The organism is Nitratireductor aestuarii, assembly GCF_014641695.1.
In the GTDB taxonomy this organism is placed as follows: Bacteria; Pseudomonadota; Alphaproteobacteria; order Rhizobiales; family Rhizobiaceae; genus Chelativorans; species Chelativorans aestuarii.
On the sequence record NZ_BMIF01000008.1, the window covers coordinates 1 to 115,343 of the forward strand.

Annotated in this window: 100 protein-coding genes (1 of these 100 running past the window's edge); 57 read left to right on the top strand and 43 right to left on the bottom strand. The window is 60.9% G+C overall.

The window, feature by feature from the left end; translation table 11 throughout:
* Positions 1–270 precede the first annotated feature (270 nt).
* Positions 271–1,110, bottom strand: a complete 840-nt coding sequence (locus IEX27_RS13250; RefSeq protein ID WP_188721554.1) for an LOG family protein — start codon at positions 1,108–1,110, stop codon at positions 271–273.
* 154 nt (positions 1,111–1,264) lie between these two features.
* On the opposite strand from IEX27_RS13250, the gene dapD reads away from it, so the two are divergent.
* From dapD to IEX27_RS13270, 4 genes are all read left to right on the top strand, one after another.
* The gene (dapD, locus tag IEX27_RS13255; protein WP_188721555.1) at positions 1,265–2,119 is read left to right on the top strand and encodes a 2,3,4,5-tetrahydropyridine-2,6-dicarboxylate N-succinyltransferase; all 855 of its coding nucleotides are present in this window, start codon (positions 1,265–1,267) and stop codon (positions 2,117–2,119) included.
* A 114-nt stretch (positions 2,120–2,233) separates the two neighbouring features.
* Positions 2,234–2,608, top strand: coding sequence for a DUF805 domain-containing protein (locus IEX27_RS13260; RefSeq protein ID WP_188721556.1), 375 nt, complete (start codon positions 2,234–2,236; stop codon positions 2,606–2,608).
* 58 nt (positions 2,609–2,666) lie between these two features.
* Positions 2,667–3,854, top strand: a complete 1,188-nt coding sequence (dapE, locus tag IEX27_RS13265) for a succinyl-diaminopimelate desuccinylase (RefSeq protein ID WP_188721557.1) — start codon at positions 2,667–2,669, stop codon at positions 3,852–3,854.
* Positions 3,851–4,453: a transporter gene (locus IEX27_RS13270; RefSeq protein WP_188721558.1), complete on the top strand. Its 603-nt coding sequence runs from the start codon at positions 3,851–3,853 to the stop codon at positions 4,451–4,453. The genes dapE and IEX27_RS13270 overlap by 4 nt, the downstream gene beginning before the upstream one ends.
* A 7-nt stretch (positions 4,454–4,460) precedes the next feature.
* On the opposite strand, the gene truA is transcribed toward IEX27_RS13270, so the two are convergent.
* The 3 genes from truA to def form a co-directional block, all read right to left on the bottom strand.
* Positions 4,461–5,204 (bottom strand): tRNA pseudouridine(38-40) synthase TruA, encoded by a 744-nt coding sequence (truA, locus tag IEX27_RS13275; RefSeq protein WP_188721559.1) that lies wholly within the window; start codon positions 5,202–5,204, stop codon positions 4,461–4,463.
* A gap of 26 nt (positions 5,205–5,230) precedes the next feature.
* Positions 5,231–6,175, bottom strand: coding sequence for a methionyl-tRNA formyltransferase (fmt, locus tag IEX27_RS13280; protein WP_188721560.1), 945 nt, complete (start codon positions 6,173–6,175; stop codon positions 5,231–5,233).
* 115 nt (positions 6,176–6,290) lie between these two features.
* On the bottom strand, positions 6,291–6,821 hold the full coding sequence (def, locus tag IEX27_RS13285; protein WP_188721742.1) for a peptide deformylase: 531 nt from the start codon (positions 6,819–6,821) through the stop codon (positions 6,291–6,293).
* Between the two features lie 115 nt (positions 6,822–6,936).
* Between def and IEX27_RS13290 the strand changes: the two genes are divergently transcribed.
* The gene (locus tag IEX27_RS13290) at positions 6,937–8,190 is read left to right on the top strand and encodes a DNA recombination protein RmuC (RefSeq protein WP_188721561.1); all 1,254 of its coding nucleotides are present in this window, start codon (positions 6,937–6,939) and stop codon (positions 8,188–8,190) included.
* A gap of 429 nt (positions 8,191–8,619) precedes the next feature.
* Here IEX27_RS13290 and hisG read toward each other — a convergent pair whose 3' ends face one another.
* The 4 genes from hisG to IEX27_RS13310 form a co-directional block, all read right to left on the bottom strand.
* Positions 8,620–9,312 carry an ATP phosphoribosyltransferase gene (gene hisG, locus IEX27_RS13295; RefSeq protein WP_188721562.1) on the bottom strand — a complete coding sequence of 231 codons (693 nt, stop codon included), beginning with the start codon at positions 9,310–9,312 and terminating at the stop codon, positions 8,620–8,622.
* Positions 9,309–10,430 (bottom strand): ATP phosphoribosyltransferase regulatory subunit, encoded by a 1,122-nt coding sequence (locus tag IEX27_RS13300; protein WP_188721563.1) that lies wholly within the window; start codon positions 10,428–10,430, stop codon positions 9,309–9,311. Before IEX27_RS13300 ends, hisG begins: the two co-directional genes overlap by 4 nt.
* Positions 10,431–10,545: 115 nt before the next feature.
* Complete coding sequence (gene hisS, locus IEX27_RS13305; protein WP_188721564.1) at positions 10,546–11,997, bottom strand: histidine--tRNA ligase; 1,452 nt, start codon at positions 11,995–11,997, stop codon at positions 10,546–10,548.
* A gap of 139 nt (positions 11,998–12,136) precedes the next feature.
* Positions 12,137–13,942, bottom strand: a complete 1,806-nt coding sequence (locus IEX27_RS13310; RefSeq protein ID WP_188721565.1) for a TadE/TadG family type IV pilus assembly protein — start codon at positions 13,940–13,942, stop codon at positions 12,137–12,139.
* A 239-nt stretch (positions 13,943–14,181) separates the two neighbouring features.
* Between IEX27_RS13310 and IEX27_RS13315 the strand changes: the two genes are divergently transcribed.
* Both IEX27_RS13315 and IEX27_RS13320 read left to right on the top strand, forming a co-directional pair.
* Positions 14,182–15,039 (top strand): TIGR01459 family HAD-type hydrolase, encoded by an 858-nt coding sequence (locus IEX27_RS13315; RefSeq protein ID WP_188721566.1) that lies wholly within the window; start codon positions 14,182–14,184, stop codon positions 15,037–15,039.
* Between the two features lie 6 nt (positions 15,040–15,045).
* Positions 15,046–16,026 carry a bifunctional riboflavin kinase/FAD synthetase gene (locus IEX27_RS13320; protein ID WP_188721567.1) on the top strand — a complete coding sequence of 327 codons (981 nt, stop codon included), beginning with the start codon at positions 15,046–15,048 and terminating at the stop codon, positions 16,024–16,026.
* A gap of 37 nt (positions 16,027–16,063) precedes the next feature.
* On the opposite strand, the gene IEX27_RS13325 is transcribed toward IEX27_RS13320, so the two are convergent.
* Positions 16,064–16,633 (bottom strand): glycine-rich domain-containing protein, encoded by a 570-nt coding sequence (locus IEX27_RS13325; protein WP_188721568.1) that lies wholly within the window; start codon positions 16,631–16,633, stop codon positions 16,064–16,066.
* 338 nt (positions 16,634–16,971) lie between these two features.
* Here IEX27_RS13325 and ileS point away from each other — a divergent pair, with 338 nt between their 5' ends.
* A complete protein-coding gene (ileS, locus tag IEX27_RS13330; protein ID WP_188721569.1) occupies positions 16,972–19,893 on the top strand; it encodes an isoleucine--tRNA ligase in 2,922 nt (973 codons plus the stop codon).
* A gap of 170 nt (positions 19,894–20,063) precedes the next feature.
* Positions 20,064–20,732 carry a hypothetical protein gene (locus IEX27_RS13335; protein ID WP_188721570.1) on the top strand — a complete coding sequence of 223 codons (669 nt, stop codon included), beginning with the start codon at positions 20,064–20,066 and terminating at the stop codon, positions 20,730–20,732.
* A gap of 58 nt (positions 20,733–20,790) precedes the next feature.
* Here the strand turns inward: IEX27_RS13335 and IEX27_RS13340 are convergent, their stop codons facing one another.
* Positions 20,791–21,279, bottom strand: coding sequence for a nucleoside deaminase (locus IEX27_RS13340; protein WP_244630366.1), 489 nt, complete (start codon positions 21,277–21,279; stop codon positions 20,791–20,793).
* A gap of 262 nt (positions 21,280–21,541) precedes the next feature.
* On the opposite strand from IEX27_RS13340, the gene IEX27_RS13345 reads away from it, so the two are divergent.
* The 11 genes from IEX27_RS13345 to lpxK all read left to right on the top strand — a co-directional run bounded on the left by IEX27_RS13345 (position 21,542) and on the right by lpxK (position 33,558).
* Positions 21,542–23,497, top strand: a complete 1,956-nt coding sequence (locus IEX27_RS13345) for a pseudouridine synthase (RefSeq protein ID WP_188721571.1) — start codon at positions 21,542–21,544, stop codon at positions 23,495–23,497.
* 6 nt (positions 23,498–23,503) lie between these two features.
* Positions 23,504–24,058: a 16S rRNA (guanine(966)-N(2))-methyltransferase RsmD gene (rsmD, locus tag IEX27_RS13350; protein ID WP_188721572.1), complete on the top strand. Its 555-nt coding sequence runs from the start codon at positions 23,504–23,506 to the stop codon at positions 24,056–24,058.
* Between the two features lie 166 nt (positions 24,059–24,224).
* Positions 24,225–25,475 (top strand): M16 family metallopeptidase, encoded by a 1,251-nt coding sequence (locus IEX27_RS13355; RefSeq protein ID WP_244630367.1) that lies wholly within the window; start codon positions 24,225–24,227, stop codon positions 25,473–25,475.
* 31 nt (positions 25,476–25,506) lie between these two features.
* Entirely contained in the window at positions 25,507–26,826 is a 1,320-nt protein-coding gene (locus IEX27_RS13360; protein WP_188721574.1) for a M16 family metallopeptidase, read from the top strand.
* Between the two features lie 95 nt (positions 26,827–26,921).
* Entirely contained in the window at positions 26,922–27,788 is an 867-nt protein-coding gene (locus tag IEX27_RS13365; RefSeq protein ID WP_188721575.1) for a patatin-like phospholipase family protein, read from the top strand.
* A gap of 112 nt (positions 27,789–27,900) precedes the next feature.
* Positions 27,901–29,244: a TldD/PmbA family protein gene (locus tag IEX27_RS13370; RefSeq protein ID WP_188721576.1), complete on the top strand. Its 1,344-nt coding sequence runs from the start codon at positions 27,901–27,903 to the stop codon at positions 29,242–29,244.
* Positions 29,231–30,022: a 3'(2'),5'-bisphosphate nucleotidase CysQ gene (locus tag IEX27_RS13375; protein ID WP_188721577.1), complete on the top strand. Its 792-nt coding sequence runs from the start codon at positions 29,231–29,233 to the stop codon at positions 30,020–30,022. Before IEX27_RS13370 ends, IEX27_RS13375 begins: the two co-directional genes overlap by 14 nt.
* A gap of 136 nt (positions 30,023–30,158) precedes the next feature.
* A complete protein-coding gene (locus tag IEX27_RS13380; protein WP_188721578.1) occupies positions 30,159–30,401 on the top strand; it encodes a DUF4170 domain-containing protein in 243 nt (80 codons plus the stop codon).
* Between the two features lie 77 nt (positions 30,402–30,478).
* Positions 30,479–31,195, top strand: a complete 717-nt coding sequence (locus IEX27_RS13385) for a lysophospholipid acyltransferase family protein (protein ID WP_188721579.1) — start codon at positions 30,479–30,481, stop codon at positions 31,193–31,195.
* Positions 31,192–32,508: a lipid IV(A) 3-deoxy-D-manno-octulosonic acid transferase gene (gene waaA / locus IEX27_RS13390; RefSeq protein WP_188721580.1), complete on the top strand. Its 1,317-nt coding sequence runs from the start codon at positions 31,192–31,194 to the stop codon at positions 32,506–32,508. Before IEX27_RS13385 ends, waaA begins: the two co-directional genes overlap by 4 nt.
* Positions 32,509–32,514: 6 nt before the next feature.
* Entirely contained in the window at positions 32,515–33,558 is a 1,044-nt protein-coding gene (gene lpxK / locus IEX27_RS13395; RefSeq protein WP_308642617.1) for a tetraacyldisaccharide 4'-kinase, read from the top strand.
* Here the strand turns inward: lpxK and IEX27_RS13400 are convergent.
* From IEX27_RS13400 to IEX27_RS13435, 8 genes are all read right to left on the bottom strand, one after another.
* Entirely contained in the window at positions 33,555–33,785 is a 231-nt protein-coding gene (locus tag IEX27_RS13400) for a DUF2093 domain-containing protein (RefSeq protein WP_188721581.1), read from the bottom strand. The genes lpxK and IEX27_RS13400 overlap by 4 nt on opposite strands.
* A 59-nt stretch (positions 33,786–33,844) precedes the next feature.
* A complete protein-coding gene (mutL, locus tag IEX27_RS13405) occupies positions 33,845–35,686 on the bottom strand; it encodes a DNA mismatch repair endonuclease MutL (RefSeq protein ID WP_188721582.1) in 1,842 nt (613 codons plus the stop codon).
* A 91-nt stretch (positions 35,687–35,777) separates the two neighbouring features.
* Positions 35,778–36,110: a protein tyrosine phosphatase family protein gene (locus tag IEX27_RS13410; protein ID WP_188721583.1), complete on the bottom strand. Its 333-nt coding sequence runs from the start codon at positions 36,108–36,110 to the stop codon at positions 35,778–35,780.
* Positions 36,111–36,131: 21 nt separating this feature from the next.
* Entirely contained in the window at positions 36,132–36,926 is a 795-nt protein-coding gene (pcaD, locus tag IEX27_RS13415; RefSeq protein ID WP_188721584.1) for a 3-oxoadipate enol-lactonase, read from the bottom strand.
* Between the two features lie 46 nt (positions 36,927–36,972).
* Entirely contained in the window at positions 36,973–39,663 is a 2,691-nt protein-coding gene (locus IEX27_RS13420; protein WP_188721585.1) for a DUF2339 domain-containing protein, read from the bottom strand.
* Between the two features lie 141 nt (positions 39,664–39,804).
* A complete protein-coding gene (locus tag IEX27_RS13425; RefSeq protein ID WP_244630377.1) occupies positions 39,805–41,097 on the bottom strand; it encodes an ATP-binding protein in 1,293 nt (430 codons plus the stop codon).
* A gap of 244 nt (positions 41,098–41,341) precedes the next feature.
* On the bottom strand, positions 41,342–42,061 hold the full coding sequence (locus IEX27_RS13430; RefSeq protein WP_188721587.1) for a response regulator: 720 nt from the start codon (positions 42,059–42,061) through the stop codon (positions 41,342–41,344).
* A gap of 15 nt (positions 42,062–42,076) precedes the next feature.
* On the bottom strand, positions 42,077–42,583 hold the full coding sequence (locus IEX27_RS13435) for a MarR family winged helix-turn-helix transcriptional regulator (RefSeq protein WP_188721588.1): 507 nt from the start codon (positions 42,581–42,583) through the stop codon (positions 42,077–42,079).
* A gap of 221 nt (positions 42,584–42,804) precedes the next feature.
* Here IEX27_RS13435 and IEX27_RS13440 point away from each other — a divergent pair, with 221 nt between their 5' ends.
* Both IEX27_RS13440 and IEX27_RS13445 read left to right on the top strand, forming a co-directional pair.
* The gene (locus IEX27_RS13440; protein ID WP_188721745.1) at positions 42,805–43,698 is read left to right on the top strand and encodes a branched-chain amino acid aminotransferase; all 894 of its coding nucleotides are present in this window, start codon (positions 42,805–42,807) and stop codon (positions 43,696–43,698) included.
* A 180-nt stretch (positions 43,699–43,878) separates the two neighbouring features.
* Complete coding sequence (locus IEX27_RS13445) at positions 43,879–44,526, top strand: MBL fold metallo-hydrolase (protein ID WP_188721589.1); 648 nt, start codon at positions 43,879–43,881, stop codon at positions 44,524–44,526.
* Positions 44,527–44,593: 67 nt separating this feature from the next.
* On the opposite strand, the gene IEX27_RS13450 is transcribed toward IEX27_RS13445, so the two are convergent.
* From IEX27_RS13450 to IEX27_RS13465, 4 genes are all read right to left on the bottom strand, one after another.
* The gene (locus tag IEX27_RS13450) at positions 44,594–45,019 is read right to left on the bottom strand and encodes a BA14K family protein (protein WP_188721590.1); all 426 of its coding nucleotides are present in this window, start codon (positions 45,017–45,019) and stop codon (positions 44,594–44,596) included.
* A gap of 314 nt (positions 45,020–45,333) precedes the next feature.
* Complete coding sequence (locus IEX27_RS13455; protein ID WP_188721591.1) at positions 45,334–45,546, bottom strand: cold-shock protein; 213 nt, start codon at positions 45,544–45,546, stop codon at positions 45,334–45,336.
* A gap of 350 nt (positions 45,547–45,896) precedes the next feature.
* The gene (locus IEX27_RS13460) at positions 45,897–46,109 is read right to left on the bottom strand and encodes a cold-shock protein (protein ID WP_188721592.1); all 213 of its coding nucleotides are present in this window, start codon (positions 46,107–46,109) and stop codon (positions 45,897–45,899) included.
* A 184-nt stretch (positions 46,110–46,293) separates the two neighbouring features.
* The gene (locus tag IEX27_RS13465) at positions 46,294–47,760 is read right to left on the bottom strand and encodes a glycosyl transferase family protein (RefSeq protein WP_188721593.1); all 1,467 of its coding nucleotides are present in this window, start codon (positions 47,758–47,760) and stop codon (positions 46,294–46,296) included.
* 143 nt (positions 47,761–47,903) lie between these two features.
* Between IEX27_RS13465 and IEX27_RS13470 the strand changes: the two genes are divergently transcribed.
* The 7 genes from IEX27_RS13470 (at position 47,904) to IEX27_RS13500 (ending at position 55,980) form a co-directional block, all read left to right on the top strand.
* Positions 47,904–49,985 carry a TonB-dependent receptor domain-containing protein gene (locus IEX27_RS13470; RefSeq protein WP_188721594.1) on the top strand — a complete coding sequence of 694 codons (2,082 nt, stop codon included), beginning with the start codon at positions 47,904–47,906 and terminating at the stop codon, positions 49,983–49,985.
* Positions 49,986–50,004: 19 nt separating this feature from the next.
* Entirely contained in the window at positions 50,005–50,778 is a 774-nt protein-coding gene (locus tag IEX27_RS13475) for a siderophore-interacting protein (protein WP_188721595.1), read from the top strand.
* Between the two features lie 26 nt (positions 50,779–50,804).
* Positions 50,805–51,713, top strand: a complete 909-nt coding sequence (locus IEX27_RS13480; RefSeq protein WP_188721596.1) for a siderophore ABC transporter substrate-binding protein — start codon at positions 50,805–50,807, stop codon at positions 51,711–51,713.
* A gap of 95 nt (positions 51,714–51,808) precedes the next feature.
* Positions 51,809–52,765 carry an ABC transporter permease gene (locus IEX27_RS13485; protein WP_373869885.1) on the top strand — a complete coding sequence of 319 codons (957 nt, stop codon included), beginning with the start codon at positions 51,809–51,811 and terminating at the stop codon, positions 52,763–52,765.
* A 61-nt stretch (positions 52,766–52,826) separates the two neighbouring features.
* Positions 52,827–53,723: an iron chelate uptake ABC transporter family permease subunit gene (locus IEX27_RS13490; RefSeq protein ID WP_188721746.1), complete on the top strand. Its 897-nt coding sequence runs from the start codon at positions 52,827–52,829 to the stop codon at positions 53,721–53,723.
* Complete coding sequence (locus IEX27_RS13495) at positions 53,720–54,472, top strand: iron ABC transporter ATP-binding protein (RefSeq protein ID WP_188721598.1); 753 nt, start codon at positions 53,720–53,722, stop codon at positions 54,470–54,472. The genes IEX27_RS13490 and IEX27_RS13495 overlap by 4 nt, the downstream gene beginning before the upstream one ends.
* A gap of 350 nt (positions 54,473–54,822) precedes the next feature.
* Entirely contained in the window at positions 54,823–55,980 is a 1,158-nt protein-coding gene (locus tag IEX27_RS13500; RefSeq protein WP_188721599.1) for a polysaccharide biosynthesis/export family protein, read from the top strand.
* 110 nt (positions 55,981–56,090) lie between these two features.
* On the opposite strand, the gene IEX27_RS13505 is transcribed toward IEX27_RS13500, so the two are convergent.
* From IEX27_RS13505 to IEX27_RS13525, 5 genes are read right to left on the bottom strand one after another with little or no spacing between them, the layout of a single operon-like run.
* Complete coding sequence (locus IEX27_RS13505) at positions 56,091–56,741, bottom strand: ABC transporter ATP-binding protein (protein WP_188721600.1); 651 nt, start codon at positions 56,739–56,741, stop codon at positions 56,091–56,093.
* Positions 56,738–57,535, bottom strand: coding sequence for an ABC transporter permease (locus IEX27_RS13510; RefSeq protein WP_188721601.1), 798 nt, complete (start codon positions 57,533–57,535; stop codon positions 56,738–56,740). The genes IEX27_RS13505 and IEX27_RS13510 overlap by 4 nt, the downstream gene beginning before the upstream one ends.
* On the bottom strand, positions 57,510–58,718 hold the full coding sequence (locus IEX27_RS13515) for a KpsE/RkpR family capsule polysaccharide export protein (RefSeq protein ID WP_188721602.1): 1,209 nt from the start codon (positions 58,716–58,718) through the stop codon (positions 57,510–57,512). Before IEX27_RS13515 ends, IEX27_RS13510 begins: the two co-directional genes overlap by 26 nt.
* Positions 58,715–60,712 (bottom strand): capsule polysaccharide biogenesis protein, encoded by a 1,998-nt coding sequence (locus IEX27_RS13520; RefSeq protein ID WP_188721603.1) that lies wholly within the window; start codon positions 60,710–60,712, stop codon positions 58,715–58,717. Before IEX27_RS13520 ends, IEX27_RS13515 begins: the two co-directional genes overlap by 4 nt.
* The gene (locus tag IEX27_RS13525) at positions 60,709–61,656 is read right to left on the bottom strand and encodes a glycosyltransferase family protein (protein ID WP_188721604.1); all 948 of its coding nucleotides are present in this window, start codon (positions 61,654–61,656) and stop codon (positions 60,709–60,711) included. Before IEX27_RS13525 ends, IEX27_RS13520 begins: the two co-directional genes overlap by 4 nt.
* Positions 61,657–61,979: 323 nt before the next feature.
* Here IEX27_RS13525 and IEX27_RS13530 point away from each other — a divergent pair, with 323 nt between their 5' ends.
* Complete coding sequence (locus IEX27_RS13530) at positions 61,980–63,356, top strand: DUF2793 domain-containing protein (RefSeq protein ID WP_188721605.1); 1,377 nt, start codon at positions 61,980–61,982, stop codon at positions 63,354–63,356.
* Between the two features lie 30 nt (positions 63,357–63,386).
* Here the strand turns inward: IEX27_RS13530 and IEX27_RS13535 are convergent, their stop codons facing one another.
* The 3 genes from IEX27_RS13535 to IEX27_RS13545 form a co-directional block, all read right to left on the bottom strand.
* Positions 63,387–65,321: a glycosyltransferase family 2 protein gene (locus IEX27_RS13535; protein WP_188721606.1), complete on the bottom strand. Its 1,935-nt coding sequence runs from the start codon at positions 65,319–65,321 to the stop codon at positions 63,387–63,389.
* A 313-nt stretch (positions 65,322–65,634) separates the two neighbouring features.
* Positions 65,635–66,066 (bottom strand): hypothetical protein, encoded by a 432-nt coding sequence (locus tag IEX27_RS13540; protein WP_188721607.1) that lies wholly within the window; start codon positions 66,064–66,066, stop codon positions 65,635–65,637.
* Positions 66,067–66,133: 67 nt separating this feature from the next.
* Positions 66,134–68,020, bottom strand: coding sequence for a glycosyltransferase family 2 protein (locus IEX27_RS13545; RefSeq protein WP_188721608.1), 1,887 nt, complete (start codon positions 68,018–68,020; stop codon positions 66,134–66,136).
* Positions 68,021–68,197: 177 nt separating this feature from the next.
* On the opposite strand from IEX27_RS13545, the gene rfbA reads away from it, so the two are divergent.
* The 6 genes from rfbA (at position 68,198) to IEX27_RS13575 (ending at position 74,272) form a co-directional block, all read left to right on the top strand.
* Positions 68,198–69,079 carry a glucose-1-phosphate thymidylyltransferase RfbA gene (rfbA, locus tag IEX27_RS13550; RefSeq protein ID WP_188721747.1) on the top strand — a complete coding sequence of 294 codons (882 nt, stop codon included), beginning with the start codon at positions 68,198–68,200 and terminating at the stop codon, positions 69,077–69,079.
* A 69-nt stretch (positions 69,080–69,148) separates the two neighbouring features.
* Positions 69,149–70,495 (top strand): UDP-glucose dehydrogenase family protein, encoded by a 1,347-nt coding sequence (locus IEX27_RS13555; RefSeq protein WP_188721609.1) that lies wholly within the window; start codon positions 69,149–69,151, stop codon positions 70,493–70,495.
* A 262-nt stretch (positions 70,496–70,757) separates the two neighbouring features.
* Entirely contained in the window at positions 70,758–71,606 is an 849-nt protein-coding gene (locus IEX27_RS13560) for a sugar phosphate isomerase/epimerase family protein (protein ID WP_188721610.1), read from the top strand.
* A gap of 218 nt (positions 71,607–71,824) precedes the next feature.
* Positions 71,825–72,556, top strand: a complete 732-nt coding sequence (locus IEX27_RS13565) for a PIG-L deacetylase family protein (protein ID WP_188721611.1) — start codon at positions 71,825–71,827, stop codon at positions 72,554–72,556.
* Positions 72,556–73,227 carry a 4-carboxy-4-hydroxy-2-oxoadipate aldolase/oxaloacetate decarboxylase gene (locus IEX27_RS13570; protein ID WP_188721612.1) on the top strand — a complete coding sequence of 224 codons (672 nt, stop codon included), beginning with the start codon at positions 72,556–72,558 and terminating at the stop codon, positions 73,225–73,227. Before IEX27_RS13565 ends, IEX27_RS13570 begins: the two co-directional genes overlap by 1 nt.
* Entirely contained in the window at positions 73,220–74,272 is a 1,053-nt protein-coding gene (locus IEX27_RS13575) for a 4-oxalomesaconate tautomerase (RefSeq protein WP_188721613.1), read from the top strand. Before IEX27_RS13570 ends, IEX27_RS13575 begins: the two co-directional genes overlap by 8 nt.
* A gap of 68 nt (positions 74,273–74,340) precedes the next feature.
* Here IEX27_RS13575 and IEX27_RS13580 read toward each other — a convergent pair whose 3' ends face one another.
* From IEX27_RS13580 to IEX27_RS13605, 6 genes are all read right to left on the bottom strand, one after another.
* Positions 74,341–75,519, bottom strand: coding sequence for a LysR family transcriptional regulator (locus IEX27_RS13580; RefSeq protein WP_188721614.1), 1,179 nt, complete (start codon positions 75,517–75,519; stop codon positions 74,341–74,343).
* Positions 75,520–75,530: 11 nt separating this feature from the next.
* A complete protein-coding gene (locus IEX27_RS13585; protein ID WP_188721615.1) occupies positions 75,531–76,406 on the bottom strand; it encodes a DUF1932 domain-containing protein in 876 nt (291 codons plus the stop codon).
* Positions 76,407–76,604: 198 nt separating this feature from the next.
* Positions 76,605–77,852 (bottom strand): sugar ABC transporter permease, encoded by a 1,248-nt coding sequence (locus IEX27_RS13590; protein ID WP_188721616.1) that lies wholly within the window; start codon positions 77,850–77,852, stop codon positions 76,605–76,607.
* On the bottom strand, positions 77,849–78,655 hold the full coding sequence (locus IEX27_RS13595; RefSeq protein ID WP_188721617.1) for an ATP-binding cassette domain-containing protein: 807 nt from the start codon (positions 78,653–78,655) through the stop codon (positions 77,849–77,851). Before IEX27_RS13595 ends, IEX27_RS13590 begins: the two co-directional genes overlap by 4 nt.
* 106 nt (positions 78,656–78,761) lie before the next feature.
* On the bottom strand, positions 78,762–79,775 hold the full coding sequence (locus IEX27_RS13600; protein WP_188721748.1) for an ABC transporter substrate-binding protein: 1,014 nt from the start codon (positions 79,773–79,775) through the stop codon (positions 78,762–78,764).
* Between the two features lie 358 nt (positions 79,776–80,133).
* Positions 80,134–81,195 carry a LacI family DNA-binding transcriptional regulator gene (locus IEX27_RS13605; protein WP_188721618.1) on the bottom strand — a complete coding sequence of 354 codons (1,062 nt, stop codon included), beginning with the start codon at positions 81,193–81,195 and terminating at the stop codon, positions 80,134–80,136.
* A gap of 413 nt (positions 81,196–81,608) precedes the next feature.
* On the opposite strand from IEX27_RS13605, the gene IEX27_RS13610 reads away from it, so the two are divergent.
* From IEX27_RS13610 to IEX27_RS13625, 4 genes are all read left to right on the top strand, one after another.
* Positions 81,609–82,868 carry a TolC family protein gene (locus IEX27_RS13610; protein WP_188721619.1) on the top strand — a complete coding sequence of 420 codons (1,260 nt, stop codon included), beginning with the start codon at positions 81,609–81,611 and terminating at the stop codon, positions 82,866–82,868.
* A complete protein-coding gene (locus tag IEX27_RS13615) occupies positions 82,868–85,051 on the top strand; it encodes a type I secretion system permease/ATPase (RefSeq protein ID WP_210315537.1) in 2,184 nt (727 codons plus the stop codon). The genes IEX27_RS13610 and IEX27_RS13615 overlap by 1 nt, the downstream gene beginning before the upstream one ends.
* A gap of 22 nt (positions 85,052–85,073) precedes the next feature.
* A complete protein-coding gene (locus IEX27_RS13620; protein WP_188721620.1) occupies positions 85,074–86,264 on the top strand; it encodes an HlyD family type I secretion periplasmic adaptor subunit in 1,191 nt (396 codons plus the stop codon).
* 87 nt (positions 86,265–86,351) lie between these two features.
* The gene (locus IEX27_RS13625) at positions 86,352–87,929 is read left to right on the top strand and encodes a GMC family oxidoreductase (RefSeq protein WP_188721621.1); all 1,578 of its coding nucleotides are present in this window, start codon (positions 86,352–86,354) and stop codon (positions 87,927–87,929) included.
* A gap of 41 nt (positions 87,930–87,970) precedes the next feature.
* On the opposite strand, the gene IEX27_RS13630 is transcribed toward IEX27_RS13625, so the two are convergent.
* Complete coding sequence (locus tag IEX27_RS13630) at positions 87,971–89,158, bottom strand: acyl-CoA dehydrogenase (RefSeq protein ID WP_188721622.1); 1,188 nt, start codon at positions 89,156–89,158, stop codon at positions 87,971–87,973.
* Between the two features lie 216 nt (positions 89,159–89,374).
* On the opposite strand from IEX27_RS13630, the gene IEX27_RS13635 reads away from it, so the two are divergent.
* The 6 genes from IEX27_RS13635 to IEX27_RS13660 all read left to right on the top strand — a co-directional run bounded on the left by IEX27_RS13635 (position 89,375) and on the right by IEX27_RS13660 (position 97,526).
* Complete coding sequence (locus IEX27_RS13635) at positions 89,375–90,292, top strand: GntR family transcriptional regulator (RefSeq protein ID WP_188721623.1); 918 nt, start codon at positions 89,375–89,377, stop codon at positions 90,290–90,292.
* A 211-nt stretch (positions 90,293–90,503) separates the two neighbouring features.
* The gene (gene acnA, locus IEX27_RS13640) at positions 90,504–93,065 is read left to right on the top strand and encodes an aconitate hydratase AcnA (RefSeq protein ID WP_188721624.1); all 2,562 of its coding nucleotides are present in this window, start codon (positions 90,504–90,506) and stop codon (positions 93,063–93,065) included.
* A gap of 89 nt (positions 93,066–93,154) precedes the next feature.
* Positions 93,155–94,129: a Bug family tripartite tricarboxylate transporter substrate binding protein gene (locus IEX27_RS13645; protein WP_188721625.1), complete on the top strand. Its 975-nt coding sequence runs from the start codon at positions 93,155–93,157 to the stop codon at positions 94,127–94,129.
* A 107-nt stretch (positions 94,130–94,236) separates the two neighbouring features.
* A complete protein-coding gene (locus IEX27_RS13650) occupies positions 94,237–94,728 on the top strand; it encodes a tripartite tricarboxylate transporter TctB family protein (protein ID WP_188721626.1) in 492 nt (163 codons plus the stop codon).
* A 12-nt stretch (positions 94,729–94,740) separates the two neighbouring features.
* A complete protein-coding gene (locus IEX27_RS13655; protein WP_188721627.1) occupies positions 94,741–96,240 on the top strand; it encodes a tripartite tricarboxylate transporter permease in 1,500 nt (499 codons plus the stop codon).
* A gap of 191 nt (positions 96,241–96,431) precedes the next feature.
* Entirely contained in the window at positions 96,432–97,526 is a 1,095-nt protein-coding gene (locus tag IEX27_RS13660) for an AbrB family transcriptional regulator (RefSeq protein WP_188721628.1), read from the top strand.
* A 59-nt stretch (positions 97,527–97,585) separates the two neighbouring features.
* Here the strand turns inward: IEX27_RS13660 and IEX27_RS13665 are convergent, their stop codons facing one another.
* The 3 genes from IEX27_RS13665 to IEX27_RS13675 are packed head-to-tail and all read right to left on the bottom strand — an operon-like array spanning position 97,586 to position 101,185.
* Complete coding sequence (locus IEX27_RS13665) at positions 97,586–99,016, bottom strand: coiled-coil domain-containing protein (RefSeq protein WP_188721629.1); 1,431 nt, start codon at positions 99,014–99,016, stop codon at positions 97,586–97,588.
* A 7-nt stretch (positions 99,017–99,023) separates the two neighbouring features.
* The gene (locus IEX27_RS13670; RefSeq protein WP_188721630.1) at positions 99,024–99,980 is read right to left on the bottom strand and encodes a DUF6384 family protein; all 957 of its coding nucleotides are present in this window, start codon (positions 99,978–99,980) and stop codon (positions 99,024–99,026) included.
* A gap of 23 nt (positions 99,981–100,003) precedes the next feature.
* A complete protein-coding gene (locus IEX27_RS13675; protein ID WP_188721631.1) occupies positions 100,004–101,185 on the bottom strand; it encodes a cell surface protein in 1,182 nt (393 codons plus the stop codon).
* A gap of 217 nt (positions 101,186–101,402) precedes the next feature.
* Here IEX27_RS13675 and ftsZ point away from each other — a divergent pair, with 217 nt between their 5' ends.
* A complete protein-coding gene (ftsZ, locus tag IEX27_RS13680) occupies positions 101,403–102,383 on the top strand; it encodes a cell division protein FtsZ (RefSeq protein WP_188721632.1) in 981 nt (326 codons plus the stop codon).
* Positions 102,384–102,575: 192 nt separating this feature from the next.
* Here the strand turns inward: ftsZ and IEX27_RS13685 are convergent, their stop codons facing one another.
* Positions 102,576–102,803 carry a ribbon-helix-helix domain-containing protein gene (locus tag IEX27_RS13685; RefSeq protein WP_188721633.1) on the bottom strand — a complete coding sequence of 76 codons (228 nt, stop codon included), beginning with the start codon at positions 102,801–102,803 and terminating at the stop codon, positions 102,576–102,578.
* 203 nt (positions 102,804–103,006) lie between these two features.
* Here IEX27_RS13685 and IEX27_RS13690 point away from each other — a divergent pair, with 203 nt between their 5' ends.
* Together IEX27_RS13690 and IEX27_RS13695 are read left to right on the top strand one after the other, a co-directional pair.
* Complete coding sequence (locus IEX27_RS13690) at positions 103,007–103,744, top strand: 3'-5' exonuclease (protein WP_210315538.1); 738 nt, start codon at positions 103,007–103,009, stop codon at positions 103,742–103,744.
* Positions 103,716–104,702, top strand: a complete 987-nt coding sequence (locus IEX27_RS13695) for a nucleotidyltransferase domain-containing protein (protein WP_188721634.1) — start codon at positions 103,716–103,718, stop codon at positions 104,700–104,702. The genes IEX27_RS13690 and IEX27_RS13695 overlap by 29 nt, the downstream gene beginning before the upstream one ends.
* A 54-nt stretch (positions 104,703–104,756) precedes the next feature.
* Here IEX27_RS13695 and IEX27_RS13700 read toward each other — a convergent pair whose 3' ends face one another.
* Both IEX27_RS13700 and IEX27_RS13705 read right to left on the bottom strand, forming a co-directional pair.
* Complete coding sequence (locus IEX27_RS13700) at positions 104,757–105,314, bottom strand: type 1 glutamine amidotransferase domain-containing protein (protein WP_188721635.1); 558 nt, start codon at positions 105,312–105,314, stop codon at positions 104,757–104,759.
* 115 nt (positions 105,315–105,429) lie between these two features.
* A complete protein-coding gene (locus IEX27_RS13705) occupies positions 105,430–106,902 on the bottom strand; it encodes an alanine/glycine:cation symporter family protein (protein ID WP_188721636.1) in 1,473 nt (490 codons plus the stop codon).
* Between the two features lie 383 nt (positions 106,903–107,285).
* On the opposite strand from IEX27_RS13705, the gene IEX27_RS13710 reads away from it, so the two are divergent.
* The 8 genes from IEX27_RS13710 to IEX27_RS13745 all read left to right on the top strand — a co-directional run.
* Positions 107,286–108,638, top strand: coding sequence for an ABC transporter substrate-binding protein (locus IEX27_RS13710; RefSeq protein ID WP_244630368.1), 1,353 nt, complete (start codon positions 107,286–107,288; stop codon positions 108,636–108,638).
* A gap of 16 nt (positions 108,639–108,654) precedes the next feature.
* The gene (locus IEX27_RS13715; RefSeq protein ID WP_244630369.1) at positions 108,655–109,587 is read left to right on the top strand and encodes a carbohydrate ABC transporter permease; all 933 of its coding nucleotides are present in this window, start codon (positions 108,655–108,657) and stop codon (positions 109,585–109,587) included.
* A complete protein-coding gene (locus tag IEX27_RS13720; RefSeq protein WP_188721637.1) occupies positions 109,584–110,441 on the top strand; it encodes a carbohydrate ABC transporter permease in 858 nt (285 codons plus the stop codon). The genes IEX27_RS13715 and IEX27_RS13720 overlap by 4 nt, the downstream gene beginning before the upstream one ends.
* Before the next feature lie 43 nt (positions 110,442–110,484).
* Positions 110,485–111,165, top strand: coding sequence for a GntR family transcriptional regulator (locus IEX27_RS13725; protein ID WP_188721638.1), 681 nt, complete (start codon positions 110,485–110,487; stop codon positions 111,163–111,165).
* A 74-nt stretch (positions 111,166–111,239) separates the two neighbouring features.
* The gene (locus IEX27_RS13730) at positions 111,240–112,304 is read left to right on the top strand and encodes an ABC transporter ATP-binding protein (RefSeq protein WP_188721639.1); all 1,065 of its coding nucleotides are present in this window, start codon (positions 111,240–111,242) and stop codon (positions 112,302–112,304) included.
* 53 nt (positions 112,305–112,357) lie between these two features.
* A complete protein-coding gene (locus IEX27_RS13735) occupies positions 112,358–113,584 on the top strand; it encodes a mandelate racemase/muconate lactonizing enzyme family protein (RefSeq protein ID WP_188721640.1) in 1,227 nt (408 codons plus the stop codon).
* A gap of 34 nt (positions 113,585–113,618) precedes the next feature.
* A complete protein-coding gene (locus tag IEX27_RS13740; protein WP_188721753.1) occupies positions 113,619–115,217 on the top strand; it encodes a GMC family oxidoreductase in 1,599 nt (532 codons plus the stop codon).
* Positions 115,201–115,343: the start of a hypothetical protein gene (locus IEX27_RS13745; protein ID WP_188721641.1), read on the top strand. It continues 322 nt past the right edge of the window; the window shows 143 of its 465 coding nt (coding positions 1–143); its start codon is at positions 115,201–115,203; the stop codon falls past the right edge of the window. Before IEX27_RS13740 ends, IEX27_RS13745 begins: the two co-directional genes overlap by 17 nt.

Sequence of the window (115,343 nt, forward strand, 5' to 3'; positions counted from 1 at the left end):
TTCCATCATGTTAAATGTGACGTGCGTAAGCAGAGTATTCCCGATAACTCCCTCCAGACATTCCTGGACCGTGTCAAGCATCAGTGCAGTGTCGAAGGAGGTTAACACGCGCGCAATACGCTGCGGTGGCCTGAGCGTCACCATAACCAATTCTCCCCGTCCCGTAGTGTACTGATGATAAGTAATGTTAAATTATTAAGCAATAGTAATTGTGATCAGTTCCCGTTTGCTAGAATAAGTATTTATACGTAGAGGGCGTCGAATTATGTGTCATAATTCGTAAAATGTCGTGATCTCCTGCCATGCCTCCTCTGCTGTATCCACGAATGTTAACAGTTCACTGTCGGTAGGAGATATTGTTCCCTGTTCAGCAAGGAAAGGAATGTTAACCGCCTGCTCCCAGAACGAGCGGCCGAACAGGATAACCGGCACTCGATCCATCCTCCCCGTTTGGATTAGTGTCAGAGTTTCAAAGAGTTCGTCCATGGTGCCGAAGCCGCCGGGGAAAACCACCACCGCTTTCGCGCGCATGATGAAGTGCATCTTGCGGACTGCGAAATAGTGGAAGTTGAAGCAAAGCTCTGGCGTAACGTACAGGTTCGGCGCCTGCTCGTGCGGTAGTACAATATTGAGGCCGATAGACGGTGCTCCAACTTCCGCTGCGCCGCGATTGCCTGCTTCCATAACGCCGGGGCCGCCGCCCGTCACTACTACGTATTCACGGTAGTAAGACTTGGCTGAATGCTCGGAACATAGGCGCGCAAACTTCCGAGCTTCCTCATAGTAGATGCTGTTTGCCTCAAGGTTCTTCTTCTGGACTTCATTCTTCGCGGCCCAGGCTTCGCCACCCGGCTCGGGGATGCGGGCGCCGCCGAACATGATTACAGTAGAACGGATGCCCCGCTCGGTCAGCATCATCTCCGGCTTCAGCAGTTCGAGCTGGAGGCGGACGGCGCGGAGCTCGCGTCGAGTCATGAAGTGCTCGTCGTCCCATGCCAGCCGGTAGGTCGATGACCTCGTCTGCGGTGTATCGGGAACGTTGCGCGCGCGCTTCAGGTCTTCGTCCGAGTGGGGCAGCGGGGTCCAGTTGTTGTCGTCTTCCGGTTTCATTTTTCGCCGTCCTTCATTCATCTCTGGTCAAACGCATTGCACAATTGACCCGGTTCTGCGGTTCGCATAGGGTCCGGCCGGCTTGGCCCGGCCAAGCAATCAGAAACTCAAACATAGTAGCCTCAAGAGCTCCTATAGCGGAGACAGTTCGCTAATGACTACATCGGATATCGCCACACTCGAGAAACTCGTCGAAAAAGCCTTCGACGAACGTGAACAGATCACCGTCGATACGCGCGGCGAGACGCGAGAGGCGGTGGAAGAGGCACTCAACCTTCTGGATAGCGGCAAGGCTCGCGTTGCGGAGCGCCAGGAAGACGGCCAGTGGCTCGTGAACCAATGGCTGAAGAAGGCCGTGCTGCTTTCCTTCCGGCTCAACCCGATGGAAGTCATCAAGGGAGGTCCCGGCGACGCCGTGTGGTGGGACAAGGTTCCTTCCAAGTTTGATAGCTGGAGCGCTGCAGAGTTCGAACGCGCAGGTCTTCGCGCCGTTCCGGGCGCAGTTGTACGCCGCTCCGCCTTCATCGCGCCTGGCGCTGTGCTGATGCCCTCCTTTGTAAACCTCGGCGCCTATGTGGGCGAGGGCACGATGGTCGATACCTGGACGACCGTTGGTTCCTGCGCGCAGATCGGCAAGAACGTTCACCTCTCCGGCGGCGTTGGCATTGGCGGCGTTCTGGAGCCCATGCAGGCCTCTCCGACGATCATCGAGGATGATTGCTTCATCGGCGCACGTTCCGAGGTTGCCGAAGGCGTGATCGTTCGCAAGGGCGCCGTGCTCAGCATGGGCGTGTTCCTCGGCCAGTCCACCAAGATCATCGACCGGACGACCGGCGAAGTCTTCCAGGGTGAGGTTCCGGAATATTCTGTCGTCGTGCCCGGCACGATGCCAGGCAAGCCGCTTCCCAATGGCGAGCCCGGTCCAAACCTTTATTGTGCAGTGATCGTCAAGCGCGTCGACGAGCGGACCCGCTCCAAGACGGCCATCAACGAGCTGCTGCGCGACTAAGTTCGACCGGTCTGGCGCCCACGGCCCGGATCCCGGCATCCCAGACTGGGCGCAATGAGACTACTCTGATACAGAACGTGCATCGGGCTCCTAAACCTCCCGATGCACAGGGACATGGTCGTGAGCAGCAACAACTACATCTGGCTTTTCTTCAGCTTCTCCGGCCGGGTCAGCCGCTGGGTGTACTTTCTCGCAAGCCTGCTGGTAGGCATTGCGCAGGTATTTCCCTATTACCGGCTGTTGCTGGTTCCAGAAGGCAGCGAGGCCGCGGCCACCTGGAGCGCCATCTTCCTGCTTGTGCTGGCCGGATCTTTATGGCCACATGTGGCATTGTCGGTGAAGCGCCTGCACGATTTCAACAGGGAGGGCTTTTTCGCGATTGCTCTCTTTATCCCAGTGCTTTCGATCATCACATTCTTTGTCCTGTGCCTTTATCCGGGCGACAGGCAAGCAAACCGTTTCGGTTCCGTTACAAATTCAAGAAGGTAGTCAGAGCGATCGCGCGGCACCCGTGACATCGATGCAGCTTTGAACTAATTGATATGAAATGACACTTCCGATTGACCCCATCGCCAATCTCGTTGCTCTCGTTCGTTGCCGGTCGGTAACGCCGGCAGAAGGCGGCGCATTGTCGGCCCTTGAAGCCATGGTGGCTCCACTCGGCCTGTCGGTTGAACGCCCCGTTTTTGAAGCCGCAGGCGAAGCGACGGTCGAGAACCTCTATGCGCGGCTGGGGACGGAAGGTCCGCACCTGATGTTTGCCGGTCATACGGACGTGGTGCCGCCCGGCAATGAAGCCTCATGGACGCATCCGCCGTTCGAAGGCATGATCGCTGACGGCGTGCTCTACGGGCGCGGCGCCGTCGACATGAAAGGCGGTATCGCCTGTTTCGTCGCGGCACTTGCGCGCTATGTGAAAAAGCACGGTCAGCCGAAAGGGTCGGTTTCCCTGTTGATCACCGGGGACGAGGAAGGCCCAGCCGTCAACGGCACGGTGAAGCTTCTCGACTGGGCTGCAACCAAGGGCGAGGCGTGGGACGCGGCGCTAGTTGGTGAACCCACTTGCCCGAATGAACTCGGCGACATGATCAAGATCGGACGGCGAGGCTCGCTCACGGGCGAGGTCACCGTCTCGGGCCGGCAGGGCCATGTGGCCTACCCGCACCTGGCGGACAATCCTGTGCGTGGGCTGACGATGCTTGCAGCGGCGCTGATGAACCCGCCACTCGACAACGGAACACCGCAGTTCCCTGCGACGAACCTTGAGATCACCTCGATCGATGTCGGCAATCCGGCATCGAACGTCATTCCCGCGCAGGCGAAACTCGTCTTCAACATCCGCTTCAATGACACGTGGACGGTTGAAACGCTGAAGGCAGAGATCGAGAAGCGGCTCAATGCGGCAGCGCAGGACAAGACGCTACGTCCCGGCCGGGACAACCCGGTCGAATTCCAGCTCCTCTGGAAAGGCGTACCGTGCCAGGTGTTCGTGACGCATGATGAGAAGCTCATCAACACGCTGAGCTCGTCCATTGCCGCAGTAACGAGCAAGACGCCGGAGCTTTCCACCACAGGTGGCACCTCGGATGCGCGCTTCATCAAGAACTACTGTCCCGTCGTGGAATTCGGCCTCGTCGGCCAGACGATGCACATGGTTGACGAACGGGTCGCCGTTTCCGACCTTGAGCTTCTGACGCAGGTCTATCTGCGGTTCCTTGAGGACTGGTTTGCATGACGGCATGGGGCGCAGACATCCAGCTCTATTTCTATGGGGTCTGGCGTCTGATGACCGGCCGGCAAGATGGCCTGAGACTGCTCGATATCTCGGTTGACGGTTTCTGGAATTCTTTCTTCGCCATCCTGGTCGCGCTCCCCGCCCTGCTCATCAGCTGGCTGACCGTTGCCAACGAGGCGGAAGCGCTGATGCTTCTGCCAGGCTCCCGCTTCGATTTTCTGGCCCGCCTCGTTGTTTCCAACGTCGGCGCATGGGTCCTTCCACTTGTGGCGCTTGGCGTCGTCGCTCCCTACGTTCGGATCGCCGACCGCTACGTGCACTATGTCGTGGCAACCAATTGGGCTACGGCGCTGGTGGCATGGATGATGCTGCCACCCACGCTCCTGCAGATCTTTTTTCCCCATCTGGAAGAGATCTCGGTGCTGCTGTCGCTCATTCTCTTCTTTGTGACGCTGTTCCTGTCATGGCGGGTGACGGTCGCTGCAATCGGCAGGGGCCCGGCAGTGGGAACCGGCGTGTTCTTCGCCATGGTCGTCGCGTCGGTGACGGTCCTGTTGTTCCTGCAGTCTCTGCTGGGAGTCCAGATCGAGGGACTGTAGCCCGCCGTCAGTAGTCTACCCCGATCAGATAGAGACCGTGCGCCGGAGCCACCGGGCCGCAGCGTGTGCGATCGCAAGCTGCCAACACTTCTTGCACATCGTCGGGAGTCCAGCTGCCTTCGCCCACTTTCTTCAGCGTGCCCACGAGCGAGCGGACCTGATTGTGGAGGAACGACCGAGCCGAGGCGCGAACCTCGATCTCATTGCCGATGCGGGTCACATCCAGACGGTCGAGCGTCTTCAGCGGGCTTTTCGACTGGCAGTGGGCCGAGCGGAAGGTGGTAAAATCATGATGGCCGATGAGCCGGTCGGCGGCCGCCTGCATCGCCTCCACATCAAGCTCCTTCTTGACGTGCCAGACCCGTTCCCGATCGAGCGCGAAGGGCGTCCGCCGATTGCCGATGCGATAGAGATAGTGGCGCGCCTTGGCTGAGAAGCGCGAGTCGAACGTATCATCCACCTGTGCCGCCGCGAGGATGGACACAGTCTCCTGCGCCAGGGTCAGGTGCGCGTTCAGGCCGTCGCGCATATTGCGGTCAGGCAGGTTCTTCAGGAGGTCGAAATGCGCGACCTGATGCAGGGCATGAACGCCTGCGTCCGTGCGGCCGGCGCCCTTCAGCGTAATCTCCTCGCCGCTCAAGGCGAGAACGGCCCGCTCGATCGCCTCCTGGACCGTCGGCTGTCCAGCCTGCCGCTGCCATCCCGCGTAGGGGGTGCCGTCGTATTCTATATCTATGCGATAGCGGGGCATGGATCAGCGATATCCCTGAGAGGTGTTCACTGGACCCGGTGGCCCTTGTCGACCGTCGCGCCGCGCAGGAAGTCGGCGGCAGTTACCACCTTGCCGCCCGCGCGCTGCAGTTCAAGCAGGCGCACGGCGCCTGAGCCACAGGCGATGGTCAGCAGATCGTCCAGAACCTCGCCGGGCGTGCCGCCCATATCATCGACGCGGGCCGAGCGGAGGATCTTCACACGCTCCAGCTTGCCGCCAAGCTCCATCTCGCACCAGGCGCCGGGCATGGGCGAAAGGCCGCGAATGTGGTTGTGGACGTCGCGTGCATCGCGAAGCCAGTCGATCCGCGTCTCTTCCTTCGAGATCTTGCGGGCGTAGGTCGCACCTTCCGCGGACTGTGGCGTGAGCGTCAGGCTGCCTTCGCCATCGCGAAGCGCTGCCATGGCCTCGACCATGAGCGAGGCGCCAGTTTCCATCAGCTTGTCGTGAAGCTGACCGGCTGTCGTATCCTTTCCGACGGGGACGATGCGGGTAAGCGCGACGGGACCGGTATCCAGTCCTTCGTCCATTCTCATGATCATCATGCCGGTTTCAGAATCGCCCGCCATAATGGCGCGCTGGATCGGAGCAGCGCCGCGCCAGCGGGGCAGCAGCGACGCATGACCGTTGTAAGCGCCAAGCTTCGTTCCCTCGAGGATCGCCTTCGGCAACAGCAGGCCATAGGCCACAACCACCGCCGCATCCGCGTTGAAATCGCGGAACTTCTGCTGCTCTTCCTCGCTCTTCAGCGATACGGGGGTGAAGACGGGAAGGCCCAGCTTCTCGGCTGCCTGATGAACCGGTGACTTGGTCAGTTCCAGCCCACGACGACCAGCCGGGCGTGGCGGCTGGGAGTAAACGGCAACGATGGTGTGCCCGGCGGCGTGAAGCGCCTGCAGCGTCGCCACGGAAAATTCAGGCGTTCCCATGAATATCAGGCGTAAAGGCATTTCATCTTTCCCGATGGGAGTTCCGTTTGCGTTTCGCGCATCTGTGTGGCTGATCGATGGCCCCTTTTGGGAGCCCGTGTTGCGCCAGCCGCCGGAACGCCGGTGTTCGCGCTGATTATCCGACCAGCGGCGCCTGACGGTCCTTCGCCAGTTTCTTGAACTTGCGGATCACCATGTCGCGCTTCAGCTTCGACAGATGGTCTATGAAGAGAACGCCGTTCAGATGGTCGATCTCGTGCTGCAGGCAGGTCGCGAGCAGACCGTCGGCCTCCGTGAGCTTTTCCTTGCCGTCGAGACCAAGTGCCTTCACCATGATGCGGGCGGGGCGTTCCACTTCCGCGTAGTATTCAGGAATGGAGAGGCAGCCTTCCTCGTGCACGTTGAACTCGTCCTCGCTGGCCTTCACAATCTCGGGATTGATGAAGATCTGCGGGTTCTTGGGCTCGTCCTTTTCCGCGACGTCCAGCACCAGCATCCGCAACGGCTCGCCGACCTGGATGGCCGCCAGGCCGATGCCCGGCGCGTCATACATGGTCTCAAGCATGTCGTCGGCGAACTTGCGCAGTTCGTCGTCAATACGCTCCACCGGCTTGGAAACCTGACGGAGCAACGGATCTGGGAGAAGAACGAGAGGTCTTATGGTCATGCGCGTGAGGTAATAGCTCCGCTTCTTGACGTCAATATACTCGTTCTGCACTGCCGTATTTTGTTCTCGTTTTGATCTTCTCTTGGAGCTCGGAATCGTCTACGTTGGGGGAATGATGGATTCCGTTTCACTATTTGCCATTCCTGTCGCGCGCTTTGGCTCGGCGACTTTGACCGTCGGGCACATCGCCTGGGTGGCGGGTGCGGCCATGCTCCTGCTGCTCATCTGCACGGTCGTGGTGATGGTGCGAGCCTCACGTTCGCGGGCCTTGGCTGCGGCAGAAGCAGCGGAACGAGCGCGTGAAACGGAAGAGCGGATGCGTGAGGTCAGCCGCACTCAGGCGGAGCTCTACGGGCGGCTTGGGACAATGGCCGAAATCTTCGGTTCACGGCAGGCGGAGCTGACGAAGGCGCTGTCGGAGCGCCTCGACGGCATGAGCAATCGCCTTGGCACCTCCATCACCGAGCAGACCAAGGCGACGCATGAGAACCTGACGAAGCTGCAGGAGCGGCTCGCCGTCATCGATACGGCGCAGAACAACATTCAGACCCTCGCCGGGCAGGTGGTGCAGCTGCAGCAGATTCTTGCCAACAAGCAGACGCGTGGAGCCTTCGGCCAGGCGCGGATGGAGGCGATTGTTGCCGATGGGCTGCCGTCAAACGCCTATGAGTTTCAGGCGACGTTGTCGAACGGCAGCCGTCCCGACTGCCTGATCAAAATGCCGAATGGCGCACCGCCGCTGGTGATCGATGCGAAATTCCCGCTGGAAGCGTGGAACGCCATCAAGGCTGCCGCCGACGGTGAGGGAGGCACGGACGCGCGTCGTGTCGCGGAGGCGGCCTTCCGCCGGGATATCGAGGTCCACATCAAGGCGATTTCCGAAAAATACCTGCTCAATAGTGAGACGCAGGAACTGGCCTTCATGTTCGTGCCGTCGGAGTCGATCTTCGCCGAGATCCACGAGAACTTTGAAGCGCTGGTGCAACGGGCGCATCGCGCTCGCGTCGTGATCGTGTCGCCATCGTTGCTGATGCTGTCGATCCAGGTGATCCAGTCGGTGCTGAAGGATGCACGGATGCGCGAGCAGGCGCACCTCATCCAGTCGGAAGTCTCGAAGCTGATGGTTGACGTGTCGCGGCTCGACGATCGCGTGCGCAAGCTGCAGGGGCACTTCTTCTCCGCGCAAAAGGACGTCGACCTGATCATCACCTCTGCCGACAAAATCACCAAGCGCGGCAGCCGGATTGAGGCGCTGGAGCTTGGACCCACCGCCTCGGCCAAGGACGATGGACCGGAGGAGCGGGAGCTGGAACCATCTGTCCCGCCACTCGGGTCAGGCCAGCTCAGGCTTCGCGTGGTGGATGAGTAGGTGGAGCGAACAGACGAGGAGAAGGAGAAGGGGAGAGGAAACAGGCTTAGGTGTGACGGGGCACGGATGCGTTGCGTGCGTGAGCGGAGCGGGAGCGAAAGTGGTTCGATGGCGGGTGCTACCACCTTCATGCTGAGCCCGTCTAAGCACGAAGGGTCCAGCTTGTTTGCTTTGAACCGCGTGGTTCGCCCTTTGGCAAGCTAGAGCAATCCCACGAAAAGTGGGAACCGGTTTTCCGTCCGGAATTGCGTTAAGACAATGGCTTAGATCATCAAAGCGTTTCTGTGAAACACTGAGATGATCCCAGGAAGCTCAACACGCAGTGGTAGCACAAGCTCGCAAAACGTGTGCCTGGGCGCTCTCAAATCGAACGCGGAGGCTCGTGGGGAGCGCTGAGCGGCTCCCGCGATATAACGTCGAACGGTGTGTTTACCGGTTCAGCGCGGCAGTCATTGCCGCGATGGTTTGAGCGTCTTCGTCTGAACGGTCCTTCAGGGATTCCACGAGACAGGCTTCGGAGCGCAGGATCACGCCGTCGTTCAGGATCTTCAGGTGGTTTGCCTTGAGGGTCGAACCGGTCGAAGTGATGTCGACGATGATATCGGCGGAGCCGGCTGCCGGAGCGCCTTCCGTGGCGCCGAGGCTTTCGACGATGCGGTAGACCTGAATACCATGCTTCTGCGAGAAGAACTGCTGCGTCAGGCGCCAGTACTTGGTCGCGATGCGCAGGCGGCGGCCATGACGCTGGCGGAAGTCGGCGGCCACGTCGTCCAGATCGGCCATGGTGGAGACGTCGAACCAGACTTCCGGCACGGCGACGATCACGTCGGCGCGGCCAAAGCCGAGGCGAGCGCGGATCGCGACCTTCTGATCCCACTCCGGAATGGTCTCGCGGATCAGGTCTTCGCCGGTGACGCCAAGATCGACGTTGCCGACCTCGAGCTCGCGAGCGATCTCGGAAGCCGAGATGAACTTCACGTCGATGCCAGGATGACCATCTACCGTCGTGCTGTAGCTGCGATCGTCCTTGGGCTGGGCCACCGCATAGCCGGCCCTGGCAAGGCGGGCGATTGCTTCATCCTTCAGGCGTCCCTTGGAGGGGAGGGCGAGGGTAATCGTCATGAGCGCGCCTCCCGCAAGCTTTCAACCCGATCGAGCCAGACCGAGAACCCGACGCCGGGGATGGTTTCCTTTGCCCCAAGCAGCGTTAGCAGCCGGTCGTAGCGGCCGCCGCCCACGAGTGGCTGAGACAAGCGATCCGACCCGATCTCGAAGATGAAGCCGGTATAGTAGTCGAGCGGACGGCCAAAGCCGGCGTCGTAGTGAATGTTGTCCAATGGAACGCCGGACTTCACCGTTGCGTTGTTGCGCTTTTCAAACTCGTCCAGCGCCTGATCGATCGCGATGCCAGAGTCTTTGGCGAAGGCCGCGAGCGTATCGACGGCGGTGCCGATCTCGACCCGGAGCGCAAGGAAGTTGCGAAGGGCGTTCAGTGCGCCTTCGGAGAGCGTCAGGCTGTCCAGCTGCCGCTTTTCGCGCAGACGGCGGGCGATCTCCTGCGGATGCCGTCCCGCCGAGGTGGAGTGGCCCATCGCCACCATCTGGCTCTCCACGTGCGCGACGAGTTCGGCCTCGTCATCCTTCTGTACAAGAGCGGCGATTTCCGGCGGCAGGGGCTGCGACGTGCGCGGCGTCCGGAACTCGTTGATCGTGGCGTCAAGACGCTCGGGCGAACCGAACGCGCGGAGCAGGCGCTTCTGCAGACCGCGGGGAAGTCCGAGAGCCGACAAAACCGCCTCGAAAATTGCCTGATCGCCCACAGTTACGGTCAGCGGTTCGGTTGGCAGAACGGCTGTGAGCAGCGCATGCGCGTCGGCAAGCGAACGGGCATCAGCCTCCGGCCGGTCGGCGGAACCCAGATCCTCGATGCCCGCCTGAAAGAACTCCGTGCCACCCTCACGACGCTGGCGGAAAACTTCGCCAAGGTAGCCATAACGGCGCGGCGTCGAAGCGCGCTTGGAGATGTGATCGAGGCAGACAGGAATGGTAAATTCCGGACGCAGGCAGAGCGACTGACCGGTCTCGTTTTCGGTAAGATAGATCCGGCGGCGCAGGTCCTCGCCTGCCATGTCCAGGAACGGATCAGCGGGCTGCAGGATGTCGACATGCGTCAGCGCCACGTCCCGCGCTTCAAACAGCGTGAGAATATCCGCAGCAAAGGTTGGATAGCGAGAACTCATCGAACGGAGGCCTTTCGCGTCACCGGATGGTTTCGATCAGATCATCCCAGCTTGAGGGCCGAGATGATCCAAGCCGTTGATTATACGCAATTCATGGCGTAGCGGGCGGCGATTGTCAGGCGAGCCTGTCTTCCGCCTGAGCTGCCAACACACGCTTGACCGCCTCGATCATCTCGCCTTCGGCCACGGAGAACTGCGCGGGGCGCGCTTCACGCCATGTGGTGTTGTCGGTGATCTCCTCGGAGAGACGCATGCCTTCCACGAGGTCCTTGATCTGCACTTCACCATTGGCGCGTTCGTCGCCGCCCTGGATGACAACGCAGGGGCTGCCGCGACGGTCCGCATATTTCATCTGGGCCTTCATGCCGGCGCCGCCGAGGTACATCTCGGCGCGGATGCCCGCCTGACGCAGGTCGGAGACCATCTTCTGGTAGCGGCCAAGGCTTTCGATGTCCTTGTCCATCACCATCACCACCACGGGTGCCTGGGTTTCGACCGTCTGCAGCTTGCCGAGGTTCTTCAGCGCCGTCATGAGACGCGAAACACCGATGGAGAATCCGGTCGCCGGGATCGGTGCGCCCTTGAAGCGGGAAACGAGGCCGTCATAACGACCGCCGCCGCCAACGGAACCGAAGCGGACGATCTGGCCGTCCTCGTTCGGGATTTCGGCAAGCAGCTCCGCCTCGAAGACCGGGCCGGTGTAATATTCAAGTCCTCGCACGACGGAGGGATCGATCTTTACGCGACCGTCGTCGTAGCCTGCGGCGGCGCATAGCGCTTCGATCTCGCGCAGTTCCTGCACGCCTTCGTTGTCTTCGATCTCGCCGGTCTCGATGTAGCTCAGGACCTTGGCGATAGCTTCATCGTCCAGACCTGCGCCCTTGGTGAAGTCGCCGCTTTCGTCCAGACGTCCCTTGCCGAGAAGCAGGCGTACGCCTTCCGGGCCGAACTTGTCGAGCTTGTCGATGGCGCGCAGAACCGTGAGCCTGCGTCCGGCATTCTCGTCGCCGCCGAGGCCAATGGCTTCAAGAACGCCGTCCAGAACCTTGCGGTTGTTGACACGGATGACATAGTCGCCGCGGGCGATGCCGAGGGCTTCCAGCACGTCAGCCATCATCATGCACATCTCGGCGTCTGCCGAGACATGCGGCGCGCCAACGGTGTCAGCATCGAACTGCATGAACTGGCGGAAACGGCCGGGGCCGGGCTTCTCGTTGCGGAATACCCAGCCGTTGCGGTAGCTGCGGTAGGGCTTGGGCAGACGCTCGTAGTTTTCCGCGACGTAGCGGGCGAGCGGTGCGGTCAGATCGTAGCGCAGCGACAGCCACTGCTCGTCATCGTCCTGGAAGGAGAAGACGCCTTCGTTCGGACGGTCCTGATCCGGCAGGAACTTGCCCAGCGCGTCGGTGTATTCAATCAGCGGCGTCTCGACGGGCTCAAAGCCATAAAGCTCGTAGACGCGGCGAATCTTCACCAGCATCTCGTCGACGGCGCGGATGTCCTCAGGGTGTCGGTCAACGAGCCCGCGCGGGAGTCTTGCCTTCACCTTGTTTGCTTTTTCGGCCATGTCTTCGCTCTGATACAGTCATTGAGATGCTGAGGTTTCGCCAGATGCGTCCCTATGAACGACATCCGGCGAGTTTCCCTAACCGATCAGGCCAGCAGCGACAAGTGCGCAGCGTTGCGGAGATACACGATCAAGCGTGTTAACCGACAAAGCGCAGGTTGGAGAGCTCGTCGGCGATCTGGCGGAACGTTTCGGCAAGTCCGGCTCCCGTCGTGTTCCAGAAGAGCTTCTGGTCGCGGCGGACGCGAGATTCAGAAGAGCACTCCTCCAGAAGGTTGATCTGTTCCTTCTCATCGCTTTTCGACGTGCTGAGATCCAGCGACACGGTCATCACGATGAGGCCCGCCTGCTTCGCATTGGTGCAGACCTGGCGCATGTGCTGGTTCATCGCCTTCGTATAGTTGGAATTGTTGTGGGTCTTGCTGACGCTGGTTCCGTCGAAGATGCGCTCGCGTGAGGCGTAACCATAGTTCGAGTAGATCGATTTGTTGTTCGCTTCGTCGGCTGCTGCCTGCTTGTTCGGTGCTGCCAGGCTTGATGCTGTATAGTAAGTGTTTGCACCGTCAGTGAGAACGATAACAACCTTGTCATTGCCTTTCTCACGATCGGGCCGGCCCTGGGTGAAGGGCTCGGATCCGGACACCACGCGCCAGCCCCAGGCAATTCCCTCTGGCACGTTGGTGGCGCCGTTGGAAACCATGGCGTCAATTGCGTTCTTGATCTGGTTGGCGCCGGAGGTTTTCGTCACATCGGCGAGGGGCGTGATGGGCGTTACGGTGCAACTGAGGTTAGGACCCTTACCGTCGGCGAAACCGGTGATTTCGTTGGCGGTGAAGTACTTGGGCATGTACTTCTGGCGATTGGCGGCGGTGCCGGACGTGAGCAAGTCAGACCACCAGTTGTTGTAGGCCTGGCGACCGTTGGCCGTCGTGTCAGTCTCGTCCGGTGCAAACATCGGAACGAAAAGCGTGTCCGGGTTGCCGGTCGTCGGCACAGTGTTGTCGACGTTGTATGGATATGGCCGCATCTCGACACACCCCGCCCAACTCGTCATCGGCGCTTCGGCCCAGGTGGTACAATTTCCCTTGTTGTCCTTTTTCGTACAGTATTTGCGCCTCAAGTCATCGAAAAGAGAGAAGCGCGACGCGATGGAGTTGCGCGCCGTCCCCCAACCGGTGCCCGTTTTCTTGTAGACACCATTGACCTTTTCGACCTTTAGGGACGAGGACATCGTTCCCCAATCAAAGTTCTCGTGGTGGATCGAGGAGCGGCCTTCCGTGTCCATCCAGCTCGCGGAGCCATTGGACGTACCCACATTCACTGAGGCGGCGAAGGGGACGACGGCAAACTGAACCGGCTTGTCCACCTGCTTCATCAGGGTGCCCTGCGCGGCAAGTGTGTCGACCAGCTGCTTGGCGGCTTCCTTGAGGAGATCGAGGCGCTTCTTGCCCGAACCCGATCCCTTTTCATCCATCGAACCGGAATTATCGAGCACCAGCGCGACTTCGAGCGTGTTCTTGAGGCGGACTTCGTTTTCGGCGAAGAGCTTGATGTTGATCGTATCTTCCTTGCCAAGCAGGGCGAGGAAGGCGCCGTAGAAAAGCGGGTCGTAGTGAAGGTCGGCAGACATCTTGATGGTGTTGCCGCCCGCGCTCTGGTCCGGCAGTTCCACGCTCAGGACCACATTCTTAGCCTTTACCGGTCCGAGGTTGGCCTCGAAGAAGTCCTGCGCGAAACGGCGCACCTCGGTTTCGGACTCGCCGCTGAGCAGCCGCCAGGCGGTCGCCATGTTGGCGGCGTCAAGGGCGTTGAGCGTCGCCTGACGATGACGGCTCATCTCCGTATAGTCGATCGCCAGCGCCACAGCGCCAAGAACCGGAACCATGGCAATCGCCAACAGCATGGCAAAGTTGCCACGCGTGTCGCGGACAAACTTCCGTAGCATGTACCTACCCCGCCACTTACTTCACTGAGGCGTAGCCCCCGTTGCCAAAGGTGCTACCCGAGCAACGGCTTATACGTTCCTTAAATGGCCAAACGGTCAAAAAGACTGGTTTATGAAGGGTTACGGCGAAGAGGATGTTTTGCTCAAACCGGGTGACAGTGCGGGCGTGTTACGCTATGCCTCCGCACATCCATGCCCAAAATTCGGGCAAACCTCTACCGCAGTGCCAAGGACCATTCATGCCATCACTCGAGATCATCGACAGACTGGACGGACTGGCGGAAAACTATTCCGCAATTCTGTGCGACGTTTGGGGTGTCATTCACAATGGAGTGGAGGCGTTCGGGCCAGCGGTGGAAGCCCTGCAGCGCGTCAAGCGTCAGGGCAAGGCGGTGGTGCTGATCACCAATGCGCCGCGTCCGCATGGGCCGGTAGAGGAGCAGCTTCGTTCGCTGGGTGTCGCCGATGATGCGTACGATTGCGTCATCACCTCCGGCGACGTGACCCGCGAACTGATCGCGGCTGGCCCGCGGAAAATCTTCCACATAGGTCCGGACCGCGACATGAGCCTCTATGACGGGCTCGACGTTGAAGTAGTCGAGGAGTTCGAGGCTTCCGGCATTGTCTGTACCGGCCTTTACGACGATCGGACGGAAACGCCGGATGACTACAAGGAAATGCTGCAGCGTCTGCGGGCACGGGACCTGCCGATGATCTGCGCCAATCCGGATATCGTGGTGGATCGCGGCGGCACTATCATCTACTGCGCAGGCGCGCTGGCGGCGGCATACGGCCAGCTGGGCGGGCGGACGCAGATTGCCGGCAAGCCGCATCACCCGATCTATGAGGCGGCGCTTGCAACCGCGAGCAAGCTTCTCGGCCGCGAGCTGGGGACAAAGGATGCGCTAGCCATTGGCGATGGCGTCATGACCGATGTAAAAGGCGCCGCAAACATGGGGATTGACGTGCTTTTCGTCACGGATGGCATTCATGCGGCTGAATATGGCGACGGCGGCAGGCCGGACGCTGAGCGTGTTTCCAAATTCCTTGCGTCGCACGGCTTCACGCCAGTCGCTGCGACCGTGCGGCTTCGTTAGACGGCAATGAGCGACTTCTTGCGTATTTCAGGAGCTGAAGCTTTGCCCGCCCATCTGCGCGGGGCTGTTGTGGCCATCGGAAATTTCGATGGTGTTCATCGCGGTCACCAGACGGTGCTATTGCGAGCCCTGGAGATCGCGCGAGAGCATAACAGGCCGGCTGTGGTGTTGACGTTCGAGCCCAATCCGCGCTCGGTGTTCCAGCCCGACGTGCCGCTGTTCCGGCTGACGCCTGCGCCGATGAAGGCGAAGGTGCTGGATCTTCTGGGGTACGACGCGGTCGTTGAGCAGAAGTTCGACCGGGATTTCGCCGCCATACCGCGGGAGGTCTTCGAGACCGAGATCCTGGCGGAAAAGCTGGGCGCCGGTTGCATCGTCACCGGATATGATTTCCACTACGGCAAAGCCCGCGGCGGTACCTCGCAGACACTGAAGGAAGCCGGGCAGCGGCTGGGCTTCAATGTCTGCATCGTGGACGCCTTCACCGACGAAGGCGGCGAGGTGATTTCCTCAAGCCGCATCCGCAAGCTGCTTGCGGGAAGCTCCGTGGCGGAGGCTGCAGGCCTGCTCGGCTACCGGTTCACGGTGGAAGCCGAAGTCACGCATGGCAAGAAGCTGGGCCGGACGCTGGGTTTTCCGACGGCCAACATGGTGCTGTCGGGTGATGTCGAGCTTGCCCACGGTATTTACGCGGTCCGCCTGCGTCGTCCCGACGGCACGGTTCATGACGGGGTGGCGAACTTCGGCAAACGGCCCACGGTCGATAGTGACGGTGAGCCGCTGCTCGAGACCTATGTGTTCGATTTCGAGGGGGATCTCTACGGCGAAGTCTGCTCCGTCTCGCTCTTCGGCTTCCTGCGTCCGGAGCTCAAGTTCGACGGGCTCGATGCGCTGGTCGTGCAGATGAAGCAGGACGAAGCGGAAGCCCGGGCGCTGCTTTCCGGCATGCGACCGCTGTCCCAGCTCGATCTGGATCTGACGTTTTAGGCTGCTGTCCACGTATCCGTCCTTAGACGGCTATGGTTCAAAGAGCGGTACCAGCCGTTACAGAACAGTTGTGGCTACCGCAGAGTGCCAGGCATATCAAACATGGAGAGTAACCCGCCTCAGGCCACAGCGCAGCATCTGGCGCTTGTCCAAAGGTGGCAGCATAAGCCAAATTAAATCTTGTAGTATCTGTCGCACTTCTGCACGACGGCGCGTCATCAGCATGGGGAACATGGTGAAGAAAGGTTCCGGCAACATCATTGCAGAAGCTGTGATATTGTTCAGTGAACAGCAGAAAGGTGTGCCAAAAATCGTCCACGGGACCGCGCATAGCTAACGGGCCATCGTAGATCGCAGAAAGGGCCAGAAACCGCTTGAGCTCTCGGGCATGCGAAGCTGCCACTTCGGGATCGACACACTTGTCCGCGATATACCGGCGAATGATCCTTTCCAGGGGGAAATTCTCAGCTACAGCGATGATTTCTCGGATCTGTTGAGGCGTTTTCCGCGTAGTCAGCCTGATTTCTGGTTCTTGCAGCGGATCTTTTTGGGAGGCTAGATTCTTGCGCTGATTATTCGCTGCTGTGTGGGCAATGAACTGGGTCATCTCACGCATCTCCGTTTGTGATCCACAAGCCTAACGCGGCCTGGCCGCCTGATCTATTTTTCGGCATGATCGTGGTGGAGGCTTGTGGAAACGATCCCTGCGGTGGTCTGGGGACCAAAACCCCAAGAAAGGCTTTATTCTTGATCAGGCGTCGGTTAAAAGCCCCAGCATGATGACGCATGCCGGTATGAGCCTTCTTGTTTTGCGAATTACTGGCCCGATCTTCCACAGGGCGTAAGGTCCGGGAAGGTCGGGATATCTGCGCTCGCAGCGCTTCCATCTCCTGATATGACCATCAGCGGGACCATAAGGTCATCGCAATCCATACGGCGAAAATAATGAGCGAGACTTCCGAGAAGCTGGACTATTCCAAGACCCTCTACCTGCCACAGACGGATTTTCCGATGCGGGCGGGTTTGCCTGAGCGCGAGCCGCAGTTCGTGCAGCGCTGGAAGGACATGGGTCTCTACGAGCGCCTGCGTGAAGACGCCAAGGGGCGTCCGCAGTTCGTGCTCCATGACGGTCCTCCCTATGCGAACGGCAACATCCACATCGGCCATGCGCTGAACAAGGTCCTGAAGGACGTCATCACCCGCTCGTTCCAGATGCGCGGCTATGACTCCAACTACGTGCCGGGCTGGGACTGTCACGGTCTGCCGATCGAGTGGAAGATCGAGGAACAGTACCGCGCCAAGGGCAAGAACAAGGACGAAGTTCCGATCAACGAGTTCCGCGAGGAATGCCGGCAGTTCGCCAAGAACTGGATCGGCGTGCAGACGGAAGAGTTCCGCCGTCTGGGTGTCGAAGGCGACTTCAAGAACCCTTACACGACGATGGCCTTCCATGCGGAATCGCGCATCGCCGGCGAGCTTCTGAAGTTCGCCACCTCCGGCCAGCTCTACCGTGGTTCCAAGCCGGTCATGTGGTCGGTGGTCGAGCGCACCGCACTGGCCGAAGCCGAGGTCGAGTACCACGACTACGAGAGCGATACGATCTGGGTGAAGTTCCCTGTCGTGGAAGGCCCTGCTGAGGTTGCCGGCAGCCATGTGGTTATCTGGACGACGACCCCCTGGACAATCCCGGGCAACCGTGCGGTCAGCTATTCACCGCGCATTGAATACGGCCTTTACGAGGTTACCTCTGCCGAGAACGATTTCGGACCTCAGGCGGGCGAGAAGCTGATCTTTGCGGATGCGCTGGCAGAAGAATCCTTCGCCAAGGCAAAGCTTGGCTACAAGCGCCTGGCAGGTCTCACCGCAGACCAGCTGGCAGCGATCACGCTCGCTCATCCGCTCAAGGGCTTCGGCGGCGGTTATCAGTTCGCGGTTCCGATGCTGGCGGGCGATCACGTCACCGACGATGCGGGTACCGGCTTCGTGCACACGGCGCCCGGTCATGGCCGCGAAGACTTTGACGTTTGGATGGAGAAGGGTCGCGAGATTGCTGCTCGTGGCATCGACACCGCCATCCCGTTCACCGTGGATGACGCCGGGTTTTTCACCAAGGATGCGCCGGGTTTCGGTCCGGACCGCGAGGGTGGAGCTGCGCGCGTCATCGATGACAATGGCAAGAAGGGCGACGCCAACAAGGCCGTCATCGAGGCGCTTATCGGCGCCAACATGCTGTTTGCGCGTGGCCGCCTGAAGCACCAGTACCCGCATTCCTGGCGCTCCAAGAAGCCGGTGATCTTCCGCAACACGCCGCAGTGGTTCATTCCTATGGACAAGGAGCTCGGCGACGGCACGACTCTCCGCAGCCGTGCACTCAAGGCTATCGATGAGACGCGCTTTGTGCCCGTTGCCGGCCAGACGCGCCTGCGCGCCATGATCCAGGACAAGCCGGACTGGGTTATTTCCCGCCAGCGTGCCTGGGGTGTACCGATCTGCGTCTTTGCGGACGAGGATGGCAACATCCTCAAGGATGAAACGGTCAATGAACGCATCCTCGCCGCCTTCGAAGCTGAAGGAGCCGATGCGTGGTTCGCAGAAGGTGCGAAGGATCGCTTCCTTGAAGGCCGCGACGACAAGGACCGCTGGACGCAGGTGAAGGACATTCTGGACGTATGGTTCGACTCCGGTTCAACCCACACGTTCACGCTGGAAGACCGTCCAGACCTCAAGTGGCCGGCTGACGTCTACCTCGAAGGTTCCGACCAGCATCGCGGCTGGTTCCACTCGTCGCTTATCGAAAGCTGCGGAACGCGTGGACGTGCTCCCTACGACACTGTCATCACCCATGGCTTCACCATGGACGAGGACGGCCGCAAGATGTCGAAATCGCTCGGCAATGTCGTCGTGCCGCAGGACGTCATGGCGAAGTCGGGCGCGGATATCCTGCGTCTCTGGGTCATGACCACGGACTACGCCGATGACCAGCGTCTCGGCCAGAACGTGCTGCAGACGAACATCGACGCCTATCGCAAGATGCGCAACACGATCCGCTGGATGCTGGGCACACTCGCCCACGACGATGGCGAAGTCGTGCCGTTGGCCGATATGCCGGAGCTGGAGCGGCTGATGCTGCACAGGCTCTCGCAGCTCGATGAGCTGGTGCGCAAGGGCTACGACAACTTCGACTTCAAGCGCATTGCCCGTGCACTGATCGACTTCATGAACGTCGAATTGTCGGCGTTCTACTTCGATGTCCGCAAGGATTCGCTTTACTGCGATGCGCCTTCGAGTCTGCGCCGCAAGTCGGCAATTCAGGTCGTCCGCCAGCTGTTCGACCATCTGGTCACGTGGCTTGCGCCGATGCTGCCGTTCACGACGGAAGAGGCATGGCTGTCGCGCTATCCGGATGCGGTCTCCGTTCATCTCGCGCAGTTCCCGGATGTTCCGGCGGAATGGCGTGATGATGCTCTCGAAGCCAAGTGGGACAAGATCCGCAAGGTTCGCCGTGCTGTCACCGGCGCGCTGGAGATCGAGCGCAAGGCGAAGACCATCGGTTCCTCGCTCGAGGCTGCTCCGGTCGTCCACATCACCGACGCGGAACTCGCCGAGGCCGTGGAGGGTGTGGATCTGGCTGAAATCAGCATCACCAGCGGTCTGGAAGTACGGACGGATGAAGCTCCGGCTGACGCTTTCACCAGCGAAGACGTCAAGGGCGTTGCGGTCGTGTTCAAGCGCGCAAGCGGGCAGAAGTGCGCGCGTTCGTGGCGCTACACGGATGACGTCGGTTCCGATCCGGACTATCCGGATGTCTCCGCTCGCGATGCAGCGGCATTGCGGGAGCTGGCAGCTAAGGGTCTGCTCGCACAGTAGGTTTCCGCCCTGTGGAAATCAGCAGGCGGCGAATTATGAATTGCGGCGGCGTTGCACAGACGCCGCCGCTGCTATAAGAAGCGCCTTATATTGCCATTCTCTTGTCGGATTCTTTGGGAAGAAGGCGAGGGCAGGCCCCAGAGCGGCTTGAGCAGGGGTTAGGAGAGTAGATGTTCATCAGGACTGGCAACACGCAGCGTCTCGCCGGGGCGAGAGCTTTTCGCGTAGCCGCCTATGCGGTGTTATCGGCGTCTGTTGTTGCCCTGGCGGGTTGCGCTGGTGCCACGTATGGAACGGGCAAGACTTCCGAGCAGCGACTGCTTGAGGACGTGACCGGCGTTCTCGCACTTGGCCCCAAGGACAAGGAAGTGATCGACTACAAGCCGCGGCCCGCGCTGGTAAAGCCAGCGACCACGGCTGTGCTGCCTCCGCCGCAGGAGAACATTGCTTCCTCCTCCACCAATCCGGCCTGGCCGGAGAGCCCGGAACAGCGTCTCGCACGCATCCGCACTGAGGCGACCGAGAACCAGAACGATCCGAGCTACCGTTCGCCGGTAGTGCGCGACTTACCCGTTACAAACGGTCCGGAAGAGTTGCAGGATCTCTCCCAGCTGTCGCCTGAGCAGCAGCGTGCTGAAGTGCTGCGCCGCAGGAAGATCAACAACCAGGGTGATCCGACGACGCGCCGTTACCTCAGCGAGCCGCCGCTCACCTATCGCCAGCCATCCGAGACTGCACCTGTGGGCGACATCGGCAAGGATGAAGACCGCAAGGCTCGAGAAGCAAAGCGCAAGTCGGGCGGCGGTGGCGGTGGTCTGGGACGTCTCTGGCCGTTCTGATCACCGGATCCAAGATGATCACTTGAGAGGGGCTCGCGCCCCTCTTTGCATTTCCGGCTTAGTCCAGCTCCGGCTCCTGGCCCTCAGCCCGTTTCTCCGCAAAGAAGCGTTTCAGGAGTGACGTTGCAGCAGCTGCGTTGATGCCCTCATAGACTTCCGGGACGTGATGGCAGGTGGGTTGGCGGAAGAAGCGGCCGCCGTGCAACACGCCGCCGCCTTTTTCGTCGCTGGCGGCGAAGTAGAGCCGGTTGATGCGGGCAAACGATATCGCGCCTGCACACATGGCGCATGGTTCCAGCGTCACGTAGAGGTCTGCGCCGATCAGGCGTTCGGACGCCGTGGCCTTGCAGGCTTCGCGGATGGCCAGAACCTCGGCATGGGCGGTCGGATCGAAGAGTTCGCGGGTGCGGTTGCCGGCGCGGCCAAGGATCTGGTTGTCGCGAACGATCACGGCACCCACGGGAACTTCCCCGCGGGCAGCGGCAGCCGAGGCCTCTTCTAGGGCAATATCCATGAAACTGGTGTAATTGCCTGCCGGTCTGATCATAGGTTCTTCGCTCTCGACATCGGAGAAAGCTTGCATTCCGCGCCTAACTAGACCAATGACGCAGCGCGCGTCCATCGCGGCATTGCAACGAACCCGCCAATTCTTTGTTTTTGCCGCAGCTGTGGAACAGCATGGTGATTCCACTCCGACGCAAAATGATCTAAACCCTGATTTGGAAATAACCTGGTCTCTGCATTCCCCATTCACGCATGCGGACTTTGTTGCAGAACCCTCTCTTTGTGCCCTGAGTGGCAAAGGCGTTATGAAAAACAAGCGACCATCAGCAGCCGCCCCCGCCCGGGGAGGCCGCACCGACAAGAAAAACAGGAAGCCTGAGGGCGCTTCCAGGCGCACAGCGGCTTCCGGGGCCGCAAAGGATGCGCAGGCCGAAGATACGGGCGCACAGGCCGGATCCGAGCGGATCGCCAAGCGGCTCGCACGCGCCGGCATCGCCTCGCGCCGCGACGCGGAAGCGATGATCGCGGAAGGCCGCGTGAAGGTGAACGGCAAGGTGCTCGACACGCCTGCTTTCAACGTCTCCCCCCGTGACCGGGTTGAAGTCGACGATGCTCCCTTGCCAGAGGTTGAGCGCACCCGGCTGTTCCTGTTCCACAAGCCTGCCGGCGTGGTCACGACGACGCGCGATCCGGAAGGCCGTCCGACCATTTTCGAAGTGCTGCCGAAGGGCCTGCCAAGGCTGATCTCCGTCGGTCGCCTCGACATCAATACCGAAGGGCTGCTGCTGCTCACCAATGACGGTGGACTGTCGCGCGTGCTCGAGCTGCCATCGACCGGCTGGCTGCGCCGCTACCGCGTGCGGGTTCACGGGCAGGTCGATCAGGCACAGCTCGACGAGTTGCAGAAGGGTATCGCTGTAGACGGTGTGTTCTACGGCTCCATCGAGGCGACACTCGACCGTGTGCAGGGCGCCAATTCCTGGCTGACCGTGTCCTTCCGCGAAGGCAAGAACCGCGAAGTGAAGAACGTGCTCGGCGCGCTCGGGCTGCAGGTTACACGCCTGATCCGCGTTTCCTTCGGGCCTTTCCAGCTTGGAGATCTGCCGGAAGGCGCCGTGCAGGAAGTGAAGGGCCGTATGTTGCGCGACCAGTTGGGTCCGCGCCTGGTCGAAGCTTCCGGCGCCGATTTCGAGGCCCCTATCGCCATACCATTTTCGAATCGTCCGGTCAGGGCCGGCGAGGAACGCGAGGAAGATTTGACCGACGACAAGAAAGAGCGTGCACCGAAGGGACGTGCGCCGACCACCCGCAAGAAGACCCGCGAAGAGTATCGCGAGGAAGGGCGTGAGCGCCTGCAGACGAAGGCTCCGCGCCGCGAAGACGGCAAGCCGGCCCGTGGCGCCCGTCCAGGCCGTCCTGAGCGCGATGGCGAAGGTCGTCCGCCACGTGCAGCCGCAGGCGAGCGTCCCGCCAGGGGCCGTTTCGAGCGCGATGGCGAAGGCCGTCCGCAACGTGCAGCCGCAGGCGAGCGTCCCGCCAGAGGCCGCTTCGAGCGTTCGGAAGGTCGTGAAGAGCGTCGCTTTGACAAGCCGCGCGGTGAACGTGGTGCGCGTCCTGAGCGCGCAGCACGTCCCGAAGGTGGTGAGCAGGGTGTTCGTCGTCCGCGTCCAGTACAGGGTGAGCGCTTCTCCGGCGAAGGCCGTGAAGAGCGCCGCTTCTCGCGGCCCCGCAACGAGGATGGCGGTGACCGCCCGTTCCGTGGACCCCGTCCTGAAGGTGAGGAGCGGGCATCGCGCCGTCCGCGCCCGTTGCAGAGCGAACGCTTTGGCGGCGAGCGCCGCGAGGGCTCGCGCTTCGAGCGCTCGGAAGGTGGCGATAAGCCATTCCGCGGCCGTCGGTCCGAGGATGGTGGTGGTGATCGTGGTGCCCGCGGCGACCGCCCCGCAAAGGGCGGCGAGCGTGGCCGTTTCGGCTCTCGCGACGAGGGCGCGGGACGTTCCGGCGGCCAGGGTCGCGACCGGGAGGACAACAACGGACGTTCGCGTACGGCCCATGTCTGGATGGCGCCGGGTGCTCGTCCGGTCACCAAGAAGCCCGAGGAAAAGCCGGAACGTGAGGGTTCAGAGCGCAGGACCGAGCGGTCCCGCAACGGCGCACCGCGCGGGCGGAGTGACGAGGGACGGGGCGGCGCTGGCGGTAAGCCGCGCGGCGATCGTCCCCGCAACGGGCCCGGCAAGCCACGTACTCCGGGCAAGCGGTAATCGCCGATGCGGGTTGTTGGCGGTTCGCTGAGGGGCAGGCGACTTGCGACGCCGAAGTCGGACGCGATCCGTCCGACGACGGATCGTGCGCGCGAGTCGCTTTTCAACATCCTTGAGCATGGTTATCCCGGGTCGCTGGAAGGCGTCCGGGTGCTCGATCTTTTTTCCGGCACCGGCGCACTTGGCATCGAAGCGATTTCGCGTGGGGCTGCCTATTGCCTGTTCGTTGAGCAGGATGCGGCTGCGCGCGCGCTGATCCGCGAGAACGTCGAGGCGCTGGGCCTGCAGGGCTGCACGCGCATTTTCAGGCGGGATGCTACCAATATGGGGCCTCTTGGCACCCTGCAGCCGTTTCAGATGGTGTTTGCCGATCCGCCCTATGGCAAAGGGCTTGCTGAGCAAGCCTTTGCTTCCCTGATTGCGGGAGGCTGGCTCGCCAAGGATGCGCTCGTCGTGGTGGAGGAAGCCACGGCCACGCCGTTCCAGCCACCTGAAGGTCTTACCCTTCACGAAAGACGTGACTATGCTTCGAGCACCCTCTGTTTCTGCAGTGTAGTCTGATTTCCGTCAAATTGGCAGGGCAGAGCCGTAAGCCTAGATTTGTTGAGGATACGTCCATATGCGCCAATTTCGGAGTGACAATACTTTTCTGAGTTTATTAGGAGCCCTTTTTATCGTTCTCAGCCTAGCGCTGCCGAGTTCCGCCGAAGAGGCGCCGAAGCTGGATGTGGACGTTTTTTCCCTGGATAACGGCCTGCAGGTGGTCGTGATCCCGCAACGGCGCGTGCCGATCGTGACCCATCTCCTTGCGTATAAGGTAGGTGGAGCGGATGAGCCCGCAGGCCTCTCCGGGATGGCGCATTTCTTCGAACATCTGATGTTCAAAGGCACGGAGAAACATCCGGCAGGTGAGCTCGATGCAGCGGTTCAGGCGGTTGGTGGCGATCACAATGCGTTTACCAACCATGATTCCACGGTCTACTACCAGAGGATTACGCCAGACGCCCTGCCGCAGATGATGGAATTCGAGGCGGACCGTATGCGGAACCTCATTCTCAATGACGAGGTCATCGAGACGGAGCGGCAGGTTGTGCTTGAGGAGCGCCTGATGCGCACGGACAACGATCCGGGCGGCATCCTCGGAGAGGCCTTCTCCGCCACGCTCTACACCAACCATCCCTACGGGCGTCCGGTCATCGGCTGGCGGCATGAGATCGAGACCGTCACACGCGAGCAGCTGACGGATTTCTACGACAGCCATTACGTCCCGAACAACGCCATCCTGGTGGTCGCCGGTGACGTGGATACCGAGACCGTGAAAAAGCTCGCCGAGGAAACCTACGGCAAGGTTGAGCGCGGGCCTGACCTGCCGGAGCGCGTGCGCCCCATGGAGCCTCCGTCACGAACCGAGCGGACAGTGACGCTTGCGGACGACCGTGTCAGCATTCCGAGCTTCAGCCAGGCTTGGCTTGCGCCCGCAGCTTATTCCGACGAGCGGCAGTTCAACGATGCGCTGGCCGTGCTGGGCGAAATCCTTGGCGGCAGCGAGCGAAGCCGGTTGCATCGCCGTCTGGTGATCAAGGAGCGCATTGCCGCCCGCGTCTTCGCGTACCTATACGGCGCCAGGGACAGTGCCCGGTTCGTCGTGGGCGCGGACCCAATCAATGCCGAAGCGCTTGAGACGGTGGAAGCCGCCATCCGCGAGGAACTGGAAGCAGTGATCCGCGATGGTGTGACGGCAGAGGAACTTGAGACCGCCAAGAAGGTCTATGAGAGCGCGATCATCTTCCAGCGCGAGAACCTGATGCGACGTGCGGTTCAGTACGCTTCGGATCTGATCGAGGGCGCGAGCGTTGATGAGCTGGATGACACGCGCGAGCGGCTGGAAGCGGTAACGCTCGAAAACATCCAGGAAGCGGCGAAGAAGTATCTGCTTCTGGACAAGAGCGTCAAAGCCTACCTCAGGCCCGCCAAGTAAGCCCGCACCAAGGCATCAAGGAAGAGTTCTCATGACCATACAAATGAATTTGCTTCGCCTTGGCTTCCGCACCCTGGTTGCGGGCGGCTTTGCGGTGATGCTTCTGGTTCCCGCCGCACAGGCGATCGAGATCGAAGAGGTTGTATCGCCGAAGGGCATCAAAGCCTGGCTTATGAACGATCCGTCAGATCAGATGATTTCCATCTCGTTCTCTTTCGAGGGCGGCGACCTGCAGGATCCAGCCGGCAAGGAAGGTCTCACCCCTCTCATGATCGATCTCATGGACAAGGGTGCGGGCGACCTGGACCGTGAGGCTTTTGCGACGCGCCTCTACAAGACCGGCACAGGATTTTCGCTGCGCAGCAGCTCCGATCTGGTGAGCGGTTCGATCAAGCTTCTGCCGGGTGAAGAGCAGGAGCCGCTAGAGCTTCTGGCGCTTGCGCTCAAGGCGCCGCGGTTCGATCAGGATGCCATCGATCAGGCAAAGGGCGTGGTCTACGCCGCGCTTGAGGACAAGAAGAACGACCCTGACAGCCTCGGCTGGGAAAAGTTCGGCAAGGCGTTCTACGGTGAGCATCCGCTGGGTTCGATCACCACCGCGGAGACGATCAAGGCGATCACCCGCGACGACCTGATCGAGCGGCACAAGGCATTGTTGGCGCGCTCCAACCTGACGGTCGGTGTGGCTGGAACCATCAGCAAGGAAGAGCTTTCCAAGGTTCTCGACGACGTCTTCGGCGATCTGCCGGAGAAGGCTGGTGTTGAGCCGGTTGCTCCGCCGGAGCCGAAGTTCGGCGTCACCGTGCATCAGGCCTATAACCGTCCGCAGACCTCCATTGCGCTCGTCTATCCCGGTATTCCGAACAGCAGCCAGGACCTCTACACTTCGAATGTGCTGGTGAACCTGATGGGCGGCGGCATGACCTCGCGCCTCTTCATGGAACTGCGCGAGAAGCGCGGCCTGACCTATGGCGCCGGAGCGTCAAGCGCATTGTCGCGCGACTGGGGACTGGTCTACGTTTCCACCAGCACGCGGGCCGCGAGTGCCAATGAGGCTCTCGAGGTGGCGCGAGACGTCGTCAAGCAGATAGCCGAAGGCGACATCTCGCAGAAGGAAGTCGATGCGGCCAAGTCCTATATGAAGGGCGCGGTGATAATGGATTCGCTAGGCACGACCAGCCAGATTGCTCGCACGCTCGTCAATCTGCAGCGGCTCAACCGCCCGATCGACTATCTGGACAAGCTGGAAAAGCTCTACGAGGCCGTCACGCTTGAGGACGTCAAGAAGCTTGCAGCGAAGCTTCTGTCGCAGGAGCCAGCCGTGCTGATCGTCGGCCAGGGTGACAGCTGATCATCCTGATCCCCGTTGAGGTTCCGGCATGCTGCCGGAACCTTCTCGCTGCTGATCCATATCTGTCTCGTGCGTAACCATTCCGGAGATCGAGGATGACGTCTGGTCCAAGTGTGGCGCTGGCGCTCGGAGGCGGCGGAGCCCGCGGGCTCGCCCATATCCACGTGATTGAAACCCTGGATGAGCTTGGGGTTCGGCCCACAGCCATCGCCGGATCTTCGATCGGCGCCATGATGGGTGCCGCCATGGCATCTGGAATGACCGGTCGAGACATCCGCGACTATGCCAGATCGCTTCTCACCAGCAAAGCAGAGGTGGCCTCGCGTGTCTGGCGAGCGCAGAAGGCATCGATCACGGAACTCTTTCAGGGTGGCGTGCAGCTTGGTCGCCTCAACGCCGAGCGCATCCTGCGCGAGTTCCTGCCGGAGCGCATCCCTGCCAGTTTCGAGGAATTGCAGATCCCGCTGAAGGTGACCGGCACGGACTACTACGGGCACAAGCTCGCGGTGTTCGACTCCGGAGACCTCGTCTCCGCCGTTGCCGCTTCGGTCGCGCTGCCCGCTGTTTTCCAGCCGGTGGTGCGAGATGGCATGATGCTGGTGGATGGCGGCATGTACAATCCCGTGCCTTATGACCTTCTGGACGGCACCGCTGACCTTGTGGTCGCTGTCGACGTTGTAGGAGTGCCCAGTGGCGCTGGCGGGAAGGCCCCCTCGACGCTCGAAGTGTTGTTCGGCACTTCGCAGCTGATGATGCTATCTATTATCGAGACGAAGCTGCAAATCAGCAGGCCTGACATCCTCCTGCGCCCACCCGTCGGACATATTCGCGTCCTGGATTTCCTCAGGATGGAAACAATCATGCTCGAAACGGTTTCGGTGAAGGACGAGCTGAAGCGCGCGCTGGACAAGGCAATTTCCGCCAGGATCTCCGGCCAGCTGGCCGACGGCGGCGCGGCGTAAGCTTCTCCGCCATTGCGTTGCCGGGTGAGCAGCCATAAATGTGGTCAGGTGTTTGCAATGGACGTTTCATTGTGGATCCCGGTTTACTAGGAACATTGATAAAGGCCCTTCCATGAGCGTTGCCTCTGACCAGCAGATTCTCGTCGACCGTGTTGCCGAACTCGTGGAAGCAGCCAAGCGCGCCGGCGCCGATGCCGCCGACGCCGTGGTGATGCGCTCACGCGCCAGCAGCGTCTCCGTGCGTCTCGGCAAGGTGGAGGGCACCGAGTCCTCCGAGAGCGATGACATGTCGCTTCGTGTCTTTGTCGGGCAGCGCGTCGCCAGCGTTTCCGCCGCAATGAATTCCGATGCCGCCGCTCTGGCCGAGCGCGCCGTAGCGATGGCGAAAGTCTCTCCGGAGGATCCCTACCAGACGCTTGCCGATCCGCACCGGTTGGCCACCGAGATCCTGGATCTTGATCTCGTCGATCCGACGGAAGTCTCTGCTGAACGGCTGACGCAGGATGCGCTCGCCGCAGAGGAGGCCGCGCTGGCGGTCGAAGGCGTCACCAATTCGTCTGGCGCCAGTGCTTCGGCTGGTGCTGGCGGGCTGGTGCTCGCCACATCCCATGGCTTTGTCGGTGCCTATTCCGCGACGCGTTTCTCGCGGGTGGTGAGCGTGATTGCCGGTTCCGGTACGGGCATGGAGACGGACTACGACTTTTCCTCCCGACTGCACTTCGCGGACCTCGAAGCGCCCGACAAGATCGGCAGAACGGCAGGTGAGCGGGCGGTAAAGCGGCTCAATTCGCGCCGGATCAAGACTGGCGTCTATCCGGTCGTCTACGATCCGCGCATGGCGCGTGGCATCGCGGGAAGCATTGCCGCCGCAATCAATGGCGCGTCCGTTGCACGCAAGACGAGCTTCCTGCGCGACAAGATGGGTCAGCAGATTGCTTCCGCCGGGATCACGATCACAGATGAACCGCTGCGTCGGCGTGGGCCGTCCTCGCGCCCGTTCGATGGCGAAGGTGTGCAGGGCGAAAAGCTGGTGCCGGTCGAGAATGGCGTGCTCAAGTCCTGGATGCTTTCGACTTCCGTAGCGCGCGAACTGGGGCTCGAAACCAACGGACGCGGCGTGCGGTCGGCTTCCTCCGTCACCGCTTCGTCCACCAATTTTGCCATCGAGCCAGGTGACGTTTCGCCGGAAGAGCTTATCGCCGGTATCAAGAATGGGTTCTACGTCACCGATCTCTTCGGCCATGGCACGAACCTGATCACGGGTGATTATAGCCGTGGTGCAGCCGGGTTCTGGATCGAAAACGGCGAGATCGCCTATCCGGTGTCGGAGATCACAATCGCTTCGAACCTCAGGGACATGTTCATGCGCATGGTCCCGGCGAACGATCTCGACCGCAACTTCGGCACGGCTGCTCCGACGCTTCTGATCGAAGGAATGACCGTTGCAGGAGAGTAAATCCGAGCTCACGGCTCCGGCTGACGACCTGAAACTTATCGCCGAGGCTGCAAGGGAAGCGGGTGAGATCGCGCTCCGCTACTTCAAGCGTGATCCTGAGGTCTGGTGGAAGGAAGGGGATTCGCCCGTCAGCGCCGCCGACTTTGCGGTCGACAAGTTCCTCAAGGAAACGCTGTCTGCGGCTCGTCCGGACTACGGCTGGCTTTCGGAAGAGACAGTCGATCGGTCGGAACGCCTGCAGGCGCGACGTACGTTTGTTGTGGATCCAATCGACGGAACGCGTGCCTTCATCGGCGGGCGCGACATCTGGTGCGTCAGCATTGCCGTGGTCGAAGATGGGCGTTCGATTGCCGGCGTGCTCGACTGTCCGGCGCTCAACGAGGTTTATACGGCGGCTGTCGGCGAGGGTGCGTTCGGCAATGGCAAGACCCTCTCGGTCGGCCGGGAGAGGAACAAGCTGAAGATCGCCGGTGCCCGCCCGATGATCAACAGGCTTCCGCAGGACATGTTGAAGCGGGTGGATGTACCTGCCCACATTCCGTCACTTGCCTATCGCATAGCGATGGTGGCGAACGGGGCGCTCGACGCCACTTTCGTCAAACCCTTCTCGCACGATTGGGATCTGGCAGCGGCGGATCTCATCCTGAGCGAGGCCGGCGGTCTGCTCCTCGATGGCAAGGGCAGGCGTCCCTACCTTGCGGGCGAGGATCCCGAAAAAGGTGAACTTGCGGCGGGCAGCGGCGGTTTACTGAGAATTATGACTTCGACGCTAGAGTGAATGCGGCGTTTGAGCAGGCAATCGGACTTGCCTGCTTGGCCGAATAGCTCCAAAAAGAGCAAGTGATTTGCGGCGTTAGCTCTCGCCACTCGTGCGAGGCGGTGCCGCGCAAACTTCGGAATGGAGAAATCAGCCCATGGCCGGGGAAAATGTGAAGAAGCAGCTCCCACACCTCGTTTTTGGCGGTGAGTTGGTTTCGTTGGACGGTACCGAGTTCAGGGATCTGTCCAAGCTCGACATCGTGGGCGTCTTTCCCGACTACAAGTCTGCCGAACTGGCGTGGCGGGCGAAGGCCCAGGCCACGGTCGATAACGCCCATATGAGATATTTCATCGTACACCTGCATCGCCTGCTTGATCCACAAGTGAACGGTCAGTAGGGCCAGGCGGTAGGAAGAGGATGACGCATACTTCCGATGCTGAGGGTCAAGCGCGCGGACGCCCGGAGAAAAGACTGATGAAGTCGGTCTGGCAGCGCATTCGCAAGCCGCTGGCTGAATCCGCCGGGGTAAAGAACCTGCTGGCTTCGGCCATTGCGGGAACGCTCCGGTTCGTCGTCCGAAGCAATCGTCGGGCGGAGGGCTCCGCTGATCTGCCAAAGGTGCTGAAGGAGAATGCGCCGGCGATTTACGCGCTTTGGCATGGCCAGCATCTGCTCGCACCCGTCGTCGCGCCGCAAGGGCGCTACACGGCGCTCGTGTCGCGCAGCGCTGATGCGGAGTTGAATGCGCTGGTTGCAGCGAAGTTTGGTGTCGAGGTGATCCGTGGATCGGGTGGCCGTGAGGGTGTCGATCCCCGCAAGAAAGGTGGTGTACGTGCCCTTATCCAGCTCAAGCGAGCGGTTACCGATGGCAGCAACGTCGTGATGATTGCCGACATTCCCCATGGCGTGCCGCGCAGCGCCGGTCTTGGCATCATCACGCTTGCCCGGCTGACCGGCCGACCCATCGTTCCATTCGCCGTCGCCACCAGCAAACGCAAGGTGCTGGAGCGCAGCTGGGACAAGACGACAATCAACCTTCCCTTTGGCCGGCTGGCGGTCATCACGGGCGAGCCCATCCACGTTCCGGCTGATGCCGATGATACGGCAATGGAAACGGCACGTCGGACCCTGACCGACGCGCTCAACGAGTCGACGCTACGCGCCTACAATCTGGCAGACGGCAACCGATGAGCGAACGCTGGGCGCGAATGCTGCTGACGACCTACCGGTGGGCCGGCGTTGCCGCCATGCCTTTCATCGGCGCTTATGTGTTGTCGCGGGTGGGCAAGGGCAAGGAAGACCGTTCACGCAGGCACGAACGCTACGGCAAGTCGAGCCAGCAAAGGCCCGACGGGCCGCTCGTCTGGGTGCATGCCGCAAGCGTTGGCGAGACCGTCGCCGTGCTGAGCCTCATTGATTACATCCTGCAAAGCGGCATCCATGTGTTGCTGACGACCGGCACGGTGACGTCCGCGCGGGTGGCGCATGAGCGGCTCGGCGATCGGGTCATCCACCAGTTCGTGCCGCTCGACCTGAAGCCGGCGGTGAGCCGCTTCCTCGCCTTCTGGACGCCGGACCTCGCCATCATGGCGGAGTCCGAGATCTGGCCGGTGACCATCCTGGAGCTGGGCGCGCGTCGCATACCGCAGGTCCTGGTCAATGCGCGCATGTCCGACAAGTCTTTCGCGCGGTGGCAGAAGGCTCCCTATCTTGCCGAAGCCCTGTTCGAGAATTTTGCCCATGTGGTTGCCCAGTCCGAGGCGGATGGCGAGCGGTTTCGCGCGCTTGGCGCTCGGCCGGTCACCGTTTCCGGCAACCTGAAGGGCGATACGGAACCGCCACCGGTCGATGAGAGGCTGTTTGACCACTATTCGCGGGAGATCGGCTCGCGGAAGACCTGGGCGGCGATCTCCACGCATGAGGGCGAAGAAAAGATCGCGGCGCAGGTGCACCGGGCGCTCAAGTCCCGTCATCCCGACCTGCTGACGATCATCGTGCCGCGGCATCCGCACCGGGCCGAAGCTTTGCTTGAGGAAATGACAAAGCTCGGGCTCAAAGTGGTGACGCGGAGCAGCGGCGCTTCCATCAATGCGCTCACCGATATCCTGCTGGGCGATACGATTGGCGAGATGGGCCTTTACCTGCGCCTGACCGAAATTGCCTTCGTCGGGCGGTCGCTTTCGGGTGAGGGCGGACAGAATCCGATGGAACCTGCCATGCTGAACACGGCGGTGCTTTCAGGCGTGAACGTGCAGAACTTCCGGGAAGCCTATCGCCTGCTCATCGATCACGGTGGTGCACGGCTGGTGCGCGACGCGAAGATGCTCGCTGGTGCGGTCAACTTCCTGCTCGAAAACCACGCCGAGCGCGAGACGATGATGCAGGCGGGCCTCACCGCCGTGGAGCAGATGTCTGGATCACTTTCCCGCACGCTGATTGCGCTGGAGCCGTTCCTGCACCCGCTGATCGTCAAGAGCCGCCTGCAAGGCGGCGGCGAACGGTAAAGCGGCATGGCTCTGCCGGGCGAAGCGCCTTCCTTCTGGTGGAACAGGTCTGATTGGCGCGCCTGGGCGCTCTGGCCCGCCTCAGCACTCTATGGCGCGGTCGCCGCGCAGCTGATGCGCCGCGCACCGCGTGTGCCGGTGGAAGCTCCCGTTCTTTGCGTTGGCAATTTCACGGTGGGCGGCGAAGGCAAGACGCCGGTCGCGATTGCTCTCGCAAGAAAAGCGATTGCAATGGGGCACTGCCCCGGGTTTCTGTCGCGCGGCCATGGCGGCGCGCATAGCGGCCTGCACATGGTCAATGCTGACGAGGATTCCGCGCGCGTCGTGGGCGACGAGCCGCTGCTGCTGGCTCGGGCCGCACCGACCGTGGTGGCGGCTGACCGGGTGGAAGGCGCCCGCCGTCTGATCGCGGAAGGCTGCGACCTCATCATCATGGATGACGGGTTCCAGAGCGCCAAGCTGCATATGGATTTCGCGCTGATGGTGGTGGACGCAAGGCGCGGGCTTGGCAATGGCCACGTGCTCCCCGGCGGGCCGCTGCGCGCACCGCTCGGCAGGCAAATGCACTACGTCGATGCGGTGCTGACCATGGGGAAGGGCGACGGAGCGGATTATGTGATCCGGCGGACGGCGAGGGCCGGGAGAGCCGTTTTCGCTGCGAGCGTCCAGCCGATCAATGCACCGGATTTCGCCGGAAAACAGGTGCTTGCCTTTGCCGGCATAGGCAACCCGGACAAGTTCTACGATACGTTGCGGATGGTCGGCGCCGAGGTGGTCGAGACCCGTTCTTTCGCGGATCATCATGCCTTCACGGACGAGGAGCTTTCAGAGCTTCTGGAAGAGGCAGAGAAGCGCCAGCTGATCCCGGTAACGACCGACAAGGATCTCGTCCGTATCGCCAACGGCATGCCGCATGCCGCCGAGTTCAGAGACAGGATCAAGAGCCTGTCCATCGAAGCAGTCTTTGAGGAAGCGCTGACGCCTCAGCGCATCATCCAGCAGGCGATAACGCGCGGACGCGAGCGTATGGTGCGCGGAAGGGCCGGTTAACGCCGGCGGCGCAGTTCCGGGTTCAGTTCCAGCTCACGCCGGAACGAAATGTCGACGTCCTTATAGGCTTCCTGGCGCGCGACGCTCCAGTAACGCAGGTCGTCGAGCATGATCTTCTCGCCGGTCACAGCGCAGAGCACATAGGTGCCGGGCGTGATCACCTGATAGTCGCCATCCAGATATTTCAGCGTCGCCTGGTTATCGCCGGCACGTTCAAAACGGTTCATGGGAAAGACCTTTCATTGCCCCTCATGCGCCATATTCCTCGCTGCGCGTCAAGTCCAGATCACCTGCGACCGAACAGGCGCTCGATGTCGGGCAGCTTGAGCTCAATATAGGTCGGGCGGCCGTGATTGCACGTGCCGGAGCCGGGAGTCGCCTCCATCTGACGCAGAAGCGCGTTCATCTCCTCGACCCGCAGGCGCCGACCCGAACGGACAGAACCGTGGCACGCCATGGTCGCGGCAATGTGGTCGATCCGTTCGCGCAGCAGGTTTGTCGTATCCGCCTCAGCGACCTCGTCGGCCAGGTCCTTGATGAGGGCGGTGACGTCCACCTGTCCGAGCATCGCTGGCGTTTCGCGGACGGCTACAGCACCCGGGCCGAAGCGCTCCAGATGAAGGCCGAGGCGGGCCAGGAATTCTGCGTGCTGGACGAGTTTGTCCACATCGTCTTCCGGCAGGTCAACGATCTCGGGGATGAGCAGACCCTGCGAGGGAAGGGGGCGCGAATGGATCGCCTCCTTCAACGCCTCATAGACGAGCCGCTCGTGGGCTGCGTGCTGATCGACGATGACGAGGGAGTCTTCTGTCTGCGCGATGATGTAATTCTCGTGCACCTGCGCCTTGGCCGCGCCCAGTGGAAAGCGCAGTTCTTCCTTGACCTCGTGGCGGTCGGCGCGCGCATCAGCGGCAGGCATGGTGGCCAGCCCTAGGAACTCAGTGGCAGCTTCCGCCAAGCCGGCGGCAGGTGCGGCAAAATCCAGCGGGCGGCTCGGAGAGCTCGTTGCGGTCCAGGGCGTGCTCGGCCGCGGTTCGCCATAGGAGCGGAACGGCTGCTGCGCCTGCTGACGCTGCTGTTCGGGCACGCGGAAGGCTTCGAGCATCGCCGCCGCTCCCGACGTGGAGGAGCGGGTGCCGCTTGTGCCCAGCGCCTGCCGGATCGCACCGACGAGGAGGCCACGCACAAGGCCCGGATCGCGGAACCGCACATCGGCCTTAGCGGGATGGACGTTAACGTCGACAAGTTCAGGGTCGAGCTGGATGAAGAGTGCCGTCACCGCGTGACGATCGCGGGGCAGCGCGTCCATGTAGGCTGCGCGGATGGCGCCAGCGATCAGCTTGTCGCGGACGGGGCGACCATTCACGTAGACGAACTGATTGAGCGCATTGCCGCGCGAATAGGCTGGAATCGAGGTGTAGCCCGTCAACCGCACACCTTCGCGTTCGGCATCAATGGGCAAGGCGTTGTCGGAGAACTCCTTGCCCAGTACCTGCCCGATGCGGCGCAGCAATCCGTCGCCGTCTTCGGAGACGGCGGGCAGCTCAAGCATTGTCCGGTCGGTGCCGGAGAGCGTGAAGCGAACGGAAGGGAAGGCAAGCGAAATGCGCTTCACCACGTCGGTGATGGCGGAAGCTTCCGCCCGTTCCGTCTTCATGAACTTGAGGCGGGCGGGTGTCGAGAAGAAGAGGTCGCGGACCTCCACTACAGTGCCGAGGTTCGAAGCCACGGGGCGAACGGGACTCAACTTGCCGCCATCCACGATGATTTCCGCAGCGCTGTCGGCATCGTGTGGGCGCGAGCGCATCGACAGGCGGGCGACCGAGCCGATCGAGGGCAGCGCCTCGCCACGGAAACCGAGCGAGCGGATGTCGTGGATGTTGTCGGAAAGCTTTGAGGTGCAGTGACGCGAGACGGCGAGGGGTAGTTCTTGTGGCGGGATGCCCTTGCCGTCGTCTACCACGCGGATGAGGCTCAAGCCTCCGCCTGCGGTAGCAAGCTCCACGCGGCGAGCGCCTGCGTCGAGGGCGTTCTCGACCAGTTCCTTCACAACGCTCGCAGGCCGTTCGATGACCTCGCCCGCCGCGATCTGGTTGATGATATTCTCGGAAAGTTGCCTGATTGCCATCCTGCAATCATAGGCGGATTCTGCGCGTGAAGCGAAGGTCGCCGCACGTTTTCCCCCGGCTGTTCGCAGCCGGGAGAGAAACGAAAAAGGCTTACTTGCCTTCCTGGACCAGGGCGAAGAGGTTCAGGCAGCGGTTGCCCGTGCGGCAGTAGGCCAGAACGGGGGTGGGGAGGCTGTCGAGGATGGCGGTCATTTCCTGCACGTCCTCGTCGGTGATGGCACCCGCGACAACCGGCAGGAACCGGAACTCAAGGCCTGCGGCCTTGGCTGCTTCCTCAACGGCGTCGTGCGGGACCGCGCCATCCTCAGTGTCCGGACGGTTGCAGACAATGCTCTTGAAGCCTGCTGCAGCGATATCAGCGACTGCCTCCGGGCCGATCTGTCCGGCGACGGCGAAGTCGTCGTTTACTCTGCGAATTTCCATGGTGCTTCCTTTCGGGCAGGACTAACGGATTGCAAGTTCATCCAGGAACTTGCGGATAACTTCGACCGTGGCTTCCGGCTGCTCTACGCAGGGGATGTGGCCAGCGCCTTCGATGATCTCAAAGCGAGAATTCTTTATCAGGGAAGCGAGCTCGCGGACAAGGTCGGGCGGCGTGGAACCGTCCTGGTCGCCGACAATGCAGAGGACTGGCAAGGCGAGGGCGCGGGTTGAATCCGTCAGATCGGCATCGCGGAGTGCGGCGCAGGTGCCGGCATAGCCGTCGACGGTCGTGCGGGCCAGCATGTTCACGTAGCCGGAATAGTCCGGGTTCTCAGCCGTGCGGTAAGCCGGCGTGAACCAGCGCTGCATGATGGAATCGACAAGCGGCGCGATGCCATCCGCATTGATTGCGTTGATGCGGCCGTTCCACATTTCGTCGTTGCCGATCTTGTGTGCGGTGTCGCAGAGGACCAGGGCGCGGACGAGTTCAGGATGGCTGGCAGCGAGGCCCTGCGCGATCAGCCCGCCCACGGAGAGGCCAACGATGACCGCATCCGAGACGCCAAGGTGTTTGAGCAGAGCGGCAAGATCTCCGACGTGGTCATCGAGCCTGTAGGGCTGGGGCGTGGCGTCCGAAAGGCCATGGCCGCGCTTGTCGTAGAGGATGATGCGGTAATCCGCAGAGAGATTGTCCGCGACCTTCTCCCAGATGCGGAAATCCGTGCCCAGCGAATTGGCGAAGACGATTGCCGGCGCGTCATGCCGCCCACGGTCCGCATAATGCAGGACAATCCCATTTACCCGTACGAAAGCCATGCATCCCTCCACGATGGTTGTTGTTCTGGTTTAGGCTATTTTGCCATCAGGAGGGAATACCTTCCTGTCCTTGATCGGGCCGCGCACTTGGGCGCAGCAGCTTCTGGTAGAGCAACCCGATGCCGATGAGCGCCCCGCCGAGGCCGAGGAACGACAGTGCCCGCCAGATACCGTCCAGGCCAGCCATGTCCAGCAGGAAGACCTTGGCAACTGCCGCCAGGACAAAGGCGCTGGAAGCAAGCCGCAGCGAGCGTGAGTTGAGGTAAAGGCCGATAAGCAGCAGCGCGATGCCGAAGACGAGCCACACCACAGAATAGGTGTAGAACTCGGGGTAGTCGGTGATGCCCTGGTCGAGATAGGGGCGGTGGAAGACCGCGCGGACCTGCAACGACAGCCAGGCGAAGGTGAGTGCGACCGAGAGCCAACCCGCCACACGGCTATAAAGCGAACGTGGCCCACCCCTTGTTCGAATTGCAGTGACACCCAGGATGATCGCCGGGATCAGATAGGCGAGCAACAGGACGTTGAAGAACACGTTCTGGCCGATGCGTTCACCGGTGAAGAGCGGGTTCAGCGCGAAGAGGTGGATGAAGCCGACGGTGACCAGGCCGAGGAAGCCGAGGATGTTGACGGCGGCTTCCAGCACCCGGCTTTCGGCACGCAGGTTGATCTGCCGGATTGCGAGCGACCCGGACAGGAAAACCAGCGTCTGCAGGCTCCACTCGGCGAGCGTGTCCGGATTTCCGTAGAGGTTGCCGCCATTCATCGCGTGGTGGATGAGCACGGAGAAGGTGAGCATTCCCGCGAAGACGGCTATTGCTTCGAACGTCTGCTGCACGCGTCCGCGCTCATGATCGCGGCGCGCAAGCGTCCAGGCGCACCAGGCGAAGGAGAGGGCGGGCACGCCGTAGCCGTAGAGCAGCGCATTGAAGATAGGATGGCTGCCGAGGAGCTGCGGCTGCACGATCGTTGGGTTGTGCCAGATGACGTAGCCGGTGAGGGCTGCGACAGCGAGCGCGACCGGTGGCAGCGCCCGCAGCTTCCACTTTCCGCAGATCCGGATGATGCCGGCAGTGAGAAGGCTCAAACCAACGGGGAGCCAGCCGTCTCCGAGCAGGATCGTCATGGCGCCCGCAATGGCGCCCACCGTGCCGATGGCATAGGCTGCAAGGACTGCTTCGCGGTGCGGTGCTTCCCCGTCGAGCCGCTTGTCGAGGAAGCTCAGAGCGGCCAGGAACAGGATGGCGAGCACCAGCGACATGCCGCCGAAGACGATGCTCGTCTCAAAGGGGGCAAGGCGGAAATAGGCGATCGCAAGCATGGCAAGCGGCGTGGCGACACCTGCTGCGGCGAGCGCCCAGCGTCCGGCTGAGCGCCATGCGCCCCAGAAGCCGAGGCCACCGCCGAGCGCTGCCAGCATCATGCCGGTGTTGGGGAAGAGGGCGGCGGATGGATTGGCAAAGGCGGCTGTCATGCGCTCGGTGGCCGAAATATCCATCGTCAGGTCGCGCGGCGAGAGGGGCACTTCCCACGAGAGATAGGCAAGGCCCATGAGCAGGAACGAGCTGATTGCGGTCGCAGCCGCAACCGGCCATTCGGAGGCGATCATCATCATGGCTGCGGCGACCACAAGCAGGACAGCCAATGCCGCGCCGTTAAACTGGCTTTCCTGCAGCAGGTAGAGAATGAGGATACCCTGCAGGAAGAGGATGCCTGCAGCCAGCCAATCCTGCTTTTCTGCTACGGTCTCGGCGTCGCGCGGGTAGAGGCTCACCACGAAGACGAAGGCTGCCATGGCGAAGGCTGCGAGATCGTAGAAGGCGAGCGCGCCCGCATCCCACGCGCCGTCCGCAGCATAGGCAACCACGTGGCCCCAGAACACCGAGCCGATGGCGGCGGCAATCGCGAGCCAGCGCCAGAGGCGCAGGCGGGCCACGCCATAGGCGGAGGCACTGACGGCGAGCCCGTAGAAGACGAGGGGCCAGACGGCGGGTTCACGTGAGGAGACAAGGAAGGGGACGATATAGCTCGCGAGCAAGCCGTAGGAGGCGACGGTGCGACCGTGAACAACCGAGGCCGCGAGCGTCAGCAGCGCGGTCAGCGCCAACAGGATGAAGGCGATAGACGGACCTATCAGCCCGTAGAGGGCGTGGGCGGCGTAGATGCTGGCAAAGGCGGTCGTGGTTCCCGCAAGCGTCAGCACACCCGGGATATAGGGGCGGCCGTTGGTTTCTTCGCTTTGCGGGCGACGGCGCAGATACTCGCCAGCGCCCACCAATGCGAGCGCGAGCAGCGCACCGGCCAAGACGCGCGCGGATGGCGTCAGAAGCCCGGCTTCCATGGAATAGCGCACGAGGAAAATGCCGCCCAGCACTAAGGCAAGCCCGCCGACCCATACGGTCCATCGAGCACCCAAACGTTCTTCCAGAGAAGGCCTCGGGGTGGCGATGACGGTCGGTTCGGGTGCGGGTTCTTCTTCCGGAACCGCTTTGGGAACGTCTTCTGCGACCGGCTCGGGCTGCTGGACCTGCTCGGGTTCTGGACGTTGCTCTTCGGCCGCTGGCGGCATGGCTGTGCCTGCGGCTGCGCGCAGCTGCATAAGCGCGCCTTCGAGCTGTTCAACGCGGGCTTCGAGCCGGCGTGATCTGAACGTTGCTACAAATCCGAGAGCCGATCCGATGAACAGGAAGAGGACGATCAGGATCAGGGTTGGGATGATACCAAGGTCGTAGAACACTTGAAGCGGGCCCCCGGTTGAAGCGTGGCAGATGGGCCCTGAAGCCCTCCGCTCTTTTAGCCAATACCCGTTAAACGTTCGTCAGTGCCGCATTCTCAGCGGAAAATACAATAGAACTGACCGGTCCGACAGCAGCGAGGCTCACACCGGCAGCTGGATGATGACGCGCAGGCCACCTGCAGGGCTGTTGTTCAAGGTGATTTCGCCGCCGTGGCTGCGGGCAATGTCGCGCGCAATCGAGAGACCAAGGCCTGTGCCGCTCTTGTCCTGGTTGCGGGCCGCATCGAGCCGCACGAAAGGCTTGAAAATCTCCTCGCGCTTTTCCACCGGCACGCCCGGTCCGTCATCATCAACAACGATGTAGAGCATGCCGCGCGGGTGGCGGGCCTCGATCTTCACGTTCTGGGCGTAGCGGAAGGCGTTGCCGACGATGTTCGACATGAGGCGTGAGAAGGCGTTCGGGCGAACGAAGATCTGCATGGAGCCGGTGCCCTTGATCTCCAGCCCGCGCTTGCGCAGCCGCGCCTCGTCCTTCAGCTTTTCGAAGAAAGCGTCGAGGTCGAACAGGCCGGGCTCCTCGGTGCCTTCTCCCCTCGCGAAGGCCAGGTAGTCTTCGAGCATTGAGCGCATTTCCTCGACGTCCTGGTCCAGCGCCTTCATGTCGGACTTGGTGCGGGCGAGCGCCAGCTGCAGCTTGAAGCGCGTCAGGATCGTGCGCAGGTCGTGGCTCACGCCAGTGAGCATAGCGGTCCGCTGCTCCATCTGGCGTTCGATGCGTTCGCGCATCTGGATGAAGGCGGCACCGGCGCGCCGGACTTCCTCAGCACCACGTGGCTGGAAATCGCTTGTCGGGCGGCCCTTGCCGAAGCTTTCGGCAGCTTCCGCCAGTCGAAGGATCGGGCGGATCTGGTTGCGCAGGAATGCGACGGCAATCACGATCAGGACGAGAGACGTTCCGACCATCCAGAGCAGGAAGATATGCGTGTTGGACGCGTAGGCCTGGCTGCGTTTGGCAAAGACCCGCAGCACCTTGTCCTCAAGCTGGATGCGGATCTCCACCATGTCGGAATCGCCCACGGTGTCCAGCCAGAAGGGACGGCCGATCTGGCGGGTAATCTCTTCCGAAAGCGTGCGGTCGAGGATCGAGAAGAACGGCTTCGGCCCGGGTGGCGGAAGCGGCTCCAGCGGCTCCACGCTAATGCGCAACGCCAGGCTTTCCTGCGCGATACGAATGACATTGGCGTAGTCATCGTCATTCGGAAAGGTCTCGATGACGTCGATGACGGAAGCGATATCACGCGTCACGGCCTGGGAAAGGCGCTGGGTCACGGTCTGCCAGTGACGCTCCATGAAGACGAAGGCGACCACCGACTGCAGGAGGATCATCGGCGCAATGACGATGATCAGGGAGCGGGCGTAAAGCCGCTTCGGCATGTAATGCGAAACGACATGCCAGAAAAGGCGCCAATAGGAGCGCGCACGCGCGGCCGCCTTGACCGGAGCGTAGATCAGGCCGTTCTGTGGTGTGACTGACACGTCCCGTCTCGTCATACTTCCTTACCCACGAGCCGGACACACAATTGCGGTTGCTTTCGCAGACTTCGGCCTGCGCCTAATTTAGCCGCGTTTGATCCGCTGTGAAACCTTGTTCCCGCTCAATGCACTACAGCGTGTGGGTCTACTCGACGCAGAGCTTGTAGCCGATACCGCGTACCGTCTGCAGCCAGACCGGATTGGAGGGATCGCGCTCGATCTTGCGGCGGAGCCGGTTGATCTGCACGTCGATCGTGCGTTCGCCAACCTCCGAGTCTGAGCCGACGAGGTCCAGGCGGGGAATGGTTTCGCCCGCCCGTTCCGCGAAGATCGAGAGGATCTCGCGTTCGCGCTCCGTCAGACGGAGCTGCTGGCCACCGCGCTTCAGCTCGCGCCGGCTGATCTGGAAGGTGTACGGGCCGAAGACGACCTGCTCGACGGCGGGAACGGCCTGCTGGCCGCCGCGGCGCAGGATGTTGTTCACGCGCAGGACAAGCTCGCGTGGGTCAAAGGGCTTGGGCAGGTAATCGTCAGCGCCGGCTTCAAGGCCCAAAACGCGGCTGTCGGTTTCCGACAGGGCCGTCAGCATCAGGATCGGGACGTCACGCTCCTTGCGGAGCGACCGCGTGAGGGAAACGCCGTCTTCTCCCGGCATCATCACGTCGAGGATGATCAGATCGAATTCCAGGCCCTCAAGCTTGCGCCTCGCATCGGCGGCATCGCCTGCGACGGTAACGCGGAAGCCATTCTCGCGCAGGAAGCGATGCAGCAGCATGCGAATGCGCGTGTCATCATCCACCACGAGAAGGTGCGCAGCATCGTCCAAAGGCGCTTCGGCGCTGTCCAGCAATTCGTCATCGATCATTCCGCTCTCCCTCCGCTACTCGCTCGGTGTCGTGCGGTCCAGTTGGCGACGCCGTTCGGGGTTGACCATGGCGCGGAAGAACCGTTCTAGCGCCGCGCGGTCCTGGATACCAGCCTCCCGAAGTGCCGCATCGATACGGCGGGACTGTGGCAATGCAAGTGCAAGTGCCAGCTCCTTCCCCTCCTTCGTTACATACAACTCGCGCTGCCGTCTGTCACGGGGGCCGGGAACCTGAACTATGTACCCGGTGTCGATCAACTGCTTGAGAACGCGGGCGAGACTCTGCTTGGTGATGCGCAGCACATCCAGGAGCTCGGCCACGGTCATGCCGGGGCGGTGGGTGACGAAGTGAAGAATGCGGTGGTGGGCGCGACCGAAGCCGTAATGCAGCAGCAGTTCGTCCGGGTCAGACGTGAAGTCCCGGTAGGCGAAGAAGAGCAGTTCTATCAGGTCGAAATGAATCGGCTCGGTGTTGTTGCTGCTTGCCGGTCGCTCCACCACCGGCAAAGTTGAACCCGTCATGCTCGTCTCGCGTCCTCTGAATTATGTCAGCCTTGTTGACATAAATACCCCATACTGATAATTTTTGCCAAGCTTTTCGGCCTCGGCTGGCAATTTAATGCTTAGATTCCCCCGTGATCGGGCACTATCCATAAACTGTTTGCCTCGGCAGAAGACAATCCAGAACAATTCGCGCAGCCGAGCGGCCGTCACGTGCCGACAAGGCGCTTTTAGGGAGAAACATCATGGCGGTCTCGTTCGATCAGCAGGATGGCTACATCTGGTTCAACGGTGAATTTGTCCAATGGGCAGATGCCAAGGTTCACGTGCTGACACACGGTCTGCACTATGCCAGCGCCGTGTTCGAAGGCGAGCGCGCCTATGACGGCGAGATCTTCAAGCTCACCGAGCATACCGAGCGCCTGCATGAGTCCGCCCGCATTCTTGGATTCAAGATCCCCTATTCGGTCGAAGAGATTGACGAAGCCTGCCGCCAGCTTCTGGCGAAGCAGGGCATGAAGGACGCCTACGTCCGCCCGATCGCCTGGCGCGGCAGCGAATCCATGGGTGTTTCGGCCCAGAACAACCGCATCAATCTCGCCATCGCCATCTGGGAGTGGCCGAGCTACTTCGATCCGGAGCAGAAGCTCAAGGGTATCCGCCTGGACATCGCCGAGTACCGCCGCCCGGATCCGCGCACGGCTCCGTCGAAGTCGAAGGCCGCAGGTCTCTACATGATCTGCACGCTCTCGAAGCATGCGGCCGAAGCCAAGGGCTATGCCGACGCCATGATGCTCGACTGGCGCGGCCAGGTTGCCGAGGCCACCGGCGCCAACATCTTCTTCGTGAAGGACGGCAAGCTGCATACGCCGACGCCGGATTGCTTCCTGAACGGCATCACGCGCCAGACGATCATCGACCTGGCGAAGCGCCGCGGCATCGAGGTGGTCGAGCGGGTGATCATGCCGGAAGAGCTTGAAGGGTTCGAGCAGTGCTTCATCTGCGGCACCGCTGCGGAAGTGACGCCGGTTGCGGAAATCGGACCGTACAGCTTCAAGCCGGCCGAGATCACCAAGGTCCTGATGGAGGACTACAGCAACGAAGTACGCCCGGGCCTGCGTGCCGCAGCCGAGTAACGCGGCAAGTCATACGCTCTGAAGGGGCTGGATAATTTCTGAAGACGGGCGGCACGGGCCGCCCGTTTGCACTTGCTCGGCCTCTGCCGACACTCGGGCAAGTACAATCGTCAACGCTGAGGATTTCCCTCAACTCCCGAATGCTCTAAGACGCGGGAGGCATATTTCAGGGAGAGTCTTATGGGAGCGCTCAAGGCAGCCATCGTTCAGGTGACACCGTTCCAGCAGAACTGCACCATCCTGTTCGATGACAAGGACATGCACGGTGTTGTTGTGGACCCGGGTGGCGATGTCCCGCAGATCCTGTCGGCTCTCAAGCAGATCGGCGTTACGGCTGAGGCGATCTGGATCACGCATGGCCATCTCGACCATGTGGGCGGCGCGATGGAGCTCAAGGAAGCCCTCGGCGGTGTCGAGATCATCGGACCGCATGAGGCGGACCTGCCGCACATGCAGAGTGTCGAAGGCCGTTCGGCTGAGATCGGGCTCGCCAATTCCGGCATGAAGAACTGCACCCCGGATCGTTTTCTCACCGAGGGCGAGAAGGTTTCCTTCGGCAGCCATACATTCGAAGTTTTTCATTGCCCGGGCCATTCGCCAGGGCACGTGGTGTTCTACAATGCTGCGGCAAAGTTCGCCCATGTGGGGGATGTGGTGTTCCGCGGCTCGATCGGTCGAACCGACCTGCCGGGCGGCGATCATGAGACGCTGATCCGTTCGATCAAGGAGAAGCTGCTGCCGCTGGGCGACGACATCACCTTCATCTGCGGACATGGACCGGCCAGCCAGCTTGGCGTCGAGCGCCAGACGAACCCGTTCCTGATTTAGCGCGGCTAAAAGAAAGCCTCTGAGCCGTGAAACTCAGAGGCTTTGTTCGTACTAGAACCCTCTGAACCTAGTTAAAGGTGCAGAAGTGCCGGCGTCCGTCGTACCCCATGAAGGTGCCTGAAGACGGATCGAAGCTGCGGTAGCGCTGGCTGCAGGCCCGGTACCAGCCCGGGGTCCAGGGCTCGATGCCGCCGCCGTAACTATAGGCCGGACGCGCATAGCGGTAGCGCGGAGCCTGATACACCGGATACGGCTGGTAGGACGGATAGACCGGGCGATAGGTGGGCCGATAGGGCGGATCGATATAGGTCCGGCTCGGCTGCGAAGCCAGTCCGCCGACGATGGCTCCGATCGCCAACCCGGCAATGCCTGCTGCTACGGCATCGTCATGGTTGTGGCGACGCCAATGGTCACGCGCTTCTGCCGGAACAACCGTCATGACGGTTGCTGCAAGGGCCATGCCCGTGACGGCGTACTTGATCATCCATTTCATCATAATCTCCATCGCAAGGAGCGACATGGTTCGTATGATTGCACCCTAGGACAGGTAAGATGAACGGTAACTGAATGGTATGGATACTGAAAAGCAGCTGCTTCAATTCATATTAATACTATAAATAACTGCTGATGATGTTTTGGATCATTTCAGCATGCGAAATGCTGATGCATGTAAGTCATTGTGCTTGCTAGCATCTCCAGGGAAACAGGGTCAGCCTTGGTGGAGTTGCTACAGCTGCGCTAATAAAAAACGCCGGCAAAAGCCGGCGCCAGAAAATCGCCGTCGAAGCCGACGGCTGAAAAGATCTCTTAAGCGAGAGAGAGGTTAACAGCCTTGGGGCCCTTACCGCGCTTGTCCGGCTCGGTGTCGAAAGAAACTTTCTGGCCATCTTCGAGGCCCGAAAGACCCGATGCCTGGACTGCGGAGATGTGAACGAACACATCCTTCTGCCCATCATCCGGGGTGATAAAGCCAAAACCCTTGGCATGGTTGAAAAACTTAACAGTACCGCTCTGCGACATAGGAAGGAATCCTTTGCTCCCGATCCAACTTCTGCGAACCGCCTATCAGGGACAATTCACGTTACCTCGGTCGTTTACTGGAGGAGAAGAAACAGTCATCTCGCGCTTGATCCTATCGGATTTCTGCATCGCGACTTCCCGGGAGCCTTTCTAGTGTCGTATGCCGGGGTATGCTATTCCAGTCTCCGGGCCGGCAAATGCCCGAACATGGAAATACTCATCTATTTTAGGGTTATGAGCAAGCGAAACTTTTGTACAAGGTACGCATTAGGCGGCAAATTGTTGTCTGACAAAGAAAAAGCGCGGCAAAATGAATGCCGCGCTTCGAAACTGTACTGTGCTACCGGCTCTTAGAGAGCGGTAAGATTTACAGCCTTCGGGCCCTTGCCCATGCGGTCGGGCTCTACGTCGAAGGAAACCTTCTGGCCGTCGGAGAGCGTGCGCAGTCCGGCATTTTCGACAGCGGAGATGTGAACGAACACATCCTTCTGGCCGTCGTCAGGCGTAATGAAGCCGAAGCCCTTGGTGGTGTTGAAGAATTTTACGGTGCCGGTCGTGGCCATGGGATACTCCCCGTTTGCAAAAAGCGTCTGCGCAACGCGCGCAGGTTCGCCAACGCCAGATGTTGAAATACGGGGAAAGGGTCGTCCAGGAACGCTTCCAGTCTCCGGGTCTGCAATCACCCGAGCGAAACGTCTTCTATCACTCATTCAAATGAGGCGCAAGGTCGCCCCTGGCCCAATTATCCTAGAACTTTTGACGGCCCTTCCAGAGAAATTCGGCCGCGTTATAGGATTCTACCCAATTGGGGTATCTACCCATAGTATATAGCGCGAGGGCGGTGGACGACTGAATGGTTGTAGTGACGGTTTCGTCCCGCTCGGTGCCGCGCCAGACGGCTTCGAGGTATTCGAGCGTGGTCAGGCCGGTCGCCCTGGTGGCTGGTGTCTTCTTGAGCGAGGGGATGATGAACTCCTGCAGCTCGCCATTTTCAAGGCGCATCAGCGGCATGGCGCGGTAGGGTGTGGCCTGGGCGACGTCCCGGCAGGTGGTGAGGACCGTGAGGTTCCTGAAACCGGCCATCTTTGCCGCCTCGCGCAGGATTTCCGCAGGTGCGGTTCCGGGAGCGCTCAGAAAGCTGGCGGTTGCCCCAAGCGGGTTCAGGAGGTGAACCACGGCATTCAATGGCGAGCGCATCTGGAAAAAGTGGTAGAGCCCAAGCAGCGCCTGCAACTGTTGTGAAATGCCGGGCAGGGGCAGGTAGGCGATGCCCTCATTCTGCAACACATGAATGGCGTCCGTCATGGCGCCGGCGGTGCGGATGCCGAGAATCCTCATGGCTCCATCGATCTGGGGATTGGAGCCCAATCCGTGCAGCAGAATGCGGTGACCTGCCCGCGCAAGAAGCCGTGCCGACAGCAGGAACCAGGGCGGGCTTCCACGCCTTGGCGAAATATAGGCTGGCCAGTCGAGGTCCACCTTGCCAGATGCTATGCGATAGCAGCCGCACTCGCGGCGCAGGGCGCGGGCAAACCCCGCCAGTTCTGCCGATGTTACGCCGCGGTACTGCAGGGCAACAAGCAGAGCGCCGATCTGGATCGGATCAGCTTCCCCCTGAAGGATGATCGACATGGCGTCATCGGCCTCCGCCATGGTCAGGGGGCGCGTCCGACCCGCGCCCGCACCGGTGGTTACGATGTGTTTGGCGAGCCGCTTCGATGGGTTGTTGGATCGCGCCATCTCGTCCAGCCGCCGGCTGATCGCTTCAGGCGACGGCATTCCTTCCGGCAATACATGACTTCGCGTGGCAAGCGGCTGCGTGGCTGCGGCGGCTGGCTGCGGCGGAGAGACCAACGCTGGAGGCGAGAAGCCAGCGCTGTCTACATGGTTGGCAGAGGGTTTCAGATTGAGGATCGCTTCAGCTTCACCCGCCAGGGCGCGCAGGCGCGCTCGCAGACTTTCGGCGAAGGGCGTCGGAACCATGCCGCGTCCGGTGCGGATGAAGATAGGGTCGCCGAACTGTTCGCGGATCTGCGCCAGCAGGCGGCTCATTGCCGGTGCGCTCATGCCTAGGCGCTCGGCGGCGCGGCCGATGCTGCCTTCAACCAGCAGAACGTCGAGAGCGATCAGCAGTTTCAGGCCGGAGAGGGGGCTCGATCCTGTGGAAACACCGCCTTCCGTTGCCTTGGTAGTGCCGATCGACCGCGTGCTCACCGGGCGAAAACCTTAGGCTGCCAAAGCTGAGTATAATATTCCAGAAATCGAAATTTAGAATGGTTCTGAAACATAGCGTTTGACCCCGCGGACCGTAAAAATAATAGGAGTGGATTAATCAGGTTTTCGGTTTGGGGCAATAAATGTTTTATGCCAGCTATAAAAATGAACGTGTAGGTAAGGTCGCCCGGACTGGCTGGGCGCTGGGCACGAGCCTGCTCGCGCTTGGAACTTCACAGGCCTGGGCTCAGGCCGACACCAATGGTGTAACCCAGCTTCAGCAGCTTGTTGTTACCGCAGCCGGTTTTGAGCAGAACGTCAAGGATGCCCCGGCCAGCATCACCGTGATCACCCGCGAAGAGCTCGAGAAGGGCTCGTTCAAGGATCTGACCGACGCGCTGAAGGAAGCGCAGGGCGTGATGGTAACGGGTGCCGCAAACGAGAACGACATTCTGATCCGCGGCCTTCCGGGCAATTACACGCTGGTCCTGGTGGATGGTAAGCGCCAGAACACCCGCAGTTCGCGCCCCAATGGCAGCTCCGGTCTGGAACAGAGCTTCATTCCGCCGATCTCGGCTATCGAGCGTATCGAGATCGTGCGCGGTCCGATGTCCTCGCTCTATGGTTCCGACGCCATGGGTGGCGTGATCAACATCATCACCCGCAAGGTGTCCGATGTCTGGTCCGGCAGCTTCTCCGTCGATGGCACGCTTAACGAGCACTCGCGCTACGGCAACAGCGGCCAGACCTCGATCTACATCTCCGGCCCGGTCGTCGACGATACCGTCGGCATCCAGATCTGGGGCAGGGGCTTCCTGCGCGGCGAGGATAGCGTCATTGGCGGCACCCAGGGCCGCAAGGAAGGCGACGTCAACGCCAAGCTGACGATCACGCCCTCCGACGATCACGAGATCTACCTCGAGGGCGGCTTCGCTCGTGTCCGCTCGCTTTCGCATGTGGGCGAGACGGTTGATCCCGCCGGCCGCAGCCCCGCTGACAGCTATCGCGACTACGACCGTGGTCATTGGTCGGCGACCCATATCGGCCACTGGGGCTGGACGACATCCGAGATTTCGCTTTCGCAGGAGTTTGGAAAGCGCACCAGCTACTCGTCCACGCCGGGCCTCGATGAGTGGGTTGAAAACACGCGCATTCCGCAGATCCGCAATACGGTTCTGGATGCCAAGTTCACGACGCCGTTCTCGCTTCTCGGAGAACACATGCTGGTGACCGGTGGCCAGTACATGAACGAGGCGCTCAAGGACACCGGGCACACGGACGACTATGTGGACCTGTCGGTCAACAGCTTCGCCCTGTTCGCCGAGGATGAGTGGAAGATCACCGACGATTTCGCGCTCACGGGCGGCCTGCGCCTCAACCACCATCAGCGCTATGGAACGCATGTCACGCCGCGTCTTTATGGCGTCTGGAATGCGTTCGAAGGCATCACGGTCAAGGGCGGCGTTTCGACGGGCTTCACCGCTCCGGAACTGCGTACGGTTACGCCGGGCTACTACTATCCGACCCAGCAGGGCGCCGGTGTGATCCCGGGCAATCCTGACCTGAAGCCGGAAGAGAGCACGAGCTACGAAATCGGCGTGCTCTACGACAACTACGGCGGCTTCACCGCCGGTGCGACGTATTTTTATACGGACTTCACCAACAAGATCACCAATGAGAACACTCATCTCATCATCGATCCGGAAACCGGCGCCATCCGTGACCCGGGGGGCAACTGCTCGTCGGCCGTCCTCACCGGAACCGAGAAGTGCCTGTGGAGGCACTTCAACATCGATGGCGCTGTCATCCAGGGTGTAGAACTTACCGCGAGTTGGGAGGCGACGCCTGACCTGAGGTTCCGCGGCACCTATACCTACACCAAGTCCAGGCAGACCTCGGGTGAGTTCGAGGGCGAGCCGCTGACCCGTACGCCGGAGCATCAGGCCAGCCTGCGCGCTGACTGGACGGCAACCGAACAGCTCGACCTCTGGGCCAGCGTCAACTACTACGGCGAGCAGATCAGCGCCAACGCCCGCCAGACGCCACGGGTGAAGACGCTGCCCGCCTACACGCTGGTTGATGCCGGGGTGAACTACGCCCTGAGTGACAACGTCACGCTGAAGGGTGCTGTCTACAACCTGTTTGACAAGACGGTCGATCCCGATGAATACAGCAACTCCCTCGACGGCCGCCGTTTCTGGGTCGGCATGACTTCAACCTTCTAAGCTCATCCGGAGTACACGAATGGAAAGCGCTGTGGCGACACCTGGGGCAGAGGCATCTGCCCCGAGACGCGGGAGACCCAACCTTCCCGCCTACCGGCTGACGGTCGTGGACAGCGTGGAGGCCGGAGGCAATATGCAGCGGGTGACGTTTGCCTTGCCCGCCGATGCGACTGCGTTCGACTACAAGCCCGGACAGGCGATCGTGATGATGATCCCGCTGGGTGATGGCGAGTTCGGCCGTCGCGACTACACGATCCGCTCCTTTGATCGGGAGGCGCGCACGCTGGCTGTCGACTTCCTGAAGCACGGCGACACACCAGGCCCGCGTTGGGCAATCGGTGCGAAGGCAGGCGACGAGATCGAGGTGAAGGGTCCGCGCGGCCACACGGTCTTCAATGCGGAAGCCGACTGGCATCTCTTTACCGGTGACGAGACCTGTATTCCGGCAATCGTCCACATTCTGGAAGAGGCGCCGGCTGGCACAAAGGCCTATGCCTTCATCGAGGTGCAGGACGAGCGCGGAGAGGTGGCGATCAACACCAATGCGGATCTCAGCCTTCAATGGCTCCACCGGGGTGATCTGCCCGCAGGCCCGAGCGAGTTTATGGCGAAAGCTGTGGATGCGTTCGAACTGCCGGAGGGCAGGGGCCAGGCCTATATTATTGGCGAAACCAGCAATGTTCGCCGGCAGCGCCATGCACTCATCGCGCGTGGTCTTACCCGCGAGCAAATCCGTTCGGAAGGTTATTGGCGTCCGGGCCGCATTGGCGGTCACGACCACGTCGACGATTAACAGCAGCAGCGAAGGAACCCATTCCCATGAAGCTGACCACCATTTTCGCATCCCTGGCACTGGCTGCCGCGACGGCAATGTCCCCAGCGTTCGCCGCCGAAATTACAATCAAGCATGCGCAGGGCGAGACCACGCTGCCGGATACCCCGAAGAAGGTGCTGGTGTTCGACATGGCATCGCTCGATACGCTCGACGCGCTTGGCGTCGAGGTTGCAGGCGTTCCGGGCGGCAACAAGCCGGGCTCGCTCAAGAAGTATGAGGGCGACGAGTATGTGAAGGTCGGTACGTTGTTCGAGCCGGACTTCGAGGCCGTCAATGCAGCGGAGCCGGACCTGATCATCGTGGGCGGACGTTCCGCACCGAAATATGCGGATCTCGCCAAGATCGCTCCAACGATCGACATGACGAGCGCGCCGGACGATTTCCTCAACAACATGAAGACGAACGTCAAGACGCTGGCGTCGGTGTTCGGCAAAGATCAGGAAGCTGAAGCCAAGCTCGCAAAGCTTGACGAGAGCATTGCGGCCCTCAAGGAAAAGGCCGCCGATGCCGGACGCGTTCTGACCATTCTCACCACCGGTGGCCGCATGAGCGCCCACGGCAAGGGCGGTCGCTTCACGATCGTCTATGAGGACTTCGGCATGACGCCGGCTGCGGAGGGCCTGGAAGTTGGCACGCACGGCCAGGCGATCTCGAACGAGTTCATCCTCGAGACCAATCCTGACTGGCTGCTGGTCGTCGACCGTGACGCGGCAATCGGCCAGGAAGGCCAGGCTGCGGAGCAGGTGCTGAACAACGAGCTGGTGACCCAGACCAACGCCTGGAAGAACAACCACGTTGTCTACCTGAACGCTGCCAACTGGTACATCATCGGCGGCGGGCTCAATGCCGTTCAGGCGAATGTGGACGAGCTACTTGCAGCCTTCAGCAAGTAAGTTCTATTAACGCCACGAGTGCACAGCCGGCCTTTCGTCAGGCCGGTTGTGTTTTGTTTTGAGCCCTGAAGCGTGAGCCATCAGTGAAGTCAACGTTGCCAGCCCTCTTGCTAGCGGGATTCATTCTGCTGGTACTTGCAGTGGCAAGCCTGTTCGTCGGCGTTTCCGACGTATCGTTGAGCAGCCTCATGAGCGGCGATGCCAAGTCGCTTCAGGTGCTTCTTGTCAGCCGCGCACCGCGCACGGCGGCGCTCATCCTCGCCGGCTCCAGCATGGCGATCGCCGGCATGATCATGCAGATGCTGGCACGCAACCGCTTTGTCGAGCCGTCAACGATCGGAACGGTGGAGTCAGCCAGCCTCGGGATCCTAGCCATCACCGTTCTCGCGCCGGGTGCGCCGGTGATCGCCAAAATGATCACGGCTTCGGTGTTTGCGATGGCGGGCACGGCGATCTTCCTGCGCATTCTCAAGTTCGTGCCGCTGCGCTCCGTCCTGCTCGTGCCGCTGGTCGGCATCATGCTTTCGGGCATCATTGGGGCGATCACGACCTTCTTCGCCTATCGGCTCGATCTGCTTCAATCGCTCGGCGCCTGGATGACAGGCGACTTTTCCGTGGTTCTCAAGGGCCGCTACGAGCTGCTGTGGATCGCGGGAGCGCTCGGAATAGCGGCCTATATTGCGGCGGACCGGTTCACGGTCGCCGGGCTGGGCCAGCACTTCACGACTAATCTCGGGCTCAACTACCGCCGCGTGATGCTGCTTGGGCTTACCATCGTCTCGCTTGTGACCGCCTCGGTTGTCGTTACAGTCGGATCGGTGCCGTTCCTTGGTCTCATCATCCCGAACGTGGTCGCCATGATGGTGGGCGACAACATGCGACGCTCGCTGCCGTGGGTGGCGATCCTGGGCGCTGGCTTCGTGCTCGTTTGCGATATCTTCGGCCGCCTCATCATCCGCCCATACGAGATGCCCATTGGAGCTGTGATGGGTGTCATCGGCGCGTTCTTCTTCCTCTACCTGCTTTTGAGGAGGACTTCCCGTGCTGCCTGAGGTTCGCAGGAAACGCGTGCGGGCAATCGTTGCCCTGCTCTCGGTGCTGACCGTCATCGCCATGGTCGCCTTCATGACGCTTGGCGCGAAGGGCAGCTGGTCGTTCATTCTCTCGTTCCGCGGGGCTAAGCTCGCGGCGCTGGTGCTGGTCGCGTTCTCGATTGCCGTTTCGACCGTGCTGTTCCAGACGATCATGGAAAACCGGATCGTCACGCCGTCGATCATGGGCTTCGATGCGCTTTATGTGCTGCTGCAGACGGTGCTGGTGTTCGCCATCGGAGCGGGGCGGCTTTCCGCCATGGACCCGTTCCTGCTGTTCCTGATCGAAGCAGGAATGCTGATGCTCTTTTCCAACCTGCTCTATAGGTGGATTCTCGCGGGCGCCGCGCGCAGCCCGCATCTTCTGATGCTGGTCGGCATCGTCTTCGGCATTCTCTTCCGCAGCCTGTCGAGCTTCCTGCAGCGCATCCTTGACCCCAGCGAATTCCTGATCCTGCAGGACCGCATGTTCGCGAGCTTCAACGCGGTAGACACGTCGCTGCTGGGCATAGCGGGCGTCGTCGTCGCGATCGTGACCGTGATCATCCTGCGTATGCTGCCAGTCTTCGACGTCGTTGCGCTCGGCCGGAACCATGCGACCGCGCTTGGCGTCGATCACAACCGCACGATCATGTTCACGCTGGCGCTGATCTCGGTGCTGATCGCGGTTTCCACAGCGCTCGTCGGTCCGGTGACATTTTTCGGGCTGCTGGTTGCCAATCTGGCCTATCTCATTCTACCCACGTCGCGCCACGCTGTTGTGCTGCCCGTTGCAACACTGATAGCAGTGGTAACCCTGGTGGGTGGGCAGGTGATCCTGGAACGTGTGTTTGCATTCGACACAGCGCTTTCCATCATCATCGAGTTCGTGGGAGGACTTGTCTTCATCCTTCTGGTCGTCAGAGGAGCTGCGCGATGATTGCTGTCGAAAAGATTACCAAGACCTACGGCTCCTCCGTGGTGGTGGATGGCGTATCGATTACGCTTCCCAAGGGCGGTGTGACTTCGATCATCGGGCCGAATGGCGCTGGCAAGTCGACGCTGCTCAGCATGGTGGGGCGCTTCCTCTCTGCCGATTCCGGTACAATCACAGTTGGTGGGCTGGACGTCACCAAGACGCCGAGCGATGAGCTGGCCAAGCGGCTTGCCGTTCTTCGGCAGGACAACCATCTGGCTGTTCGCCTGACGGTGCGGGACCTCGTAAGCTTCGGCCGCTATCCGCACTCAAAGGGCCGCTACACGGTTGAGGACGAGCGCCATGTCAACGAGGCGATCGCGATGCTGGGCCTAAGCGGCCTTGCCGACCGGTTCCTAGACGAGCTTTCCGGCGGTCAGCGCCAGCGGGCCTTCGTTGCCATGGTGATCTGCCAGGACACGGAATATGTGCTGCTCGATGAGCCGCTCAACAACCTCGACATCAAGCATGCGGTCGAGATCATGCGGCTTGTGCAGCAGGCTGCGCGGCGGCTCAACAAAACGATGGTCGTTGTGCTGCACGACATCAACATGGCGTCGACCTTCTCCGACGTGATCGTCGCCATGAAGAATGGCCAGATCGTCGCCTCCGGATCGCCGGCTGAGATCATCCAGCCTGACCTGCTCAGCCAGATCTACGAGACCGAAATCAAGGTCGTGCCGGTCGGAAGCCGGCTCGTCGCGATCTATTAGATCATCAGTTCCTGCTTGAGTTGCCGAACATAATCGTATAGGTTGCATAACGTGGATGATGCAGCCGTTTGATTGTGGCTGCATGTTTGTCGGGTTGTGTTCAGGCGTAGCAGAAATCTCAGCGGTTTCTTGCATTGATCTTGCCGCGTGAAGCGGCGCTGCGCTCCTCACGTCAGCTCTCGACACGATTTCACTTCGTCATGGCTTTGCTCCTATTGGGGGGAGGAGTGGATGGTGCTCGCCGTCGCATCACTTCTGGGTGCCTGCGCGTTTGAAAGGGTCCGCTCTGTTGCGGGCGCTGGTTGGGGCTATTGGGGGAGTGCAGCGGGCCACAGGGCTGAGTGCGTGCCATGCTGATCGGCTGGCTCGCAAGATCAGTCGGCCTTTTAGTGTTGCTCTTTCTCGCGGCCTGTTCCGGAATGCCCGGACCGGGGCCACAGGCGCTTGAGATCAGCCGCCTGGCTGCCGAGGAGAATGTCTCGTCCGCACCTTTGCCTTATGTGCTGGTGCCGCTCGACCCACTGTCGGTCAGCCTCAGTAACCATTATCAACCGCTTGGCTTCCAGACGGAATTTCGCGATGCCTTTGGTGGATCACGGGCGATGACCGTCGGTGTCGGCGACAGGCTGACCGTCAACATCTGGGAGCCCAGCGTCGATGGTGTCTTCGCCACTTCCGAGAAGAAGCAGACGAGCCTGACCGCCACGGTGGACGAGGAGGGCAAGATCTACATTCCGTACGCGGGACGTGTGCAGGCAGGCGGCCACCATGTGGAGGCTCTGCGAAGAGCGATCGAGGAGGCCCTGCGCGGCAAGGCGGTTGAACCGCAAGTGCAGGTGTTGCTGGAAGAAAACGCGTCCAACAAGGTGGTGATGCTGGGCGATCTCGCGCAGCCGGGGCAATATGCGGTGCCGCTCAACGGACTGCGGCTGACGGAAGCCATCGCACGTGCGGGCGGGACAAAGGCTCCAGTCTTCGAGACCGTGGTCACCGTAGCGCGGGGACGAAACCGCGGCACGATCAGGCTCGACCAGGTGGCGAGCCTCTCCGGGGACAACATCTGGCTCGCACCAAACGATACCGTGATCGTGCAGCACCAGCCGAGAGCCTTCTCGGCCTTTGGAGCGGTCCAGCAGACAGGACTCCATCCGTTCCATGCGGAAAAACTCAGTCTTGCGGAAGCCCTGGCACAGGTGAAGGGGCTGAGGGATGATCGCGCGGACGCCGGCGGCATCTTCCTCTTCCGCTTCGAGGCACTTGCTCTTGCCGATCACTACGGAAAGCATCGAAGACACGCGGGACGCACAGGAGAGGATGTGACGCCCGTCGTCTATAGGCTCGACTTCAGCCGTCCCGACGCGATGTTCCTCGCCCAGAAGTTCATGATGAAGGACAAGGACGTGGTCTATGTGGCCAATCATCCAACGGCTGAGTTGGGCAAGTTCCTGTCGTCCATCGTGTCACCGATGCTCGGATCGGCTCGCACCGTCGCGGCTCTGGGAGACTGAGGCTTAGACCAGTTCAGACTTTCACAGAAACTCTGAACTGCTCCAAGTCTATGTTCTCTCGCGGTTCCGGACGGAAAACCGGTTTCCACTTTTCCTGGAACCGCCTTAGATCAGTGAAGCCTTGCGTAAGCATTAATCAGGTCTTCCACATTATCGAAGAACCAGATGCCGTCGGGGGAAAGCAGCAGTCCGCAATCGCAAAGCTCGCGCACATGGCTCATCGAGTGCGAGGCCATGATCAGCCGCGAGTGCGGGAGCTTTTCACGCAGCGCGACGTTGGATTTCTTGCGGAAGCTGGCATCGCCTACGCCTAGAATCTCGTCGATCAGGTAATAGTCGAAGTTGATGGCGAGGCTCATGCTGAAGGCAAGGCGCGAGCGCATGCCGGTAGAGTAGGTCTTGACCGGCAGACGCAAGGAGGTCCCCAGCTCGGAGAATTCCGCGACGTGGTCCACGACCTCATCGCTGTCGGCTCCATAGGTGCGTGCGACGAAGCGGATGTTCTCGATGCCGGTCATCGAACCGTTGAACCCGCCGGAAAAGCCCAAGGGCCACGAAAGGCTCGCCCGACGGACGATCCGGCCAGTGTCTGGACTTTCGGCACCGGAGATGAGCCGCAGGAGGGTGGACTTTCCCGCTCCATTGGGTCCGAGGAGGGCCACATTGCGGTTTGCCGGAAAGGTGAAGGTGAGGCCGTCAAAGACCTGCTTGCGGATACCCTTTGCGAAGTATGCTTTCGAGACTGCGTGAAGCTCGATCATAAACCGCCGTTCCTCCGCGTCAGGCGTTCTGCGGCCAGTCCGATGAACACAAGGATGAGGCTGGTGAGGAGCAGAAAGGTCTTGTCCAGAACCTGGCTCTCATAGCCGGGGTAGTATCCCTCCCGGGTCCATTCGATCGCGTGGAGCACCGGGTTCCACTGCAGCCATTCGATGATCTGGGGCGGCAGGTAGTCCGGAACGAAGAATACGCCGGAGATGAAGAAAAGCGGCTTGGTGAGGATCGGTGCAATCCGCCGCCAGCTGTCCCAGCGGTTCAGAAGCATCGCGTTGATGAGCCCCATCCCGGTGCCAAGCAGGCTGGCGGCAACGAAGGCGAACAGCACGTCTTCAAGATGTGCGGGCGGGGTGGCCATGCCGAGAGCGATTAGCCCGCCATAGATGACGCCGGCAATGACAAGGTAGGTGAGAACGATCAGGATCGCGCGGGCGAAGAGCACGTCGGTTCGCTTGATCGGCGGATAGGCAAGCAGCGCGCGGTTTGCCTCGACCGCTGTCATCAGGGATTCCGCCAGCCGCAGCACCAGCTGCAACATGATGATGCCGGTCGCGAAGAAGAGTGCGAGGCTGGTGCCAAAAGGCGGATGGCGCGCGGCGTAGGTAAAGATGACGGTCAGAAGCACAATGCTCGCAACCGGCGTGATGATGGCCCAGAGATAGCCGAGGTGTGACGTGCCGAAAGTCGCGCGGGTTTCGCGCAGGATCAGGCTCGCGGCCACCCGCATCTGCAGTGCCGCGAGCGCCCGCCAGCTATCTGAGATGGTCGCGGACCGCATAGCCGATCAGTGCCCCAATGGCCCAGACGAGCGTGAGCCCCGCTGCCAGCAGCAGAATGTTGAGCACCCGCCGCGGATAGGCAGCCTGCTCAGGAACAACAGGCGCGGAATAGACCGCGAGGTAGCGCTGGTGGCGGTCCGCGTTGATGCGCGCGGTCTCAAGCGAGGAAAGAGCCGAGGCATAGTATTGCTGTGCGAAGCTGCGCTCCACCTCCAGCGTCTCGTAGACAGCAAGCTGGTTGCTCAGCGTTGCCGACCCCGCCGCATCCGCAGTGTGCGCGGTCATCCCGGCTCGCTCGCGAGCAATCTGCTGTTCCAGCGCCTCTGCCTGGCGGGTGAGGCTGCGCAGCGACGGCGCGTCCTTGTCGAGGCTCGCCTGGAGGGCGGATATGCGCGCCCTGAGATCAGCCAGTTGCCGTTCCAGCCCGCCAACGAGCTCAAGCCGGATGCGCGCCGACCCTGCAGGGTCCAGCGATTGCTCCGTCTCGCGGAACTGGCGGATTGCCTCCAGCACTGTCTTCAGCCGGCCTTCTGCGCGCTCGACTTCAGCCGCAGAAAACGCGACTGCGTCACGCCTCGCTTCTCCGGACAGGTGATTGACCATGTCGCGGCAATAGGCGAGGACGAGCGATGCCAAACGCTCGGCGGCTACCGGATCGAAGGCCTCGACCTCGAAGGTGACGATGCCCGATGCGCTGTTGTAGTTCGCGTGGATGCGGCGGTTCCAATAGTTGACCAGATTTTCGATGGAGCTGCCCTCGTCGAGCCTCATCAGCCAATCCGCCTCCTCGCTGGAATAGTGTTCCTGCAACGGGAAATCCTGCGACAGGCGCTCAACGATATCCCGGCTGCCCAGATATTTTAGCAGGATATATGCGTCGGACGTGGTGGAATGCGCCGTACTCAGCCCGGTGATGGCGCCAATCATATCAGTGCCAGTTGCTTCAGTGCTGCGGATCGCGAAGCCTGCACCGGCGACATAGCGATCGGAGGCGAAAGCGACGTAGTAGACGGCGCTCAGAAATGCGGGCAGCAGGACACAGATCACGAAGCTTGCAAACAGAATACGGTGGCGGGGGCGCAGCCTGGAAGCAGGGGTCCGACCGGTGAGAAGCACACCACCCACCGTCCCGGGCAAGGGCACGAGTTTGGGCTTGGCCTCTTCCCCGGTCGCAATGCTCATGATGTTTCCTCAGCCATCTGCGGAGGCTGGCGGCGAAAACGACGGTGGAGTTGCAGGCGAAGGAACGGACGTGTGAGGTGGTGCAGCCCTAAGCCGCGCCGGCTCTGCGATTGGGCGACGATTTCCTCGACGGTTCGTTCCGGTGTCGTGTAGCGGTTCGTCCTCGCGCTGACGTAGGTTGGGTAGAGTATGAGTGCCGCCGCAACCAGTTCATCCAGCTCCAGCCTGCGTTTGCGGCGCGGCAGGGGGCTCACGTCGGTTGTCAGTCCCCAACCGGCGTAAAACGGTTGTCCATAACAGGTGACGCGCTTGCCACGGAGCAAGGCTTCAAAGCCCGTGAGCGAGGTGAGTGTGTGTACCTCGTCCACTTCCTGAAGCAGAGCGGTGATGGAAATGTCGGGCATCACGTCATCACAATATTTGGCAATTTCACCCTCCACCTCTCCCCCGCAACGCAGGCCGGCAGCTACATCGGGGTGAGGCTTGTAGATGATCCAGGTATCGGGATTGGCAGCCCGTACAGCCCTGACAAGCTCAAGATTGGTGCGGATGGTCGATGCTCCCATGAGTACGGATGCATCGTCCTCCACCTGACCAGGGACAAGGATTGCCGTCCTGGAGGTCGGCGGTCTCAGCCACTGGTTACCGGCAAGATTGTACTTGGAGATGCCCGCACTCACGATCCGCTCGCGAAGCACGCGTGCGCGTTTTACAAGCGCCTCGTCAAATTCGGTCGTCGCCAGCAGATGCTCCAGACGGGACGGGTTCCGAGGATCGTAGTGCATCCCCATGTCATCGACGCACCATGACAGCGGTGGCTTCAGATCGGCGCCAAGCCCCACCGATCGCAGAAAACCGTCCTCGATCCGGATTATTTGCGAGCCGGGCGGAGGTTCGACGGGCTGACTGCCCCAGATGGCGATGGTGGATCCGGGTGGACAGTCGCCGGCGGATCGCACGAAGCGGATGCTGGATCCGGCAAGGAAGCGCTTCGTCCAATGTCGCTTCCAGAATGGGAAACCGACGGCGTACACGGTTTCAGGAAAGCGTCTGCGCATACGCCGCTGAAAGGCGAGATATTCCAGAACGGTCTCAACCTCGCAGCGCTCGCCAGTCTCAGGATCGACGTAGCGCGCCAGTTCAACAAGGCAGGCGTGGACGAGTGTTTCGAGATCAATCGGCTGGCGCCAGTACGGCGCGGGCAACGTGTCTTCCGTCAGGCCACGCCCGCCGTAGAAGGGCATGCCAAAGGTTCTTACAGGTTTACCATGGATGAGCGACTCGAAACCCAGCTGTGATGTGACGGTGTAAACGGCGCTAGCGCCGCCCATCAGTTTCACTGGTGAGCAAGGTTTCGTGATAAACAGAATACGCGGATTGTCGGCGTAGTCGGCGGCGTTCAGGTATCCTTTCCGGCGACCCGCAGCGAGAGGATGGGCTTTCACCACGACCGTGGCCGACGGGTTTTCTTCGAGTGCCGCTCCCAGCATCGCGCGGAACGAGGTCTCGTCCGCCTTGCCGAGTTGAACCGAGTCATCGCCCCGCAACTGATCAACCACCAGAACGTAGCGCTCCGGCAAGGGCCCGTCATATTCGGGCAGGTGGTTGTATTTCGACACACCCGCAGCCTTCCAGGCTTCGATCAGGTTTCGGGCGCGAGTGCGCTGTGTTGCTGTGAGAGGACGCTGCAGGAGCTGGTCCAGATGCCCCAAACGGGTGAGGTCGTGGTGGGTCGTAATCCGCTCCACGGTGATGGAGAGGGGCGGATCATCGGGATGAAGCGAACGGAGGAACCCGTCCTCCAACAGGAGATGTGGGCTATTGCACATGCCTGACAGCCAGACGGCTCTAAGCCCGGACGGCTTCAGGCCCCAGCCGACGATCTGACTGGTTTTCCTCAAGGTCCAGGGGGTGACCAGCCTGCAGGCGGAGGCGTCCAGGAAAGCATGCAGATGGGGCAGACGCGCGAGCTTGAAAGAGGTAACGCCGATCATGCCGCCACCTTTTCGGTCGCGGGCAGGATACCGAACTCGTTCTGCCAGAAACGCCTCAAGGCTTCGGGTAGGCCAAGCCTTAGCGCAAGCCTGCTGTTGTTGGCTGCAACGCGTTGGACCAGATGCCGATCCTGGTTCAGACTTGAAAGAAGGTCGTACCAGCCAACGCTATTGTTGCAGAGGATTGCCGCCCCGGCCTCGGCTGCCATGTGGCGGAACGGCAGGCCGCTACCGTAAACGGGGGCGGCGCCGTAGCTGGCAAGCTCCAGTATCTTGTTGTGCGATCGGGCGGCATTGAAACGCGTCGGCAGTGCCGGAACAATGCCTATGTGAAACTGCTCCCGTTGCAACGTATTGGTGTATGCGGACCAGCTCTGCGGCTTGTGGTGCACAATATTCGCGAGCCGCAGTTCGCCCGGAGCATAGTCGCCAAGGAAGGTATGCAGTTCGCAATCCGGATGTTCACGCAGGAAACGTGCAAGCGGCGCAGCGATACTTGCAAGATCCTGAAGGCGCGCACGTGTCCCAGGAAATACGATCCTGAGCCGGCCGGAAGCGTGGTGCTCAAGATGCTTGACCGGCTGAACCAGGCAGGGGCTCACGATCCTGCCGCGCTGCCCAAAACGGGCCTGCAGCGCCTCTGACGTGACGTAAATGTGCTCCGCACGTTTGAGGACTGGTCTTATGCTACGGGCAAGGCTGAAAAGCCGTTTCCGGTAGGCCAGCGGCAGGTTTGTGTCGCACATGCCCGCCCAGATGTCGTCATCCAGCAGGTAGTGCACGCGCATTGACCGGAGTTGCCGCAGGACGGCAGCCGCAGGTTCATCCAAATGACGGATGATGAAAAGCTGCGGATCGTCCGTCTCCCGGATCAGAAATGCGTTCGGCGACAAACGCCAAATCGGATGGCTCGCGCTGCCGGAAGGTCCGATCTCGCTCGCCATTGCTTCAGTGAAATATATCGTCGTCGTAGGAAGTTCTACACTTCCCCCGCGATGCCATCTCATCCCCATGATCAGCATACCCCCAAAGAACAATCTACACGTACAACTTTGGGATGAAAAGTAGATTTGTCGTGGCGCTTGCTGCGGGACACTATATTTTCTTGGCAGACCACGCGGCCACGCTGCCAATGCCGAGGATGCCGAAGAAATCAAAGGGTTAAACGGGCTAGACGATTTGCGCTTCGTTCGCTCCAACAATTTTCAATCCCCTGCCGTGGGGGTCATCATCAGAATGAAGGCGCTTCAACCGAGAGAGCGTCTGAATGAGCGAAGAAACACCGAACCTGAGCCTCCCTTACATAATGCCGTCCCAGGCGCAAAAACACGTGACGCACAACGAGGCCATTCGCGCCATCGATGCGTTGTTGCACGTTGGCGTAATCGCGCGGGATCTTACAGCGCCGCCCTCGGACCCGGAGGATGGTGACCGCTATATTGCCGGCAGTCCATCCACCGGCGCATGGGCCGGAAAGGATAATCAGCTCGCTGCCTTCCAGGACGGCGCCTGGGCGTTTTTCGAGCCAAAGTCAGGCTGGGTCGCTTATGTGGCAGAGGAAGAACGGATGCTCGTTCATGATGGCTCTGGCTGGCAGGACGTTCCAGTGGAGCTTATGCCCGAGGATTTACAGCTCGTCGAAGGGCTAGGCGTCAACACGTCCTACGATAGCACGAACAAGCTGGCGGTGGCATCAATTGCAAGCTTGTTTACACATGCAGGCGCGGGGCACCAGCTAAAGATAAACAAGAACGCGACCGCCGATACCGGCAGCATTCTCTTTCAGACGAACTGGAGTGGACGTGCGGAATTCGGGCTCACTGGCGACGACAATTTTCACGTCAAGGTGTCGCCTGACGGGGTCACCTGGAACGAGGCGGTGCAGGTAAATCGATCGACGGGGGCGGTCGGCATCGGCAGTCTCAACCCGGCCCGAACGCTGCATGTGCGCGGCAGTTCGGCTGGGATCCGGCTGGATCGGGACGCGAACACGGTGCTCGTGCAGATGCACAGGTTCCCGACCGGCGATTACACCACTCCCTGGAAAGGATTCATGTTCGGCGTAGAATCGCATTCGTCCGGCGCCGGTCGCTTCATGATCGGCGACTATGGAACGCAGGTGTCCGGCCCGTTTACTTACCGCCTCATCGTGGAGGGTACTGGCCAGGTGACGCCTGGGGATGACGATGCGCAGTCGCTTGGAGCCGCATCGCGGCGCTGGTCACAGGTCTATGCCGCTTCGGCGACGATCAACACCTCGGATGAGAATGACAAGCAGGAGATCGAAGGCGTGCCGGACGTCTGGCTCGATGCCTGGGGAGACGTGGAGTGGTCGCGGTTCCGGTACCGTGATGCGGTCCAGCAGAAGGGCGAGGAGGCGCGCTGGCATGTGGGCATTGTCGCTCAACGGGTGCGCGACTGCTTTGCAGCGCATGGTCTGGACGCCTTCCGCCTCGGTCTGCTCTGCTACGACGAGTGGGATGAGGAGCCGGAGATCACAGCGAGCGAGGAGGAGCAGGGCGAGTATGTCTCGCGGCCATATCGCGCGGCAGGCAGCCGGTTCGGCATCCGGTATGAGGAAGCGCTTGCCATGGAGGCCGCCTGGCAGCGACGCGAGCTGCAACGGCTGAGGGATGAGGACTAGATCCTTGTATTTCCGGAGCTGCAGTTGAGCCTACTCGGCGTATGAGAAATCCTCCCGTTGAAGCGTCAGATTGGGTGAGTAATAGGGGTCGGCATCAAGCCGTCGGCCCCATCGCGCCCGCATGAAAGCAATTTCCCGAATGGAGCGCTCCATCTTTTCGGGGGTGCTGTCGTCTCCACGTGAGACGGATTCGTGGTGGTAGAGTTCGGCAAAGGGCGTGAAGACGTTGAGATAGCCTGCCTCTCTTACGCGCAGGCAGAAGTCCACGTCGTTAAAGGCAACGGGAAGGTTTTGCTCCTCAAGGCCGCCCACCTCAAGGTACACATCCTTGCGTACGACGAGGCAGGCAGCCGTCACCGCCGACAGATTTTGCTGCAACAATAGCCGCGCGAAATAGCCGGCGGCATTGCGCGGAAAGTGCTTATGTGCATGGCCGGCAACGCTGCCGAGGCCCAGAATTACGCCTCCATGCTGGATGGTGCCGTCAGGATAGTAGAGCTTAGCGCCGACACATCCCACCTCGGGCATCAAAGCGCGGGCTACCATTGCGGTGAGCCAGTCCGGCGAGATGACTTCTATGTCGTTGTTCAAGAGGCCAAGCACTGTGCCCCGGGCATGCTGGACGGCAAAGTTGTTGATGGCAGAGTAATTGAACTCGCGGTCGTAGCGTATGATACGGATATTAGGGTGATCGGAAGCGATGTTTTTGAAGAAGCGATGCGTCTCTGGTTTTGAAGAGCCATTGTCGACGATAATTATTTCGTAGTTCTTGTAGGTCGTCTTTTGGAGGACAGAGCCGATAGATGTCTCCAGCAGATGGACCCCATCCCGTGTCGGGATGATCAGGCTGACAAGCGGGGCAGGCTCGGGTACGTGGTAGCGAATTCGAAAATACGGCGTGCTTTCAAGCGGTTCGGCTTGTGCGGGCAGTTGGCAGCGTTCGATGTGCTCCGCCAGCGCTTTCAACCCATTTTGATAAGCGTAGGATTTTTCGGACGTGTCGGAAGCTGTGGACCCCGCGCTCGTTCTCCAGTGATAGAGGATCTTGGGGATGTGGCTGATCGATGAGGCGGGGATACGCTCGATGATCCGCAGGTTCAGATCATAATCCTGGCTTCCCTCGAAGCCGCGCCGCCAACCTCCGACCATGCGAATGTTTTCCGAGCGGTGCACGGTCAAGTGATTTAAATAGTTCATCGAGCGAAGGAGATCGATGGAGAAATCGGGCTTGAAATGTGGGTCTGCCCGCCGGCCTCGGCTGTCAATCTTGTCTTCGTCGCTGTAGACGAGCTCTATAGTGGGATCCCGGCTCAGGGTGAGCGCAACTTCCGCCAAAGCATGTTCCCGCAGCAGATCGTCATGATCAAGCAGCGCGACCCACTCGCCCTTGGCCAGCGCGAAGGCGGAATTCGTCGCCTCGGAGATATGGCCATTCTTGCCGCGGAAAATGACCTTGATGCGGCGGTCCCTTTGGACCCAACTCAGGATCGTTCTTCGGATTGCAGGATCGGTAGAACCGTCATCGGCAATACAGAGCTCCCAGTTCGGATAGATCTGTCGGGAGACGGAGTCGATCGCCTTGTTCAGGTGGTCTATTTCGGGATTATAGACCGGCATCAGGACGCTGATGAGCGGTGGTGCGGCCAGCTTCTGGATCTCAGCTTCAAGTTTGGCCCGTCCGCGTTCGGGACTATAGTCCCTGGCCCTGATCCATCTGAGGTAAGCGTCTTGCGAACTGCGCGCCTGGTATCTGACCGGAAGCGTCACGAACCCCCGGGTGCTGAGGTAGTCGCGCCGCAGATCAGCGAAATGCATTCGCCAGCCGAGTGGCGCCTTGGCCAGATTCCACACGATCCCCAGCATCTGCAGCAGGCGCAGTTTTGCAAGCAGGATCGGGTTCGCAGGGGTTATGGTAAAACTCTTCAAGTCGAAATCGACTGCACGGTCGACCGGATCCAGGCGCACTGAAAGCGTGGGCTTATAGGCGCGTACGATTGCCGAGTACCGATCTCCATCCACATAGAGCGGACAGCCAAAGCGTTCCTGAAAGCCATGCCCGAAGTTGAAATAGACACGCGGCTGGTAGCCATCGGGCAGGAATGCCTTGAGGTCCAGGCGATACCAGCCCCGACGCAGACAGTGTTTGGGTTTAAGCAGGAACCATGGATCGTGCCCAAGCGCGACAAAACCACTAGCTGAACGGGCTACGTCATTCTTCGCGATGATCGAGTTGTCGCCAGCCGAAAAGCCGACAGACAGTTTGCGCTCATGAGCGCGATCAGTAGTCGCGCCCTTCCTGATAGCCGTGGCGAAGGAAATGGTCCAGAATCGCATCTTTGCCCCGCTCGCCTAGTGGTTGCTTGAGATCCGGGTTCTTTTCGAGATACTGCGCGGGATCGATAAGAGGAGCCGAGGGCAAGCGCCCTTCAAAATATCCAAAGGCGCAATAGTGTTCGCGTGCATCGGAAAAGGCGCCCGCCTCAATCGCAGATTTCACGTCCGGGTAGGTCGCGAGATACCAGCTCTCATCAACATAGACGTTCTCAAGTGTCGCCTGCAAAAACCTCAGGAGCCCCGCTCGTGATACGATGAGATCAGCGTGATGCTGCTCCCAACCCTGCAGGTTAAGCTCTCGCCTTGTTTGCGCAAAGCTGCGCGGCAGGAACTGGCGAGCCAGCGATCGCTGCTCGACTTTCCGATGGATGTTCATAGGAATTGTCCGAGATTTAAACTAATGGTTGTATAAATGATCAAGATAATCTTGTAAAGATTGCAGTTCAGCGCGGATCGCAGACCGCCTCCATGAGATCGATCCACAGCGCCGTTTCATCGAGCGCAGAAGGTCGGACGAACTCGGCCATTCGGTCCAGGCAATTTACCGGTGAGACATGTCTTTCGATGCTGTGGTAGTGATCACGGTCCAAGTAATCGTCGAACAGAAGGCGGGTACCAGGCGCAGCAAAGATAAGACTTGCGAGAGTACAGGCACGTCGGAACCGGCCATCGATGAGAATAAGGTCTGGAGCGAGGTTCTTCTCCTCGCAAAATATCCATGGCCCCATGGCATAGTGATGCCAATAACCGAAATCTGCATTTCCGACGGGATACCCATTTTCGCCGACCGGTCCGAGATCAACAAATTTGAGAATGGTTCGTTCAAGCGCGCCTTTTTCGGCCAGCAACAGCTTCACGCAGCGAAGAAGTTTCCAGTCACTGTCAACGCTGATGATGGACAGACGCGGATTGCTCGCGGCCAATGTGGTGGATCCGCCCGATCCATATTCCAGGTAGAGCGTGGTATCCGCCAGTGCATCCTTCAACCGTTCGACGCACGGTGCAGGCATTGCCGGACGCCGCAGCTTCGGTAGCGTATCCGCAGACCATTGCAGCTCATCCGGTATCGGCACACGGCCCAGTAGGGCGCCGTCCGACCAGAGCTCCACTGGAAGCGACGTTACGACATCGGGATCAAGCAGTGATGCCTTGATCAGGAAACCGACGTCGCCTGAAGCTTCGGGATGAGAACGCAACACATCGCTGCGGGACATGCGGATAATCTCAGTCGCTACCGACCGCTCACCTACTCGGAGTTCCAGATCTGCAACAGGAAGGTTTTCGGAGGAAATGGCCCAGCCCTTGATGCATAGATCCGTCCCGACACGTTCAACGGTATCGACGACCGAACGGTAAAATCGCCGTTGGGGAGCCTCGCCCAGTCCGCTCTGGATCATTGGTTTTTCGGCTTCACCATAGGAGGCTGAGTAGCGGGGATCGGCTGATCCATGCAGCACTTGCGAATGTACGCGCTGAAGCCGTTGCAGGAGATGATCTGGAAACGGTTCGTGGACGTCATTTCGGTCGTGGCCGATGAAGAAGGGCTCGCCCCGCTTCGGACCGGGAAGTGCTGCGCGTCCTCGCGCTGCTTTCTTCTCGAAAAATTCCTGGCGCGATTTCACGACATAGTGGTTGATGCGTGCATTGGTCCAGACCACGCTCGCGCTCAGTCCCGCGCCTCGCTGGGCCATAAGTCTCAGTGGTTCACCATCCGCAGTCACATAGGAAAATCCATCCTTCAGCCTGAAGTGATGGGGATTTCCGCCGGTGCCGGCGAAGGCTGCGCTCCTGACAATCGACTTGTAGTGGTGATTGATGAAGGCATTTTGCTCCGCCCGCCGTTCAAAGCGTTCGACGACGAAGCCCTCTTCGTACGCGAGCTTGCCGGATGAGCCGTAGCAGGCCCAATTCAGCGCGATCGCGCCAACTTCCGGCCTCGAGTGGAACGCGGAGACAAAATCCTGAATGCGTCCGGATGCTTCGTCCGTGATGATGAATTCGTCCGCGTCGACAAAGGCCATCCAGTCGACCTGCTCAGCAAAACGGGCAACCAGTTCTTCATAGGCAGGTAGCTGGGGCGGGCGGTCAGATGGCGAAGGGAAATCGATAAAGCGGCAGAGCTTGCTTTCTTGAAGCGCTTGAAGGCGCTCCCGGCATCCGTCATCGCTTCCATTGTCGGCCACGAAAATGTGGGTGCACCCGGAGGCCCGATGATGAGCGATCCATTCTTCAATATAGGGCGCTTCGTTCTTTACGATCGTAAACAGCCCCACCTTCAGATCACTGCTGCGAAGGGACGAGCTTTGTTCGCCGGCGAAATGCAGTGTCACTACATGCCTCCCCAGGTTATGCTCTTTAAAGTATAGTTGACTTTGGAAAAATACAACCTAAGATATTTATAAGCGGTGATCATGGATCTGGAAGCCGCTTCACGTGCTTCGCTGCAACGCTAGTTGGGACAGCTGCTGGTTCTGGATAAGCAGGACCGGTATCTGACAGTGTCAGCCATGAAGGGAATTATCCTAGCCGGTGGAATTGGGACGCGCCTGTTTCCGCTGACCATTTCAATGTCAAAACAGATGATGCCTGTTTATGACAAGCCAATGATTTACTACCCTCTGGGCGTTCTTCTGCTTGCGGGGATCCGTGAAATACTGATCATCTCCACGCCGAGAGATCTTCCTCATTTCAGGATGTTGCTGGGGGATGGATCGGCTTATGGAATATCACTGTCTTTCCTTGTCCAGCAGGAGCCGCGCGGGCTGGCTGAAGCATTTCTGATCGGGCGCGATTTTATCCGCAACGACAGTGTGGCGATGATCCTCGGCGACAATATTTTCTATGGCGCGGGGCTCGCCGCACTTTGCCGAAAAGCGGTGCGCAATGAGGTGGGAGCGACCGTGTTCGCCTATCGTGTCGAGGATCCAAGCCGCTATGGGGTTGTAGAGTTTGACGCGATGTCAGGAAAGCCGACGCAGATCGAAGAAAAGCCGAAGAAAACGAGCAGGGGGTGGGCTGTCACCGGACTTTACTTCTACGACAATGAAGTTGTGGAAATCGCATCGCGTATTACACCGTCCGCCAGAGGGGAGCTTGAAATAACTGATGTAAACCGGGCGTATCTGGAGCGAGGGCAGCTGAATGTCTGCCGGCTCGGGCGCGGATTTGCCTGGCTCGATACCGGAACGCCCGAGAGTCTGCACGATGCCTCGTCTTTCGTGCGCACCATAGAAGCGCGACAGGGCAGCAAGATCATGTGTCCGGAAGAGATCGCCTTCGATCTGGGTTATCTGTCTGCCGACGATGTGCTGTCGCGGGCGAACTGGCTAGGGGACAACGACTATTCCGCGTATCTTCGGCGGTGTGTGGAGGAGCGCCTTTATGCGTAGCAGGTATAAGGCATCGAGGCGGAACCCGTCCCGGTTGCGGTTCTGCCAGGCGTCATGCGACCGTGTGCCATGAGGATCGCCGTCGTCGGATGTGGCTATGTGGGGCTCGTGACAGGAGCCTGTTTCGCAGCGAGCGGCCACCAGGTGGTTTGCATAGACATGGACGCGGCGAAGATAGCGCTGCTTCATCAGGGCAAATTGCCCATCTACGAGCCCGGGCTCGATCGCATGATCGTACGGTCTGTGGAGGAGGGCAGGCTTGATTTCTCAACAGAATATGCTGCCGGCATCGGTGACGCGGAGGTGGTGTTTGTTACTGTTGGGACGCCCATGGCCGGACAAGACGGGCGGACCGATCTGACATATGTGTTGAATGCAGTGGCGGATGTGGCTGCGTGTATGGGAGATCATGCGGTCATTGTCATCAAGTCCACAGTCCCGGTGGGGACAGGTGACGAGATCGCGCGAAAGATCCGGCTGCTACGGTCGGAGCTCGACTGTGCCGTCGTTTCTAATCCCGAATTTCTCCGCGAAGGTGCTGCAATCGCGGACTTCATGCAGCCGGATCGCATTGTCATCGGGGCAGAAGAGGCAGCCGCGAGAGACGTTGTCGTCAAACTCTACCGGACAATGGTGGGGCAGGACGTTCCGATCGTCTGTACGGGACGGAGAACCGCCGAACTCATCAAATATGCCGCGAACGCTTATCTCGTCGCCAAGATCAGTTTCATCAACGAGATGGCCGACCTCTGCGAGAGCATCGAAGCCGATGTCGAGGATGTTGCGCTGGGCATCGGGCTTGATCACCGCATAGGCAGTGCTTTTCTGAAGCCTGGGCCCGGCTATGGCGGCTCCTGCTTTCCCAAGGATACACAGGCGCTTCTTGTTACGGCTGAGGCCCACGGTCGGCATTTACGGATTGTGGAAGCTGCGGCCACCGTAAACAATGCTCGCAGGCACGACATGGTCCGCAAGATCGCGGATGCCTGTGGCGGAACGGTAGACGGTAAGATGCTGGCAGTTCTGGGGCTTACCTTCAAGCCCGGGACGGACGACCTGCGTGAATCGCCAGCTGTCGCCATCGTGCATCTGCTGGTCGCCGAAGGAGCGAGGATCAGGGCATTTGATCCTGCGGCGATGCCCCGGCTTGGGGATCTCGCCGGCGAAGTCACCCTAGCGGAGACGGCCTACGGGTGTGTTCAGGATGCTGATGCGCTTGTCATCCTGACGGATTGGCCCGAGTTCGCCGGATTGGACTTGTTACGAATCCGGAAGTCCCTGCGCCAGCCGGTGGTCGTGGACCTGCGGAATGTCTTTGCGCCGAAGCAGGTGGCTGAGGCGGGCCTCTTCTATACCTCGATTGGACGCATGCCGGTCCGTGGTTCCGAGGCACGCTGGAGTGCCGCCGCCGAGTAGGAGGAGCTTGGCGCCGACAAGCCAACACATCTTTCCGCTTGACCGCCAGAAAGGCGTGCATGACACTTGCACCATCGATTGTGCACCCTGCGGACCCAAGGGAGGCGGGTCCTGTCTGGTGCTATCGAGGAGGAACGCCTGTGCAGTGGTAACCGTGCCCGTAGGAGTGCTTCCGTCTTGAAAGACAGTCAGAACGCTCTGCGCAGGAGACGGCTTTGCCGCATCGCTGCCGGACGGAGATTGTCGCGCAGAGGGGACGGAGATGCGTGGATTTGGCGTTCACACGAGCATGTGGACCATGAGCTGGGATCGGACGGGGGCTGAGCGGGCGATTGCCGCAGCGGTTCAATACAAGATGGATTTCATCGAGATCGCGCTTCTGAACGCCCCTGCCGTCGACGCGCCGCACAGCCGCGCATTGCTTGAGAAACACGGGTTGCCTGCCGTGTGTTCGCTCGGACTGCCGGAGACAGCCTGGCCGTCGAAGAACCCACACGCCGCCGTCGATTATCTCAAGGTTGCGATCGACAAGACTGCCGAGATCGGGGCGAAGGCGCTCAGCGGCGTCATCTTTGGCGGCATCGGCGAACGGACCGGTGTTCCGCCCACGCAACAGGAATATGACAATGTCACGCGCGCTTTGTCGGAAGCGGCCCGGCACGCCAAGTCGGTCGGGATCGAGCTCGGTATCGAGGCCGTGAACCGTTACGAGAACCACCTCATCAACACAGCTCAGCAGGCGGTTGCGATGGTGGAACGGATCGGCGCGGAGAACGTCTTCGTGCACCTCGATACCTATCATATGAACATCGAGGAGAAGGGCTCTGCAAACGGCATTCTCGATGCCCGCGATCACCTGAAGTACATCCATCTGTCTGAGAGCGACCGCGGCACGCCCGGATATGGCAACGTGCCCTGGGATGCGATCTATGCGGCACTTGCCGCGATCGGCTTCAAGGGCGGGCTCGCCATGGAGAGTTTCATCAACATGCCGCCGGAGGTTGCCTATGGGTTGGCAGTGTGGCGGCCAGTGGCAAGGAGCGAGGAGGAGGTGATGGGCAACGGGCTGCCCTTCCTGCGCAACAAGGCGAAGCAGTACGGCCTGATCTGAGGGCGGAATGCACAGCTCTGCATCTTCAGGCAGCTAAGTTATTCAACCTAAATGAATTTAGGTCGCGAATGCAGGAAACGTCATAGCCTCAGCTTATGGTCTGGCGAATAGTTCGAATTTTGCAATCGTCGGCGGCCATGGGAGAGTGTGGCTCAGAACAGGTATGATGGGCTCGGCGCAATCGTGTGCCGCCATCGCAGGTCCAGGGCAGGAGACACATGGCAAACAAGACAGCTTTGATCATCAGCGCGCATTCGGCGGATTTTGTCTGGCGCTGCGGTGGCGCAATCGCGCTCCACGCTTCCAAGGGATACGATGTAACCGTCGTTTGCCTGTCCTATGGCGAGCGCGGGGAAAGCGCCAAGCTGTGGAAGTCCGAGGGCATGACCCTCGACACGGTGAAGGCTGAGCGGCGCCGCGAGGCGGAAAACGCCGCCAAGGCGCTCGACGTGCACGATATCCAGTTCTTCGATCTCGGTGACTATCCGCTCGAGATGGACCGCGATGCCAAGTTCCGGCTGGTCGACGTGATGCGCGCGGTGCAGCCGTCCTTCATCATGTCGCATTCGCAATACGACCCCTACAACACCGACCACATGTATGTGCAGCAGTGGACGCTGGAATGCCGTGCGATCGCGCAGGCCTGGGGCCACAATCCGGGCCAGAAGATCCTCGGCGCGCCGCAGGTCTACCTGTTCGAGCCGCACCAGACCGAACAGATGAACTGGAAGCCGGATGTCTTCCTCGACATTACCCCTGTCTGGGAGAAGAAGTGGGCCGCGATCCAGTGCATGGAGGGGCAGGAGCACCTCTGGCACTATTACAAGAACGTCGCCGAAAATCGCGCCAACCATTTCATGCGCAACTCCGGCGGACAGTCGGGCGGGCGCCCGGCCAAGTATGCCGAAGGCTTCCAGTCGATCTATCCTCGTACCGTGGATGAACTCTAATGGGCGTCGTCGTACAGAACATCGAGCGCGCCGATCCGGAGATCATCGCCGGGCTGGCGGAATGCGGGGTGGCGACCGTTCATGAGGCGCAGGGCCGCAAGGGCCTGCTCGCCTCCTACATGCGACCGATCTATTCGGGCTCGCGCATAGCGGCTTCGGCCGTGACCATCTCGGCGCCGCCAGCGGATAACTGGATGGTGCATGTGGCAATAGAGCAGATCAAGGATGGCGACATCCTCGTGCTTGCGCCAACCTCGCCTTCTGATGCCGGCTATTTCGGTGACCTCCTGGCCACCTCGGCGCTTGCGCGCGGATGCCGTGGCCTCATCATCGATGCAGGCGTGCGCGATGTGGCGGACCTCACGGCGATGAAGTTTCCCGTCTGGTCGAAGGCTGTGTTTGCGCAGGGCACGGTCAAGGAAACGCTTGGATCCGTCAATGTGCCGATCGTCTGCGCGGGAGCCCTGGTCAACCCCGGAGACGTGATCGTTGCCGATGACGACGGCGTATGCGTGGTGCGCCGGGAAGAGGCAGCCGAGGTTCTGCAAGCCGCCCAGGACCGCGTCGCCAACGAGGAAGCCAAGCGCAAGCGGCTTGCTGCTGGCGAACTCGGCCTCGACCTCTACAAGATGCGCGACAAGCTCAAGGAAAAGGGGCTGCGCTATGTCTGACGGAACGCGGGTCATGTGGATGCGTGGCGGCACGTCGAAGGGCGGCTATTTCCTCGCGTCCGACCTGCCGCAGGATATCGGCGAGCGTGACGCGCTCTTGCTGCGCATCATGGGCTCGCCGGACCCGCGCCAGATAGACGGAATGGGCGGGGCAAACCCGCTCACCTCCAAGGTTGCCGTGGTGAAGCCGTCCGAGCGCGAAGGCGTCGACGTCGACTACCTGTTCCTGCAGGTGTTCGTGGATCGGCCGATCATCACGGATGGCCAGAACTGCGGGAACATTCTTGCGGGCGTCGGCCCATTTGCCATCGAACGCGGGCTTGTGGCGCCCACGGGCGACACGACGGACGTACGCATCTTCATGGAAAACACGGGCCAGATCGCCATCGCTACGGTAGAGACGCCGGGTGGCAAGGTTCGCTATGACGGTGAAGCCCGCATCGACGGTGTTCCGGGCACATCAGCGCCGATCCCGATCGTCTTCAAGGATACGGCGGGGTCCACCTGTGGTGCGCTGCTGCCTACGGGCAATGCTGTCGACACGGTTGCCGGCGTTCAGGTGACGATGATCGACAACGGCATGCCCTGCGTGATCCTCGATGCCGCGGATTTCGAGATATCGGGCACCGAAACGCCTGAAGAGCTGGAAGCCGATCAGCCCCTCAAGTCACGGCTGGAGGAAGTGCGGCTCGCGGCCGGACCGCTCATGAACCTTGGTGATGTTGCTGACAAATCCGTGCCGAAGATGACGCTCGTCAGCGCACCGCGCAATGGTGGCGCGATTTCGACGCGGACATTCATTCCGCACCGCTGCCATGATGCGATTGGTGTGCTCGGCGCGGTTTCAGTCGCCAGCGCCTGTCTGCTGCCGGATGGGCCAGCCGCGCGATATGCAAAGGTTCCTTCGGGACAGGACAAATCCATCTCGGTGGAGCATCCGACCGGAGAGTTCACTGTGATCGCAAAGCTCGACGGTGAGGGCAATCTGCTTACCGCAGGCGTTCTGCGCACCGCCCGCAAGCTGATGGACGGCGTGGCGTTCTGATCGTTACGCTTCGCTTTTGTTTCCGCAGTTCCGGACGGAAAACCGGTACCCACTTTTCCTGGAACTGCTCAGGCAAAGTCCGCGCGGATGAGGGCCAGGAACTCGGCCTGCGTTCGCGTTGGCTTCCATTGCGCCCGGGTGGTGATCCCAATGGGGCGACGGCTTTCCTCAAGCGCGAAGGGAAGAGCCTTCATCAGCCTGTTCTGCAATTCGCTCTGCACCTGATGGCGGGAGATGCAGCCCAGATAGGGCCCGGCGTGGAGCATTTCGCGCATCAGCACCATCGAACTCGTTTCGAGCAGACAATCGGGCGCAGGTACACCGGCGCGCGCGGCGAAGGCTTCGAAATGCTGGCGGGCCGGCGTTTCAGGCAGCGGCAGGATCCACGGATAGTCTTTGAGGGTGGCAGTAAGGTTCGGATGCTCCGCCGATGCGAGCGGATGGTCCGGGCCTGATACTATGACCAGTTCATCTTCGAAGAGGTATTCCTGCGTAATGTCGTCTATGGGGGGCGGGTCACGCAGCGCTCCCAGCAGGAAGTCGATAGCGCCACGACGGAGGCCTGCGAGCAGCGTGTCGTAAGGGCCTTCGAGCACGCGGATGCGGACATGCGGGTGCTGCTCATGGAATTTCGCGATGGCAGCCGGCAGGATATAGGAGCGCGAGAGCGGCATGCCGCCAAGCGTGATGCTGAGCTGGCCGCGGCCGATGGCTTCGGAAAGCTCCATTTCCGCCTGTGCCAGCTCTGCAAAAACAAGCTGCGCGGCGTTGGCCAATAGCTGTCCGGCGCGCGTCAGCGAGCTTCCATATTGCGTGCGACGGAAGAGCTCGCGCCCGATTTCGCTTTCAAGCTGCGTTACCGCGCGGTGGACTGTCGGCTGGGCAATGCCAAGCCGGCGCGCGGCGATGGAGAAATTCTCACTTTCGGCGACGGCAACCAGCGCGCGGAGCTTTGCGGTGGTGGCGGTCAGCCTGAAGCGAGGTGCAAGCGTTGCGGTGGCCGTGTCGAGTATGTCGAGCGCGCGTTTCACGCGTCCGGCAAGCAGGTGGGCCAGTTCGTTCGGAAACACGCCCTGGTTGGTGCGGTCGAAGAGCTGCACCCCGAACTGATCCTCGAGCTTCCTGAGTGCCTGGGTAACGGCTGGCTGCGAGATATTGCAGGCGCTGGCCGTCTTCGTCACCGAGCCGGTTTCGACGACGCTCGTCAGCACGCGCAAATGCCGGAGATTGTGTTCGGTGGGCAGCATCGGGCGCGCCTTCAGGCCTTGCCCAATGCCTTCAGCACATCATCGATTTCGTCGGTCTCTAACGGCAGGTCGCCCAGCATCTGCTGCCATTTTGCGGTACTGTCGGCCATGTGGTTCGGAAGACCAAGCTCGGCAACCATGCTTGCCGCCTCGCGCATTTCGGCAGCGCGGCGGCGGCCATGCACCGTCATGCGGTTCATCGTGTAGTTGCGCCGCTTTTTCCAGTTGATGTCAGGGTCACTCGCCTCAAAGGAGGCAAGCACCTCGTCCTCGACGCCATTCAGGCGGGCCGTCAGGAAGCATTCGGCAAAAAGCGCTTCCATGCCCTTGATCATGATCGAACGGGTGAGCTTGATGGCCGAGGCGGCACCTACCTTGTCGCCGACGACGCGGGGCTTCATGCCGAGTTCAAGGAGCAATGTGCAGGCGCGTTCAGCCTCAGGGCCGGAAAGCAGTACCGGCGTCTTCTCGCGCTGCGGATGCACCGGGGCCATTACGGCCATGTCGATATAGTGTGCGCCAGCGGCAGTGATCGCTTCGGCCGCGCGGACCTTTGTCTGCGGGGAACAGGAGTTGCCGTCGAGATAGAGGGCTCCGAGCTTCATGTGACGGGCAGTGTCTGCCGCAGCATCGAGTGCGCGATCGGCGTAGACAAGGCTGAAGATCAAATCAGCATCGGCGTAGGCGGACGCGGGATCCTCGCATCCGGTTACCTGATGCTCCTGAAGCCGGGCCTCCAGCGCCGGCCGCTCCTCAGCCATGGCGATCTTTTCATCATAGGCGGCGATCGAAGCGAGGATCGACCGGTTCCACCCCGACGCGAAGGCTGAGCCCGCCTCGCCAAAACCTCTGAGTGCAAGCCGCAGCTGATTCTTTCCGTCTGTCATTCCTGGCCTCCTGTACTCCGCTCAACATGGCAGCGGGAAGGGCATAAGCCAAGTGTCTATAGCCAGAACTTATAATGTCGGAGGAGGATCATAGAGTTCCACGCCCTCATCCTGAGCTTGTCGAAGGGCAAGGGTGCAGTTGCCACCAGCTTCCACTCCTTCGTGGTTCGACAAGCTCACCATGAAGGAGTGGGAATTCTACGCCCGGCCATGGGACATGCGCGAGCGGCGTGCGAGCGAGTCGACGATCACGGCAATGGCAAGCACTGCGCCGGTGATCATGTAGCGGAGCGATGATGACAGATCGATGAGCGTCAGGCCGCTTGCGATCGACTGAATGACGATGATGCCGAGCAGTGCCGAGAAGGCGCTGCCGCGACCGCCGAAAAGGCTTGTGCCGCCGATGACGGCTGCCGCGATGGCGTTCAGGTTGACGTCGCCGGTGCCTGCCTGCTGGCTTGATGAGGCTAGGCGGGCGGCGGCCAGGATCCCGCCAGCAGCTGCTAGTGTGCTGCAGGCAACGAAGGCCGTGATGTAGATGAAGCGTACGTTGATGCCGGAGCGTCGCGCAGCTTCCCGATTGCCGCCAACAGCATGCATGGCGCGGCCCCAGCTGGTGCGGGTGAGCGCGTAGTTCATCAGCACCACGAGCGCCACGAAGAGGGCGAACATCCACGGAACGCCGCGGCCCTGGTTGAGATAGAAGACGATGGCGCCGAGGCCGATGATGGTTATGGCCGCCTTCAGCAGGAGGTTGCTGAGCGAGGGGGCGGAGAGCCCCGCATTTCGCCTTCGTTGGGCCGAGCGATACCCTGTCAGGAACATGCCGACGCCCACCAGCAAGACGAGCGCGTAGGAGAGGGGATCGGGGATCAGCAGCATCTGGCCAAAGTTCACCAGCGGCGATCCGTAGGGCAGGTTGATCGATCCGGTATTGCCCAGGAGATAAAGCTGCATGCCAAGCGCGGCCAGCAGGCCGGCGAGGCTCGAGACGAAGCTCGGCATGCTGAAATAGTTGTAGAGCAGCGCGTAAAGCAGGCCGATCACTGACCCCGTCAGGAGAGCGGCGAGGATTGCCGCTGCCACTGGCCAGCCGTTGCTGACCCAGAGCACGCCGGTGATCGTTGAAGCCAGGCCGCTGACGGAGCCGACGGACAGGTCGATCTCGCCCACCATCAGCACGCAGACGACGCCGAGCGCGATAATGCCGACGGTCGAGCAGTCGAACAGCAGGTTGACCAGGTTGTTGCTCGAGAGAAAGACCGGGTTCAGGTATTGAAAGATAGAGCAGATGATGACGAGGCCGACGACCACGGGCAGCGAGCCGAGGTCACCGGTGCGGACGCGGACCCAGAAGGCGCGGATGGTTCCGGCCAGACCCTGCTCATGCTTTAGGCGGACATCCTGCTGGTCGAGCGGCACGTTGGTCGAAATCCGATTGCTCATGGATGATGCTGCCCCACGTCCGTCTGCTGGCGTCTGGCGGCTCTGCGCACGACCGCATTGTTGGACGCGCCAGTGATGGCTGCCACCAGCTCCTCGTGCGACGTGTCGGGCGTGAAGACGCCATTGTTGCGGCCAAGGCGCAGCACCACGATGCGGTCCGCAACAGCCAGAACGTCTTCCATGTTGTGGCTGATCATGACCACGCCGAGGCCGCGGTCGCGGACGCGTTCGATCAGGTCCAGAACCTCGGCCGTCTGGGCTACGCCAAGAGCGGCGGTCGGTTCATCGAGCAGAATGAGCTTCGGGTCGAGCAACAGCGAGCGGGCGATGGCGACGGTCTGGCGCTGGCCACCGGAAAGCGATGCGATTGGCTCGCGGACGCTCGGGATGCGGACGGAAAGCTCGTTCAGCAACGTCCACGCCTTGATCTCCATCGAGACTTCGTCGAGCCGGAAGGGGCTCAGCTCGCGGCCGAGGAAGATGTTGGCGACCACGTCGAGGTTCTCGCAAAGCGCAAGATCCTGAAAGACCGTCGCGATGCCGAGGTTGAGCGCAACGCTCGGCGTGGAAATGGTGACGGGCTCGCCATTGAAGATGACGGTGCCGGACGAGGGCTGGTGAACGCCCGCGAGGATCTTGACCAGGGTGGATTTGCCGGCGCCGTTGTCGCCCACCAGGGCGACCACTTCTCCGGCGTGCACATCCATGTCCACGTCGGTCAGGGCGGAGACCGCGCCGAAATTCTTCGAAATGCCCCGAAGGCTGAGAACCGGGGTTCGGGTGCCTGTCGGTCGTGTTGGCATGTGCTATCTGTCCCCGCCTTGGCGTGCCGGATGGACGCTCCATGCCCATTCCGGCCTCAGAATGAAGCCCGGGGCAGGGGCTGCCCCGGGGTGTCACTTCCTGATTTTACTGGGTGATGCCCAGCTCCTTGCAGCCCTCGGCGTAACGATCGACGCAGATGGTCTCTGCCGAGGCAATGTTGGTGTCGAACATTTCCGCCTTGATGTTCTCGCGGGTCACGACGGCCGGCACAAAGAGCTTGGACGGCGTGTTGTAGAGTTCCGTCTCGGCCTTTGGCGTTTCACCGCTCAAAAGCTGGATGGCGACGCGGGCAGCTTCCGCAGCCACGATTTCGCTCGGCTTGTTGATGGTGTTGTACTGGTCGCCTGCGATGATCAGCTGGAGGGCGGCGATGGTCGCGTCATTGCCCGTGACGGGCGGGAGCGGATCCACGCCCGCAGCCTTCAGAGCAGCAATGGCGCCGCCGCCGGTGCCGTCGTTTGCGGCCACGATGCCGACGATCTTGTCACCAAAACGGGTGATTTGGCCGCTTGCCCATTGCTGAGCGCGGGCGGGAACCCAATCCGGCGTGTCATATTCGGCAAGCAGCTCGTAGCCGCTGTTGTCGATGCCGGAATGAATGCCCTTCTTGATCAGGCCTGCTGCCGCATCGGTCGGCGAGCCGTTGATCTGCAGGAGGCCGCCCTTTTCCGGCGTCACACCAGAGGCTTTCAGGTGCTCGATCAGCGAGTCAGCGATCGACTTGCCGATGGCCTCATTGTCGAAGGAGACGTAGAAGTCGGCCACGGCTTCCGGGATCGGGCGGTCGTAGGCGATAACCTTGATGCCCTGGCCCTGCGCCTGCTTGACCAGCGAAGCGGCGGCTGAGGTGTCGACCGCGTCGAGCACCACGACTTTCGCACCCTGTGCGATGACGGAGTTGAACTGCTGCTGCTGCTTCGTCGCGTCCGCATCAGCGTTCAGGTAGATGACCTTGCAGCTCTCGCAAAGCTTCTTCATCTCGGCCAGGAAGCCGGGATGGTCGTGCTCTTCGTACCGGGTCGAGCCCTGATCGGGCATCAGAAAGGCGATTGTTTCGTTCGCGACCTGTGCCATACCGGCCGATGCGTAGAACATCATGCAGGTACCAAGCGCTGTCGCCAGTGCAGTAGACCAACGGTTCGTCACCATGAAAGCTCCTCCTCCGAGCGTTAGTTCAGGTCAACCAGTATCCGCACATGCGATTTGTTTTGAAGCAGTTCAGGTCTCCCAGTCTGAACCAGATAATACTCTACAGTCAGGCCGCAGTTCGATGCAGCCAATTCTCAAGCTATTGCAATAGTTTGCGCAACATTTGCGCAATCGATTGCGCAAACATAATGCGTATGGGGCAGTATAATGTCAACGAAGATGAATTGCTACTACGGCGATGGTCTAGGGGTGGACCGTTCGGCGGCGATTATCGCTGTTCGATACCTATCGTCAGGGATCTATCGGGTCAGGCGAACTGCTTCAGCACGTCCAGGGGGCCGGGCAGTGCGGTCCGCGGCGTGATAAGTTCGGGCGTCACACGATAAAGGATCGGCCTTTCCGGCGGGTTGTCCAGAATATCAAAGGCTTTCTTCAGCATGGCATCGACGTTCTGGCGGATCATGATGACCGGGAACGGCAGAAAGGACGCGAAGGGATCGTAGTCGTAGCAGCCCACCACCAGGTCGGCGTAATTGACTTGCGGGTGTTCAGCCATAAACCGGAGCAGACCTTCAAGATTGATAGATGAATTGATGAAGAGCGCCCGAGGTAAACGACCGCGTTTGGCGTAGAGTTCTTCCAGGGCCTGCCGGGTGTTATCAGCAGAATAACTTGTCATCCGCACGCAGTCTTCCGGGTCGTCGCCCAGGTGCTTCCGTTTGGCTGCGTGGAAGCCACGGATGCGTTCGCGTGTTGCATCGTCGTCACGCCCACCGAGCAGCATCAGCTCACGCCCTGAGGGAGGCTTGACCCCCGAATTCTGGAAATGGCGGATGATCGCTTCCGTGAGCAGCTGACCGCCAGCAAAATTGTCGGAGGTGACCGATGAGGCCCTGGTGCCCGGAAGATCAATGTTCACGTGCGGAAGACCGGCGGCCTGGCAAAGTTCGTGCAAGCCGTCAGGGTCGGTCGCGCCGCAGATGAAAAGCGATTCAATGGAATATGAAATGAGGGTGGAGATGGTGGCATGCTCCTCTTCGGGATCGCGGTTGCCGCTCACCACCACAGGACAAAGGCCCCGTAGCCTTACCTGCGCTTCGAAGGCCTGGGCCATGGCGGAAAAAAAGCGGCTATCGTAGAGCGGGAGCAGAAGGCCGATAAGACCCGAGCGGGAACTCTTCAGCCCCTGAGCCTGTCGGTTCGCCTTGTAGGCGTGTTGTTCTGCGAGATCCTGGATAGCCGCAGCGGTTCTCTCGCTGATCCGCCGCTTCTGCCACGTCCCATTCATCACCGCGCTGACGGTGGACGGCGAATGTCCTGAAAGCATGGACAGATCGTATATCGTAGGCTTCTTCTGCCTGCTGCGCATCCATCAGAGTCCCTAGTCAGAGCCATTTCAGAACAGCGAAGTTTAAGTTGGATGATCAGTTTGCCACAGGGAACGATTAATCAGCTATCTACCAGCTTCCACGTTCTCCGTTCGGACTACTGTCCGGTATTGCTTATGTTTCGGAAATAAACGCAATAACTGTCATAGGCTGTAATGGACTTTGCCCTCCAAACAAATCAGAGTTGATGGGTGGGGCGCATAGTTACACTAAAAGTCATATAACTACAACAATATATAATAGAATTAACATAGTAATGATCCTTTATTCACTGCAATCGGTCGCTGGTATTGCTGTTCTGGCGCTAATTTCCGGGTGCTCTGCCGTAAGCGTAAGGGGCGCTGACAATCCCAAGACGCCTATGGCCAACTTTACTCGGCCAGTGCAGGCAGGAGTGCGCCCTAAACAGCTGACATCCGTAGTCGGGATATCCGGTTCCCACGCCACCATGGAGGCGCTGGTCCACAGTACGATAAACTGGCACCCGACGATCAGTGAGGCGGCGGGTCGCGTCAAGGAGGCCCAGGAAAATATCATCGAGGCAAAAGCCGGATACCTGCCGGGCGTCAGCGGCGGGGTGCGTTCCACTTATTCAAAGGCCAGTGACGGGTCACTGTCACCCAAGGTCGAGATTACTGCCAAGCAGATGCTTTACGACTTCGGCAAGGTTGCCGGGTCAGTGGAAGCCGGAAAGGCGGGAGAGACGCTCAGCCGCGCTCGCCTCCTTGCTTCGGCTGACCAGTTGGCGCGTGATACGGCGATGGCCGTGATCGAGGTCCAGCGCAACCGACGCCTGCGAGAGGTTTCCCAGCGTGAGGTGGAGAGTATTGGGGCGATCGCGCGGCTTGTGGATAAACGCACGCTAGAAGGCGCCAGCACGGATTCCGATCAGGTGCAGGCGGCATCGCGACTGGAATCGGCGCGCGCCGCGCAGCTCCAGTACGAGGCCGCCTACCAGCGCGAGATGTCGGGTCTTGCAATCCTGACGGGAGGAGAAGCGGTTCCCTCCGACGACGTCCCGTCCTGGCTTCCTGAGGCATGCAACGTCGCCGATCCCGACTGGGATTCCGTTTCCGAAATGCAGGTTGCGGAAGCGCAGCACCAGCGGGCCGCAGCGCTTCTCAAGAGCAGCAGGTCGGAAACGCTTCCAACACTGGCGCTCGAGGCGAGGAGTTCCTACGATCTTAAGGACAGGGGCGGCGGGAAAGACGATCGGGTCGACTATTCTGTCGGGCTCAACGTTTCGACACCGCTCTATCAGGGGGGCGCCACCGCTGCTCGTGTACGGGCGGCGTCCTTTGCGCTGGAAAGTGCGGATGCAGCGCGGGACGGGGCACGTTCAACCGCAGCGATGCAGCTCAGGCAGGCTCGCCAGCAGGTGAGTTCGCTCAAGCAATTGCAGCGGAGCCTGAATGCCAGGACCAAGATTTCCGCCAAAGCCCGAGACCTCAACCGGATGCAATATCTGGATCTTGGAACGCGCACGCTTCTGAACGTGCTCGACGCGGAGAAGGAGCTGCATGAGGCGGAACTGCTCGCAGTCAACGCCGAGCACGACCTTCGGAGCCTCTATGTCACTTGCCTCTACTACTCAGGGAAAAGTCGTGAGCGCTTTGGCATCGGCACATCCCAGCGTCCAGGATTAAGCGAATAATGAGCCAGTCAATTGCCGCCATGGTGGAGCCTCAGGCTCCCGAAGAACAGCCGGAAACCTTCAATGCCAGTCGATGGATCGAGTGCCTGCGGCACGTGGTGCTCCACTACCGGATTGCGCATTCGCTGGAAGGCGCACGGCTGGCGGCCGAGGCCGACATGGCGAAGACCGAAGAGGCGCGTGTTCGCCACATCGCGCGCAATCTCGGGCTCAGGGTGCGGCTGACCCAGCCGGATGCGTCGGAACTCAGCCACTGGCAGCTGCCGGTAGTGCTGGCGCTTGCCGACGGTAACGTCGCCGTTGTCACCGCGATAGCAAAAGACGGAACGGCGAGCGTGCTTTTCGCCGAAGGCCAGGGCCTGGAGCAGCCTGTCCCGCTCGCCGACCTGCTGCAGCAGACGAAGTATGTGGTTCTCGCCCGCCCCGCCCGCTCGGTGGCGGACGCGCGTGTCGACGCCTACATCAAGCCGTTCCGCGAAGACTGGCTGCGCCGGATCATCGCGCGGGACTGGCGGTCTTACATTTCCATTCTCTTCGCGTCGCTGATCGCGAATGCCTTGGGCCTCTCCGGTATCATCTTCTCCATGCAGGTCTATGACCGGGTAATCCCGGCGGAATCGTTCAATACGCTCGCCGTTCTTTTCAGCGGCGTCATTCTCTGCATCGTCTTCGACTTCGCGATGCGGCGGAGCCGGATGGCCATCATCGATATCGTTGGAAAGCGCGCCGACCTGCAGATGTCGGACGAAGTGTTCGGCCACGCGCTGCGCGTGCGCAACGACGCACGGCCAACGTCGACTGGCTCCTTTATCGCGCAGCTACGCGACCTTGAGCAGGTGCGCGAGATGCTGACATCGAGCGCAGTGGCGGCGTTTGCCGACCTGCCGTTCTTCCTGCTCTTCCTCGCCATCTATTTCATGATCGCAGGCAAGCTGGTGGTCATTCCGCTGACAGCGCTCGTGCTGCTCATCCTCCCGGGGTTGCTGCTACAGCGCCGGCTTCGGGCACATGCAAATGAGGCAATGCGGGAATCGTCGCTGCGCAATGCCATGCTCGTGGAGACGGTGCAGGGGCTGGAAGATATCAAGATGCTTCAGGCGGAGCACCGTTTCCAGCAGCAGTGGAACCACTATACCGCGGTGACGGGTGCGGCGCAGCTGCGCCTTCGCGCGCTTACCAACGGCCTGAACGTCTGGACGCAGAATGTGCAGTCGGGCGTCTACGCGCTCACCGTCTTTGCGGGTGCGCCGCTTGTCATCAGCGGCGATATCACGACGGGTTCGCTCGTAGGGGCTTCCATCCTTGGTTCGCGCATGCTGGCGCCCATGAGCCAGGTGACGCAGCTGCTTGGTCGCTTTCAGCAGGCGCGGATTGCCAAGAATGGCCTCGACAACATCATGAAGATGCCGGTCGACCAGCCGGAGGATGAGCAGCGTATCGAGATGCCGCGTATATCCGGCAAGTACATGCTGCGCGATGCCGCCTACCGCTATGGTGAAGGGCTGCCGCTCTGCCTGCAGGTGCGTACGCTCAATATCGAGGCTGGCGAACGTGTTGCCCTGCTTGGCAAGAACGGCGCCGGGAAATCGACACTGTTGCAGGCGATGTCCGGTCTGCTGCGTCCGCACGAGGGCGAAATCCTGCTGGATGATTTGGCGCTTCATCAGATCGATCCGGCAGATGTGCGCCGCGATGTGGGGCTGCTTACGCAGAACTCGCGGCTCTTTCACGGAACCTTGCGGGACAATGTCACGCTCGGCGCGCCTTCGGCCAGCTCATCCCGCGTTCAGGAGGCGCTGGACATGGTCGGCGCCGATGCTTTCATCCGCAAGCTGCCCAAGGGGCTCGATTATCACATCCAGGAAGGCGGGCTCGGCCTTTCCGGCGGGCAGAAGCAGGCGATCCTGCTGGCACGCCTCATCCTGCGCGACCCTTCCGTCGTGCTTCTGGATGAGCCCACCGCTGCGATGGATGACGCGACGGAGCGGCACTTCATCGAGCGGTTCGGATCCTGGAGCGTCGGCAAGACGGTCATCATTGCCACCCACCGCATGCGGGCACTCGATGTGGTGAACCGCATCATCATGGTCGAAGGCGGCAGGATCGTGCTCGATGACGACAAGGATACGGCGCTTGCCACGCTTTCGGGGGGCAATGCCGTCCGGATCCACAAGGCCAAATAAGTTCAGGCGGGAGAGAAAAGAAATGGCAGCAACCAGCGGCAGCAGCCCAGCCTGGACCTTCGAGAACAATGACGCGGAAAAGGATCGGCGGACGCACCAGTTCATCGCACTGGTGACCGCACTTTTCGCCACGGCGGTTGCATGGTCCTGGTTCGCGGAACTGGACGAGGTGTCGACGGGGTCGGGCAAGGTGGTGCCCAGTCGGCAGGAACAGGTGATTCAGTCGCTTGAAGGCGGTGTGCTGGCGCAACTCTATGTGCGCGAGAATGAGGTGGTGGAGCCAGGGCAGGTTCTGGCGCAGCTCGACCAGACCATGTCGGAATCAAGCGTCGAGGAAAGTGCGGCGAGGTATCGAGCAGCCCTTGCGAGCGTTGCGCGGCTTACCGCCGAGGTGAATGGCGGCCGGCCTCAGTTCCCGAGCTATCTGGACGACTATCCGGATCTGGTGGCGGCGGAGACAGAGCTGTTTGAGGCCCGACGAAAGGCCCTTGAAGAGGAGACGTGGCTGCTCGACCAATCGATCGAGCTGGTCGGAAGCGAGCTTGCGATCAACCAAAAGCTGACGACCAGCGGGGCGGCGAGCAATGTGGAGGTGATCCGGCTCAAGCGTCAGTTGGTGGAGTTGCAGCTGAAGCAGGCCGAGACGCAGTCGAACTATGTCGTTCGCGCGCGTGAAGAACTGGCAAAGGCCAGCGCCGAGGTGAGCTCCCTATCTTCGGTGGTGCGCGGGCGGTCCGATACGCTGTCGCGTCTGACGCTGCGCTCGCCCGTGCGCGGCGTCGTGCAGAACATCGAAGTCAACACGATCGGCGGTGTCGTGCCGCCCAATGGCAAGCTGATGGGGATCATCCCGATCGATGACCAGCTGATCGTCGAGGCGCGAGTCTCCCCGCGCGACATCGCCTATATCCACCCCGGCCAGAAGGCGAGCGTCAAGATCACCGCCTATGACTATGCGGTTTTCGGCGATCTCGATGGGGAAGTGCGCAGCATTTCGCCCGACACGATGCAGGACGAGACCAATCCGCAGGTCTATTACTACCGCGTGTTCATCGAAACCGCGACGGATGCGCTGGAAAACAAGGCCGGCGAGCGCTTTTCGATCGTCCCCGGCATGGTCGCGACGGTGGATATCCATACCGGCTCGAAGACGGTATTCGAGTATTTGGTCAAGCCGTTTAACAAGGCCGGGGAAGCACTGCGCGAACGGTAGTCATGTAGTTCGTTTGCAGGATACAGTCTTCAGCACACAGGCCTAAGCTGCCGGGAGGAGTTCCACACACTCCCGGGAGAGAGGCCAATGCAGGATGAAGCGCCGCGCTTCGACTACGTGATCGTTGGGGCAGGATCTGCCGGCTGCGTGCTGGCGAACCGGCTCAGCGCAGATCCATCCGTCCGCGTGCTTCTGATGGAGGCAGGGCCGGGTTGGCCGCATCCATATTCCGTCATGCCGCGGGGATGGGTGATGCTTACGGGACATCCGAAGCGGGCATGGGCATTTCCCGTTGAGGCGGAGCACGGAAGGCAGAATGAGAGCTGGGCGAGGGGCCGGGGGCTTGGCGGTTCCAGCTCGATCAATGGCATGGTCTACTGCCGTGGAGCGCCGCAGGATTATGACGGCTGGTCAAGCTTTGGCGTGACTGGCTGGGGCTCGGAGGTGTTCGAGCAGGCCTTCGCTGCGATCGAGCGGACGAGGGATGGCGATGGCGGGCATCTGGAGACCAGCCTGCGCCCACTGCCTGAGCCTTTGCGAAGTGCGATTTATGAGGCGGGGACCGGGCTCGGTTATGCCAAACGAGATGTGATCTACGGTGCTGGGGAAGAGGCGGTCGGCCAGTACGCGCATTCCGTCGACCGGCGTGGCAGGCGGGCAAGCGCGGCGCGCGTCTTCCTCGATCCGGTGCGGAAGCGACCGAACCTCACTATCTGGTCCGATACGCGTGCTACAAAGGTTCTGTTCGAGGGCCGCAGGGCTGTGGGTGTCGCCCATCAGCGGGGAACGGTCCGCGCGGGAGAGGTGATCGTTGCCTGCGGGGCGATCCAGTCGCCGCAACTCCTCCAGGTTTCGGGTATCGGGCCTGCAGGCGTTCTGCGAAATGCCGGTGTTGAGATGCTCGCGGATCTGCCGGGTGTCGGCGAGAACCTGGCGGAACATCTGGTGATTGCGCTGCCGCAACGCCTACGCGAAATTCCAAGCCACAATGCCCGGCTGCGGGGCTTGAGGCTCGTGGCGGAAACGCTGCGCTACTGCCTCACCGGAACCGGGCTCATGAGCTATGGCGCATCGGAGATGGGCGCCTTTGTGCGCTCAGCGCCGAAGGTGGACTATCCTGATGTGCAGATTTCGCTGTCGCCCTATACGTTCCAGCGCGGCCTGCTGCAGGGGCGGTTGCGGCTAGAAAAGGAGCCGGGGCTGACGATCATCGGCTATGCGCTGCGACCGGAAAGCCGCGGCACGATCGCGATCCGCAGCGGCGACATTGCCGAGATGCCGTTCATCCAGCCGCGCTGGCTGGACACAGAGGGTGACCAGCAAACAGCTGTCGCCATGATGCGCGCGATGCGCCAGTTTGGAGCGCAGCCGAGCCTCGCCCGTTTTCTTGAGAAGGAGATCTGGCCGGGCCGCGTGGTGACGGGCGACGAGGAGCTACTTGCCGCCTTCCGCCGGAATTTCGTCTCAGGGCTCCATGCAGTGGGGACGTGTCGCACGGGCACGGACGGCATGGCCGTGGTGGACGAGAACCTGCGTGTGCACGGCGTTGAGGGGTTGCGGGTCGTGGATGCATCGGTCATCCCGTCGCCCGTCTCCAGCAATACCAATGGCCCGGTGATGGCGCTGGCATGGCTTGCCGCTGACCGTATTCTGGCGGGGAAGTGAAGCGCTTCCGTGTGAGGAAGCGCTTCAGCGAGAATAGTTGATCAGAAGAATGCCTGATGGCCGGTCTGGGCGCGGCCGAGGATCAGCGCATGAACGTCGTGCGTACCTTCATAGGTATTCACGGTCTCCAGGTTCTGGGCGTGGCGCATGATGCGATATCCGATCTGGATGCCGTTGCCACCATGCATGTCGCGCGCCATGCGAGCGATGTCGAGCGCCTTGCCACAGTTGTTGCGCTTGATGATCGAGATCATCTCCGGCGCCCAGTCGCCGGACTCCATCAGGCGACCTACCTGAAGAGCAGCCTGCAGGCCGAGCGCGATTTCCGTCTGCATATCGGCCAGCTTGCGCTGATAGAGCTGGGTGGCGGCCAGCGGACGGTTGAACTGCTTGCGGTCGAGGCCATACTGACGCGCCTGGAACCAGCAGTCCTCGGCAGCACCCATCGAGCCCCAGGCGATGCCATAGCGGGCACGGTTGAGGCATTCGAACGGTCCGCGCAGGCCTTCGACACCTGGAAGGAGCGCATCTTCGCCAACTTCCACATTCTCCAGAACCACTTCGCCGGTGATGGAAGCGCGCAGCGACAGCTTGCCTTCGATCTTCGGAGCCGAAAGGCCCTTCATGCCCTTTTCCAGCACGAAGCCGCGTATCTTGCCGCAATGGGCTTCCGACTTCGCCCAGACGACGAACACGTCGGCGATGGGCGCGTTGGAAATCCACATCTTGCTGCCGTTCAGCACGTAGCCTGAACCCGTCCTGGTTGCGCGGGTGCGCATGCCGCCGGGATCGGAACCTGCGTCCGGCTCTGTCAGGCCGAAACAGCCGATCCATTCGCCGGAAGCGAGCTTCGGCAGATAGCGCTGGCGCTGTTCCTCGCTGCCGAAGGCAAAGATCGGGTGCATGACGAGCGAGGACTGTACGCTCATCATCGAACGATAGCCGGAGTCGATGCGCTCGATCTCGCGGGCCACCAGCCCGTAGGAGACATAGCCGGCACCGATGCCGCCGTATTGTTCAGGAATGGTCACGCCGAGAAGGCCGGCCTCGCCCATTTCGCGGAAAATTTCCGGATCGGTGGTCTCTTCCAGATAGGCCTTTTCGACCCGCGTCGCGAGCCGGTCGGCTGCGAAACTGGCCGCTGCGTCGCGCAGCATACGCTCTTCTTCCGACAATTGAGAGTTAAGGCGGAACGGGTCCGCCCAATCGAATTGCGATTTGCTGCTCATGTCACTCCCACAGGCTGCAAGTTTGGTGATGCTTCGATGGGCGGCGACTTTAGCATTCCCTGCTGCTTTGTCTTCCGATTTTGCTATTTGAAATGTTCTATAAAATCGCCGATTCATGCGGACCGCAGGAGGCCTCAGGCTAGGCCACTTCTTCCGCTCCCGCCTGATTTGGTCTAGACGTAGAGCGACTTTTCTCCTGGCCCTCAGGAAGACGCCATGCCAGCTCCGCTCGCGCTACAGATTGCCAAGACCATCTCCGACGCCATTGCCAATGGCGAAATCGGTGATGGCGAACATCTGAGTGCGCCAAAGCTTGCCGTGCGATTCGGTGTGTCGCGCTCGCCGATTCGCGAAGCGCTTGAAGTTCTCTCCGGGCTGGGCTTTGCAGAACAGCGGGCGAACCGGGGCTATTTTGCCAAGGCGTCTGCTTCAGAAGGAACTGCATCCGACGCAGCACGGCTCTCACTGCCGTTCGAGCCTGCGAGCGCTTACCAGAAGATGGCTGAGGACTGGCTGACAGACCGCATTCCATCTGACGTGACGGAGCAGATGCTGCGTGACCGCTATCAGCTCACCAAGTCGCAGCTTTCGGACATCCTGACCCGTGCAGCAAGAGAAGGGTGGGCGCAGCCGAAGGCAGGCTATGGTTGGCAGTTCCTGCCGGTGGCCAAGACGCCGGAGGCATTCGAGCAGGCTTATCGCTTCCGGATGGTGATTGAGCCGGCGGCCATGCTGGAGCCGACCTATCAGATCAATCGGGCAGTCCTGGAAGAGCTGAAGCGGCTGCAGACACGCATGCTGGAACACGATATCGAACGGCTTCCCGGCGAGCGCCTGATGCAGCTCGGGACGCAGTTTCACGAGGAGCTGATCCAGTTCTCGGGCAATCCATTCTTCCATCAGTCACTGGTGCGCGTAAACCAGATGCGGCGATTGATGGAGTATCGCTCGCGGATCGATCGCCGTCGTCTCTATACGCAGTGCCGGGAACATCTGGAGCTGATAGGCATTCTCGAAACCGGTGATATCGTCGCCGCGTCATACCGGATGCGCCAGCATTTGGCCGGAGCACTTCGCGCGAAGACGCCTGTCGTGCTTAATGACGAGCAGACACTAGCTGTTGCGGAAAAATAGCTCATCCATTCTGGTAAATGCTATTTGCTGCGCTGCACAATGCTCAGTTTGCATGCGGATCGTTCTTGATTAAAACGATTATATTTGGGCTATTGTCTCTTTGGCGACGACGTGCCAACGTACCTGGCGCTCGGTCATCGCTGGCGGGATTGCATTTTTATAAAGAATTGTGCAATGAGTGGGCTGTTTCTCACAGGTGGGCGTTCTTAGCATGGAAACAGTCAATCTTGCAGCGGCAGCGGGGCCAGACCTGAAGCGGTTGCCTTACGTACTGCGCATTCTCCTGGAAAACGTCTGCCGCAACGAGCCTGACAGTTCCTACCGCGACAGCATTCTTGCCTGGCTTGAGGGCCGCACCAGCACGGAAGAGATCGCATTCCGCCCGTCGCGCCTGCTGATGCATGACACGACCTGCGGCCCGGCATTGGCCGATATCGCGGGGATGCGCCACAGCCTTGCGGAAGCCGGGTACGATCCGACACTTCTCAATCCGCAGGTGCCGATCAACGTTTCCGTGGACCACTCCATCGGCGTCGACAGCTTCGGCGCGCGCGATTCCATGCTGGTGAACATGCGACGTGAGCAGGAGCGCAACGAAGAGCGCTTCCGCTTCATGAAGTGGGCGCAGGCAAATCTCACCAACGTGACGATCCATCCGCCCGGCACGGGCATTATGCACACGTTCAACCTCGAGCAGCTGGCGACGGTCGTCACCGAGCGGGACGGCTGGCTGTTCCCCGATACGCTGATCGGAACCGACAGCCATACGCCGATGATCAACGGGTTGGGCGTTCTGGCCTGGGGCGTTGGCGGGCTTGAGGCTGAAGGCGTGATGTTCGGCCTGCCGGTGATGATGCGCATTCCCGATGTCATCGGCATCCGGCTCACCGGTGCGCTGCCGGAAGGCGTGATGGCGACGGATCTCGCGCTGCGCGTGACGCATGAGCTCAGGGCGCGCGGTATCGACAATCCGTTCGTGGAGTTCTTCGGTCCCGGCGTTTCCACCCTGACGGTCGGACAACGCGCGGTCGTCGCCAACATGGCGCCCGAGATGGGCTCGCAGACGGCCTATTTCCCCATCGATGAGCAGGCGGTTGCCTATCTCAAGGCTACCGGAAGAAGCACGGACCATGTTGCCCGCGTAGAGGAATATGCGCGCAGCAACGGTCTCTGGTTCGAGCCTGATCTTGAGCCGGTCTACACCGAGGTGCTTCCGCTCGATCTCAGCACCGTTGCAGTCTCCATCGCCGGTCCGCAGCGTCCACAAGACCTGATCCGCCCGGCAGACGCGGGGCGGTCGCTGGAGCCGCTTCTGAAGAAGAGGGGCGAGCTGACTAGGGCTGAGGGCGAGCCTGCGATCAGCGACGGCGATGTGGCAATTGCTGCGATCACGAGCTGCACGAATACGTCCGACATCCGCTTGAATATTGCCGCCGGGCTGCTGGCGAAGAAGGCAAATCAGCTGGGGCTCAAGCCGAAGTCCTGGGTCAAGACGTCCTTCTCGCCGGGCTCGCCTGCTGCCGCACGGTATCTCGGCCGCGCCGGTCTGATCGACGATCTGGAAGCGCTGGGCTTTGGCATCGTGGGCTTCGGCTGCATGACGTGCATCGGCAACTCCGGTCCGCTGCTTGAGCCGGTCACGCAAGCGATCCAGGATCATGGCGTGCTGCCGGTGGCCGTGCTTTCCGGTAACCGCAACTTCCCGGGCCGGGTGCATCCGCTGCTGTCAGCCGGATTCCTTGCGTCGCCGCCGCTTGTCATCGCCTATGCCATTGCGGGCACGGTGAATGTCGATATTCAGAACGATCGGCTGGGGACCACGGCAGATGGCCGCGACGTCTACCTGCGCGACATCTGGCCAACAGCGCAGGAGATCGAAGAAGCCTATCAGCGTGGCGCGGTGGCGGCGGATTATCCGGAGGCCTTCGCGGAGGCTACCGACAGCAAGCTCTGGCAGAGTGTGGCAACGCCCGAGGGACCGCTCTATCCCTTCGAGGAGAGCTCGACCTATTTGCGCAAGCCTTCCTTCGCCACCTTTGGCGCGCAGCGGAGCTGGCAGAGCTTTGCTGCTCATCCCGTGCTGGTGCTGGGCGACGACATCACGACCGACCAGATTTCGCCAGCCGGTGCAATTCCCGCCAAGAGCGAGGCAGGTCGGTATTTGATCGAACGCGGGGAAGACCCGAACGATCTCAACGTCTATTCGTCGCGCCGCGGCAATTTAGAGGTGATGGTGCGCGGCCTCTTCACCAACCGCAGCGTGGTGAACCATATCGCGCCGGATGTAGCCGCAGGCGACTGCGTTGACCCGGCAACGGGCGAGCACCTGCCGCTCTACAGGCTCGGCCAGCGGCTGCGCGAGCGTGGCGAAGCAGGGGTCATCCTGGCGGGTGAGCGTTACGGCGCGGGATCGTCGCGCGACTGGGCGGCCAAGGGCACGGCGCTCATCAATGTCAGCGCGGTGATCGCCAAGAGCTTCGAGCGCATCCATCGCACCAACCTGATCGGCATGGGCATCCTGCCGCTGAAGATGCCGGCGGATCTGGAGCCAAGCCAGCTCGAGCTTCGCCCCGGCGATCTCGTGGAAATTGATTTCGGTCAGGATACATTGAAACCCAGGCGCACGGTGACCGTTCACTTGCGTTACCGGGATCGCGCACCTTTTAGTTTCGACACGGTTGCACAAGTCGAAACTTTGCTTGAAACTCAACTTCTTGAAAACGGAGGGATTATTCCATTCATTCTTAATCGGGCGGCGAATGCCGCAGCTTGAAGAAGTCTAACGGAATATCGGCTATACTCACATAGCCGGAGGAACGCACCACAAGGTGCACAACATGGATTTAGTTCTTGGGAGGCTCCATGAATATGTTTGCAAAGCTCATTGGCTGCGGTGTTGCTGCACTCTGCCTGAGCATGTCCAACGCTGTTGCACAGGATGCAAAGCTTGGTGAACTTTCGATCATCGCTCCTGCGGGCGCTGGCGGCGGCTGGGACAGTGCTGCGCGCGCCATTCAGCAGGTGATGACGGAAACGGGGATTGCACGTTCCATCCAGGTTCTCAACGTTCCTGGCGCTGGCGGCACCGTGGGTCTCGCACAGTTTGCGACGGGCGCCGGTTCCGATGCGAACCAGCTCCTGGTTGGCGGCATCACCATGGTGGGCGCCATCATCTCCAACAATGCTCCGGTGAAGCTTGACGCCGTGAAGCCGCTCGCCCGCCTCACGGGTGACCCGCTCGCCGTCGTCGTTCCGGCAAGCTCGGACATCAAGACGATCGATGACCTCCTGGGCAAGATCAAGTCCGACGTGGCTGGTACGGTCTGGGCAGGTGGTTCGGCCGGTGGTGCTGACCACATGCTGGCTGCACTGCTGACGGAAGCTGCGGGCGAAGATCCGAGCAAGGTGAACTACGTTGCCTTCTCGGGAGGTGGCGAAGCTCTCGCTGCAATGCTCGGCGGTCAGGTCGTTGCCGGTATCTCCGGTTACGGCGAGTGGCAGGGCCAGATCGAATCCGGCGACCTGCGCGCGCTGGCGATCTCCTATCCGGAGCCGATCGAAGGCATCGACGCCCAGCCGCTGAAGGCACAGGGCGTGGACGTCGAGCTCGTCAACTGGCGCGGCATCTTTGCGGCTCCGCAGGTGTCCGATGAGGACATGGCGAAGCTCACAGCCGCCTTCGATGAGATGGTCAAGTCCGACAAGTGGCAGGAACTGCTGAAGGCACGTGGCTGGGCTGACTACTATCTGCCGGCTGACGAGTTCGCCTCCTTCCTGACCGAGGAGACCCAGCGTATCGAGGGCATCCTCACCAGCGTCGGTCTTGCGGGCAAGTAAGCTGCAATTCAAAGGGTGGAGCCTTCTGGGGCTCCGCCCAACTTCTATTTTGAACACGCCGCTTTAGGCCCGTTCCACACCTCAATTTCGTAGCAAGGAAGCTGACTATGGCTGAAGTTGCACCGGGAGGTCATCAGCGATGGGCGCTGGATCGCCCAAAGCTTGTCACCGGCATCATCCTCTTGGCGTTTGCAGCGGTGACTGCCTATGACGCATACAGCATGAGTTTCCGTTCGGCCTATGGTCTGAACCCCAACACCGCCTCCTATCTCGTCGCCGGCATCCTCGCTATCCTCGGCATCGGGCATTTCATCAGCGCCGCGCGTCCTAGCGAAGGCGCAGCCGTGGTCGAGGCCGACTGGAAGGCCGTCGGCATGATGGGGTTGGCGCTGGCATCGCTCATCGCCTGCGTCTACTTCGGTGCCGGGTTCATCGCCGGTTCCACGCTTCTGTTCGCCTTCACGGCGCGCGCATTCGGCCGCAAAGCCTTCATCGTCGATGTCATCATCGGCTTTGTCATCGCAGTTCTCATCTTCCTCCTGTTCAACAAGCTCCTGACCCTGACGTTGCCGATGGGTCCGCTTGAACGCCTTATCTAGGGTCGCTGCCTGATGGATACCTTAATGCTTCTGGCGGGCGGTTTCGCCCAGGCGCTGACGCCGATGAACCTGCTGTTCGCGCTCATCGGCGTGTTTCTCGGTACGGCGGTCGGCATTCTGCCGGGCATCGGACCGGCTCTGACGGTGGCGCTTCTGCTGCCCGTCACGTTCAAGCTTGATCCGGGCGGCTCGCTCATCATGTTTGCCGGCATCTATTACGGCGGCATGTACGGCGGCTCCACCACCGCCATCCTGCTCAACACGCCCGGTGAAGCGGCATCAGTCGTCACCGCGCTCGAAGGCAACAAGATGGCTCGACAGGGCAGGGGCGGGCCGGCGCTCGCAACCGCCGCGATCGGCTCCTTCGTCGCGGGTCTGGTTGCCACGATCGGCATCGCCTTCCTCGCCCCCGTGATCGTCAAGGTCGCTGTGAAATTCGGTCCATGGGACTATTTCGCGCTGATGATGATCGCCTTCGTCACCGTGTCCGCAACCTTCGGCAATTCGCCACTGAAGGGTCTTACCAGTCTGGCGCTCGGCCTGTGGCTTGGCCTCATGGGCATTGACGGACTGACGGGGCAGGCGCGACTGACATTCGGCGTTCCGGAGCTTCTGGACGGCATCGAAGTGACCACGCTTGCCGTGGGTCTCTTCGCTATCGGCGAGGCGCTGATGGTGGTCTCCATGCACAAGACCAACGCTGAGAAGCCGATGGCCATCAAGGGTTCCATCTGGATGAGCCTTGAGGACTGGAAGCGCTCCTGGAAACCATGGCTGCGCGGAGCTGCCATCGGCTTCCCGATCGGCGGTCTGCCGGCCGGCGGCGCCGAGGTCCCGACCTTCCTCAGCTACAACCTCGAGCGGAAGCTCTGCAGGGACAAGAACGCGTTCGGCAATGGCGCGATCGAAGGCGTTGCCGGTCCGGAGGCTGCCAATAACGCCTCGGCCGCCGGCACAATGGTGCCGCTGCTGACGCTCGGCCTGCCGACATCGGCGACGGCTGCGGTGATGCTCGCGGGCTTCCAGCAGTACAACATCCAGCCGGGTCCGCTGCTGTTCGTCCAGCACGCGCAGCTGGTGTGGACGCTGATCGCTTCGCTCTTCATCGCAAACGCGATGCTGCTCGTCCTCAACCTGCCGATGATCGGCCTCTGGGTGCGCCTGCTCAAGATCCCGACGCCATGGCTCTACGCGGGCATCCTGGTGTTCGCTGCGATGGGCACGATCGCCGCCAACCCGTCCGTGGTGGAGCTGATCATCCTGGTGCTCTTCGGTATCGCGGGCTTCCTGATGCGCCGCTACGATTATCCCGTGGCCCCCGCAGTGGTCGGCCTCATCCTCGGGCCCATGGCGGACCTGCAGCTTCGCCGCGCGCTCCAGATCAGCCTTGGAGATCCGATGGTGTTCCTGAACCACTGGAGCTCGGCAACGATGCTGGCGATCGCCTTCATCGCGCTTGTTGCTCCGTTCGTGTTCAAGGGACTTTCACGCTTCCAGGCGGAAGAGGACTAAAGACAGGGAAACTAATCTGGATCATTTCGGCGTTCCATCGGCTGAAATGATCCAGATTTCTCCGGTCCATCCATCCTCCATCCGGGTTAGCCTGCATTGATCCAGTCTGATTACTGGTCTAAACCCGGAATGTAGGGTGGGGGTACTGCTTCATGCAGGTGCTGATCCGCTGAAGCATGGGCAGGAATCCAATGAGTTTTTTCGGGAGGACAGTTTCAATTCGGCACCTCGGCCGGATGGTGTTGATCTATGCCGGCGCCTTCATGTGCGGCTACGTAGCCAATTGGCTCCGGCTGCCGCTCGCCTGGATGATCGGCCCGATGCTGTTTGCGGTTGCCTTTCGTCTGTCCGGCCAAGACCTGCAGGTACCCGTCGTCTCCCGGCAGCTGGGTCAGATCCTGATCGCGGCCTCCGTGGGACTGGCATTCACGTCCGACGCACTTTCGGCCATGGGGTCGCTCATCGTACCCATGATCGTCGCTGCCATCATGACGATCATCTTCGCGTTCATCGTCGGCGCGTTCATCAAGGTAGCCGCAAAGGTTGATGTCGTGACGGCGACGCTCGCCGCGTTGCCGACCGGCCCGGTGGAAAGCGTCAGCATTTCCCTGAAACACGGGGTCAACCCTGCGCCCGTCCTGTTCACCCAGACCTTCCGGATCATGTCGCTGGTGTCGCTGATACCGCCTGTCATCGTGGCATTGGACGGAAGCGTCACGGATCCCACGGCAGTCCTGCGCAACACCGTGTGGACGCCCAGCGGCAGCCTGCTTCTGTTCGCCCTTGCTGTCTGCGGAGTAGTCGTCGCCAAGCTGATACGCTTGTCGAACCCATTCTTCCTCGGGCCTCTCGGCGCGACCGTCATAGCATCGGTGCTCGAAGCACCCGTCACAGGATATCCTTATCCGGTGCTGGTCACCGCCCAGGTGTTCCTTGGGGTGTTCATTGGCGGGGCGTTCGATCGGGCCGTTCTGCGCCAATTGGGTCGATTTATTCCGGTCTCTATCGCCGCCGCATTCCTGATGGCGTTCCTCTGCGCGCTTCTCGGCATCGCCTTCGTCTATTGGACGGGCCACAGCTGGCAGGTGATGATCCTCGCGACTGCGCCGGGCAGCGCGACGGAGATGGCGCTGACGGCCAAGATCCTCCAGCAGGGTCTGGCGATCGTGACGGCTTTCCACGTGCTGCGGATCTTCGTGATCCTGCCCACGGCACCGTTCGTCATCGGTGTTACGGCAAAACTTGCTGCTTACTTCGAAAGAAAGAAGGCTGAGCAGGGGGCGTAGTCGAGTAAATGGCCGCAATTCCGGACGGAAAACCGGTTTCTACTTTTCCTGGAATTGCTCTAGAACCCACCGCCGGTGCGGAAACCACCGCCTCCGCCGCCTCCGCCACCGCGGGAACCTCCGCCTCCGAAGCCACCGCCGAATCCTCCGCGCGAGCCGCCGAAAACACTGCCGCTGCTGCGGCGCGTTGGAACGGTCGAGCTGCCGCCACCCTGGCGATAGCCGCTGCGCAGCGCGTCGCGCAGTTCCTTGGAGGATAGAACGCCGCCGATGATGCCGCCGATGACGTCGCCGATCAGCTTTTCGTTGATGAAGGTGCCGCCGCCGCGTTCATAGCCCGAACGGCGGAAGTCCTCGCGCGACCGCTCGAGCTCGGCACGGCGCTTGGCGATGGTGATCATCGTACGGCGGGTTTCATCCACTTCGCCTTCCAGCTGTTCGAGCCGTGCGGCGTTCGCCTGCAATTGCTGAACGATACGCTCGTCGTCGGGCGTTGGGGTTTCCAGGGCTTCCCGGAGCAGGACGCGGAGGTCGTCGCGTTGCAGTGCTGCCGAGAGCTCGGCAAGTGCGCCGCCCAGGCCTGCATTGCTGGTATCATCGAGCAGCGCCTGACGCTCCTGATCGATTGCCGCAAGCTGCTGTTCAAGGTCCGCGATCTCGGCGTCCTGCGCCTCGAGGGCCTCCACCGCGCGCTCGTGCTCCTTCTCGAGCTGAACGATCCCGTCGGCTTCAAGGGCCTTGCGCTCAAACGCGACAAGCGCGGCCTCTGCTACCGCCAGATCTTCCTTGAGGCGCTCGGCGTGGGCGCGCAGGCGCTTCGGGATCTCAGTCAGCGCGAAATAATTCTGGCGCGCCTGCTCGTACTGAACGACGCGCGCCACGAAGGCATCGCCCATCCGCGCGATGGGGCCGGCGCGATAGGCCGACGTGCCGTAGCCGCGGTTCCAGAGATAGACAAACAGATTGTCGGCCAGATATGGTTTAGACTTCTCGTCGCGGTCGGCTTCGGAGTGTGTTGCTTTCTCCTCGGCCGCCTCGGCCTGGGCTTCAAGGCTGTCGACCTTGGCATTCAGCGCCTGCCATTCGACCTCATCCGATACGCGGGCCTGCGTCCGCTCGGTGAGACCTGTGATGGCGTCGGCTGTGGCTGTCACGGCATCCGACAGACCCGCCCGGCGGCTGCGGCTGGCCTCAATCGACCCTGTCAGCGCGTTCTTGCGGTCATCCACTTCCTGCAGCCTACGCTTCTGCTCGTCGATGGCGGAGAGGGCTTTGCGCTCGGCGCTGTCGAGGGTGCGGAGGATCTGGTCGTCACGAAGGGCGTCCATGCGGATCTTCGCCAATGCGCGGTAGAGATCGGCCTGCTCGGCACGCAGGCGCGTCATTTCCTGGGTTGTGGCCTCGATGACGTGCTGCAACTGCTGCTCGTCCTGCCGCACCTTGAATGCCGCCTGATCGATGGTGCTGAGGGTGGTGGAAGCGCTGATCATGTTCACCCTACCACTTGGTTATCGCGCCGCCCGACACGCTTACGCGATAGGACGGTTCAAGACTGCCGCGACGCTTCTCAGCGAGGACATTGTTCTGGATGATGCCGTCGTCCATCTTGTCGCGAGCGACGGCGTCGTAGGTCGCCTTTGGCACGCGCACACCCCACTTGGAGACAACCTCGGTGCGGTTGTTCTCTTCATTGGTAATCGGCATCGAGATAGCGGAGCCATCGGGCTTAACCGCCTCAACGATCAGATAGTAGTTGCGTGCGCCGGTGTTCACATCCGGGATGCGGTAGACGCCGCTCTGCTCACCCTCGCGGCTGACGACGCGCAGAACGTAGGTTTCGCGCAGCGCTTCCGTCAGGCGGTTGAGGGCTGCGACACTGACCCGCGCGGCTTCCGCATCGGAGCGGGAGAGGGCAGCGGTGGCATCGGTCCGAAGCTGCTCGACCCGCTCACGCGCGTCGTCCGACTGCGCTTCGCTGAGCGCTGCTTCCGCCGCTGCCTGGATCTGACGCGGCAGGGTTTCCGTCAGCTCGCGCGCGGCGGTGATCTGAGCCTGCTCGGCGCGCTGATCCTGCCAGACGCTCCAGCTTGCCCAGCCGACGACGAGCAGAACCACGAGCGCCAGAGCCTTGGCGATCGTCCCCCGGCGTATCCAGAGGCCAGCCAGCGTGCGCTTGAAGCTCGGTGGCGTCGGCGTGTAGGTGAAACGGCTCTCGCGCAGGGCGCGGATGCCTTCATCGAGAATGCGATCGGAGACCTCGAGCCCCTGGCTCTCATAGATGCTGCGCAGGCGCTGCTTCAGGTTGTCATCGCGCCCATCCTGCTCCAGCTCGCGCAGGGCAACGCCTTCCTCGTGGCGGAGCGTGTCCACCACGTCCATCGCGAGCATCAGCTCATCAAGCGGCGCTGCCGGCGTCTGTCCGGCCGCGGCGGTGGGTGCAGCAACAGTGCTCATGGCTCAGGTCTCTGGGCGCGCGATCAGCCTTCCAGCACCAGTGCGTTGCCTTCGGCTGCAAGGCGCGCGATGCGCTTCTTGCCATCCTCGACGGCGTCGCGGATCTCGGCGCTGTTGCGGGTCGAAAGCTCGCGCATCTCGGAGATGATCTCGACCGAGCGGGTCTGGAAGTTGACGACGCTGTCGACCAGCTTCTTGACCGCATCAGCGCGGATGGTCGGGCCGTAGCCCGCCTTCAGCGCCTCTTCCTGAACCTTGCCGCCGATCTCGGCCAGCGTCTCCAGCGACTTCGACACGCCTTCCTTCATCTGGTTCAGCGTCTGCGTTGCTTCATGCAGGCCGAAGAGGCCGGTGAAGGACGCCTTGAGCGCAGTCAGCACGGACTCGTTAGTGGAGAAGAAGGACACTGCCTGCTGGTAGACGCGCTCCTTGGCGTTGGTCGTCTGCATCAGGCGGGCCATCACTACTTCCGAGGTGTTGTAGCTGATGGTCATGTTGTCAGCGAGATCCTTGGCGACCTGGTAGCGGCCTTCCTCGTTCTGCACGCGGCGCAGGTGCTCGTCGCGGATCAGTTCCAGCCTGGCGCGTTCGGCCACTTCTCCGCCCTCGGCGAAGGAGGACACGGCCTCGGAGGCCTTGGCAAGACCTTCCTTGGCGGCGTTGAGCTGGTTTTCAGCGGCCTTCAGGATCTCGAGGGCCGCGACCTCGCCATGCTTCAGGGCGCCGCGGAAATCGCGATAGGCTTCCAGAATGATCTGCTCGCGCTCGATGTTCGCCTTGGTGTCGCGCGAGACTTCAAGATAGGTGTCCTTGATCTCGTCAAAGCGAGTGGCAATGTCGCCACGGGAAATCTTCATCCACGCGTTGGTCGCCCGCTCGAAAATGTCGAGCTTGCCGTCCTCGATCTGGTCGACCATCGTCTTGGCGTCGTCGCGGATCGAGTCGAAAGCCTTGGTGATCTTCTCGTAGCGCGTGCCGATCTCCATCTCGGCGACCTGCTCGCGCACCACCTCGTTGAAGATGCTCATCTGCTGGAGCGTGCGGGTGATGATCGCGATCTTTTCCGGCTCGATGTCGGCGATCTTCTCCAGCAGCCCAACGATTGGCGACGGTTCCGTCTTGTCCTGGACAAGGCCGAGGTCGCGCAGCTTGCCCATGGCCAGATCGAGGTATTGCAGGGGAGTTTTGACAGCGATCTCACTCATGGAAACAATCCTTGATGAAGAGTTAAGCTTGACCTTGGCGCGCGGCCTTGGCAACACGATGAACAACGAAACTAACTGACGTTGTTCAGTATAAGCAAGCTCCTTTGAAACCGTATGAAGGATATGCCAAACGCGGCGTTGCGGGCAGGCATCCTCTCTGATTCATTCGGTTATGGGGCGGAATTGATTCGCCGCGTTATGTGGCAGAGAGGTTGTGATGGTCGGTGAGCCCGTTGGCGAGTCTCAAGCGTTGAGGCCGCGTCTTACAGTTCTAGGTGTTGGTGGTGGCGGCGGCAATGCCGTCAATAACATGATTGCGCAGGGTCTGGACGGGACGGAGTTCCTTGTCGCCAACACGGACGCGCAGGCCCTGACGATGTCGAAGGCTGATCGTCTGATCCAGATGGGTACGCATCTGACCGAAGGACTTGGCGCCGGATCGCTGCCGGAGGTTGGCCGTGCGGCCGCCGAAGAATCCATCCATGAGATCATGGACCACCTTTCCGGTACGCACATGTGCTTCATCACCGCCGGCATGGGTGGCGGCACCGGCACGGGTGCGGCGCCAGTAATCGCACGCGCGGCGCGCGAGGCAGGCATCCTCACCATTGCGGTGGTAACGAAGCCCTTCCTGTTCGAAGGTACGCGCCGCAGCCGTATGGCTGAGCAGGGCATCGCCGAGCTGCGCGAAGCGGCCGACACCGTGATCGTGATCCCGAACCAGAACCTGTTCCGGGTGGCGGACGCCAACACCACCTTCGCGGAAGCCTTCCAGATGGCCGACCGCGTGCTCTACGCCGGCGTTGGCTGCATCACAGACCTCATCGTGAAGGAGGGTCTGATCAACCTCGACTTCGCGGACGTGCGGACGGTGATGAAGGGCATGGGCCGCGCGATGATGGGCACGGGCGATGCCGCAGGCGAGGGACGCGCACGCGTTGCGGCCGAGATCGCGATCTCGAACCCGCTGCTCGACGACAACAGCATTGCCGGCGCGCGCGGCGTTCTCATCTCCATCTCCGGCGGCCATGACATGACGTTGTTCGAGGTGGATGAAGCCGCAACCCGCATCCGCGAAGAGATCGGCGACGATGCCGACATCATCGTCGGCGCGATCTTCGACAATCGCCTGGAAGGCCGCTTCCGCGTGTCGGTGGTTGCCGCCGGCCTTGAGGAGCGCGCTGTGGCCGCTGCCTGAGCCCGCGCTTCATGAAGTTCTTCGTCGGGGCCCTCGCGGCCCCGATGTCGTTTACCTGCAAATGGGGGGCAATAACGGCCTCATCCTGAGCCTGTCGAAGGACGAGGGGTTCAGTATCCGCAGCTTCTCACCCCGTGGTTCGACAAGCTCACCATGAGGGGCGAGAAGCTGGCAAATCGGCGCTGAAGCGACCTAGCCGTCGTTGCTGGCGTTGAGTTCCTCGGGGCGTTTGCCTTCCTCATTCAGCCTTAGCATCTGGTTTTCCGTCAGCCACCGCTTGAGGATGAGCCGTATGGCCTCCGGCCGGGTCTCGATGCTGTGATGATCCACCAGCCTGTCGACCGCAGCGAGCATCTCAGCATTGAGCTGGACCGAAACCGCCGTCAGTTCTCCACCATTGTCTTCCGAAGTGCCTGGCATCGCAGTGACCTCTACGTTCGTGCGATGATGATAACGCATGAAAGAGGATTTGGTGGCATGGGAGTGGATCGACCGACTTTCAAAAGAGTCACCATCTCCCTAGACAAGAGTGCTAAGGTTGTTCTTGATAACAAGGCATGCTGAAGGCACGATTTGGGCCGCGATAGATGGGACAGGATGTGAGTGGACTCGGACGACACGCGATGAAATCTTCCACACATGACATGCCCGATTCGAACCTGAGAAAAGTTATGGGACAAACCACCTTAAAACATACTTTCGCAACAAATGCCCACGATTCCTCCGTGTGCGCTGTCAGCGATGCAAAATTGGAGAGCAAGGTGGACGTCTATTTTTCGGCCGACATAGAGACGGACGGACCTATCCCTGGTCCATACTCGATACTCTCCTTCGCGCTGGTCTATGCCGGGATCTATGACGGCAAGTCTTTCAAACGGCCACTTAGCTACGATCACTATCTCTACCGCGAGTTGCGGCCGATTTCCGAAGATTTCGAACCTGAGGCTTTGGCAGTTAACGGTCTCGATCGAGATGCATTAATGAAGACGGGGATGCAGCCAACGCAGGCTATGCGTGAGGCAGGCGAGTGGGTGCGCAAGATAGCAGGAGGTGGAAATCCTGTTTTCGTCGCTTATCCACTTAGCTTTGATTGGACGTGGCTATACTGGTATTTCGTGCGTTTTACGGAACAAGGATCACCCTTTGGTCATTCGCGCTGTTTCGACATCAAAACAGCCGTTTCGGTAAAGACCGGATTGCCAATCGCCGGAGCAGGTCGTGCGAGAGTGCCTAGCGAACTTTTGCCAAATAGAAAGCATACACATCATGCACTTGATGACGCCATAGAACAGGCGGAGCTATTCGCAAACGTATTTGAGTGGGGGGCGGAAAATGGAGTATTTGGAAAAGAGAAGATCTGATACTGAGCGTCGCTTTGAGGAACTTCGGGGGCTGCTGGGCAAAGCGATTGATCTGGTTGGTGACAAGGCTTGCGTCTACGCGACTGGTTCCTTTGGGAGGCTGGAAGCAGGGCAGAACAGTGATCTCGACCTTTTTATCGTGAGTAAAACGGCGACTAAAAATGGCTTTGAAATTAGGCAGCTCAGCAATCTGGATGAGATCTTAGTAAAGGCGAACCTCATCAGCGCCTTGCGCGAGCTGGGGATGCCTGAGTTTGACTCTGATGGAAAGTATCTAAGTCATTATTCGGTTAAGCAATTCACTGATTTGTTAGGTAAGCCGGATGACGATGCAAATAATACGCTTACCGGTCGATTGCTATTATTCCTGGAGAGTCGGCCGCTAATCGGTCAAGAGACCTATGATGAGATCATAGGTGAAGTGATCGCTTCATATTGGAGAGACTATAGTGATCACGCTCAATGCTTTATGCCTGCTTTTCTTGCGAATGACATTCTTCGACTGTGGCGCACATTCTGTGTCAACTATGAAGCAAACACAAAAACCGTCCCGGAAGAAAAGAAAATACAAAGAAAAATTAAAAACGATAAACTAAAGCACAGCAGGATGCTAACTTGCTATTCAGCTCTGCTGTTTCTCTTAGGCGTGTTCAAGCGTGAGGAGACTGTCTCGTTAGAGCGAGCGATGCAGATGACTCAGAAGACCCCGACAGAACGCCTTCAGTGGCTCTTGGACCAAAAAGAATTCGGTTCCATACATGATACCGTTATTCAACTGCTCGACAAATACGCGCAGTTTCTGGAGAGGACCGATAAGCCGAAGGCGGTTCTTGAATCAGAGGTCAAAGCAAATTGGCAGAGCTGGACGGATGAATCCTATGAGTTTGGAGACCTAATGTTCAAAGCGCTCTCCAAACTTGGTGAAGACAATAAGTTCTATAGATTGCTGGTCGTCTAGATGGGCGCAACGAGGCGGGCGACAAGCGCGCCTCGCCACCTCCACGAAGACTTATTACAATCGCCGCTCATGTTTTCCTTCCGCTATTTCCTCCGCCACCTTTGCGCAGAAGGCCGGGAGGTCGTCGGGTTTGCGGCTGGTGACGAGGCCCTGGTCGGTCACGACTTCTGAATCTTCCCAGAGGCCGCCGGCGTTGATGACGTCCGTCTTGATCGATCCGTAGGAGGTCATGCGGCGGCCTTCGGCGATGCCGGCTTCCACCAGCAGCCACGGGCCGTGGCAGATTGCGCCGATGGGCTTCTTGGCGTTCCAGAAGGACTTTACGAAGTTCACAGCCGTCTCGTTTGCGCGCAGCGTGTCCGGGTTCATCTGGCCGCCGGGGAGCACCAGAGCGTCGTAGTCGGCCTCGGAGGCTCCGTCGAGCGCGCGGTCCACCGGTACGGCGCGGCCCCAGTCCTTCTTGTCCCAGCCCTTGATCTCGCCGCTCTCGGGGGAAACGACTTCAACCGTTGCGCCGGCTTCGCGCAGCTTCTGCAGGGGTACTTCGAGTTCGGACTGCTCAAAACCGTGGGTGGCGAGGATAGCGACGCGCTTGCCGTTCAGATCGTGCATTGTTTGCCTCCGTTCATTGGGTTGCCTGTCCAACGGAGAGGAGGCCGAAGTGTTCCGCTATTTCATTCGGGAGGGGGGCAACCCTGCCAGCCTTTCCGCTGGCATGGTTCTGAGGTCAGGTGGTGGAAGGGGCAGGCCGCATGGATGCTGAAAATTCCTGCTCGACCAGTTTCGCGTGCGGCCAGGCGTTTTCGTCCAGGTTCAGGTCCGGGAAGGCCTTGGGCTTGAACACGGGCCGCAGGACGCCCTCCTTCAGCTGTACGCGGAAATCGTCCAGCACGCGCAGGCAGGTCGGGAACAGCATCATGATCGCCATGAGGTTCACCACGGCCAGTACGCCCATCAAGGGATCGGAGAAGAAGAAGACCGCCGTGGCGCCCGGCGCCGTCGAGCCAAGGAAGACGACAGCGACAACCGCCCAGCGCAGGATATGGAGTGCCGCCGGTTGCGACGTCATCACCCTCACCGCAGTCTCGCCGAGGTAGTAGTTGTAGATGATCGAGCTGAAGGCGAAGAGCAGGATGGCGAAGGTAAGGAAGTACTGGGCCCAGTCGCCCACTTGACTTGCCAGCGACTGCTGGGTCAGCACGATGCCGTCGATTTCCATGCCCGGCTGGTAGACGGGGCTCAGCAGGATGATGAAGGCCGTGCAGGAGCAGACGATGATCGTGTCGATGAACACGGAGAGAGACTGCGTGATGCCCTGACTGATGGGGTGGCGAACGTCTGCGGTGGCGGCCACGTTCGGTGCCGAGCCCAGGCCTGCCTCGTTGGAGAAGAGGCCGCGCCGCAGCCCTTGCGCCAGTGCCGCGCCGACACCGCCGCTCACCACTTCCTCGAAGCCGAAGGCGTTGGCGAAGATCGACACGAACACGCGGGGCAGATCGGTGATGTTCAGGATGATCACGATCAGCGCGAGACCGATGTAGATCACGGCCATGACCGGGATGATCACGTCGGCCGCCTTGGCAATGCGGCGGATGCCGCCGTAGACGATGAAGCCGGTGATGATCGCCAGCCCGATGCCGGTCCACATGCGATCGATGCCGAGGCTTTCGTTGGCAGCGCCGGCAAAGGTGTTGCCCTGGAAGGCGTTGAAGCCGAAGGCGAAGGACAAGAGCAGGCAGATCGCGTAGAGGACCGCAAGCCATCTGTATTTCACGCCAAGGCCGTAGATGATGTAGTCGGCGGGGCCGCCGCGGTAGGTGCCGTCGCCGTTGGAGCGCTTGTAGAGCTGCGCCAGCGTGCATTCCACGAGGCTGGTCGCCATGCCCACCACGGCAATGGCCCACATCCAGAACACAGCGCCGGGTCCGCCAAGCGTAATCGCCACGGCCACGCCGGCAATATTGCCGCCGCCGACGCGGCCGCCGACGGACACAAGCAGAGCCTCGCGGGCGCTGATGGCGTTAGGGTCGCCCGTCTGGTTCTTGCCAGACAGGACGCGGAACATTCGTCCGAAATATTCGATCTGGACGAAACCGCTCATCACGGTGATGAAAACGCCGAAGACGACGAGGATGGGGATCAGCGCCCAGCCCCAGGTGAGATCTTCGATGAGCCCAAAGAAGGCGGTGATCATCTGCATGGGCAGGCATCCTCTCTCGCGCAAACGCCCCTGGCTTTGCAGCCAGCTGGCACTTCGCCCTCCTGCACCCCGCGGTAGATTATGGTGTTATGTTAAATAATTATACAACGGGATAGAAGAGCATTTCGGGCAAATTCATTAGCCACGATCAGGTTCCGGTGCTCGATGCATTATTTTGCCAGCTTCTGAATTCGGGAGTTGTCGAAGGTCTGTACACGTATCCACGGCCATCCAAGCGAGCCCGAGAATTGCCCACGCGCACGGATTGACAGGAGCGAAAGCCTCCCCTACGAATTCCATGTTCTGGATTCTATAGAATGTAGCATCGGACGAGGTCGCAGCCGCCGGGAGGAGAACCGCTGCTGTCGACATGGGAGGAAATCATGAAACAACTCTTTGGAGCTGTCAGCTCCTTGTCGCGCCGCGCCCTGATGGTGTCGGCATCTGCAGCCGTCATCGCCACCATGACGGGGATGGTCGCTCAGGCCGAAGGCCTCGGCACTCCGGACAAGCCGGTCGAAGTCCGAATGATCGCCAATGAAGCGTTCGCCAACCAGTGGCAGACGCTGATGGTGCCTGAGTTCAACAAGCACTATCCAAACGTCAAGGTGACTATCGACGGCGTTCCCTATGTCGAGCTGCTCGCCAAGAGCATGCTGGACGCGACCGGCCCGAGCCCGACCTACGACATCATCATCGCCGATGATCCGTGGGTACCGCAATTGGCTTCCGTCGGTGCTCTACTCGACCTGCGGTCGGAGGAGGTCAAGGGCTGGACCTCGGAAGACTTCGACTGGGACGACTTTAACGTGGCGCCGCTTGCGGCGAGCGAGTGGGATGGCGTCCAGTACGGCGTGCCGGTCCGCTCGAACATGCTCATGATGTTCGTCAACAAGTCCCTCTATGAGAAGGCGGGCGTGCCGGTTCCGACGCCAAAGCTCACCTGGAACGAGTTCCTCGAGCAGGCGCCGAAGCTGGTGCAGGACACCAATGGCGACGGCAAGGTGGATGCCTGGGCGATCGACACCTATTTCGTGCGCGAGCCGCTGACGCCGACCATCTGGCAGACCATCATGAACTCGAACGGTGGCAGCCTGCTCGACGAGAACGGCAAGCCGGCGTTCAACAACGAGATTGGCGTCGCTGCACTCGAGACGCACAAGAAGCTGCTTGAGTTTGCCCCGACGGGCGCCATCAGCCACGGCTTCTCGGAATCCCTCCAGGCGTTCCGCCAGGGCATGGTTGCGACCCACATAAACTGGGGTTCGGTCTTCAAGGGTTCGGCGATTGACGCTGCAACCACCACGCTCACTCCCGAGCAGGTCGGCATCCAGGTTCTGCCAATGGGCTCCAAGAGCGCTGGCGCACATCGCGGCATCTGGAGTGGTGCGGTTTCGGCCAAGAGCGAGAACCCGGAAGCTGCATGGGCTGTCCTGCAGTGGCTGAGCTCGAAGGAAGGCGAGAAGTGGCATTCAGCCAACCTCGGCGTCTTCCCGGCGCGCAAGTCTACGCTCGCCGCCGAGCCGTCGGAGCCGTGGCTCGTGCCCGTGTTCGACGCACTGCAGCAGGCCTATGACGCGGCAGGCGAAGGCAAGATGTGGCGTATCCGCCATCCGCGTTCGGATGCGGCTCAGCAGGTGCTCGCCGACGAGCATTCCCGCTTCATTGCCGGCCAGGTGAGTGCCGAGGAAGCGCTCAACGTGGCTGCCGAGAAGATCGAAAAGATCCTCAAGTAAAGCCGGGATGGGAAGCATGGCGACGAACACGATGACAGCCGGGGAGGTGCGCCGCGCGCGGTCTCCCGTACGCAGCAAGCTCATGGATGCCGCCTCGCGGTGGGCCTTCATGGCTCCTGCGGCCATCATCCTCGCCGCCATGCTCGCCTATCCGATCATCTATACGGTCGAGATCAGCTTCGCCCGCTTCGATCTCATGACCTTCAGTGCCGTAGAATTCGTCGGGTGGGAAAACTACGCCCATGTGTTCGATGACTACCGGTTCTGGTCGTCGATGCGGGTGACGCTCATCTATCTGGCTTTCGCGCTGCCGATCCAGATCGTGCTCGGCTTCGGCATAGCCTATCTCATCAATGCGCCGTGGCGCGGCCGTGGGGCAGTGCGTGCGCTGTTCATCATTCCGATGGTGGTCGCGCCCGTTGTCGCCGGCGGTATCTGGCGCATGATCCTCGACCCGCTCTGGGGCATCATGAACTGGGTGGCGGGCCTTTTCGGTGTCGATGGGCTCGACTGGTTCGGCGACCCCACACTCGCCATGGCCTCGATCATCATCATCGATACCTGGCGCTGGACTCCCTTCGTCATCCTGATTGCAACGGCAGCGCTGCTGGCGCTGCCGCGCGACATCTTCGAAGCAGCCGAGATCGACGGGGCCAACTGGTGGTCGATGCTGTGGTCGATCACGCTGCCGCTGCTGGTGCCGATCATTGCCGCAACCTTTGTGGTGCGGTGGCTCGGTGCGGTGAAGATGTTCGATATCGCGCTCGCCGCGACCTATGGCGGGCCGGGTGGTGCGACGAACGTCATCAACCTCTTCATCTATGAGGAAGCCTTTCGGTCGCTGCGCTTTGCTGAATCGGCGGCGATGGCGGTGATCGTCCTCGTCCTTACCATGGTGCTCACCGGGATCTTCCTGATCGGTACCCGCAAGCTGGAGGACCGCTATTGACCTCGCTCGCTCTCTCCGGCGGAACGCGCAAGTCCCGCTTCTGGCCCCGCGTACGCATCGCAGCCGGGTTGCTCGCCTGCGTCATCTTCCTGTTCCCCGTGTTCTGGATGGTGTTGTCATCGTTCAAGGCGCAGCGTGATATCTTCACGGTGCCGCCGACGCTGTTCTTCACACCGACGCTGCAGCACTATTTCGAATACATGCAGCGCGCCGACATCAGCCGCCGCATGATCAATACAATCATCGTGGCAGCCGGCTCCGGCATCATCTCGATCGTGGCAGGCGGCATGGCGGGCTATGCCCTGGCGCGCATCCGGCTGCGGGGCGCGGGAACGATCGGCGTGCTCATCCTCCTGTCACGCGGCGTGCCGCCGATCGCGCTTGCTGTCCCGATGTTCCTTGTGGCCCGCTCGCTCGGCGTTACCGACCAGCACATTACGCTGATCCTCGCCTACTGCACCTTCCTCATTCCGTACGTGATGTGGCTGATGCGCGGCTTCTTTCTGGCGCTGCCTAAGGAGCTTGAGGAATCCGCCATGATCGACGGTTGCAGCCGCATGGGCGCGTTCTTCAAGATCATCGTACCGATCTCGATGCCGGGCATCCTGTCGACGCTGATCTTCAGCATGATCCTCGCCTGGGAAGAGCTGCTCTTCGCGCTCGTGCTCACCAACCGCTATGCGTCGACCATTCCCGTAGCCATCGCCGGCATCGCCGGAGACACGGTAAACGGCGCCAACTGGGGCGCGCTGACGGCGGTGGGGACATTTACGGTTCTGCCAGTGGTGGTCTTCGCGCTTCTGGTCCAGAAGTGGCTCATTCAAGGCCTCGCCGACGGCGCGACCAAGGGATAACCAGGATGAAGTTCATGACAGTAAACGCCCGGATGATTGCCCGATGACGAAGCCCGCGATCTTCCTTTCCAAGACGGACCTCGCCCGCCGGCATATCGAAGGGCTGATCATCTCGCGGCAGGTGAAGCCGGGCGACCGCATCACCACGCGCGAGGTTTCCGAGGCGCTGGGCATCAGCGAGACGCCGATCCGCGAGGCAATCCGCAGCCTTGCCTCCGAAGGCTGGCTTGAGGTGCAGACGCATGTAGGCGCGGTGGTGGCGAGTGCGGGCAGCGAGCAGCTGCGCGAGATCTATGCGCTGCGGGGATTGATCGGCGCGCTTGCCATTGAGCTTGGCAGTGCCAGCTTCAACGCGGAGCGGCTTGCGGCGCTTGACGCCAACATCGCCGAAGCGACGGCTGCCGTCGATGCCCAGGACACGACGCGCTACACGCAGACCAACCACGAGTTCCACGTGCTCCTGAGCGACACGCCGCAGTCGCAATGGTGCCTGCGCATGCTGGTCAACATGAGCGCGATGACGTCGGCGCACTATGGCTTCAACCTGCTGCCGGAACGCATGGCGGCATCGCTGGCTGAACACAAGGCGATCCGCGACGCGCTGCGCGCCGGCAATTTCGAGGCTGCGGCCTCGTTGATCAAGCTGCACGAACATTCGGCTTACGAAACAATCGCGAGCGCGCTTGCAGAAGACAATGAAGTCCGGGCCCTGGGCACTGGCTGACAATAAACATCGTGGCGGGTGCCGGCCTTGAGGAGGGCCGCGCTGGCGACAGACGATGGGGAGAGAGTAAACGCATGAGTACAGTTGCTATCCGCAACGTTCACAAGTCGTACGGGGCGCTGCCGGTCATCCACTGCGTTTCGCTCGACATTTCTGATGGCGAGTTCGTGGCGCTGGTGGGTCCCTCCGGCTGTGGCAAGTCCACGCTTCTGCGGATGATCGCGGGGCTCGAGGACATCACCGCGGGGGATATCGTCATCGCGGACCGGGTGGTGAACGACATCGCGCCCAAGGACCGGGACATCGCGATGGTGTTTCAGAATTACGCTCTCTATCCGCACATGAACGTGCGCCAGAACATGGGCTTTGCGCTTCGTCAGCGGAAGATTTCCCGTGACGAGATCGACCGGCGCGTGATGAACGCCGCGCGTATTCTCGGCCTTGAGCAGCTGCTCGACCGCAAGCCGCGTGCACTCTCCGGTGGCCAGCGCCAGCGCGTCGCCATGGGCCGGGCCATCGTGCGTAACCCGAACGTCTTCCTGTTTGACGAACCGCTTTCGAACCTCGACGCAAAGCTGCGGGTGCAGATGCGCTCGGAACTCAAGGAACTGCACCAGCGCCTCGGCGTCACCACCGTCTATGTGACGCACGACCAGATCGAGGCGATGACGCTCGCCGACCGGGTCGTGGTCATGAATGGCGGCATCGTGGAGCAGATGGGACCGCCACTGGAACTCTACGACAAGCCGATGAGCCTGTTCGTCGCGGCCTTCATAGGCTCGCCGCCGATGAACTTCCTCGAGGGATCGCTCAACACACCCAATGCACTCATCCTCGATGACGGCACCGAGGTGGCGCTGCCAGCACCAGTTGCCGGCAACGGGCGCACCACGATCGGCGTCAGGCCCGAGCACCTTTTCCTCACGGATGCCGGATGGCCTGCCGTGGTCTCGGTCATCGAGCCGACCGGTTCTGAAACGCAGATCACCGCACGTCTGGGCGACTATGTCATTCGCGTCCTTATCCGCGGCCGAACCGATGTGCAGCCCGGCGAGACAATCCATGTTTCGGCCAAGCCCGCCGACATCCACGTGTTCGACACGGCCTCCGGAAGGCGACGCGAGACGGTTACGACGTAAGAGGGAGCGATGCACCGCTCGCTATTCAAATTCAAGAACAGGCATTGAAGGTCATGAGAAACAAAGCAAGAATTGCCGAAGTAAAGACGCTCTCCTGTAGCAATTCCTTCCGCAACTACCACTTCCTGAAGATTACGACAGAGGATGGAACTGTCGGCTGGAGCGAGTTCGACGAGAATTTCGGTTCGCCAGGTGTTGCCTATATCATCAACGAACTCAGCCATAGGCTGATTGGCCAAAGCGTTTTGCTGCACGAGCACATCCGCGAGGACCTGAGCGATGTGACACGTCCTGCGCTCAGTGGTGTGATCGCTCAGGCCATTGGCGCTATAGAAAATGCGCTGCTCGACGCCAAGGCGAAAATCATGGACGTTCCGGCCCATGTGCTACTCGGCGGAATGGTGCGCGACAAGATCCGCGTTTACTGGTCCCACTGCGTTGCCTATCGCATGCGTACGGAGCATTTCTCACCGCCGATCCATGATGCGGATGGCGTGCGCCAGATTGCCAATGATGTCCGCAACGACGGGTTCACGGCGCTGAAGACAAACATCTTCGAATACGACGCGAATGACAGGATTTCCGCCTGGGCCCCGGGGTTCGGCCGTCCGCATGACCTGTCGCGCAATGTCGAGCGCAAGACGCGCCAGGATCTGCGCCGGCATCTGGAAATCATGCGCGAGTCCGCCGGTCCCGACATCGACATCCTCCTTGATCTCAACTTCAATGCGCGCACGGATGGCTATCTGGAGATGATCCGTGAGATCAACGATCTCGACATTTTCTGGGTGGAGCTCGATACGCTCGACCCAAAGGCACTCGCCTATATCCGCTCCAAGAGCAATCATCCGATCGCATCCTGCGAGACGCTTCTCGGCCTGCAGCAGTTCCTGCCATTCTTCCAGAACCAGGCTGTTGATGTCGCCATCATTGACACACCTTGGAATGGTGTCTGGCAGTCGCTGAAGATTGCTGCAGCCGCAGCAGCTTACGAGGTGAGTGTCGCGCCGCACAACTTCTACGGCCACCTGTGCACGATGATGAACGCGCATTTCAGCGCCGTGGTGCCCAATGTCCGGATTATGGAAACCGATATCGACCGTATATCCTGGGACTCGGAAGTGTTTACCCATGCGCCGGAGTACAAAGACGGTTACCTGATCCTGCCGGACCGCCCGGGCTGGGGTACAGAGCCGAACGAAGAGGCGCTGAAGAAATATCCGCCGCTTGCCAAGACCGGTCTCATCAACCGCACGGCGACGCCGCGTCTGGATTTCTGACCAGTCGCCTGGTGGGCAGAGGTTCTGCATGATCATGAATGAAACGGTCGACGTGCTGATCATTGGCGGTGGCGCTTCGGGTGCCGCCGTCGCGTGGAGCCTCGCCGACACGCGGATGCGCATAGTCTGCCTGGAGCAGGGCGATTGGCAGGAGCCGTCGCGCTATCCGAGCACCGGTCTGGATTGGGAGAACAGGCAGTTCGGCGACTATGCCATCAGCCCGAACCGCCGTAAGGGGAAGGCCGACTATCCGATCAACGACGACGAGTCTCCGATCAAGGTCGCCAATTTCAATGGCGTGGGCGGCGGCACCATTCTTTATGCCGGGCATTTCCCGCGCATGCATCCGTCTGACTTCCGGGTGCGTACGCTTGATGGCGTGGCCGATGACTGGCCGATCGACTACTGGAAGCTGGAGCCCTTTTTCGCGATCAACGACCGCATGATGGGCGTGGCCTCGCTTGCTGGCGACCCCGCTTACCCCGACAAGGAGGCGGTGATGCCGCCTTTGCCGCTTGGGCGCACAGGCGAACGCCTTGGCCGGGCCATGAACGAGCTTGGCTGGCACTGCTGGCCCTCCGACAGTGCGATCACCTCGCAGGAATATCAGGGCCGCGCGCCCTGCATCAATCTCGGCCATTGCGGCCATGGCTGTGCGCAGGGAGCCAAGTCCAGCACGGACATCACCTACTGGCAGGAGGCGATCCGCAATCGTGTCGAGCTGCGCACCAATTGCCGCGTCAGCCGGATCGAAACAAACGAAGACCGGATGGCTACGGGTGCATGGTATTTCAATGGCGATGGCGAGGAAGTCTTCCAGCCAGCCGAGATCGTCATCATGGCGTGCAATGGCATCGGCACGCCGCGCATTCTCTTGAACTCGGCTTCAGAGCGGTTTCCCAGCGGACTTGCCAACTCGAGCGGGCAGGTGGGGCGCAACCTGATGTTCCATCCCTACGGGCTTGCGCGCGGTACGTTTGACGAGAAGCTCGACGCATATCGCGGCTCACGCGTGTTCATGTGGTCGATGCAGTTCTACGAGACGGACCCCGCGAACGATTTCAAACGCGGCTACTGCTATCAGTTTACGCGCGGGTTCAGCCCGGCGATAACAGCCATCAACGGCATGGGTGATGGCCTGTTACCGTGGGGCGAGGGGCATCACGCGGCCTATCGCGACCTGTTCGAGCGGCAGGCGGGTATGGTGTCGGTCTGTGAGGATTTACCGGAGGAGATCAACCGCGTCACGCTGGACCCCGCGCTCAAGGACGCGAACGGCATACCCGCGCCGAAGATCACCTATCGGCTGGGCGAGAACACGCTGAAGATGCTCGACCATTCGCTGGCGCGTGCGACCGACATCCTCACCGTGGCCGGTGCGAAGGATATCGTCACTCGTGCGCCGCTGCCCTATGCGGGCTGGCATCTGCTTGGCACCGCCCGCATGGGCGATGATCCGCGCAATTCGGTAGTCAATAGCTGGGGCCGCAGCCATGATGTGAAGAACCTCTTCATCGTGGATGGCAGTGTGTTTGTCACGTCCGGCGGGGTGAACCCGACATCGACTATCCAGGCGATCGCTCTCTACATCGCCGACCAGATCAAGGAGCGTCTTCATGACCTCTTCGCCTGAAGCTGCTTCGCTCACGGTCTCGGACAGTCAGGTTGCCTGCCTCGCCTGCATCGCAGGCCACATGATTCCGGCGAGTTCGGAGTTTGGCGTGCCTGCAGCCAACGATCCCGTCATCCTCCAGGATAT

Bases quoted from the DNA above. Each gene is read 5' to 3' on its own strand.
- IEX27_RS13250 (WP_188721554.1), bottom strand. From the start codon at position 1,110: ATGAAACCGGAAGACGACAACAACTGGACCCCGCTGCCCCACTCGGAC.
- dapD (WP_188721555.1), top strand. From the start codon at position 1,265: ATGACTACATCGGATATCGCCACACTCGAGAAACTCGTCGAAAAAGCC.
- IEX27_RS13260 (WP_188721556.1), top strand. From the start codon at position 2,234: ATGGTCGTGAGCAGCAACAACTACATCTGGCTTTTCTTCAGCTTCTCC.
- dapE (WP_188721557.1), top strand. From the start codon at position 2,667: ATGACACTTCCGATTGACCCCATCGCCAATCTCGTTGCTCTCGTTCGT.
- IEX27_RS13270 (WP_188721558.1), top strand. From the start codon at position 3,851: ATGACGGCATGGGGCGCAGACATCCAGCTCTATTTCTATGGGGTCTGG.
- truA (WP_188721559.1), bottom strand. From the start codon at position 5,204: ATGCCCCGCTATCGCATAGATATAGAATACGACGGCACCCCCTACGCG.
- fmt (WP_188721560.1), bottom strand. From the start codon at position 6,175: ATGCCTTTACGCCTGATATTCATGGGAACGCCTGAATTTTCCGTGGCG.
- def (WP_188721742.1), bottom strand. From the start codon at position 6,821: ATGACCATAAGACCTCTCGTTCTTCTCCCAGATCCGTTGCTCCGTCAG.
- IEX27_RS13290 (WP_188721561.1), top strand. From the start codon at position 6,937: ATGGATTCCGTTTCACTATTTGCCATTCCTGTCGCGCGCTTTGGCTCG.
- hisG (WP_188721562.1), bottom strand. From the start codon at position 9,312: ATGACGATTACCCTCGCCCTCCCCTCCAAGGGACGCCTGAAGGATGAA.
- IEX27_RS13300 (WP_188721563.1), bottom strand. From the start codon at position 10,430: ATGAGTTCTCGCTATCCAACCTTTGCTGCGGATATTCTCACGCTGTTT.
- hisS (WP_188721564.1), bottom strand. From the start codon at position 11,997: ATGGCCGAAAAAGCAAACAAGGTGAAGGCAAGACTCCCGCGCGGGCTC.
- IEX27_RS13310 (WP_188721565.1), bottom strand. From the start codon at position 13,942: ATGCTACGGAAGTTTGTCCGCGACACGCGTGGCAACTTTGCCATGCTG.
- IEX27_RS13315 (WP_188721566.1), top strand. From the start codon at position 14,182: ATGCCATCACTCGAGATCATCGACAGACTGGACGGACTGGCGGAAAAC.
- IEX27_RS13320 (WP_188721567.1), top strand. From the start codon at position 15,046: ATGAGCGACTTCTTGCGTATTTCAGGAGCTGAAGCTTTGCCCGCCCAT.
- IEX27_RS13325 (WP_188721568.1), bottom strand. From the start codon at position 16,633: ATGACCCAGTTCATTGCCCACACAGCAGCGAATAATCAGCGCAAGAAT.
- ileS (WP_188721569.1), top strand. From the start codon at position 16,972: ATGAGCGAGACTTCCGAGAAGCTGGACTATTCCAAGACCCTCTACCTG.
- IEX27_RS13335 (WP_188721570.1), top strand. From the start codon at position 20,064: ATGTTCATCAGGACTGGCAACACGCAGCGTCTCGCCGGGGCGAGAGCT.
- IEX27_RS13340 (WP_244630366.1), bottom strand. From the start codon at position 21,279: ATGATCAGACCGGCAGGCAATTACACCAGTTTCATGGATATTGCCCTA.
- IEX27_RS13345 (WP_188721571.1), top strand. From the start codon at position 21,542: ATGAAAAACAAGCGACCATCAGCAGCCGCCCCCGCCCGGGGAGGCCGC.
- rsmD (WP_188721572.1), top strand. From the start codon at position 23,504: ATGCGGGTTGTTGGCGGTTCGCTGAGGGGCAGGCGACTTGCGACGCCG.
- IEX27_RS13360 (WP_188721574.1), top strand. From the start codon at position 25,507: ATGACCATACAAATGAATTTGCTTCGCCTTGGCTTCCGCACCCTGGTT.
- IEX27_RS13365 (WP_188721575.1), top strand. From the start codon at position 26,922: ATGACGTCTGGTCCAAGTGTGGCGCTGGCGCTCGGAGGCGGCGGAGCC.
- IEX27_RS13370 (WP_188721576.1), top strand. From the start codon at position 27,901: ATGAGCGTTGCCTCTGACCAGCAGATTCTCGTCGACCGTGTTGCCGAA.
- IEX27_RS13380 (WP_188721578.1), top strand. From the start codon at position 30,159: ATGGCCGGGGAAAATGTGAAGAAGCAGCTCCCACACCTCGTTTTTGGC.
- IEX27_RS13385 (WP_188721579.1), top strand. From the start codon at position 30,479: ATGAAGTCGGTCTGGCAGCGCATTCGCAAGCCGCTGGCTGAATCCGCC.
- waaA (WP_188721580.1), top strand. From the start codon at position 31,192: ATGAGCGAACGCTGGGCGCGAATGCTGCTGACGACCTACCGGTGGGCC.
- lpxK (WP_308642617.1), top strand. From the start codon at position 32,515: ATGGCTCTGCCGGGCGAAGCGCCTTCCTTCTGGTGGAACAGGTCTGAT.
- IEX27_RS13400 (WP_188721581.1), bottom strand. From the start codon at position 33,785: ATGAACCGTTTTGAACGTGCCGGCGATAACCAGGCGACGCTGAAATAT.
- mutL (WP_188721582.1), bottom strand. From the start codon at position 35,686: ATGGCAATCAGGCAACTTTCCGAGAATATCATCAACCAGATCGCGGCG.
- IEX27_RS13410 (WP_188721583.1), bottom strand. From the start codon at position 36,110: ATGGAAATTCGCAGAGTAAACGACGACTTCGCCGTCGCCGGACAGATC.
- pcaD (WP_188721584.1), bottom strand. From the start codon at position 36,926: ATGGCTTTCGTACGGGTAAATGGGATTGTCCTGCATTATGCGGACCGT.
- IEX27_RS13425 (WP_244630377.1), bottom strand. From the start codon at position 41,097: ATGCCGAAGCGGCTTTACGCCCGCTCCCTGATCATCGTCATTGCGCCG.
- IEX27_RS13430 (WP_188721587.1), bottom strand. From the start codon at position 42,061: ATGATCGATGACGAATTGCTGGACAGCGCCGAAGCGCCTTTGGACGAT.
- IEX27_RS13435 (WP_188721588.1), bottom strand. From the start codon at position 42,583: ATGACGGGTTCAACTTTGCCGGTGGTGGAGCGACCGGCAAGCAGCAAC.
- IEX27_RS13445 (WP_188721589.1), top strand. From the start codon at position 43,879: ATGGGAGCGCTCAAGGCAGCCATCGTTCAGGTGACACCGTTCCAGCAG.
- IEX27_RS13450 (WP_188721590.1), bottom strand. From the start codon at position 45,019: ATGAAATGGATGATCAAGTACGCCGTCACGGGCATGGCCCTTGCAGCA.
- IEX27_RS13455 (WP_188721591.1), bottom strand. From the start codon at position 45,546: ATGTCGCAGAGCGGTACTGTTAAGTTTTTCAACCATGCCAAGGGTTTT.
- IEX27_RS13460 (WP_188721592.1), bottom strand. From the start codon at position 46,109: ATGGCCACGACCGGCACCGTAAAATTCTTCAACACCACCAAGGGCTTC.
- IEX27_RS13470 (WP_188721594.1), top strand. From the start codon at position 47,904: ATGTTTTATGCCAGCTATAAAAATGAACGTGTAGGTAAGGTCGCCCGG.
- IEX27_RS13475 (WP_188721595.1), top strand. From the start codon at position 50,005: ATGGAAAGCGCTGTGGCGACACCTGGGGCAGAGGCATCTGCCCCGAGA.
- IEX27_RS13480 (WP_188721596.1), top strand. From the start codon at position 50,805: ATGAAGCTGACCACCATTTTCGCATCCCTGGCACTGGCTGCCGCGACG.
- IEX27_RS13490 (WP_188721746.1), top strand. From the start codon at position 52,827: ATGGTCGCCTTCATGACGCTTGGCGCGAAGGGCAGCTGGTCGTTCATT.
- IEX27_RS13495 (WP_188721598.1), top strand. From the start codon at position 53,720: ATGATTGCTGTCGAAAAGATTACCAAGACCTACGGCTCCTCCGTGGTG.
- IEX27_RS13500 (WP_188721599.1), top strand. From the start codon at position 54,823: ATGCTGATCGGCTGGCTCGCAAGATCAGTCGGCCTTTTAGTGTTGCTC.
- IEX27_RS13505 (WP_188721600.1), bottom strand. From the start codon at position 56,741: ATGATCGAGCTTCACGCAGTCTCGAAAGCATACTTCGCAAAGGGTATC.
- IEX27_RS13510 (WP_188721601.1), bottom strand. From the start codon at position 57,535: ATGCGGTCCGCGACCATCTCAGATAGCTGGCGGGCGCTCGCGGCACTG.
- IEX27_RS13515 (WP_188721602.1), bottom strand. From the start codon at position 58,718: ATGAGCATTGCGACCGGGGAAGAGGCCAAGCCCAAACTCGTGCCCTTG.
- IEX27_RS13520 (WP_188721603.1), bottom strand. From the start codon at position 60,712: ATGATCGGCGTTACCTCTTTCAAGCTCGCGCGTCTGCCCCATCTGCAT.
- IEX27_RS13525 (WP_188721604.1), bottom strand. From the start codon at position 61,656: ATGGCGAGCGAGATCGGACCTTCCGGCAGCGCGAGCCATCCGATTTGG.
- IEX27_RS13530 (WP_188721605.1), top strand. From the start codon at position 61,980: ATGAGCGAAGAAACACCGAACCTGAGCCTCCCTTACATAATGCCGTCC.
- IEX27_RS13540 (WP_188721607.1), bottom strand. From the start codon at position 66,066: ATGAACATCCATCGGAAAGTCGAGCAGCGATCGCTGGCTCGCCAGTTC.
- rfbA (WP_188721747.1), top strand. From the start codon at position 68,198: ATGAAGGGAATTATCCTAGCCGGTGGAATTGGGACGCGCCTGTTTCCG.
- IEX27_RS13555 (WP_188721609.1), top strand. From the start codon at position 69,149: ATGAGGATCGCCGTCGTCGGATGTGGCTATGTGGGGCTCGTGACAGGA.
- IEX27_RS13560 (WP_188721610.1), top strand. From the start codon at position 70,758: ATGCGTGGATTTGGCGTTCACACGAGCATGTGGACCATGAGCTGGGAT.
- IEX27_RS13565 (WP_188721611.1), top strand. From the start codon at position 71,825: ATGGCAAACAAGACAGCTTTGATCATCAGCGCGCATTCGGCGGATTTT.
- IEX27_RS13570 (WP_188721612.1), top strand. From the start codon at position 72,556: ATGGGCGTCGTCGTACAGAACATCGAGCGCGCCGATCCGGAGATCATC.
- IEX27_RS13575 (WP_188721613.1), top strand. From the start codon at position 73,220: ATGTCTGACGGAACGCGGGTCATGTGGATGCGTGGCGGCACGTCGAAG.
- IEX27_RS13580 (WP_188721614.1), bottom strand. From the start codon at position 75,519: ATGCTGCCCACCGAACACAATCTCCGGCATTTGCGCGTGCTGACGAGC.
- IEX27_RS13585 (WP_188721615.1), bottom strand. From the start codon at position 76,406: ATGACAGACGGAAAGAATCAGCTGCGGCTTGCACTCAGAGGTTTTGGC.
- IEX27_RS13590 (WP_188721616.1), bottom strand. From the start codon at position 77,852: ATGAGCAATCGGATTTCGACCAACGTGCCGCTCGACCAGCAGGATGTC.
- IEX27_RS13595 (WP_188721617.1), bottom strand. From the start codon at position 78,655: ATGCCAACACGACCGACAGGCACCCGAACCCCGGTTCTCAGCCTTCGG.
- IEX27_RS13600 (WP_188721748.1), bottom strand. From the start codon at position 79,775: ATGATGTTCTACGCATCGGCCGGTATGGCACAGGTCGCGAACGAAACA.
- IEX27_RS13605 (WP_188721618.1), bottom strand. From the start codon at position 81,195: ATGCGCAGCAGGCAGAAGAAGCCTACGATATACGATCTGTCCATGCTT.
- IEX27_RS13615 (WP_210315537.1), top strand. From the start codon at position 82,868: ATGAGCCAGTCAATTGCCGCCATGGTGGAGCCTCAGGCTCCCGAAGAA.
- IEX27_RS13620 (WP_188721620.1), top strand. From the start codon at position 85,074: ATGGCAGCAACCAGCGGCAGCAGCCCAGCCTGGACCTTCGAGAACAAT.
- IEX27_RS13625 (WP_188721621.1), top strand. From the start codon at position 86,352: ATGCAGGATGAAGCGCCGCGCTTCGACTACGTGATCGTTGGGGCAGGA.
- IEX27_RS13630 (WP_188721622.1), bottom strand. From the start codon at position 89,158: ATGAGCAGCAAATCGCAATTCGATTGGGCGGACCCGTTCCGCCTTAAC.
- IEX27_RS13635 (WP_188721623.1), top strand. From the start codon at position 89,375: ATGCCAGCTCCGCTCGCGCTACAGATTGCCAAGACCATCTCCGACGCC.
- acnA (WP_188721624.1), top strand. From the start codon at position 90,504: ATGGAAACAGTCAATCTTGCAGCGGCAGCGGGGCCAGACCTGAAGCGG.
- IEX27_RS13645 (WP_188721625.1), top strand. From the start codon at position 93,155: ATGAATATGTTTGCAAAGCTCATTGGCTGCGGTGTTGCTGCACTCTGC.
- IEX27_RS13650 (WP_188721626.1), top strand. From the start codon at position 94,237: ATGGCTGAAGTTGCACCGGGAGGTCATCAGCGATGGGCGCTGGATCGC.
- IEX27_RS13655 (WP_188721627.1), top strand. From the start codon at position 94,741: ATGGATACCTTAATGCTTCTGGCGGGCGGTTTCGCCCAGGCGCTGACG.
- IEX27_RS13660 (WP_188721628.1), top strand. From the start codon at position 96,432: ATGAGTTTTTTCGGGAGGACAGTTTCAATTCGGCACCTCGGCCGGATG.
- IEX27_RS13665 (WP_188721629.1), bottom strand. From the start codon at position 99,016: ATGATCAGCGCTTCCACCACCCTCAGCACCATCGATCAGGCGGCATTC.
- IEX27_RS13670 (WP_188721630.1), bottom strand. From the start codon at position 99,980: ATGAGCACTGTTGCTGCACCCACCGCCGCGGCCGGACAGACGCCGGCA.
- IEX27_RS13675 (WP_188721631.1), bottom strand. From the start codon at position 101,185: ATGAGTGAGATCGCTGTCAAAACTCCCCTGCAATACCTCGATCTGGCC.
- ftsZ (WP_188721632.1), top strand. From the start codon at position 101,403: ATGGTCGGTGAGCCCGTTGGCGAGTCTCAAGCGTTGAGGCCGCGTCTT.
- IEX27_RS13685 (WP_188721633.1), bottom strand. From the start codon at position 102,803: ATGCCAGGCACTTCGGAAGACAATGGTGGAGAACTGACGGCGGTTTCG.
- IEX27_RS13690 (WP_210315538.1), top strand. From the start codon at position 103,007: ATGAAATCTTCCACACATGACATGCCCGATTCGAACCTGAGAAAAGTT.
- IEX27_RS13695 (WP_188721634.1), top strand. From the start codon at position 103,716: ATGGAGTATTTGGAAAAGAGAAGATCTGATACTGAGCGTCGCTTTGAG.
- IEX27_RS13700 (WP_188721635.1), bottom strand. From the start codon at position 105,314: ATGCACGATCTGAACGGCAAGCGCGTCGCTATCCTCGCCACCCACGGT.
- IEX27_RS13705 (WP_188721636.1), bottom strand. From the start codon at position 106,902: ATGCAGATGATCACCGCCTTCTTTGGGCTCATCGAAGATCTCACCTGG.
- IEX27_RS13710 (WP_244630368.1), top strand. From the start codon at position 107,286: ATGAAACAACTCTTTGGAGCTGTCAGCTCCTTGTCGCGCCGCGCCCTG.
- IEX27_RS13715 (WP_244630369.1), top strand. From the start codon at position 108,655: ATGGCGACGAACACGATGACAGCCGGGGAGGTGCGCCGCGCGCGGTCT.
- IEX27_RS13725 (WP_188721638.1), top strand. From the start codon at position 110,485: ATGACGAAGCCCGCGATCTTCCTTTCCAAGACGGACCTCGCCCGCCGG.
- IEX27_RS13730 (WP_188721639.1), top strand. From the start codon at position 111,240: ATGAGTACAGTTGCTATCCGCAACGTTCACAAGTCGTACGGGGCGCTG.
- IEX27_RS13735 (WP_188721640.1), top strand. From the start codon at position 112,358: ATGAGAAACAAAGCAAGAATTGCCGAAGTAAAGACGCTCTCCTGTAGC.
- IEX27_RS13740 (WP_188721753.1), top strand. From the start codon at position 113,619: ATGAATGAAACGGTCGACGTGCTGATCATTGGCGGTGGCGCTTCGGGT.